At 59.0% G+C, this 115,343-nt stretch carries 106 protein-coding genes, 3 tRNA genes and 1 pseudogene (1 of these 110 running past the window's edge); 40 read left to right on the top strand and 70 right to left on the bottom strand.

Annotation, left to right across the window (positions count from 1 at the left end; translation table 11 throughout):
- From rplB to IE091_RS04960, 22 genes and pseudogenes are all read right to left on the bottom strand, one after another.
- Window positions 1–511, bottom strand: partial view of a 50S ribosomal protein L2 gene (gene rplB / locus IE091_RS05065; protein ID WP_016915777.1) — the 5' portion only. The gene continues 320 nt to the left of window position 1, outside the view; 511 of the gene's 831 nt are visible here — the first part of the coding sequence; it begins with the start codon at window positions 509–511; the stop codon falls past the left edge of the window.
- A 17-nt stretch (window positions 512–528) separates the two neighbouring features.
- Window positions 529–825, bottom strand: a complete 297-nt coding sequence (rplW, locus tag IE091_RS05060) for a 50S ribosomal protein L23 (protein ID WP_016915776.1) — start codon at window positions 823–825, stop codon at window positions 529–531.
- Window positions 822–1,427, bottom strand: a complete 606-nt coding sequence (gene rplD / locus IE091_RS05055) for a 50S ribosomal protein L4 (protein WP_039180662.1) — start codon at window positions 1,425–1,427, stop codon at window positions 822–824. Before rplD ends, rplW begins: the two co-directional genes overlap by 4 nt.
- A 15-nt stretch (window positions 1,428–1,442) precedes the next feature.
- On the bottom strand, window positions 1,443–2,081 hold the full coding sequence (gene rplC, locus IE091_RS05050) for a 50S ribosomal protein L3 (RefSeq protein ID WP_039180665.1): 639 nt from the start codon (window positions 2,079–2,081) through the stop codon (window positions 1,443–1,445).
- A 150-nt stretch (window positions 2,082–2,231) separates the two neighbouring features.
- Window positions 2,232–2,543, bottom strand: a complete 312-nt coding sequence (gene rpsJ, locus IE091_RS05045) for a 30S ribosomal protein S10 (RefSeq protein WP_009098983.1) — start codon at window positions 2,541–2,543, stop codon at window positions 2,232–2,234.
- 159 nt (window positions 2,544–2,702) lie between these two features.
- Window positions 2,703–3,896, bottom strand: coding sequence for an elongation factor Tu (gene tuf / locus IE091_RS05040; protein ID WP_189462970.1), 1,194 nt, complete (start codon window positions 3,894–3,896; stop codon window positions 2,703–2,705).
- Window positions 3,897–3,925: 29 nt separating this feature from the next.
- The gene (gene fusA, locus IE091_RS05035) at window positions 3,926–6,049 is read right to left on the bottom strand and encodes an elongation factor G (RefSeq protein WP_189462969.1); all 2,124 of its coding nucleotides are present in this window, start codon (window positions 6,047–6,049) and stop codon (window positions 3,926–3,928) included.
- A gap of 167 nt (window positions 6,050–6,216) precedes the next feature.
- Window positions 6,217–6,687, bottom strand: a complete 471-nt coding sequence (rpsG, locus tag IE091_RS05030; RefSeq protein WP_016915771.1) for a 30S ribosomal protein S7 — start codon at window positions 6,685–6,687, stop codon at window positions 6,217–6,219.
- Between the two features lie 141 nt (window positions 6,688–6,828).
- Window positions 6,829–7,144 (bottom strand): annotated as a pseudogene (rpsL, locus tag IE091_RS05025) (30S ribosomal protein S12).
- 197 nt (window positions 7,145–7,341) lie between these two features.
- On the bottom strand, window positions 7,342–11,556 hold the full coding sequence (gene rpoC / locus IE091_RS05020) for a DNA-directed RNA polymerase subunit beta' (RefSeq protein ID WP_039180677.1): 4,215 nt from the start codon (window positions 11,554–11,556) through the stop codon (window positions 7,342–7,344).
- A gap of 10 nt (window positions 11,557–11,566) precedes the next feature.
- Window positions 11,567–15,643, bottom strand: coding sequence for a DNA-directed RNA polymerase subunit beta (rpoB, locus tag IE091_RS05015; RefSeq protein ID WP_039180679.1), 4,077 nt, complete (start codon window positions 15,641–15,643; stop codon window positions 11,567–11,569).
- 364 nt (window positions 15,644–16,007) lie between these two features.
- Window positions 16,008–16,376, bottom strand: coding sequence for a 50S ribosomal protein L7/L12 (rplL, locus tag IE091_RS05010; protein WP_016915768.1), 369 nt, complete (start codon window positions 16,374–16,376; stop codon window positions 16,008–16,010).
- Between the two features lie 102 nt (window positions 16,377–16,478).
- On the bottom strand, window positions 16,479–16,985 hold the full coding sequence (gene rplJ / locus IE091_RS05005; protein ID WP_016915767.1) for a 50S ribosomal protein L10: 507 nt from the start codon (window positions 16,983–16,985) through the stop codon (window positions 16,479–16,481).
- A gap of 326 nt (window positions 16,986–17,311) precedes the next feature.
- Window positions 17,312–18,004, bottom strand: coding sequence for a 50S ribosomal protein L1 (gene rplA, locus IE091_RS05000; protein ID WP_016915766.1), 693 nt, complete (start codon window positions 18,002–18,004; stop codon window positions 17,312–17,314).
- 2 nt (window positions 18,005–18,006) lie between these two features.
- A complete protein-coding gene (rplK, locus tag IE091_RS04995) occupies window positions 18,007–18,438 on the bottom strand; it encodes a 50S ribosomal protein L11 (RefSeq protein ID WP_016915765.1) in 432 nt (143 codons plus the stop codon).
- Between the two features lie 120 nt (window positions 18,439–18,558).
- Window positions 18,559–19,092 (bottom strand): transcription termination/antitermination protein NusG, encoded by a 534-nt coding sequence (gene nusG, locus IE091_RS04990; protein ID WP_016915764.1) that lies wholly within the window; start codon window positions 19,090–19,092, stop codon window positions 18,559–18,561.
- Between the two features lie 8 nt (window positions 19,093–19,100).
- Window positions 19,101–19,484 carry a preprotein translocase subunit SecE gene (gene secE, locus IE091_RS04985; protein ID WP_189462968.1) on the bottom strand — a complete coding sequence of 128 codons (384 nt, stop codon included), beginning with the start codon at window positions 19,482–19,484 and terminating at the stop codon, window positions 19,101–19,103.
- A 71-nt stretch (window positions 19,485–19,555) separates the two neighbouring features.
- A tRNA-Trp gene (locus IE091_RS04980) sits at window positions 19,556–19,631 on the bottom strand.
- A gap of 143 nt (window positions 19,632–19,774) precedes the next feature.
- Window positions 19,775–19,849: transfer RNA gene (locus IE091_RS04975), tRNA-Thr, on the bottom strand.
- A 14-nt stretch (window positions 19,850–19,863) separates the two neighbouring features.
- Window positions 19,864–19,937 (bottom strand) — tRNA-Gly (locus tag IE091_RS04970).
- 298 nt (window positions 19,938–20,235) lie between these two features.
- Window positions 20,236–21,075, bottom strand: a complete 840-nt coding sequence (locus tag IE091_RS04965) for a type III pantothenate kinase (RefSeq protein WP_039180687.1) — start codon at window positions 21,073–21,075, stop codon at window positions 20,236–20,238.
- A complete protein-coding gene (locus IE091_RS04960) occupies window positions 21,072–22,055 on the bottom strand; it encodes a biotin--[acetyl-CoA-carboxylase] ligase (RefSeq protein WP_189462967.1) in 984 nt (327 codons plus the stop codon). Before IE091_RS04960 ends, IE091_RS04965 begins: the two co-directional genes overlap by 4 nt.
- Before the next feature lie 163 nt (window positions 22,056–22,218).
- Between IE091_RS04960 and typA the strand changes: the two genes are divergently transcribed.
- The 6 genes from typA to IE091_RS04930 all read left to right on the top strand — a co-directional run bounded on the left by typA (window position 22,219) and on the right by IE091_RS04930 (window position 29,760).
- Window positions 22,219–24,045, top strand: coding sequence for a translational GTPase TypA (gene typA, locus IE091_RS04955; protein ID WP_039180695.1), 1,827 nt, complete (start codon window positions 22,219–22,221; stop codon window positions 24,043–24,045).
- Between the two features lie 250 nt (window positions 24,046–24,295).
- Complete coding sequence (locus IE091_RS04950; RefSeq protein ID WP_039180698.1) at window positions 24,296–25,732, top strand: sodium-dependent transporter; 1,437 nt, start codon at window positions 24,296–24,298, stop codon at window positions 25,730–25,732.
- Between the two features lie 82 nt (window positions 25,733–25,814).
- Entirely contained in the window at window positions 25,815–26,585 is a 771-nt protein-coding gene (locus IE091_RS04945) for an ABC transporter ATP-binding protein (RefSeq protein WP_189462966.1), read from the top strand.
- Between the two features lie 100 nt (window positions 26,586–26,685).
- Window positions 26,686–27,414, top strand: a complete 729-nt coding sequence (locus IE091_RS04940) for an ABC transporter ATP-binding protein (RefSeq protein ID WP_039180702.1) — start codon at window positions 26,686–26,688, stop codon at window positions 27,412–27,414.
- A 16-nt stretch (window positions 27,415–27,430) separates the two neighbouring features.
- Complete coding sequence (locus tag IE091_RS04935; RefSeq protein ID WP_189462965.1) at window positions 27,431–28,438, top strand: branched-chain amino acid ABC transporter permease; 1,008 nt, start codon at window positions 27,431–27,433, stop codon at window positions 28,436–28,438.
- Window positions 28,435–29,760 carry a branched-chain amino acid ABC transporter permease gene (locus IE091_RS04930; RefSeq protein ID WP_039180707.1) on the top strand — a complete coding sequence of 442 codons (1,326 nt, stop codon included), beginning with the start codon at window positions 28,435–28,437 and terminating at the stop codon, window positions 29,758–29,760. Before IE091_RS04935 ends, IE091_RS04930 begins: the two co-directional genes overlap by 4 nt.
- A 111-nt stretch (window positions 29,761–29,871) precedes the next feature.
- Here the strand turns inward: IE091_RS04930 and IE091_RS04925 are convergent, their stop codons facing one another.
- The 3 genes from IE091_RS04925 to IE091_RS04915 form a co-directional block, all read right to left on the bottom strand.
- Window positions 29,872–31,080: an ABC transporter substrate-binding protein gene (locus tag IE091_RS04925; RefSeq protein WP_039180708.1), complete on the bottom strand. Its 1,209-nt coding sequence runs from the start codon at window positions 31,078–31,080 to the stop codon at window positions 29,872–29,874.
- 119 nt (window positions 31,081–31,199) lie between these two features.
- Window positions 31,200–32,765, bottom strand: coding sequence for a phospholipase D family protein (locus IE091_RS04920; protein WP_229800757.1), 1,566 nt, complete (start codon window positions 32,763–32,765; stop codon window positions 31,200–31,202).
- Window positions 32,746–32,982, bottom strand: a complete 237-nt coding sequence (locus IE091_RS04915; RefSeq protein WP_100730924.1) for a hypothetical protein — start codon at window positions 32,980–32,982, stop codon at window positions 32,746–32,748. Before IE091_RS04915 ends, IE091_RS04920 begins: the two co-directional genes overlap by 20 nt.
- Window positions 32,983–33,048: 66 nt before the next feature.
- On the opposite strand from IE091_RS04915, the gene IE091_RS04910 reads away from it, so the two are divergent.
- Window positions 33,049–33,852, top strand: coding sequence for a TlpA disulfide reductase family protein (locus IE091_RS04910; protein ID WP_189462964.1), 804 nt, complete (start codon window positions 33,049–33,051; stop codon window positions 33,850–33,852).
- Window positions 33,853–33,967: 115 nt separating this feature from the next.
- On the top strand, window positions 33,968–36,913 hold the full coding sequence (gene rapA / locus IE091_RS04905) for an RNA polymerase-associated protein RapA (protein WP_096921659.1): 2,946 nt from the start codon (window positions 33,968–33,970) through the stop codon (window positions 36,911–36,913).
- A gap of 30 nt (window positions 36,914–36,943) precedes the next feature.
- Here the strand turns inward: rapA and IE091_RS04900 are convergent, their stop codons facing one another.
- A complete protein-coding gene (locus IE091_RS04900; protein ID WP_189462963.1) occupies window positions 36,944–37,846 on the bottom strand; it encodes a TIGR01777 family oxidoreductase in 903 nt (300 codons plus the stop codon).
- Between the two features lie 200 nt (window positions 37,847–38,046).
- On the opposite strand from IE091_RS04900, the gene IE091_RS04895 reads away from it, so the two are divergent.
- The 9 genes from IE091_RS04895 (at window position 38,047) to IE091_RS04855 (ending at window position 47,001) form a co-directional block, all read left to right on the top strand.
- Window positions 38,047–39,117 (top strand): NAD(P)/FAD-dependent oxidoreductase, encoded by a 1,071-nt coding sequence (locus tag IE091_RS04895; RefSeq protein WP_189462962.1) that lies wholly within the window; start codon window positions 38,047–38,049, stop codon window positions 39,115–39,117.
- A 239-nt stretch (window positions 39,118–39,356) separates the two neighbouring features.
- Window positions 39,357–40,277 carry a MerR family transcriptional regulator gene (locus IE091_RS04890; protein WP_186299159.1) on the top strand — a complete coding sequence of 307 codons (921 nt, stop codon included), beginning with the start codon at window positions 39,357–39,359 and terminating at the stop codon, window positions 40,275–40,277.
- A 30-nt stretch (window positions 40,278–40,307) separates the two neighbouring features.
- Window positions 40,308–41,720 (top strand): deoxyribodipyrimidine photo-lyase, encoded by a 1,413-nt coding sequence (phrB, locus tag IE091_RS04885; RefSeq protein ID WP_189462961.1) that lies wholly within the window; start codon window positions 40,308–40,310, stop codon window positions 41,718–41,720.
- An 89-nt stretch (window positions 41,721–41,809) separates the two neighbouring features.
- Window positions 41,810–42,247: a nuclear transport factor 2 family protein gene (locus IE091_RS04880; protein ID WP_039180734.1), complete on the top strand. Its 438-nt coding sequence runs from the start codon at window positions 41,810–41,812 to the stop codon at window positions 42,245–42,247.
- Window positions 42,248–42,305: 58 nt separating this feature from the next.
- On the top strand, window positions 42,306–43,091 hold the full coding sequence (locus IE091_RS04875; RefSeq protein WP_189462960.1) for an SDR family NAD(P)-dependent oxidoreductase: 786 nt from the start codon (window positions 42,306–42,308) through the stop codon (window positions 43,089–43,091).
- Window positions 43,088–44,437 carry an NAD(P)/FAD-dependent oxidoreductase gene (locus IE091_RS04870; RefSeq protein ID WP_039180739.1) on the top strand — a complete coding sequence of 450 codons (1,350 nt, stop codon included), beginning with the start codon at window positions 43,088–43,090 and terminating at the stop codon, window positions 44,435–44,437. The genes IE091_RS04875 and IE091_RS04870 overlap by 4 nt, the downstream gene beginning before the upstream one ends.
- Window positions 44,434–45,198, top strand: coding sequence for a DUF1365 domain-containing protein (locus IE091_RS04865; RefSeq protein WP_189462959.1), 765 nt, complete (start codon window positions 44,434–44,436; stop codon window positions 45,196–45,198). The genes IE091_RS04870 and IE091_RS04865 overlap by 4 nt, the downstream gene beginning before the upstream one ends.
- On the top strand, window positions 45,195–46,463 hold the full coding sequence (locus tag IE091_RS04860) for an SAM-dependent methyltransferase (protein ID WP_039180745.1): 1,269 nt from the start codon (window positions 45,195–45,197) through the stop codon (window positions 46,461–46,463). The genes IE091_RS04865 and IE091_RS04860 overlap by 4 nt, the downstream gene beginning before the upstream one ends.
- Before the next feature lie 46 nt (window positions 46,464–46,509).
- Window positions 46,510–47,001 (top strand): DUF2878 domain-containing protein, encoded by a 492-nt coding sequence (locus tag IE091_RS04855; protein ID WP_189463011.1) that lies wholly within the window; start codon window positions 46,510–46,512, stop codon window positions 46,999–47,001.
- Here IE091_RS04855 and IE091_RS04850 read toward each other — a convergent pair whose 3' ends face one another.
- Window positions 47,002–48,840, bottom strand: coding sequence for a putative bifunctional diguanylate cyclase/phosphodiesterase (locus tag IE091_RS04850; RefSeq protein ID WP_189462958.1), 1,839 nt, complete (start codon window positions 48,838–48,840; stop codon window positions 47,002–47,004).
- Between the two features lie 277 nt (window positions 48,841–49,117).
- Here IE091_RS04850 and fabA point away from each other — a divergent pair, with 277 nt between their 5' ends.
- On the top strand, window positions 49,118–49,633 hold the full coding sequence (gene fabA / locus IE091_RS04845; RefSeq protein ID WP_039180752.1) for a 3-hydroxyacyl-[acyl-carrier-protein] dehydratase FabA: 516 nt from the start codon (window positions 49,118–49,120) through the stop codon (window positions 49,631–49,633).
- A 12-nt stretch (window positions 49,634–49,645) separates the two neighbouring features.
- Window positions 49,646–50,863, top strand: coding sequence for a beta-ketoacyl-ACP synthase I (fabB, locus tag IE091_RS04840; RefSeq protein ID WP_039180755.1), 1,218 nt, complete (start codon window positions 49,646–49,648; stop codon window positions 50,861–50,863).
- A 103-nt stretch (window positions 50,864–50,966) separates the two neighbouring features.
- Here fabB and IE091_RS04835 read toward each other — a convergent pair whose 3' ends face one another.
- Genes IE091_RS04835 through IE091_RS04820 form a run of 4 tightly spaced genes read right to left on the bottom strand, consistent with a single transcriptional unit; the run spans window position 50,967 to window position 54,664 of the window.
- Window positions 50,967–51,692, bottom strand: a complete 726-nt coding sequence (locus IE091_RS04835; protein ID WP_039180758.1) for a lysophospholipid acyltransferase family protein — start codon at window positions 51,690–51,692, stop codon at window positions 50,967–50,969.
- A complete protein-coding gene (locus tag IE091_RS04830) occupies window positions 51,689–52,585 on the bottom strand; it encodes a sugar nucleotide-binding protein (protein ID WP_039180760.1) in 897 nt (298 codons plus the stop codon). The genes IE091_RS04835 and IE091_RS04830 overlap by 4 nt, the downstream gene beginning before the upstream one ends.
- A gap of 58 nt (window positions 52,586–52,643) precedes the next feature.
- Window positions 52,644–53,243, bottom strand: coding sequence for a single-stranded DNA-binding protein (ssb, locus tag IE091_RS04825; RefSeq protein WP_039180763.1), 600 nt, complete (start codon window positions 53,241–53,243; stop codon window positions 52,644–52,646).
- Window positions 53,244–53,284: 41 nt separating this feature from the next.
- On the bottom strand, window positions 53,285–54,664 hold the full coding sequence (locus IE091_RS04820; protein WP_189462957.1) for an MFS transporter: 1,380 nt from the start codon (window positions 54,662–54,664) through the stop codon (window positions 53,285–53,287).
- Window positions 54,665–54,848: 184 nt separating this feature from the next.
- Here IE091_RS04820 and uvrA point away from each other — a divergent pair, with 184 nt between their 5' ends.
- The 3 genes from uvrA to IE091_RS04805 all read left to right on the top strand — a co-directional run bounded on the left by uvrA (window position 54,849) and on the right by IE091_RS04805 (window position 59,159).
- Window positions 54,849–57,692 carry an excinuclease ABC subunit UvrA gene (gene uvrA / locus IE091_RS04815; protein ID WP_096923357.1) on the top strand — a complete coding sequence of 948 codons (2,844 nt, stop codon included), beginning with the start codon at window positions 54,849–54,851 and terminating at the stop codon, window positions 57,690–57,692.
- A gap of 129 nt (window positions 57,693–57,821) precedes the next feature.
- Entirely contained in the window at window positions 57,822–58,559 is a 738-nt protein-coding gene (locus tag IE091_RS04810) for a Crp/Fnr family transcriptional regulator (RefSeq protein WP_039180770.1), read from the top strand.
- A gap of 39 nt (window positions 58,560–58,598) precedes the next feature.
- Window positions 58,599–59,159, top strand: a complete 561-nt coding sequence (locus tag IE091_RS04805; protein WP_189462956.1) for an invasion associated locus B family protein — start codon at window positions 58,599–58,601, stop codon at window positions 59,157–59,159.
- Here the strand turns inward: IE091_RS04805 and IE091_RS04800 are convergent.
- The 27 genes from IE091_RS04800 to IE091_RS04670 form a co-directional block, all read right to left on the bottom strand.
- Window positions 59,156–61,165: a sensor domain-containing diguanylate cyclase gene (locus tag IE091_RS04800; protein ID WP_039180776.1), complete on the bottom strand. Its 2,010-nt coding sequence runs from the start codon at window positions 61,163–61,165 to the stop codon at window positions 59,156–59,158. The genes IE091_RS04805 and IE091_RS04800 overlap by 4 nt on opposite strands.
- A gap of 23 nt (window positions 61,166–61,188) precedes the next feature.
- Window positions 61,189–61,860 (bottom strand): OmpA/MotB family protein, encoded by a 672-nt coding sequence (locus tag IE091_RS04795; RefSeq protein ID WP_189462955.1) that lies wholly within the window; start codon window positions 61,858–61,860, stop codon window positions 61,189–61,191.
- Window positions 61,861–61,864: 4 nt separating this feature from the next.
- Window positions 61,865–62,680 (bottom strand): motility protein A, encoded by an 816-nt coding sequence (locus tag IE091_RS04790; RefSeq protein ID WP_039180782.1) that lies wholly within the window; start codon window positions 62,678–62,680, stop codon window positions 61,865–61,867.
- Between the two features lie 39 nt (window positions 62,681–62,719).
- On the bottom strand, window positions 62,720–63,424 hold the full coding sequence (locus IE091_RS04785; RefSeq protein ID WP_039180785.1) for an RNA polymerase sigma factor FliA: 705 nt from the start codon (window positions 63,422–63,424) through the stop codon (window positions 62,720–62,722).
- Window positions 63,425–63,450: 26 nt separating this feature from the next.
- Window positions 63,451–63,864 carry a flagellar protein FlhE gene (locus IE091_RS04780; protein ID WP_227407420.1) on the bottom strand — a complete coding sequence of 138 codons (414 nt, stop codon included), beginning with the start codon at window positions 63,862–63,864 and terminating at the stop codon, window positions 63,451–63,453.
- Window positions 63,865–63,945: 81 nt separating this feature from the next.
- Window positions 63,946–64,545 (bottom strand): hypothetical protein, encoded by a 600-nt coding sequence (locus IE091_RS04775; protein ID WP_189462954.1) that lies wholly within the window; start codon window positions 64,543–64,545, stop codon window positions 63,946–63,948.
- Window positions 64,542–66,716 (bottom strand): flagellar biosynthesis GTPase FlhF, encoded by a 2,175-nt coding sequence (flhF, locus tag IE091_RS04770; protein WP_189462953.1) that lies wholly within the window; start codon window positions 66,714–66,716, stop codon window positions 64,542–64,544. The genes IE091_RS04775 and flhF overlap by 4 nt, the downstream gene beginning before the upstream one ends.
- A 50-nt stretch (window positions 66,717–66,766) precedes the next feature.
- A complete protein-coding gene (flhA, locus tag IE091_RS04765) occupies window positions 66,767–68,851 on the bottom strand; it encodes a flagellar biosynthesis protein FlhA (protein ID WP_189462952.1) in 2,085 nt (694 codons plus the stop codon).
- Window positions 68,848–70,014: a flagellar biosynthesis protein FlhB gene (gene flhB, locus IE091_RS04760; RefSeq protein WP_189462951.1), complete on the bottom strand. Its 1,167-nt coding sequence runs from the start codon at window positions 70,012–70,014 to the stop codon at window positions 68,848–68,850. Before flhB ends, flhA begins: the two co-directional genes overlap by 4 nt.
- A 132-nt stretch (window positions 70,015–70,146) precedes the next feature.
- The gene (gene cheZ / locus IE091_RS04755; protein WP_039180795.1) at window positions 70,147–70,842 is read right to left on the bottom strand and encodes a protein phosphatase CheZ; all 696 of its coding nucleotides are present in this window, start codon (window positions 70,840–70,842) and stop codon (window positions 70,147–70,149) included.
- A gap of 42 nt (window positions 70,843–70,884) precedes the next feature.
- Window positions 70,885–71,274: a chemotaxis response regulator CheY gene (cheY, locus tag IE091_RS04750; protein ID WP_016915725.1), complete on the bottom strand. Its 390-nt coding sequence runs from the start codon at window positions 71,272–71,274 to the stop codon at window positions 70,885–70,887.
- Window positions 71,275–71,328: 54 nt separating this feature from the next.
- Window positions 71,329–73,011 (bottom strand): methyl-accepting chemotaxis protein, encoded by a 1,683-nt coding sequence (locus IE091_RS04745; protein ID WP_189462950.1) that lies wholly within the window; start codon window positions 73,009–73,011, stop codon window positions 71,329–71,331.
- A gap of 42 nt (window positions 73,012–73,053) precedes the next feature.
- Window positions 73,054–74,115 (bottom strand): protein-glutamate methylesterase/protein-glutamine glutaminase, encoded by a 1,062-nt coding sequence (locus IE091_RS04740; protein ID WP_039180800.1) that lies wholly within the window; start codon window positions 74,113–74,115, stop codon window positions 73,054–73,056.
- Between the two features lie 79 nt (window positions 74,116–74,194).
- A complete protein-coding gene (locus IE091_RS04735) occupies window positions 74,195–75,067 on the bottom strand; it encodes a CheR family methyltransferase (RefSeq protein ID WP_189462949.1) in 873 nt (290 codons plus the stop codon).
- Window positions 75,064–77,226, bottom strand: a complete 2,163-nt coding sequence (locus tag IE091_RS04730; RefSeq protein ID WP_189462948.1) for a methyl-accepting chemotaxis protein — start codon at window positions 77,224–77,226, stop codon at window positions 75,064–75,066. The genes IE091_RS04735 and IE091_RS04730 overlap by 4 nt, the downstream gene beginning before the upstream one ends.
- 58 nt (window positions 77,227–77,284) lie before the next feature.
- Window positions 77,285–78,586, bottom strand: a complete 1,302-nt coding sequence (locus IE091_RS04725) for a methyl-accepting chemotaxis protein (protein WP_084123801.1) — start codon at window positions 78,584–78,586, stop codon at window positions 77,285–77,287.
- 96 nt (window positions 78,587–78,682) lie between these two features.
- Complete coding sequence (gene cheW, locus IE091_RS04720; RefSeq protein WP_039180809.1) at window positions 78,683–79,183, bottom strand: chemotaxis protein CheW; 501 nt, start codon at window positions 79,181–79,183, stop codon at window positions 78,683–78,685.
- Entirely contained in the window at window positions 79,180–81,279 is a 2,100-nt protein-coding gene (cheA, locus tag IE091_RS04715) for a chemotaxis protein CheA (protein ID WP_189462947.1), read from the bottom strand. Before cheA ends, cheW begins: the two co-directional genes overlap by 4 nt.
- A gap of 43 nt (window positions 81,280–81,322) precedes the next feature.
- Window positions 81,323–82,255, bottom strand: a complete 933-nt coding sequence (gene motB, locus IE091_RS04710) for a flagellar motor protein MotB (RefSeq protein ID WP_189462946.1) — start codon at window positions 82,253–82,255, stop codon at window positions 81,323–81,325.
- Window positions 82,252–83,121, bottom strand: a complete 870-nt coding sequence (gene motA, locus IE091_RS04705) for a flagellar motor stator protein MotA (protein WP_189462945.1) — start codon at window positions 83,119–83,121, stop codon at window positions 82,252–82,254. Before motA ends, motB begins: the two co-directional genes overlap by 4 nt.
- Window positions 83,122–83,344: 223 nt before the next feature.
- A complete protein-coding gene (flhC, locus tag IE091_RS04700) occupies window positions 83,345–83,869 on the bottom strand; it encodes a flagellar transcriptional regulator FlhC (RefSeq protein WP_096921677.1) in 525 nt (174 codons plus the stop codon).
- Entirely contained in the window at window positions 83,866–84,198 is a 333-nt protein-coding gene (flhD, locus tag IE091_RS04695; protein ID WP_039180823.1) for a flagellar transcriptional regulator FlhD, read from the bottom strand. The genes flhC and flhD overlap by 4 nt, the downstream gene beginning before the upstream one ends.
- A gap of 106 nt (window positions 84,199–84,304) precedes the next feature.
- Window positions 84,305–84,595, bottom strand: a complete 291-nt coding sequence (locus tag IE091_RS04690; protein ID WP_096921678.1) for an EscU/YscU/HrcU family type III secretion system export apparatus switch protein — start codon at window positions 84,593–84,595, stop codon at window positions 84,305–84,307.
- Window positions 84,582–85,829 carry a flagellar hook-length control protein FliK gene (gene fliK / locus IE091_RS04685; protein WP_189462944.1) on the bottom strand — a complete coding sequence of 416 codons (1,248 nt, stop codon included), beginning with the start codon at window positions 85,827–85,829 and terminating at the stop codon, window positions 84,582–84,584. The genes IE091_RS04690 and fliK overlap by 14 nt, the downstream gene beginning before the upstream one ends.
- Window positions 85,826–86,233 carry a flagellar protein FliT gene (fliT, locus tag IE091_RS04680; RefSeq protein WP_052196442.1) on the bottom strand — a complete coding sequence of 136 codons (408 nt, stop codon included), beginning with the start codon at window positions 86,231–86,233 and terminating at the stop codon, window positions 85,826–85,828. Before fliT ends, fliK begins: the two co-directional genes overlap by 4 nt.
- 6 nt (window positions 86,234–86,239) lie before the next feature.
- The gene (gene fliS / locus IE091_RS04675; RefSeq protein ID WP_039180829.1) at window positions 86,240–86,656 is read right to left on the bottom strand and encodes a flagellar export chaperone FliS; all 417 of its coding nucleotides are present in this window, start codon (window positions 86,654–86,656) and stop codon (window positions 86,240–86,242) included.
- A 173-nt stretch (window positions 86,657–86,829) separates the two neighbouring features.
- Complete coding sequence (locus IE091_RS04670; RefSeq protein WP_189462943.1) at window positions 86,830–88,521, bottom strand: HD domain-containing phosphohydrolase; 1,692 nt, start codon at window positions 88,519–88,521, stop codon at window positions 86,830–86,832.
- Window positions 88,522–88,774: 253 nt separating this feature from the next.
- On the opposite strand from IE091_RS04670, the gene IE091_RS04665 reads away from it, so the two are divergent.
- Window positions 88,775–89,128 (top strand): flagellar protein FlaG, encoded by a 354-nt coding sequence (locus tag IE091_RS04665; RefSeq protein ID WP_096921681.1) that lies wholly within the window; start codon window positions 88,775–88,777, stop codon window positions 89,126–89,128.
- A 158-nt stretch (window positions 89,129–89,286) separates the two neighbouring features.
- On the opposite strand, the gene fliE is transcribed toward IE091_RS04665, so the two are convergent.
- The gene (gene fliE / locus IE091_RS04660) at window positions 89,287–89,613 is read right to left on the bottom strand and encodes a flagellar hook-basal body complex protein FliE (protein WP_039180838.1); all 327 of its coding nucleotides are present in this window, start codon (window positions 89,611–89,613) and stop codon (window positions 89,287–89,289) included.
- A gap of 256 nt (window positions 89,614–89,869) precedes the next feature.
- On the opposite strand from fliE, the gene fliF reads away from it, so the two are divergent.
- The 13 genes from fliF (at window position 89,870) to fliR (ending at window position 101,859) form a co-directional block, all read left to right on the top strand.
- Complete coding sequence (fliF, locus tag IE091_RS04655; protein ID WP_189462942.1) at window positions 89,870–91,621, top strand: flagellar basal-body MS-ring/collar protein FliF; 1,752 nt, start codon at window positions 89,870–89,872, stop codon at window positions 91,619–91,621.
- Window positions 91,614–92,621 (top strand): flagellar motor switch protein FliG, encoded by a 1,008-nt coding sequence (fliG, locus tag IE091_RS04650; protein ID WP_039180845.1) that lies wholly within the window; start codon window positions 91,614–91,616, stop codon window positions 92,619–92,621. Before fliF ends, fliG begins: the two co-directional genes overlap by 8 nt.
- Window positions 92,614–93,369: a flagellar assembly protein FliH gene (locus IE091_RS04645; protein ID WP_096921683.1), complete on the top strand. Its 756-nt coding sequence runs from the start codon at window positions 92,614–92,616 to the stop codon at window positions 93,367–93,369. Before fliG ends, IE091_RS04645 begins: the two co-directional genes overlap by 8 nt.
- 4 nt (window positions 93,370–93,373) lie before the next feature.
- A complete protein-coding gene (fliI, locus tag IE091_RS04640) occupies window positions 93,374–94,762 on the top strand; it encodes a flagellar protein export ATPase FliI (RefSeq protein WP_039180850.1) in 1,389 nt (462 codons plus the stop codon).
- Entirely contained in the window at window positions 94,763–95,215 is a 453-nt protein-coding gene (gene fliJ / locus IE091_RS04635; protein WP_096921684.1) for a flagellar export protein FliJ, read from the top strand.
- Between the two features lie 20 nt (window positions 95,216–95,235).
- A complete protein-coding gene (locus IE091_RS04630; protein ID WP_186299158.1) occupies window positions 95,236–97,326 on the top strand; it encodes a flagellar hook-length control protein FliK in 2,091 nt (696 codons plus the stop codon).
- A 156-nt stretch (window positions 97,327–97,482) separates the two neighbouring features.
- Window positions 97,483–97,956, top strand: coding sequence for a flagellar basal body-associated protein FliL (gene fliL / locus IE091_RS04625; RefSeq protein ID WP_096921686.1), 474 nt, complete (start codon window positions 97,483–97,485; stop codon window positions 97,954–97,956).
- A 21-nt stretch (window positions 97,957–97,977) separates the two neighbouring features.
- Window positions 97,978–99,033, top strand: coding sequence for a flagellar motor switch protein FliM (gene fliM, locus IE091_RS04620; protein WP_096921687.1), 1,056 nt, complete (start codon window positions 97,978–97,980; stop codon window positions 99,031–99,033).
- Window positions 99,030–99,548, top strand: a complete 519-nt coding sequence (gene fliN, locus IE091_RS04615) for a flagellar motor switch protein FliN (protein WP_096921688.1) — start codon at window positions 99,030–99,032, stop codon at window positions 99,546–99,548. The genes fliM and fliN overlap by 4 nt, the downstream gene beginning before the upstream one ends.
- A gap of 23 nt (window positions 99,549–99,571) precedes the next feature.
- The gene (fliO, locus tag IE091_RS04610; protein WP_422822516.1) at window positions 99,572–99,982 is read left to right on the top strand and encodes a flagellar biosynthetic protein FliO; all 411 of its coding nucleotides are present in this window, start codon (window positions 99,572–99,574) and stop codon (window positions 99,980–99,982) included.
- Between the two features lie 62 nt (window positions 99,983–100,044).
- Window positions 100,045–100,767: a flagellar type III secretion system pore protein FliP gene (gene fliP, locus IE091_RS04605; protein ID WP_422822518.1), complete on the top strand. Its 723-nt coding sequence runs from the start codon at window positions 100,045–100,047 to the stop codon at window positions 100,765–100,767.
- A 27-nt stretch (window positions 100,768–100,794) separates the two neighbouring features.
- Window positions 100,795–101,064: a flagellar biosynthesis protein FliQ gene (gene fliQ, locus IE091_RS04600; RefSeq protein WP_039180870.1), complete on the top strand. Its 270-nt coding sequence runs from the start codon at window positions 100,795–100,797 to the stop codon at window positions 101,062–101,064.
- A 3-nt stretch (window positions 101,065–101,067) separates the two neighbouring features.
- Complete coding sequence (gene fliR / locus IE091_RS04595; protein WP_039180874.1) at window positions 101,068–101,859, top strand: flagellar biosynthetic protein FliR; 792 nt, start codon at window positions 101,068–101,070, stop codon at window positions 101,857–101,859.
- 52 nt (window positions 101,860–101,911) lie between these two features.
- Here fliR and flgL read toward each other — a convergent pair whose 3' ends face one another.
- The 11 genes from flgL to flgB form a co-directional block, all read right to left on the bottom strand.
- Complete coding sequence (gene flgL / locus IE091_RS04590; RefSeq protein ID WP_189462941.1) at window positions 101,912–103,153, bottom strand: flagellar hook-associated protein FlgL; 1,242 nt, start codon at window positions 103,151–103,153, stop codon at window positions 101,912–101,914.
- A gap of 15 nt (window positions 103,154–103,168) precedes the next feature.
- Window positions 103,169–104,827 (bottom strand): flagellar hook-associated protein FlgK, encoded by a 1,659-nt coding sequence (flgK, locus tag IE091_RS04585; protein WP_189462940.1) that lies wholly within the window; start codon window positions 104,825–104,827, stop codon window positions 103,169–103,171.
- A 67-nt stretch (window positions 104,828–104,894) separates the two neighbouring features.
- Window positions 104,895–105,908 (bottom strand): flagellar assembly peptidoglycan hydrolase FlgJ, encoded by a 1,014-nt coding sequence (gene flgJ, locus IE091_RS04580; protein ID WP_189462939.1) that lies wholly within the window; start codon window positions 105,906–105,908, stop codon window positions 104,895–104,897.
- Window positions 105,908–106,990 (bottom strand): flagellar basal body P-ring protein FlgI, encoded by a 1,083-nt coding sequence (locus IE091_RS04575; protein WP_167385731.1) that lies wholly within the window; start codon window positions 106,988–106,990, stop codon window positions 105,908–105,910. Before IE091_RS04575 ends, flgJ begins: the two co-directional genes overlap by 1 nt.
- An 89-nt stretch (window positions 106,991–107,079) precedes the next feature.
- Window positions 107,080–107,769, bottom strand: a complete 690-nt coding sequence (locus IE091_RS04570) for a flagellar basal body L-ring protein FlgH (RefSeq protein WP_039180887.1) — start codon at window positions 107,767–107,769, stop codon at window positions 107,080–107,082.
- A gap of 38 nt (window positions 107,770–107,807) precedes the next feature.
- Window positions 107,808–108,590, bottom strand: a complete 783-nt coding sequence (flgG, locus tag IE091_RS04565) for a flagellar basal-body rod protein FlgG (protein ID WP_039180890.1) — start codon at window positions 108,588–108,590, stop codon at window positions 107,808–107,810.
- Between the two features lie 30 nt (window positions 108,591–108,620).
- Window positions 108,621–109,379 carry a flagellar basal-body rod protein FlgF gene (gene flgF / locus IE091_RS04560; RefSeq protein ID WP_039180892.1) on the bottom strand — a complete coding sequence of 253 codons (759 nt, stop codon included), beginning with the start codon at window positions 109,377–109,379 and terminating at the stop codon, window positions 108,621–108,623.
- Between the two features lie 30 nt (window positions 109,380–109,409).
- Window positions 109,410–110,918, bottom strand: a complete 1,509-nt coding sequence (locus IE091_RS04555; RefSeq protein WP_189462938.1) for a flagellar hook protein FlgE — start codon at window positions 110,916–110,918, stop codon at window positions 109,410–109,412.
- Between the two features lie 20 nt (window positions 110,919–110,938).
- Window positions 110,939–111,631, bottom strand: a complete 693-nt coding sequence (locus IE091_RS04550; protein ID WP_189462937.1) for a flagellar hook assembly protein FlgD — start codon at window positions 111,629–111,631, stop codon at window positions 110,939–110,941.
- Window positions 111,631–112,041, bottom strand: a complete 411-nt coding sequence (gene flgC / locus IE091_RS04545) for a flagellar basal body rod protein FlgC (RefSeq protein ID WP_189462936.1) — start codon at window positions 112,039–112,041, stop codon at window positions 111,631–111,633. Before flgC ends, IE091_RS04550 begins: the two co-directional genes overlap by 1 nt.
- Window positions 112,042–112,066: 25 nt before the next feature.
- Complete coding sequence (flgB, locus tag IE091_RS04540; protein WP_039180902.1) at window positions 112,067–112,498, bottom strand: flagellar basal body rod protein FlgB; 432 nt, start codon at window positions 112,496–112,498, stop codon at window positions 112,067–112,069.
- A 332-nt stretch (window positions 112,499–112,830) separates the two neighbouring features.
- On the opposite strand from flgB, the gene flgA reads away from it, so the two are divergent.
- The 4 genes from flgA (at window position 112,831) to IE091_RS04520 (ending at window position 115,038) form a co-directional block, all read left to right on the top strand.
- The gene (flgA, locus tag IE091_RS04535; protein ID WP_268246855.1) at window positions 112,831–113,421 is read left to right on the top strand and encodes a flagellar basal body P-ring formation chaperone FlgA; all 591 of its coding nucleotides are present in this window, start codon (window positions 112,831–112,833) and stop codon (window positions 113,419–113,421) included.
- A gap of 84 nt (window positions 113,422–113,505) precedes the next feature.
- Complete coding sequence (gene flgM / locus IE091_RS04530) at window positions 113,506–113,772, top strand: flagellar biosynthesis anti-sigma factor FlgM (RefSeq protein WP_189462934.1); 267 nt, start codon at window positions 113,506–113,508, stop codon at window positions 113,770–113,772.
- Window positions 113,773–113,780: 8 nt separating this feature from the next.
- The gene (locus tag IE091_RS04525; RefSeq protein WP_189462933.1) at window positions 113,781–114,230 is read left to right on the top strand and encodes a flagella synthesis protein FlgN; all 450 of its coding nucleotides are present in this window, start codon (window positions 113,781–113,783) and stop codon (window positions 114,228–114,230) included.
- 67 nt (window positions 114,231–114,297) lie between these two features.
- Complete coding sequence (locus IE091_RS04520) at window positions 114,298–115,038, top strand: SDR family NAD(P)-dependent oxidoreductase (protein ID WP_039180912.1); 741 nt, start codon at window positions 114,298–114,300, stop codon at window positions 115,036–115,038.
- The last annotated feature ends 305 nt before the right edge of the window (window positions 115,039–115,343 follow it).

Here is a 115,343-nt window from a genome sequence, read left to right as displayed (position 1 = left end):
AGTTACCTTCACGAGCAACCAGCTGAGCGCTAGTACCGGCACTGCGAGCAATCTGCGCGCCTTTACCCGGCTTCAGTTCGATACCGTGAACGGTAGAACCGAGCGGGATGTTACGCAGCGGCAAGGCATTGCCTTTCTTGATGGGCGCGTTGACACCAGATTCCAGCACGTCACCGGCGCTGACGCCTTTCGGTGCAATGATGTAACGACGCTCGCCATCGGCATATTTCAGCAGTGCAATGTGCGCACTGCGGTTCGGGTCGTGCTCCAGACGCTCAACGGTGGCCGGAATGCCATCCTTGGTGCGTTTGAAGTCGATCAACCGATAGTGATGACGGTGACCACCGCCCACGTGGCGGGTGGTGATGCGACCGTAGTTGTTACGGCCACCGGACTTGGACTGTTTTTCCAAAAGCGGTGCATAAGCACGGCCCTTGTACAGTTCCTCACCAACGATCTTGACGACGTGGCGACGACCGGCGGATGTGGGTTTGGTCTTGACGATTGCCATTATCCGTACTCCTGCCCTTATTCGGCGCCAGAGAAGTCTTCGAGCGTTTCACCCGCAGCCAGGGTCACATACGCCTTGCGGTAACCCTTACGCAGGCCAACGCCGTGAGCAGTACGCTTGGTTTTACCCTTGACGTTCAGTACCTGAACGCCACCGACCTTCTTGCCGAACAGTGCTTCAACGGCTTTCTTGATCTCGGGCTTGGTAGCATCGGGTGCCACCTTGAAAACGTACTGGTTGCGCTCGGCTGCCATCGCGGCCTTTTCGGTCACGTGCGGTCCAAGCAGAACCTTGAATACGCGTTCCTGGTTCATGCCAGCTTCTCCTCGAATTTACGCAGGGCGGAGACGGTGACCAGGACCTTGTCAAAGGCAACCAGGCTCACCGGATCAGCTGCAGCGACATCCACCACGTCAACGTGGGGAAGGTTGCGTGCGGCCAGATAGAGCGTTTCGTCGATTTCTTCAGTGACGATCAACACTTTCTCAAGGTTGAGCTCTTTCAGCTTGGCAGCTACCTGCTTGGTCTTCGGCGCTTCTACGCTGAACTCTTCAATCGCGACCAGGCGCTCTTGACGGACCAGCTCAGACAGGATGGAGCGCATCGCCGCGCGGTACATCTTGCGGTTTACTTTCTGGGTGTAGTCCTGAGGACGCGCCGCGAAAGTAACACCACCACTGCGCCACAGCGGAGAGCGGATAGTACCAGCGCGTGCACGACCGGTACCCTTCTGACGCCACGGCTTCTTACCACCGCCACGCACGTCGGAACGGCTCTTTTGAGCGCGTGTACCCTGACGACCAGCTGCCAGATAGGCAGTGACGACCTGATGCACCAGCGCTTCGTTGAATTCTTTGCCAAAAGTGGCGTCGGCTACTTCAACGGTACCCGTGCCTGCAGCAAGATTCAGATTCATTGGTAATTATCCCCTTCAGCCAGCTTTCACGGCGCTGCGAACGATAACGTTGCTACCGGTCGCTCCCGGTACAGCGCCCTTGATCAGCAGCAGGTTACGCTCGGCGTCGACACGGACGATCTCAAGGCTCTGTACGGTGCAACGGGCGTTACCCATTTGACCGGCCATTTTCTTGCCCTTGAATACGCGACCAGGTGTCTGACACATGCCGATAGAACCCGGCGCACGATGCGACAGGGAGTTACCATGGCTGTTGTCTTGGGTACGGAAGTTCCAGCGCTTAACAGCACCCTGGAAGCCTTTACCCTTGGAAGTGCCAGTCACGTCGATCTTTTGACCAGCTTCGAAGAGGGATACGGTGAGTTCGCCACCCACTTCAGGAGCTTCTTCGCCTTCTGCAAGGCGGAATTCCATCAGTGAACGACCAGCCTCGACACCCGCTTTGGCAAACTGACCCGCTTGCGCTTTGGTGAGGTGCTTGGCTTTACGAGAACCAGTAGTGACCTGAACCGCTGCGTAGCCGTCAGACTCAAGCGTCTTGACGCGCGTTACACGGTTAGGATCAACTTCAATAACGGTCACGGGCACGGATGCGCCGTCTTCGGTAAAGACGCGGGTCATCCCGGCCTTGATACCGACTAAACCGATAGTCATGCTCAGTCTCCTATAGTGTACGGGGCTATCACCCGCTATGGCTGCCCTTTCCAGAGCATTCCACTAGCACATTGTGTGGCGCCTCACGGCGCGGCGGCTGCTGCTCTCGACAGATGGCGATGAGCGCTGGGCCGCAAAGTGTCTAGTGTATTAGTCGAGCTTGATTTGCACGTCTACGCCAGCGGCGAGGTCGAGCTTCATCAGCGCATCAACGGTTTTCTCGGTCGGCTCAACGATGTCGAGCACACGCTTGTGAGTGCGAATCTCATACTGATCGCGCGCGTCCTTGTTGACGTGCGGAGAAATCAGGATGGTATAGCGCTCGCGGTTGGTCGGCAGCGGGATCGGACCACGAACCTGAGCACCAGTACGCTTAGCGGTTTCAACGATTTCCGCAGTGGACTGATCGATCAGGCGATGGTCGAACGCTTTCAACCGAATGCGAATCTTTTGGTTCTGCATTTGCCCTAAACTCCAATGGATGTCGACGGCGCGAGCCGTCTACCCACGCATTCAAAGGATGCGCATTATAGGCACGCCAATCGGCCATGTCAAACATTTGCGATTGGTGCGCAGAAAAGGGGGCTCTTGCGAGCCCCCTTGCATCATCAAGCCAACAGCTTACTTGACGATCTTGGCTACGACGCCAGCACCTACGGTACGGCCACCTTCGCGGATAGCGAAGCGCAGACCTTCGTCCATGGCGATCGGAGCGATCAGGGTGATAACCATTTTGATGTTATCGCCCGGCATTACCATTTCAACGCCTTCCGGCAGTTCACAAGTACCAGTTACGTCAGTGGTACGGAAGTAGAACTGGGGACGGTAGCCCTTGAAGAAAGGCGTGTGACGACCACCTTCTTCTTTGGACAGTACGTATACTTCGGCTTCGAACGTGGTGTGCGGGTTGATGCTGCCCGGCTTGGCCAGAACCTGGCCACGCTCGACGTCATCACGCTTGGTACCACGCAGCAGCGCGCCAACGTTCTCACCCGCACGACCTTCGTCGAGCAGCTTACGGAACATTTCAACGCCAGTAACGGTAGTTTTGGTGGTGTCGCGGATACCCACGATTTCCACTTCTTCACCGGCTTTAACGATACCGCGCTCTACACGACCGGTAACAACAGTACCACGGCCAGAGATAGAGAATACGTCTTCGATCGGCATCAGGAACGGCTGGTCGATAGCACGCTCCGGCTCAGGGATGTAGTCATCCAGAGCTTTGATCAGGTTGGTAACGGCGGTGGTACCCATGCCGTTCTCGTCTTCACCGTTCAGAGCCATCAGCGCAGAACCAGTGATGATCGGAGTGTCGTCACCCGGGAAGTCGTACTCGTTCAGAAGTTCACGAACTTCCATTTCGACCAGCTCGAGCAGCTCTTCGTCATCGACCATGTCCGCTTTGTTCAGGAACACAACGATGAACGGAACGCCAACCTGACGAGACAGCAGGATGTGCTCGCGAGTCTGCGGCATGGGGCCGTCAGCGGCAGAACATACCAGGATAGCGCCGTCCATCTGAGCAGCACCAGTGATCATGTTCTTGACGTAGTCAGCGTGTCCCGGGCAGTCAACGTGCGCGTAGTGACGCTGCTCGGACTGGTACTCAACGTGAGAAGTCGCGATGGTGATACCACGCTCACGCTCTTCCGGGGCGTTATCGATAGTATCGAATGCACGCCAGTCGCCGCCGAAAACCTCAGCAGACACGCGGGTCAGGGCCGCTGTCAGAGTCGTTTTACCGTGGTCGACGTGACCGATGGTGCCGACGTTGACGTGCGGTTTGGAACGTTCAAATTTTTCCTTAGCCACTGCTATAACCTCTTTACGTTAGCTAACGGTTAACCGTTTTGGTTGATGACGGCTTCAACGACGCTGGAGGGCGCCTCCTCGTACTTCGCGAACTCCATAGAGTAGCTCGCACGGCCCTGGGTCTGTGAGCGCAGATCGGTTGCGTAACCGAACATCTCACCCAGTGGCACCGTTGCACGAATGACTTTACCAGAGGAAGAGTCATCCATGCCCTGCACCAGGCCGCGACGACGGTTCAGGTCGCCCATGACGTCACCCATAAAATCTTCGGGGGTCACGACTTCGACCTTCATCACCGGCTCCAGCAGCACGGCCTTGGCCTTCCGGGCACCTTCTTTCACTGCCATGGAAGAAGCAATCTTGAACGCAGTCTCGTTCGAGTCCACGTCATGGTAGGAACCATCAAACAGCGTGACTTTGACGTCGATCATCGGGTAACCGGCGATGACACCGTTTTTCAGCTGCTCGAAAGCACCCTTCTCAACCGCAGGGACGTATTCCTTGGGAACCACACCACCCACGATTTCAGAGTTGAACTTGAAGAAGATTTCTTCTTCGCCTTCACCCTTCTCTTCTGCAGTCAGCGGCTCGATGCGCAGCCAGACGTGACCGAACTGACCACGACCACCAGACTGACGAACGAACTTGCCTTCCTGCTCGACGCTGCCGCGAATGGTTTCGCGGTAGGCGACCTGCGGCTTACCGATATTGGCTTCCACCTTGAACTCGCGACGCATACGGTCAACGATGATGTCCAGGTGCAGCTCACCCATACCGGAGATGATGGTCTGACCGGTCTCTTCGTCGGTCTTGACCTGGAAGGAAGGGTCTTCCTGGGCCAGCTTGCCCAGTGCGATACCCATCTTTTCCTGGTCCGCCTTGGACTTCGGCTCGACGGCAACGGAAATAACCGGCTCCGGGAACTCCATGCGCTCGAGAACGATCTTGTTGTCGATATCGCACAGGGTGTCACCGGTGGTGACATCTTTCAGGCCGATACAGGCCGCGATGTCGCCCGCGAGTACTTCCTTGATCTCTTCACGCGAGTTGGCGTGCATCTGAACGATACGACCAACGCGCTCTTTCTTCTGCTTGACGGAGTTGTAGACGCCGTCACCAGACTTCAGAACGCCCGAGTAGACGCGAATGAAGGTCAGGGTACCTACGAAGGGGTCGGTAGCAATCTTGAACGCAAGAGCGGCGAACGGAGCGCTGTCGTCGGCAACACGAGTGGCAATGGTGCCATCCTTGTCGTCCAGCTCACCTTCGATCGCCTTGACTTCTGTCGGCGAAGGCATGTACTCGATAACACCATCCAGAACCGCCTGAACACCTTTGTTCTTGAACGCAGAACCACAGGTGACCAGAACGACTTCGTTGGCCAGTGTACGAGCACGCAGACCTGCCTTGATTTCAGCGACGCTCAGCTCGCCTTCTTCAAGGTACTTGTCCATCAGCTCTTCGGACGCTTCGGCAGCGGCTTCGACCATCTGCTCGCGGTACTCTTCAGCGGTCTCTTGCAGCTCCGCAGGAATGTCCACCAGCTCGAAGTTCATGCCCAGGCTTTCTTCGTCCCACAAGATAGCCTTCATCTCGATCAGGTCGATAACGCCCTTGAAGTCTTCTTCCGTGCCCCAGTTGATCTGGATCGGCACAGCGTTGGCACCCAGACGCTCTTTCAGCTGGTTGACAACCATGAAGAAGTCAGCGCCGGTACGGTCCATCTTGTTGACGAACACCATGCGCGGAACTTCGTACTTGTTGGCCTGACGCCATACGGTTTCGGTCTGCGGCTGAACGCCGGAGGAACCGCACAGTACAACGACCGCACCATCGAGAACACGCAGAGAACGCTCGACTTCGATAGTGAAGTCAACGTGCCCAGGGGTGTCGATGATGTTGATACGGTGCTCGTCGAACTGCTTGCCCATGCCTTGCCAGAAACAGGTAGTTGCAGCTGAGGTGATAGTGATACCACGCTCCTGCTCCTGCTCCATCCAGTCCATGGTCGCTGCACCGTCGTGTACTTCACCCACTTTATGGGACAGACCGGTGTAGAACAGTACGCGCTCGGTTGTTGTGGTTTTACCCGCATCAACGTGCGCCACGATACCGATATTACGATAGCGATTCAGTGGAGTCTTGCGTGCCACGGTGAAACTCCCGTTAGTTGGCGATGCTCGTTAATCCAGCGGTGCCATTTCTGCTTATGCCACCGCCGCCATCGACAACGATAGCGGCGGCGTGTTGCAACATGACGATAAAAACCTTTAACGCACTGCAACCGACAGAAAAAGACACGAGCCCAGAAACGTCGAGCTTAGAAACGATAGTGAGAGAAGGCCTTGTTGGCTTCTGCCATACGGTGCACGTCTTCACGCTTCTTGACAGCAGAGCCCTTGCCTTCAGCGGCATCCAGCATTTCACCTGCCAGGCGCTGAACCATCGTTTTCTCACCGCGACGACGCGCAGCGTCTACCAGCCAGCGCATTGCCAGCGCTTGGCGGCGTGACGGACGAACTTCAACCGGCACCTGATAAGTAGCACCACCCACGCGGCGCGACTTTACTTCGACCATCGGCTGGATGGTTTCCAGCGCCTTGTCGAAGATTTCCAGCGGCTCTTCTTTACTACGCTCGGCAACCTTGTCCAACGCACCATAGACGATGCGCTCAGCTACGGACTTCTTGCCGCTGACCATCAGGTGGTTCATGAACTTCGCCAGACGCTCACTTCCGAACTTGGGATCCGGCAGGATTTCGCGTTTAGCTACAACTCTTCTTCTAGGCATGATAAGCCCTCAATTAAGGATCCTTCAGGTAAACCCGGAACCTGCTTGCGCCTTTGGCGCCGCCCGACCTTACTCTTATCAGACCATCATATTCGGTTAAAAGGTAACACCGCAGCGCTCCATGAGGCTGCGTTCAGCGCCTTAGGACTTCGGACGCTTGGTACCGTACTTGGAACGACCCTGCTTACGGTTCTGTACGCCAGAGGTGTCAAGGGCGCCACGAACGGTGTGATAACGCACACCTGGCAAATCCTTTACACGACCGCCGCGAATCAGAACAACAGGTCAGGCGCACACGGCAAACCTTACGCAGGGCCGAGTTCGGCTTCTTGGGGGTGGTGGTGTAAACGCGCGTACAAACGCCGCGCTTTTGCGGGCATGCCTGAAGCGCAGGCACGTCACTCTTGGTGACGGGGCGCTTGCGCGGCTTGCGCACTAGCTGATTAATCGTTGCCATGGTGTTTAGCTGACTCCAATGGTTGCCTTGGCCTATTAACAAATGCAAGCAGCGGATGCGGGCGCACCCACCCCACTGTTAAAGGCTGCGCATTCTAAAGGCTGACCCTGCCTGGCGTCAAGCCCTGGCGGTGGTTTACCGCCAGGTTCCTGCCATTCAGGGCCAGCCGCTCTTGGCTGCTCGTGGCCTGTCCTGGGTTACAGATCGTCGTCTGAATCCAGGGCGGTCAACTGAGCACCCAGCTCCTGCTCAACCTCGGTAGCCGAGGGGTTGAACAGACGCTCTACGTCTTCGCGCTTGCGACGACGCTCTGCGTGGTGAGTCAGACCGGTACCTGCCGGAATCAGACGTCCAACTACCACGTTTTCTTTCAGGCCACGCAGGTAATCGCGCTTGCCGGTTACCGCCGCTTCGGTCAATACGCGGGTCGTTTCCTGGAACGACGCCGCCGAAATGAACGATTCGGTGGCCAAGCTGGCCTTGGTGATACCCAGCAGCAAGCGTTGGTACTTGGCCGGGAACTTGCCTTCTTTCTCCAGACGCTCGTTCTGCTCCAGCACGCGCACCAGTTCTGCCTGGTCGCCGGTGATGAAGTCAGAGTCGCCGGAATCGGTGATCTCTACCTTGCGCAGCATCTGACGCACGATGACTTCGATGTGCTTGTCGTTGATGCCTACGCCTTGCAGACGGTATACGTCCTGTACTTCGGCAGTGATGTACTTGGCCAGCTCCGCCACACCCAGCAGGCGCAGGATGTCGTGCGGGTTGCTCGGACCATCGGAAATCACTTCGCCCTTCTCGACGGCTTCGCCTTCGAAGACGGCGATTTGACGCCATTTCGGAATCAGCGCTTCGAACGGATCGCCAGATTCCGGGGTGATCGTCAGACGACGCTTGCCCTTGGTCTCTTTACCGAAGCTCACCACACCGCTGATTTCCGCCAGGATGGCCGACTCTTTCGGCTTACGCGCTTCGAACAGGTCGGCTACGCGCGGCAGACCACCGGTGATGTCCTTGTTACCCGAGGCTTCTACCGGGATACGGGCAACGACTTCACCCACACCGATGGTCGAGCCGTCGTCCACGGAGATGATCGAGTTGCCGGGCAGCAGGTACTGTACCGGCGTGTTGGAACCGGACACGGACACGTACTCGCCTGCGGCGTCCTGCAGCATCACCATCGGGCGCTTGTCGCGGCCGGCCATCGGGCGGGCAGCCGACTCGATGACCTCGATGGAGGAGAGACCGGTCATTTCATCGACGCTGCGGTGCATGGTGACACCTTCGTCGAGATCGATGAACTGGGCCTTACCTTCCACTTCCGCAATGATCGGATGGGTGTGCGGGTCCCACTTGGCCACGACCGTACCAGCGTCGACGACGTCACCGTCGCGAACCGACAGCTCGGCACCGTAAGGCAGCTTGTAGTACTCACGCTCACGACCGTGATCGTCGGCGACGGCCAGGGCGCTTGAACGAGACACCACTACCAGTTTGCCGTCGGCACGCTCAACGTGCTTGATGTTGTGCAGGCGTACTTTACCGCCGTGCTTCACCTGTACGCTGTCGACCGCCGAGGAACGCGATGCCGCACCACCGATGTGGAACGTACGCATGGTCAGCTGGGTACCCGGCTCACCGATGGACTGGGCAGCGATGACACCCACCGACTCACCGATGTTGACCTGATGGCCACGCGCCAGGTCACGACCGTAGCAGGACGAACAAACGCCGTGCGCGGTGTCACAGGTAATGGTGGAGCGCACGATGATCTCGTCCACACCCATGGTGTCCAGCGACGCACACCACTTCTCGTCGAGCAGCGTGTTGCGCGGAATCAGCACTTCTTCGGTGCTCGGATCGATGACGTCCTGCGCCACCACTCGGCCCAGGACACGCTGTGACAGCGGTACGATGATGTCGCCACCCTCGATGATCGGGTGCAGCGTCAGACCGTTCTCGGTGCCACAGTCGATTTCGGTGATCACCAGATCCTGGGCCACGTCGACCAGACGGCGAGTCAGGTAACCGGAGTTGGCCGTTTTCAGGGCCGTATCCGCCAGACCTTTACGCGCACCGTGGGTCGAGATGAAGTACTGCAGTACGTTCAGACCTTCACGGAAGTTGGCCACGATGGGGGTTTCGATGATCGAGCCATCCGGCTTGGCCATCAGACCACGCATACCCGCCAGCTGACGGATCTGGGCGGCGCTACCACGGGCACCGGAATCGGCCATGATGAAGACGCTGTTGAAGGAGTCCTGCTCCACTTCATTGCCTTCACGGTCGACGACGGTCTCCTTGGAGATACCTACCATCATCGCCTTGGCCACCTTGTCGTTGGCCTTGGACCAGATGTCGATAACCTTGTTGTACTTCTCGCCTGCGGTCACCAGACCGGACGAGAACTGGTCTTCGATCTCTTTGACTTCGGCTTCGGCCGCTTCGACGATATCGGTCTTGGCGTCGGGAATGACGAAGTCGTTGACACCGATCGAGGCGCCGGACCAGGTCGCCAGACGGAAGCCGGTGTACATCAGCTGGTCAGCGAAGATGACCGTGGGCTTGAGGCCCGCACGACGATACACCTCGTTGATCAGGCTGGAGATCGCCTTCTTCTTCATCGGCTGATCGATCAGCGCGAACGGTACGCCTTCCGGCAGAATGCGGAACAGCAGGGCACGACCCACGGTGGTGTCGTACAGGCGACGATGCTCGGAGCGCTCGCCGGTCTCTTCGTCGACGTCCACTTCATCCAGGCGCACTTTGACGCGGGCATGCAGCGAGACGGACTGAGTACCGAAGGCACGCTCTACCTCGTTGAGGTCAGAGAACACCATGCCTTCGCCCTTGGCGTTGATCTTTTCGCGGGTCATGTAGTACAGACCCAGAACAACGTCCTGCGACGGCACGATGATCGGCTCGCCGTTGGCAGGCGACAGCACGTTGTTGGTGGCCATCATCAGCGCACGCGCTTCGAGCTGGGCTTCCAGGGTCAGCGGTACGTGGACCGCCATCTGGTCACCGTCGAAGTCGGCGTTGTAAGCCGCACACACCAGCGGGTGCAGCTGGATCGCCTTGCCTTCGATCAGCAGCGGTTCGAACGCCTGGATACCCAGACGGTGCAGGGTCGGTGCACGGTTGAGCAGTACCGGGTGTTCGCGGATGACGTCGGCCAGAATATCCCACACTTCCGGCAGTTCACGCTCGACCATCTTCTTCGCGGCCTTGATCGTGGACGCATGGCCCAGCGACTGCAGTTTGGAGTAGATGAACGGCTTGAACAGCTCGAGGGCCATCTTCTTCGGCAGACCACACTGGTGCAGACGCAGGGTCGGGCCCACGGTGATGACCGAACGGCCGGAGTAGTCGACACGCTTACCCAGAAGGTTCTGACGGAAACGGCCCTGCTTACCCTTGATCATGTCGGCAAGGGATTTCAGCGGACGCTTGTTGGAGCCGGTGATGGCACGGCCGCGACGGCCGTTGTCCAGCAGCGCATCCACCGCTTCCTGCAGCATACGCTTCTCGTTGCGCACGATGATGTCCGGCGCATTGAGGTCCAGCAGACGCTTCAGGCGGTTGTTACGGTTGATCACACGACGGTAGAGGTCGTTGAGATCGGAGGTCGCGAAGCGGCCACCGTCCAGCGGCACCAGCGGACGCAAATCCGGCGGCAGCACGGGCAGCACTTCCATGACCATCCACGCCGGCGCATTGCCGGAGTGGTAGAACGCTTCGAGCAGCTTCAGGCGCTTGGAGAGCTTCTTGATCTTGGTTTCAGAGTTGGTCTGCGGAATCTCTTCGCGCAGCGTGTTGATCTCTTCTTCCAGATCGATGTCCTTGAGCAGTTCCTGAACGGCTTCGGCACCCATGCGGGCGTCGAAGTCATCGCCGAACTCTTCCAGGGCTTCGAAGTACTGCTCGTCGTTGAGCAGCTGACCACGCTCCAGCGTGGTCATGCCCGGGTCGATGACCACGAAGCTTTCGAAGTACAGCACGCGCTCGATATCACGCAGGGTCATATCGAGGAACATGCCGATACGCGACGGCAGTGATTTCAAAAACCAGATGTGAGCAACCGGCGAGGCCAGCTCGATATGGCCCATGCGCTCACGGCGCACGGCAGCCTTGGTGACTTCGACGCCACACTTCTCACAAATGATGCCACGGTGCTTCATGCGCTTGTACTTGCCGCACAGACACTCGTAGTCCTTGACCGGGCCAAAGATCTTGGCGCAGAACAGACCATCCCGTTCCGGCTTGAAGGTACGGTAGTTGATGGTCTCGGGCTTCTTCACCTCGCCAAACGACCAGGAGCGAATCATGTCCGGCGACGCGAGGGTAATCTTGATCGCGTCGAACTCTTCGGACTGAGACTGCGATTTGAGTACTTTCACCAAATCTTTCATATGACGGCTCCTAGCTCTCTAACTCGATATCGATGCCCAGCGAGCGGATTTCCTTCACGAGTACGTTGAAGGATTCCGGCATGCCTGCCTGCATGGTGTGGTCGCCATCCACGATGTTCTTGTACATCTTGGTGCGGCCTTCGACGTCGTCCGACTTGACGGTGAGCATCTCTTGTAGCGTGTACGCAGCGCCGTAGGCTTCCAACGCCCACACTTCCATCTCACCGAAGCGCTGACCACCGAACTGTGCCTTACCACCCAAGGGCTGCTGAGTCACCAGCGAGTAAGAACCGGTAGAACGCGCGTGCATCTTGTCGTCTACCAAGTGGTTGAGCTTCAGCATGTACATGTAGCCAACGGTGACCGGGCGGTCGAAGGCATCGCCGGTACGACCATCGTACAGCGCCATCTGACCGGATTCCGGAATGTCTGCCAGCTTCAGCAGGTGCTTGATCTCGTGCTCTTTGGCACCGTCAAACACCGGCGTGGCCATGGGCACACCGCCTTTGAGGTTTTTCGCCAGCGCGATGATTTCCTCGTCGGTCAGCGAATCGATGTCCTCCATGCGGGTGCCAGGCGTGTTGTAGACCTGCCCCAGGAAGTCACGAATTTCCGCAACCTGCTGGCCACGCGCATCACGCAGCATGGCCTCGATCTTGACGCCCAGGCCACGTGCCGCCATGCCCAGGTGGGTTTCCAGGATCTGACCGACGTTCATGCGCGACGGTACACCCAGCGGGTTCAGTACCACGTCCACCGGCTCGCCCTTCTCGTCGAACGGCATGTCTTCGATGGGCATGATCGCGGAGATAACACCCTTGTTACCGTGACGACCGGCCATCTTGTCGCCTGGCTGGATGCGACGCTTGACCGCCATGTAGACCTTGACGATTTTCAGCACGCCCGGCGCGAGGTCGTCGCCCTGGGTCAGCTTGCGTTTCTTGTCTTCGAAACGCTCGTCCATCTCTTTACGGCGGTTTTCGAGCTGCTCATCGGCCTGGGCCAGCAGTTCGTTGTAGGCTTCGTCCTGCATGCGCAGCTTGAACCACTGCTGACGGGGCAGTTCGTCCAGGTACGTCTCGCTCAGCACGTCGCCTTTTTTCAGGTTCGGGCCACCGTTGACGGCCTGACCTTCCAGGGTGCGTTTCAGACGCTCGAACGTCGCGTCTTCGGCGATCCGGTAGGTCTCCTGCAGGTCCTTGCGTACTTCGTCCAGCTGCATCTGCTCGATGGACAGGGCACGGGAGTCCTTCTCGACGCCGTCACGGGTGAACACCTGAACGTCGATGACCGTACCCTTCATGCCGGTGGGGGCGCGCAGGGAGGTGTCTTTCACGTCAGAGGCTTTCTCACCGAAGATGGCGCGCAGCAGCTTCTCTTCCGGTGTCAGCTGGGTTTCACCTTTCGGCGTTACCTTACCCACCAGAATGTCGCCGGGGCCGACTTCGGCACCGATGTACACAACGCCCGCTTCGTCCAGCTTGCCCAGCGCCGATTCACCGACGTTGGGGATATCGGAAGTGATCTCTTCCGGCCCCAGCTTGGTGTCACGCGACACACAGGTCAGTTCCTGAATGTGAATCGTGGTGAAGCGATCTTCCTGAACGACACGCTCGGAGAGCAGGATGGAGTCTTCGAAGTTGTAACCGTTCCAGGGCATGAACGCGATGCGCATGTTCTGGCCCAGGGCCAGATCACCCATGTCGACAGACGGACCGTCGGCCAGAATATCGCCGCGTGCCACGCTGTCGCCAGGCCGCACGATGGGGCGCTGGTTCATACAGGTGTTCTGGTTGGAGCGGGTGTACTTGGTCAGGTTGTAGATGTCGACGCCGGCTTCACCGCCGATGATTTCATCTTCGTTGACCCGCACCACCACACGACGTGCATCCACGGAGTCGATGACGCCGCCACGGCGCGCCACGGCACAAACGCCGGAGTCACGGGCAACGAAACGCTCCATGCCGGTACCGACCAGCGGCTTGTCGGCACGCAGGGTCGGAACGGCCTGACGCTGCATGTTCGCACCCATCAAGGCGCGGTTGGCGTCATCGTGCTCCAGGAACGGGATCAGGGCCGCTGCGACCGATACAACCTGACGCGGAGACACGTCCATCAGCGTCACTTGCTCAGGACGCATGAAGGTGGTTTCGCCGCGGTGGCGTACCTGCACCAGGTCATCGATCAGCTTGCCGGACTCGTCTACCGCCGCCGACGCCTGGGCGATAACGAAGTCGCCCTCCTCGATCGCCGACAGGTGAACGATGTCGTCGGTGACCTGACAGGCATTCACTTTGCGGTACGGCGTTTCCAGGAAGCCATAGCTGTTGGTATGGCTGTAGGTGGCCAGCGAGTTGATCAGACCGATATTCGGGCCTTCCGGCGTTTCGATCGGGCACAGACGACCGTAGTGCGTGGCGTGTACGTCACGTACTTCGAAGCCTGCACGCTCACGGGTCAGACCGCCCGGGCCGAGTGCCGATACACGACGCTTGTGAGTCACCTCGGAAAGCGGGTTGTTCTGGTCCATGAACTGGGACAGCTGGCTGGAACCGAAGAACTCTTTAACCGCCGCCGCCACGGGCTTGGCGTTGATCAAGTCCTGGGGCATCAAGCCTTCGCTCTCCGCCATGGACAGACGCTCTTTCACCGCACGCTCGACGCGCACCAGACCTACACGGAACTGGTTCTCGGCCATTTCGCCAACGCAGCGGATACGACGGTTGCCCAGGTGGTCGATATCGTCGACGTCACCAAAACCGTTACGGATGTTGATCAGCTCGCGCAGCACATCGAGGATGTCCTTGCGGTCCAATACACCGGAGCCCACGTCGGAGTCACGACGCAGACGACGGTTGAACTTCATCCGGCCCACGCCCGACAGGTCGTAGCGGTCTTCGGTGAAGAACAGGTTGTGGAACAGCGTTTCGGCGGCTTCCTTGGTGGGAGGCTCGCCAGGACGCATCATGCGGTAGATTTCGACCAGCGCTTCCAGCTGCGAGCTGGTTGTGTCCAGCTTCAGCGTGTCGGAAACGAAGGAACCGCAGTCCAGGTCATTGGTGTAGAGCGTTTCGATCAGGGTAATGCCGCCCTGAGCCATGCGCTCCAGCACTTCTGGGGTAATTTCGGTGTTGCACGGGCAGATCAGCTCGCCCGTCTTGGTGTCGATCTGGTCTTTGGCCAGCGTCTTGCCGAACAGGTACTCCATCGGCACTTCCAGACGCTCCAGACCCGCTTTTTCCAACTGGCGGATGTGCTTCTGGGTGATCCGACGGCCTTCTTCGACGATCAGCTCACCATCGGCATCCTTGATGTCGAAGGTGGCGGTTTCACCGCGCAGGCGCGACGGAACCAGCTCCACGGAGAAGCCAGACTTTTCGATATGGAAGGTACTGGTTTCGAAGAACTCGTCGAGGATCTCTTCGGTGCTCATGCCCAGCGCGCGCATCAGCACGGAAGCCGGCAGCTTGCGACGACGGTCGATACGCACGAAGACGTTGTCTTTCGGGTCGAACTCGAAGTCGAGCCATGAGCCACGGTAAGGAATCACGCGAGCAGAGTAGAGCAGCTTGCCGGAAGAGTGGCTCTTGCCCTTGTCATGATCGAAGAACACACCGGGTGAGCGGTGGAGCTGGGAAACGATTACCCGCTCGGTACCGTTGATGACGAAGGTACCGTTCTCGGTCATCAGGGGGATTTCCCCCATGTAGACTTCCTGCTCTTTGATATCCTTGATAGCCTTGTTCGAGGAGTCGCGATCATAGATGATCAAGCGAACCTTGACGCGCAGCGGGGCGGAGTAGGTCACGCCACGCAGCTGACACTCCTTCACATCGAACGCCGGCGTACCGAAGCGATAGCTGACATATTCCAGCGCGGCGTTACCCGAGAAGCTCTCGATCGGGAACACGGACTTGAATGCCGCGTGCAGACCCACTTCGTGCCGCTCATCAGGCGAACGATCCTGCTGGAGAAAGTCGTAGTAGGAATCAAGCTGGATGGCCAGCAAGTAAGGCACATCCATCACTTGGGGCAGTTTGCCGAAATCCTTGCGGATGCGTTTTTTCTCAGTATATGAGTAAGCCATCTGTATTCCCCAGCTTGTTCACCATGGGTGACCGATGCGTGGTCATCTGCCCGCGGGCGTTTCAGACGCAGACAGCAAGCTCCTCAATCGGTAGCTCGCCGTCAAAAATCTTGATAGATAACAGTGTTACGGTAGTGCTGTCCGCGCTTCGTTGTTGCCTGCCGACACGCTCACGCTTTACAACTGACGCATTACAACAACGTACGCTTCACAACAACGGTCCTGCTATTGTGCTGCTTTTTACCGCAGCGGCTCTGTCGTTTCGCTGCACGGCAGCATATTACAACAGAAAAAGGCCGGCAGCGGGATAGCCCGCCGCCAGCCGTGGAAGCTTACGCAGCGCGTAAAGCCATCAGCACAAGGATTACTTGAGCTCGACGGTTGCGCCAGCTTCTTCCAGCTTCTTCTTGGCAGCTTCAGCGTCGTCCTTGGACATCGCTTCTTTGATGGTCGCCGGAGCGCCGTCAACAGCGCCTTTGGCTTCTTTCAGGCCAAGACCGGTGATTTCACGAACGGCTTTGATGACGTTAACTTTCTTGTCACCAGCAGACGCCAGTACCAGGTCGAATTCGGTCTGCTCTTCAGCAGCTTCGCCAGCAGCAGCCGGACCAGCCATAACGGCTGCGGCAGCAGAAACGCCGAATTTCTCTTCCATCGCTTCGATCAGCTCGACAACTTCCATTACGGACATGTCGGCTACAGCATTGATGATATCGTCTTTGGTCAGTGCCATTGTTCCATTCCTAACTTTGCGGGAGTCTCGGACAACCGAGAACTCGGGATTTATTGCAGGTTCAGGCTGCGTGTCGATAACGCGGCCCGCAAGAAACGCTGCTTAGGCAGCTTCGGCTTCTTGCTTCTGGTCGCGCAGAGCGGCCAGGGTACGAACCAGCTTGCCAGCGGAGGCTTCTTTCATGACCGACATCAACTTGGCAATTGCCTCGTCGTAAGTCGGCAGGGTTGCCAGACGATCGATGTCAGCAGCCGGAATCAGCTCACCTTCGTAGGCCAACGCTTTGACTTCGAAGTTCTGCTCGGTTTTGGCAAACTCCTTGAACAGACGAGCGGCAGCGCCCGGATGCTCAGTGGAGAAAGCCAGCAGAGTAGGACCAACGAAGCTCTCGTTCAGACACTCCCACTGGGTGCCTTCGAGTGCGCGGCGAGCCAGCGTGTTACGAACAACACGCAGCTCTACACCATTCTCACGCGCCTGCTTGCGCAGATCGGTCATTTTACCGACCGTGACGCCGCGAGAATCGGCAACTACGACGGAGAGTGCGCCCTTGGCCGCTTCACTGACCTCGGCAACAATCGCTTTCTTGCCTTCAAGTGCTAGTGGCACAGTGATCACTCCTTCGTGCCGAAACCCGTCAAGGTTCCGGAGGTTACCATCTCTTCCAGGCCCAACAGCGGCACAGGAAGCCTTAGGGGATGGTGCTCACCAGAAAGCGGTTGCTAAAAGCGTTAACCAACTGGCGGCCACACCATCTGCGCAGGCGCTTTAGGGCGATTAAGCCGCCACTTCAGAAAAGCGGCGGCACCTGCGGTCTTTGACGGTGCCTCATCTGGCATAAAGCTCAGCGAGGGACCGCAAAGTTCTTGCTCGGTTCCAACCACCGGCAACACGAGATTTCGCTCGTGCCGCCAGCGGGACTATCCTCGACTCGCTTATACCAGCGAGGAGTGGTCGATAGTCAAACCCGGGCCCATGGTAGTGGACAGGGTGAACTTCTTGAAGTAGATGCCTTTGGAAGAGCTCGGCTTGAGTTTCTTCAGGTCAGCTACCAGTGCTTCCAGGTTACCCTGAACGGCGGTCACGTCAAAATCGACCTTGCCCAGCGTGGTGTGGATGATGCCGTTCTTGTCGGTACGGAAACGCACCTGACCCGCTTTGGCATTCTTGACCGCAGTGGCCACGTCAGGCGTCACGGTACCGACCTTCGGGTTCGGCATCAGGCCGCGCGGACCGAGGATCTGGCCCAGCTGACCGACAACGCGCATGGCATCCGGAGAAGCGATGACGACGTCGAAATCCATCACGCCTTTCTTGACCTGCTCGGCCAGCTCTTCCATGCCCACGATGTCAGCGCCGGCTTCTTTAGCCGCATCGGCGTTGGCACCCTGAGTGAACACAGCCACACGAACGTCTTTACCGGTGCCGTTAGGCATGACGGTAGCTCCACGAACGACCTGGTCGGATTTACGCGGATCGACACCCAGGTTGATCGCAACATCCAGAGACTCTTTGAACTTCACGGTTGACAGCTCAGAAAGCAGGGCAACGGCTTCTTCCAGAGAGTAAGCCTTGTTGCTGTCTACTTTCTCGCGAATCATCTTGGCGCGCTTGGACAGTTTAGCCATGATTAGAGACCCTCCACGTTTAAGCCCATGCTGCGAGCGCTACCAGCGATGGTACGCACTGCGGCTTCAAGATCAGCAGCCGTCATGTCAGGCTCTTTGGTCTTGGCGATCTCTTCCAGCTGTGCACGTGTCACGGTGCCAACCTTCTTCTTGTTCGGCTCACCAGAACCGGACTTGATGCCCGCTGCTTTTTTCAGCAGTACGGCAGCAGGCGGCGTCTTGGTGACGAACGTGAAGCTACGGTCTGAGTAGACGGTAATCACGACAGGCGTCGGCAGGCCCGGCTCAATCTCTTGAGTCGCGGCGTTGAACGCCTTACAGAATTCCATGATGTTCACGCCGTGCTGACCCAGCGCGGGGCCTACGGGCGGACTCGGGTTGGCTTTACCTGCAGCAACCTGCAGTTTGATATAAGCCTGTACTTTCTTGGCCATGATAATTACTCCAATTGGGTGATAACGCCTGACGGCTCCCCGGTACGCGTAAAGCAGCGCGGGGCTGCTTTACATGAATCCAGGACGGCACCCTCGGCACCATCCTGCAACAATTTGAAATTACTCTTTTTCTACCTGAGAGAACTCTAGCTCTACAGGCGTCGCGCGACCGAAGATCAGCACGCTGACCTGCAGACGGCTCTTGTCGTAGTTCACCTCTTCAACGACACCGTTGAAATCGGCGAACGGACCATCGATGACACGCACGGACTGACCCGGCTCGAACATGGTCTTGGGACGCGGCTTGTCGGTGCCGTCCTTCACACGACGAAGGATGGCTTCGGCTTCGCGACTGGTGATGGGCGCCGGCTTCTCTTTGGTGCCACCGATGAACCCCATGACACGCGGCGTTTCGTTCACCAGATGCCAGGTTTCGTCGACCATCTCCATCTCGACCAGCACATAACCAGGATAAAACTTGCGCTCACTCTTGCGGCGCTTGCCGTCGCGCATCTCGACCACTTCTTCCGTCGGCACCAGGATTTCGCCAAAGCGATCTTCCATGCCATACATTTTCACACGCTCGATCAGCGAGCGCATGACATGCTTTTCAAAGCCGGAATAAGCGTGGACGACGTACCAACGTTTGGACATGAAAACTCCTAACCAATAACGCCGGACATCGCCCAGCCAAGAAGAGTGTCAATCAACCACAGCATCAACCCTACCACCAGCACAGCCACCAGTACGATGGCGGTCGTTTGAATGGTTTCAGGACGGGTTGGCCATACAACGCGCTGAATCTCTTTCTTGGCGCTGACAGCAAGCTCGATCAGGTCGCGACCCTTGGCGGTGGTCAGCGCAATCAATCCTGCCAACGCACACAGCACAACGACACCCAGGACACGATAGAGCAGGCCAATATCGGTGAAATAGGTATTACCAACGACTGCAACAACAAGCAGCGCCACAGCCGCCGCCCACTTGAGCCCGTCATGGCGCGTCTGTTGCACCTCATCGCCATGTTTTACGGAACTAGGCTTCATAAAAACGAGACTCCTAAGGGTGCAGCGAGCGACAAAGGAATTCTAGAAAGACTTGCCAACCTGGGGAAGATTGGCAGGCCAGGAGGGAATCGAACCCCCAACCTGCGGTTTTGGAGACCGCTGCTCTGCCAATTGAGCTACTGGCCTGTATCGTCAAATGCGCAATTTATTACCTGCGCAAGAGCGGGCGCCATGATAGCGGAGATTTTTCCGCCTGACAACCCTTACACCACACCCACTGCCGTGGGCGAAGACAAAAAAAGCGAGCATCGCTCGCTTTCTTCGCAATATGGAGCTCATGGACGGAATTGAACCGTCGACCTCACCCTTACCAAGGGTGTGCTCTACCCCTGAGCTACATGAGCTAAACACATCAAACTGGAGCGGGCGGCGGGAATCGAACCCGCACCATCAGCTTGGAAGGCTGAGGTTCTACCATTGAACTACGCCCGCCGAACTTGCCTAAAGAATGACAATCCGCTGCACGAGAAACAGTAGCTAATGCCCGCTTACCGGCTTTTCATTCACAGACACTGACAGCTCAGTGCCCATACAATCTGGTGGAGAGGGAAGGATTCGAACCTTCGAAGCTTTCGTCTCCATCTGTGGCGGCATATTATGCCAGCCTTCAAAACAGTGTCAAGCCAAAAGCTCTTTATTTTCGAGGCTTTCACTTGCTTGCCGATTGAATCAATCAGCTTTGCAAGCCATTCGTCTTGACTGCATCTGCTTTGGAACGCGCTGCATTCTGTCAAAGCAGCATGGAGAATGCAAGCCCCGCGCGAATTTTTTCCAACGAAACCGGCTCCGGCACCCGCGGCGCCCCCGACATCTTGCCTGCGCGCTCGGCAAAGGTCAGCGGAAATGTGGCTTCGAGACCGCCATATACCATGTCGGGCCAGACGGCATGGGGCACCTGGACCCCGCGCGACACCACGCGCGCATCTCCCCCGGTCAGCAGCATGGGCAGCGCCACCCCCTGCTGGTCGCATACTTCACTGTAAATACGATTGATGGCACTGACCGCCGCCATGTAGATGCCATGGTTGACGGCATCCACCGTACGCCTGCCTGGCTCCAGCAGCGCGTCGGCCTCGCTGTCGGGGTCGATGGCCACATTGCGAGTGCCCAGCTTGAGGCTCTCTTTCATCAATCGCAAACCTGGAATGATGAAGCCCCCCAGATGCACGCCGCCCGGCAACACGAAGTCGATGGTAATGGCACTGCCGCAATCCACCGCACAGCAGCCACCGGCCAGCTGGTAACCTGCCAGCGCCCCCATCCACCGGTCTACGCCCAGGCGGCCAGGCTCCTCATAGCCATTGACGACGCCCAACGCTTCGGGCGTCGAGCGCGCCACATGAACCTGCCGCACCTGACGGCGCAGCAAGGCGACGGTTTCTTCCAGCACGGCAGCCCTGGCCACGCTGGAAATACGTACGGCTTCCACGACGCCCAGGTCAGGAATGTCTGCCCCTGGACGCCACTCCTCCCGGGTCCATACGGCCCCACGGGAACGGATCTCGCTGCTTTCGGAATCCTTGAGACGCCACTTCGACAGCGTGTTGCCGATATCCAAATCCAGAATCATAGACGCCTACGTACGCTGATCTCACCGCCCGACAGGCGTCGCGAGTGACCGTTTTCAGTAACCCACAGGTTACCACTTTCATCGACATCGCCTGCAACGGCGTCGCTGGTGCGCTCCCCCTGAATGACCCGGATGGGCAGCCCAGAATAGGCATGGCGCTGGTTCCAGGCATCGAGCCAGGGTGCAAATCCGCTGGCTTCGAACCCCGCCAGCATGCTCAGCAACCCCGACACCATGTCCGCCGCCAGCTGGTTGCGCGAGATTCCGGGCTGCGCATCGAACAATGCGGCCACCGGCTGGTCGATGGTCGCTCGCAGGCTATCGGGCAGCATCAAGTTCATGCCAATGCCGATCACTACTTCACAGGGGCCTGCGGCATCCCCCGTCACTTCGATCAGAATACCCGCGAGCTTGCCAAGCTCATCCCCTTGTTCGGCCAGCAGCACGTCGTTGGGCCACTTCAGCTTGGGCGCCACGCCATACTGTTCGAGCACTTGAGAGACCACGACGCCCACCGCCAGACTCAGCCCCTCCAGAGCATTGACGCCGGACTCGAAGCGCCAGCCCATGGATACCATCAGGCTCTGCCCCCAAGGCGTCGACCAGACGCGACCTCGTCGGCCTCGCCCTGCCGTCTGCAGCTCGACGAAACACACTTCACCGTGGCCTGCGCCCTGTGAAAACCGCTCACGCAAGTATTCGTTGCTGGAAGGCAGCTGGTCTTCGACGAACAGGCGCGCCAGCAGGTGGCGGGCATCCGCAGGTAGCCGTTCGACGATACGCGCGCCATCCAACGGCTCGAGCGGGTAAGCCAGGCGATAGCCTCGCCCTTTGACGGCGACCAGCTCGACGCCCAGCGCTTCGAGTTTCTTCAACTGTTTCCACACGGCGGCTCGGGAAACGCCTAACGCCTCCCCTAACTGTTCACCGGAATGAACCTCGCCATCGCTCAACAAACGCATCAGGTTACCGATGGTCATGTGCCTGCCCCAACTGGGAAAACGCCTATCTTAACGGAACCGTCATGAAGGCGAAAACTGCCGCGTTTAGGTTATTGACTTGGTGCTTTATTTAAGACAGCGCTGGTAGTGGACCGTACCCAGACCCTATAATGCCGCCCTATTTTTCCAGCAGGATCGCGTCGTGATCGAGAATCTTCGCAACATTGCCATTATTGCCCACGTTGACCACGGTAAAACTACCTTGGTAGACAAACTGTTAAGCCAGTCTGGAACGCTCGACCGCAAGGCCGAAGGCCAAGAGCGTATCATGGACTCCAATGACCAGGAGAAGGAGCGTGGTATCACCATCCTGGCCAAGAACACTGCTATTCAGTGGCAAGATGGCAATGGCAAGGATTACCACATCAACATCGTGGACACCCCTGGGCACGCCGACTTCGGTGGTGAAGTAGAGCGCGTCATGTCCATGGTGGACTCTGTGCTGCTGCTGGTCGACGCCGTCGATGGCCCGATGCCACAGACCCGCTTCGTGACCCAGAAAGCTTTCTCACAGGGCCTCAAGCCTATCGTGGTGGTCAACAAGATCGACCGCCCCGGCGCGCGTCCCGACTGGGTCATCGACCAGATCTTCGATCTGTTCGACAACCTGGGCGCCACCGACGACCAGCTCGACTTCCCGATCATCTACTGCTCGGCCCTGAACGGCATTGCGGGCATGGACCCGGAAGAGCTGGCCGAGAACATGGACCCGATGTTCCAGGCTATCGTCGATATCGTCGAGCCGCCGAAAGTCGAAGTGGACGGCCCCTTCCAGATGCAGATTTCTGCCCTGGACTATAACAGCTACGTCGGCGTCATCGGCCTGGGCCGCATCAAGCGCGGTTCCGTGAAGCCCAACCAGCAGATCTCGGTGATCGGCGTGGATGGCAAGGTGCGCAAGGGCAAGATCGGTCAGGTCATGACTCACATGGGCCTCGAGCGCGTGCAGACCACCGAAGCCACCGCTGGCGATATCGTGTGCATCACCGGTATCGAAGAGCTGTCCATCTCGGACACCCTGTGTGACCCGAGCGCCGTCGATGCGCTGCCGCCGCTGTCCGTAGACGAGCCCACCGTCTCGATGACCTTCCAGGTCAACGATTCGCCGTTCGCAGGCAAGGATGGCAAGTTCGTCACCAGCCGCAACATCAAGGATCGCCTGGACCAGGAGCTGATCCACAACGTGGCGCTGCGCGTCGAGCAGGGCGAAACGCCCGAGAAGTTCAAGGTCTCCGGGCGTGGCGAGCTGCACCTGTCGGTGCTGATCGAAACCATGCGCCGTGAAGGCTTCGAGCTGGCCGTTGGCCGTCCCGAGGTCATCATCAAGGAGATCGACGGCATCAAGCAGGAGCCCTACGAAGAGGTCATCATCGACTGTGAAGAGCAGCATCAGGGCTCGATCATGGAAGAGCTGGGCTACCGCAAGGGCGAGCTGACCAACATGAACCCGGATGGCAAGGGCCGTGTGCGTCTCGACTTCATGATCCCGGCACGTGGCTTGATCGGTTTCCGTGGCCAGTTCCTGACCTTGACGTCGGGCACCGGCATCCTGACCAGCCGCTTCGACCACTACGGCCCGCTGAAGCCCGATGCCGCCATCGAGCGTCGTAACGGCGTCATGGTCTCCATGGTGGATGGCAAGGCGCTGGCCTACGCTCTGTATACCCTGCAAGACCGCGGCAAGCTGATCATCGACCACGGTACCGAAGTGTACGAAGGCATGCTGGTCGGTATCCACAGCCGCGCCAACGACCTGGTGGTCAACCCCACCAAGGGTAAGAAGCTGGATAACATGCGCGCGTCAGGCAACGATGAAAACATCGTGCTGACACCGCCGGTGAAGTTCACGCTGGAACAGGCCATCGAGTTCCTCGACTCCGACGAGCTGGTCGAAGTGACGCCGACCTTCATCCGCCTGCGCAAGAAGCTGCTGAAAGAGAACGAGCGCAAGCGTTCCAGCAAGAAGTAAACGGATCGCTGCCATGGAAAGCCCGCCACTGTGCGGGCTTTTTGCTACCTCAGCCCATGGTCGACTGTGCTGGGCGGGCCACAAATATCATCATTAACGCAACCTAAACGCTAGCGTGCTGGAAAGCGTCGCCATTCTATCGCACAGTAACGCAATCGTTGACGCCCTCGGGGCGCTATCACGCTACAATTCATACAAGTGTTTGGATACCTACCCCCATCCGACACCACTACCATGGACACTCCTTCACATGAGCGGTCATAACGTCTGGACGCACAAGGGCACCTTCTTGTTGGCAGCGGTGGGCTCTGCCGTTGGCCTGGGCAACCTTTGGCGCTTTCCCTATCTCACCGGTGAAAACGGCGGTGGCGCTTTCATTCTGATCTATGCGCTGACCATCTTTGCCGTGGGCATTCCCATTCTGATTGCCGAGACCATGCTGGGCCGCACCAGCCGCCAAAGCCCGATCATGGGCATGCGCCATTTGACCCGCACCCACAAGACCTCGCGCGCCTGGGAGTCGATCGGCTGGCTGGGGGCCGCCTCGGCCTTTCTGATCCTGAGTTTCTACTCGGTGATCGCGGGCTGGGCTCTGCATTACACTTGGCTCATGCTGACCGGCTCGCTGGTCGGGGCCGATGCCCAGACCATTGGCGAGGGCTTCAATGCGCTGCTGGCCTCGCCAGGGCTGATGACGCTCTATCACACGCTGTTCATCGCCGCGTCGGCCTTGATCGTGGGCATGGGCATCCACAAGGGCATCGAATCGGGGCTGCGCATCATGATGCCCGCCCTGTTCGTCATCCTGATCGTGGTGCTGATCTACGGCATCATCAACGGAGACGTGGGTGCGGCGGCCAGCTTCCTGTTCACGTTCAACATCGGTGATCTGAGCCTGGAAGGCTGGCTGCAGGCGATGGGGCAATCCTTCTTCACGCTGAGCCTGGGGATGGGCGCCATCATGGCCTATGGCGCTTACATGTCCAGCGAGGCATCGCTGACCCGCACGGCGATTGCCGTGGCGTTCGTGGACACCGCCGTGGCCATGGTCGCGGGCCTGGCCATCTTCTCGCTGGTGTTCGGCGCAGGCCTGGAAACCGGCCAGGGGCCGGGGCTGATGTTCGTGACCCTGCCGCTGGCGTTCGCCGACATGCCCTTTGGTGCGCTGGTAGGTGGCGTATTCTTCATTCTGGTGCTGGGCGCTGCCATCAGCTCGTCCATCTCCCTGATCGAGCCGGTCGCGGCGTTTCTGGTCGAGCGCTTCGACATGACGCGCCCTCAGGCGGTCACCATCATGGTCGTGGCGGCCTGGGCCATGGGCCTGCTCACGGTGGTCAGCTTCAACGTCTGGGCCGAGGGCACGATTTTCCACACCCTGTTTGGCCGCAGCGCCTTCGATTTCATCGAGCTGTTGACCAACATCTTCATGCCGCTGGGCGGCCTGCTGATCGCGCTGTTCGCCGGCTGGGCCCTGACCCAGAGCGAAGTGATGAAAGAGCTGGGCACCCACCAGACGTGGTTCAAGACATGGCGCTTCCTGGTGCGCTATGTCGGCCCTGCCGCGGTCTCGTTCGTCTTTTTGCGCACGCTCCCCCAGGTGGAAGGCTATGCCATTCCCGCACTGGGCGCGCTGGTCATCGTCGGAGCCTTTGCCGCCAGCCAGCGGCTTCGCCAAGCCAGAGGCTAGATACCGACCAACGCAACATCATGGGTTTCAACAATAACATGCGATGGCAGGCGGCCCTGGCCGCCTGCCTGCCGAGGACACCATGCACCCCCTTATCGAAGTACAACATGTCAACAAGGCATTCGGTGGGTTACACGTCATCAACGACTGCTCCATACGCGTGGAGAAGGGCTCGATCACCGGCATGATTGGCCCCAACGGGGCAGGCAAATCGACCCTGTTCAACCTGATTGCCGGGGCGCTCACGCCGGACAGCGGCCGCATCCTGCTGGAAGGTGAAGACATTACCTCCCTCAGCGCCGACCAGCGCTTTCACAAGGGACTGCTGCGCACCTTTCAGATCGCCCACGAATTCAGCCAGATGAGCGCGCTGGAAAATCTCATGATGGTGCCCCCCCATCAGGCAGGGGAAAGCCTGTTCAACACCTGGTTCAAGCCGGGCCTGGTGCGCCAGCAGGAGGACGAGGTGCGCCAGCGAGCGCTGGAAGTCATCGACTTCGTGGGCCTGCACCACGTGCGCAATGAGCTGGCGGGCAACCTCTCTGGTGGCCAGAAGAAACTGCTGGAACTGGGCCGCACCATGATGACCGATGCCAAGGTAGTGCTGCTCGACGAGATTGCCGCCGGCGTCAACCGCACCCTGCTGGGCGACCTGATGGGCAACATCGAGCGCCTCAACCGTGAGATGGGCTACACCTTCCTGGTCATCGAGCATGATATGGACATGATCTCTCGCCTGTGTGACCCGGTCATCGTACTGGCGCAAGGCAGCGTCATGGTCGAGGGTCATATCAAGGACATACAGAACAACCCTGCCGTGATCGAGGCTTATTTCGGGACCGATGCCGCGTAGCGCACGGCAGCCCACTACCGCCATGTCACTGCCTGGCAGCGCATGGAGATAACAACATGATCGTGACAGAAACACTGCGCGACGTTTGCTGAGACACCTTATGTCATCTACCCCCGCAACTCCCCAGCCGCTGCTCGAAGCGCGCCATGTGCACGGCGGCTATGGCAGCATGAATATCCTCAACGGGGTCGACATGACCCTGTACGCCGATGAGGTCGGCGTGATCGTCGGCCCCAACGGCGCAGGCAAATCGACCATGCTCAAGGCGGTGTTTGGCCTGCTCAACGTCAATCAGGGCGAAATACTGCTCAACGGTCAGCCGATCCACAACCTGCCACCGAATCAGCTGGTGGAGCGTGGCATGGGCTTCGTGCCTCAGGAGAAGAACGTCTTTCCCAGCCTGACGGTGAAGGAAAACCTGGAGATGGGGGCCTACCTGAAGCCCAACAACGTCAAGCGCATGCTTGAGCAGGTATACGACTTCTTCCCGCCGCTGGTGGAGAAACGCCATCAGCCGGCGGGGGAGCTGTCGGGCGGCCAGCGTCAGATGGTGGCCATGGGCCGTGCTCTGATGGCAGAGCCCAGCCTGCTGCTGCTGGACGAACCCACGGCGGGGTTGTCGCCACTCTACATGAACGAAATCTTTGACCGCGTGAAAAAGATCAATGCCGCAGGCGTTGGCATCTTGATGGTCGAACAGAACGCCAAGCAGGCACTGGCCATTGCCGACAAGGGCTTTGTGCTGGCCGCCGGGCAGAACCGCTTCACGGACACAGGGGCTGCGCTGCTGGCCGACCCGGATGTCGCAAAAAGCTTTTTGGGCGGCTAGCCCGGGGGAGAAACCTGTGAACGAACTGGTCTTTTTTATCAATAACGTGGTGATCGCGGGCAGCGTGACAGGCTCGATCTATGCCATCGGGGCAATTGGCGTCACGCTGATCTTCAGCATCATGCGCTTTGCGCACTTTGCCCACGCCGACATGATGACCTTCGGCGCCTTCATGGTGCTGCTGCTGACCACCGCCTTCCCGGCGGTCGGCCCCAGCATAGGCGTGCCGACCGCACTGGTCATGCTGCCCCTGGCCATGCTCTTGACCGCGCTGCTGGCGGTGGGCATCGACAAGGCCTTTTACAAGCCGCTGCGTGCCCACGGCGTCAAGCCCATCGTCATGGTGATTGGCTCCCTCGGTGTCACCCTGATGCTGCAGGGCCTGATTCGTCTGTTTGCCGGTACCGGCGGGCAAAGCCTTTACGTGGATGACCGCAAGGAAATCTTCCGCATTGCCCTGCCCTTCGAAGGGGTCCGTGCGCCCATCGTGATCACTGAACCACAGATTTACCTGTTCGTGATCACCCTGGTAGCCGTCATTGCGCTGCACGTCTTTCTGAATCGCTCACGGTTGGGCAAGGCCATGCGCGCCATGTCGGACAACCCGGAGCTGGCCCAGGCGTCGGGCATCAATACCAACACCATCGTGGCGGTGACCTGGGTGATTGCAGGGGGCCTGGCGGCCATCGCCGGTACGCTGCTGTCGCTGGATGTCACCTTCAAGCCGGACCTGAGCTTCTTCCTGCTGCTGCCGATCTTTGCAGCGGCCATCGTGGGCGGCGTGGGGCACCCTTACGGCGCCATTGCCGGCGGGTTCGTGGTGGGCTTTGCCGAGACCCTGGCCGTCTTCAACTGGAACGTGCTGTTACGCCCCTTCCGCGACAACTTGCCCGCCTGGCTGGAGCTGCCGTCGAACCTGGCGTTCGTGAGCACGGAGTACAAGATCGTGGTGCCCTTCTTTATCCTGGTGGCCATTCTCGTATGGCGTCCCACCGGTCTGTTTAAAGGCAAGGTGATCCAATGAACCCTTCATCGAAGCTGCGCAACCCCGACTACACGCCGCAGGATGCTACGCCCAAACGCCGGTTCCCGATTCGTGAGCTGGTGCTGTTCGGCGCGCTGTTTGCGGCCATTCTGGCGGTCTATGCCATCATGGGATCGGCTTACAGCACCCGTATGCTGGTCGAAGCCGCCTGCTATGCCATCCTGGCGCTGGGCCTGACCATTCAGTGGGGGTACGCGGGCCAGTTCAATGCGGGCGTCATGGGCTTCGTGGCGCTGGGTGGCTTCTGCGCCATGCTGTTCAGTGTGCCGGTCAACGATGCTTTCTGGGGCAGCGAGCTGCCTGGCGAACTCGGTCGCGTGTTGCTCTACGGCCTGGCGGCTTTCGTGGTGGTGCTGGGCGCCACGCGTCTCGACCGCCTGGGCGTGCCGAAAAAACTGCGTACCGTGGTGGCCGTGGTGCTGGCCGTGGTGCTCTACCTGGTGGTCATCAGCCTGCTGCGCGATGTCACCAGCCAGATTCAATCCCAGGCAGGTTTCGTCGGCGGTTTCGGCCTGCCAGCCTGGGTCGGCTGGATCGTCGGCGGTGCCCTGGCAGGCGGCGTGGGCTACCTGATCGGCCATGTCTGCCTGGGCCTGCGCAGCGACTACCTTGCCATTGCCACGCTGGGCATTGCAGAAATCATCAAGGCGTTTCTGAAGAATTCCGACTGGCTCACCCGGGGCACGGCCACGGTGTCTCCGCTCCCCTGGCCAACCCCTGGCCCCGCCGAGCTGGGCTTTACGCTGGCACGCGCGGTGTATCTATCGCTCACGGCGGTGGTCATCGCGGTCATCTTCTTCCTGCTCCATCGCGCCTACCACGCGCCCTGGGGGCGCATGATTCGCGCCATCCGTGACAACGAAGTCTCGTCATCGGCCATGGGCAAGGACATCAACAAGCGCCGCCTGGAGATTTTCGTGCTGGGCTGCATTCTGATGGGCCTGGGGGGCGGCATGCTGGGCACCTTCAACAGCCTGTTCGACCCGCAAGGCTACCTGCCCCTCAACCACACCTTCCTGGTGCTGGTGATGGTGATTCTGGGCGGCCCGGGCAATAACCTGGGCACGATCTTTGGTGCCGTGGCGGTCTATATCATCTGGATCATGTCGGAACCGCTGGCGCTGTTCTTGATGCAGCTGTTCGTCTCGCTGGGCGAAAGCGCCTTTGGCTGGGAGGCACCGGGCAACATGGACAGCCGAGCTCTCCAGGCCAGGGTGCTGGTGATTGGCATGCTGATCACCCTGGTACTGCGCTTTGCTCCCAAGGGGCTGCTGCCCGAGAAGATCAAGACCCACGGATAACACGCCCCGTAACGCTTACCCCAATAACACTCACCACAATGCAAAATGCCCGGCCAATCATGGCCGGGCATTCGTTTGTGGGCGGTCAGTTGACCAGTACTGCGTCCAGGGTTATGGCTCTACCAACCCTTTGGTGGTGAAGGTGCCGTTCTCGACCACCATCTCGACCACCACGCCGGGCACATCGCCGTTCTCGTCGAACTCATGAGAGCCGGAAGCGCCTTCGTAGTTGATCTCGGTGCCTTCGGCAATCAGCGCCACCGCTTTTTCCCATTCGCCCGGCAGAATCACTTCACCCGGCGCGCTGGAAACGCTGCGCAGCGCTTCCGACAATCCTTCACGCTCGGCGCTGCCGTTCTGCTCGATGGCCAGGGCAATCAGGAAAGCCGCATCGTACGCCTGGGCGGCAAACACCGCGCTGGGGTCGATGCCCGCGGCTTCGGCGGCGCTATTGAACAGTTCCGTGCCGGGCAGCTCCGGGCTACCGGGGCGCGTGGCGATCATGCCATCGAGGACATCGGCACCAATCGCCTGCACCAGGCTGTCTCCTACCATGCCGTCGGCACCCACGTACTGGGTGAACATGCCACTCTCATAGGCTTGACGCAGCACGGTCTGGCCAGAGGTGTCGGCATAGGCCAGCACGACCAGGGTGTCGGCGCCACTGGCGGAGAGGGAGCCCAGTTCGGAGCGGTAGTCGGCACGGTTGTCTTCGTGGGCCAGATTTTCGGCCACTTCGCCACCGCCCGCCGTGAAGGCCGCGCTGAAGGCGTCAGAAAGGCCACGGCCATAGTCGTTGTTCACGAACGTGACGGCGACGTAGTCGATGCCCTTGTCCAGCAGCAGTTTGGCCAGCATTTCGCCCTGGAAGGCGTCGGACGGCACGGTACGGAACACCAGGTCGTTATCGTTCAGCTCGGACACCGCAGGCGCGGTGGAGGCGGGAGACACCATCATCACGCCGCCGGGGATGGCCGCGTTATTGGCCGCAGCAATCGTGGCCCCGGTGCACAGCGCACCGACGATGGCGGTGACGTTTTCAGTATTGACCATACGGTCGGCGGCGTTGGACGCGGCCGATGCATCCGAGCAGGTCGTATCCCCTGACGGCATGACCAGCGTCTGGCCGCCCAGCACGCCCCCCTGTTCGTTGATCTGGGCAACGGCGAGCTTGGCCCCCTCGAAAATAGGCGGCGTCAGGCTTTCGATCCCCCCGGTAAAGCCGCCCAGGAAGCCCACTTTGACTTCCGCCTGGGCCACCCCTGTCAGGGCCATGGTAGAGGCCGCAATGGCGGTGGCTAATGCGCGCTTGTTGATCATGTTATTTGTCGCTCCCAGTGTGTTGAGTGCCTCGACTCTCCGACGCGAGGCTCCCCTTAATCTGGAACCGGAACGCCAAAAACACAAGCAACGCTTTCCAACGCTTCATGATGAAGTGCTTATAACCACTTTTCCAGGCGCAGCACACGACTGATCCAGGCATTGAAGTGTCGCCACCAGCCTCCGGGCTCTTCGGTCAGCACCGCCAGCTGCCCTTCCTGCTGCCACTGCCAGACCAGCTGCCCTTGCTCATCCAGCCGCACCTGATAGCTGATCGCCGGGTCCTGACCCACGCTCACCAACGTGTCGAAAGCATCCACCAGCGACGCACTGCGCATCAGCACGCCGACTTCGGTATTCCACAGCACCGAACGCGGGTCCACGTTGAACGAACCGACGAACAGCTGATCATCGAACAGGATGGCTTTGATATGCAGCGCCGAGGCAGAGGCCCCTGGCACGCGCATCTCCTCGCGCTCCGCGCCTGCACCGCCCTCCTGTTCAGGCCGCATTTCATAGAGGCTGACACCGCTCTCCAGCAGAGTCGCCCGCCATGGCGCATAAGGGCCATGCACCACGGCCGCGTCGGTGGATTCCAGAGAGTTGGTGATGATATCGACCTCGACCCCCTGCTCCGACAGCTCGACCAGGCGCCTCACCCCCCGCTCGGTGGGCACGAAATAGGCCGAAATCAGTACCAGTCGCTCATCGAGATGGGTGGCTTGGGTCAGATCGCCCAACAGGGTGTCCTGCCAGTCTGGCGCGCCAGCCTGAGCCAGTTTGCCAGGGGCATCCCATAGCGCCAGCCCTTCCCCCCAGTGCAGGGTTTCCCACGGCGGCGCCTGGCGAGGCTGCTGACGCAAACCGGTGAAGTAAGAGGAGTCGGCGTGCTCCTCCAGCCACTCGTCCAGCGACACCTTCAGCGCTTGCCAGGCAGAGGCGTCAGCCTGGTGATAGCGCTCGATGGGTTGGGACAGGCCATGGTTCCAGTAAAGATCGAAGCTTTCCGACAGCGCAGGCACCACATCACCTATCGTCACCACATCCAGGTCGGCAAAGTTGCGCGCGTCATTGGCATCGAAGTACTCATCGCCCAGATTACGCCCGCCGACGATAGCCACGCTGTTATCGGCAATCCACAGTTTGTTGTGCATGCGCCGATGCTGCTGGCCGGGATTGACCGCCGATGCGAGCACCCGGGTGACCAGATGGCCGCGCCCCACCGGCAGCGGGTTGTATACCCGCACATGGATATTGGGATGGCTGGCCAAGGCCGCCAGGCGGTCGCCTTGCCCCACCGCCCCGATATCATCGACCAGCAGGCGTACACGCACGCCCTGTTCGGCGGCCTCCATCAGGCGCGACAGCACCAGCCGCGTGGTTTGCCCATCGCCCAGCAGGTAGGTCTGAATGTTCAACTCCCGCTGCGCCTGGCTGATCAGCCCTGCCCGCACGGCGAAGGCCTCCTGGCCATTGGCCAGCAGCGCAAAACCGTCTGGCGCCGTCTGTTCCGCCATGGCCTGCGCCACCTGGGTACCCAGCCAGGTCTCGCGGGCGTCGCTGAGCGAAAGCGCACTATGGTGGTCACGCACCACGGCGTGGGTGCACCCCACCAGCAGGCTGCAGAGCAGTAATAGCCAAGCTACGCGCATGCCCCACAGGGCGTTAACCATCGTGGCGGTCACGCGCAGCTTCCGCTTGCTGCTTCTGGCGGCGCTTGGCGCGGTACCAGCGCAGCGTGGCAATGGACAGCGCCACGCCCACCATGGCCGCCAGCACGCCCCCCTGCCAGGGCCGGGCGGCGTCGCCCATCACGGTTTCCAGGGTGATAATGAGCGTTAGCCCCAACGCCTGTGAGCCAATCGCCAGGGCGCGCAGGCGGTCAAAGGAAGTTTGCGACATCGACCTCTCCGTGATGTGTTGCATGCATGATATGGTGAATCAGTGTACCTGCTTACGGACAAACTGATGAATGCCATTGCACTTGGCCCGCTGCTGATCTCGACGCCACGCCTCTACGCCCTGGGTGTGGCGCTCATGCTGCTGGTGAGCAGCCGCTACCTGCTGGGGCTGAGTGCCCAGCAGCACACGCGCTGGTTCAACGGCTTGCTGCTGGTATGGCTGGTCGGCGCTCGTGCCGTGTTCGTCATTCTACACTGGGAGAGCTACAGTGAGGCGCCGCTGGATGCCCTCAAGCTGTGGCAGCCAGGTTTCAATGCCCTTGGCGGCATGGTGGCGGGCCTTGTATGGACCGCCTGGGCACTGCGTGTACGGCTGCTGGCCATGCTCGGCGGCCTGGCCATGACCGTAGGTGCCGCCAGCCTCTGGCTGGTTCTGGTCACCCTGGCGCCGCTGGGGCCCTCCTTTGCGGTGGCGTCCGTGCCGGACATCACCCTGGAAGACCTGGACGGCAACCCGGTGAATCTGGCCTCCCTCGATGCGCAGGGTGACCTGCTGATGGTCAACCTGTGGGCCACCTGGTGCCCGCCCTGCCTCCGCGAAATGCCGTTGCTGGAAGCCGCAGACCAGATGGAGGGGGTCAGCGTGGTGGTGGTCAACCAGGGCGAAGACCTGTTGCCCATCGTGCGCTACCTGGATGAACAGCAGCTGGTGTTTCGTCATGCACTGCGCGACCCTCGGCAGCTGCTGATGGCCGAATTCGCAGCCCCCGGCCTGCCCACGACCGTATTGTTCGACGCCCAAGGGCGAACACTGGACGTGCACGTCGGTGAACTCACCCGCGCTCACCTGGAGCGCTGGCTGAACGATTGACCATGATAGCCCTTAATCCCCTCGCTGCTTTGCGTTAGAATCCCCCGCCCTGTCTGCCACCGAGGCCCATTCCCGGTGGCGAGCGACCCGATTTTGACGACTTCCTCGAGGCATCATGAGCGATTTTTCTCCCGGCCAGCGCTGGATTAGCGACGGTGAGGCCGAGCTTGGGCTTGGCACCGTGCTTAACTGCGACGCCCGTAGCGTTACCATCTTGTTCAGTGCCAGCCAGGAAACCCGCACCTACAACACCCGCCAGGCGCCCCTTACCCGAGTCATGTTCGGCAGCGGTGACCGGGTCCTGTCAGCCGACGGCTGGCAGATGATCGTGGACGACAGCAAAGAGAGCCGTGGCCTGATCACCTATATCGGTGAAGACAGCGACGGCAACCTGCGCGAACTGCCCGAAGCACGCCTGGCCGACACCATGCAGTTCGACCAGGCCCGTGACCGCCTGCTGACCGGCCAGGTCGATCGCAACGACTGGTTCGACCTGCGTTTTCGTACCCTGCATCACTTTCAGCGTATCGAACAGCACAGCGCCCTGGGGTTTGCCGGGCCGCGCATCGACCTGATTCCCCACCAGCTCTATATCGCCGACGAAGTCGCACGCCGCCACGCCCCCAGGGTGCTGCTGGCCGATGAAGTGGGACTTGGCAAGACCATCGAAGCAGGCTTGATCCTCCACCGCCTGCTGTTGGCAGGCCGCGTAGAGCGCGCGCTGATTCTGGTACCCGATAGCCTGACTCACCAGTGGCTGGTGGAGCTGTTGCGCCGCTTCTCGCTGACCGTCACGCTGCTCGACGAGCATCAGAGCCAGGCCCACGGCAGCGCCAATCCGTTCGAGAGCGCCCAGCTGGTGCTGGCCAGCCAGGGCTGGCTGTTTGCCAATCGTCACCGTCAGGAGCAGGCCCTGGCCAGCCGTTTCGACCTGCTGATCGTCGACGAGGCGCATCACCTGGATTGGCACCCGGAGACCAGCGGCCCCGGCTACCTGTGCGTGGAGCAGCTGGCCGCCGAGATCCCCGGCCTGCTGCTGCTCACCGCCACCCCCGAGCAGATGGGCCAGGAGAGCCACTTTGCGCGGCTACGCCTGCTGGACCCGGAGCGCTACCACGACATCGAGCGCTTCAAGGACGAAGAGCAGCACTACGTCGCCGTGGCCAGCGCCATCGATGCGCTGGAAGAACTTCCCCAGACACCCAGCGCCCGCGAGCGCGTGGCCACCATCGCCGACGACCGCGACAGCCAGGCCCTGCTGGCGACGCTGTGCAACGCCGAGGCCAGCTCTGAACAGCAGGATGCGGCCCGTGCCCAACTGCGCGATGCGCTGCTCGACCGTCACGGCACCGGGCGCGTCATGTTCCGCAACAGCCGACGCCACGTGGGCGGCTTCCCGGAGCGGCGGCTGCACCTGACCAAGCTGGAGCTGCCCTCCGCCTATCGCCGAGTGCTGCGCCGCCTGGAGCGCGACGAGGACTATCTGGACGAGCTGCTCATCGAAACCGGCATGGACCACCCGGACGTACTGATCTACCCGGATGCCATGTACCGCGAGCTGAGCAATGACCCACTGAACGGTGAACCCTGGTGGCATATCGACCCCCGGGTCAACTGGCTGCTGGAAAAGCTCAGCGACGACAGCGAAGACGGTTTTGCCAACGACAAGGTGCTGGTCATTGCCCACCACCGCGAGACCGCCGAAGGGCTGGCCGAAGGCCTGCGTGTGCTGGGCGGCTACCAGGCACCGGTATTCCACGAAGGGCTGTCGCTGGTGGAGCGCGACCGCGCCGCCGCCGCCTTCGCCGACGAGGAAGATGGCTGCCAGGTGCTGGTGTGCTCCGAAATCGGCTCCGAAGGCCGCAACTTCCAGTTCTGTCGTCATCTGGTGATGTTCGACATGCCCCAACACCCGGACCAGCTGGAGCAGCGGATTGGCCGCCTCGACCGGATTGGCCAACGCCACGCCATCGAGCTGCACGTGCCCAGCTTCATCGGCAGCCCGGGGGAGCGGCTGCAGCGCTGGTACGACGAAGGCATGGCCGCTTTCAGTGCCCCCCACGGTATTGGCAGCGACCTGTTCGACGCCTTTGGCGACGCGCTGGCCGATGCGCTGCTCGACGATGAAGCGCTCACCGAGATCATCGACGAAACCCACGCAATGTTCACCGCCAAACTGGCCGAGCGCGACGCGGGCCGCAACCGGTTGCTGGAGCTGAACGCCTGCCGCCCGGCCCAGGCGCAACAGGTCATCGACGCGGTACGTGAGCTGGATGAAGACCCGGCGCTGCCCCGCTACGTGGAGCGTGCGCTGGATATCTTCGGGGTCGATAGCCAGGAAATTGGCAATGGCCTGCTGCACCTGCAGCCCAGCCAGCACATGCTGGACGGGCTGCCGGGGCTGGTCAAAGGGGAAGAGGGCTTCTCTGCCACCTACAGCCGTGCCCAGGCCCTGGCGCGGGATGACGTGCAACGCCTCTCCTGGGAGCACCCGCTGCTGCGCGAGATGATGGGACGCATTCTGGATGGCACCATGGGCAATACTGCCCTGGCGCTGCTGCGCCATCCGGCCATTCCCAGTGGACGACTGATGGCCGAGCTGATCTTCCGCACCCACTGCCCGGCGCCTAAAGCGCTGCACCTGAACCGCTTTTTGCCCCCCACGGCCGTCCGGGTACTGCTGGATGAGTCAGGGGCCAATCTGACCAGCAAGATCTCCTTTACCGGGCTGGGCAAAAATCTGCAGAAGGTCAACAAGTCGCTGGCCCGTGATCTGATCAAGAGCCGTCATGACCAGCTGCGTGACCTGCTGACCCAAGGGGAGAGCGAGGCCGAGCGGGAGCTGCCCAGCATCGTGGAAGCCGCCGAAACGCGCATGCGTGCTCAGCTGGATGCCGAGCTGGCCCGCCTGACGGCGCTGGCAGAGCACAACCCGGCGGTGCGCAGCGAGGAGCTGGAAGCCCTCAAGCAGGAGCGTCAGGCGCTCAGCGATGCCATCGAAAATACTCGTCTGCGGCTCGACTCGGTGCGGGTCATCATCACCGTTGACCCGAACGCCTAGCGAACGCCTAGCCCAGCGGCTTGCTGGCGGCTAGAAAATGGCCGCCAGCGCTTTCGGTAGCGTCGGGTATTGAAAGCTGAATCCCTCCTCGAGCAGTCGTGCCGGTCGCATGTCCGCGCCGGTCAACAGCAGCTGTGACATCTCGCCGAAGCCCGCCTTCAGCACGAAGGCAGGTACCGGGAAAATGGCGGGACGATGCAGTTGCTTGGCCAGCATCTGGGTGAACTCGGCGTTGGTCACCGGATGCGGTGCACTGCCGTTGAAAGCACCCGACAGACCAGACCCGTTGATCAAGAAGATGATGGCGGCTACCAGGTCGTCTCGATGGACCCAGGGCATGAACTGCTGACCATCGCCGAACCGCCCACCCAGCCCTAGCTTGAAAGGCGGCACCATTTTTTGCAGGGTGCCGCCGCCTGCCGCAAGCACCAGGCCTATGCGCAGAATGGCCAACCGAACCCCCAAAGCTTCCACCGGCTTGGCAGCGGCTTCCCACTGGGCACACAGCCGATGGGCAAACTCATCGTGGGGCTGAGTAGCCTCATCCACGACCTTGCTGCCCTGATCGCCGTAATACCCCATGGCCGAGCCACTGACCAGGACCGCAGGCAGCGGCTGACCGTTGGCCGCCAACTGCTCGCACAGCGCCACCAGCTGCTGGGTGCTGTCGACCCGCGAGCGAATCAGCCGCTCCTTTTGCTCGACGCTCCAACGTTTGGCGGCTATCGACTCCCCTGCCAGGTTCACCAGCGCATCGGGGGGCGTATCGATAAATGCCTGCGCGCTGTCGCGGATATCACACTCGGGGGGCAGCTTTCCGCGTACCTTGTGGGGCGTGCGCGACACCACCTGCACGTCGTGCCCTTGGGCAATCAGCTGTGGGCACAGACGCTGTCCCACGAACCCGCTACCGCCGGTAATCAGTACTCGCATGGTATTCCCTCCTGAAGCTGGATAGTCCCTGCACTCCATCACCTATCCATGATCTATCCATCACCTATGGCAAAACGCCGTCGCTGTGCGCAGCGGGCGAGTCGACCATCCGTATTGCAACTTTTTAAATTGTACGATATCTATACACAACTGCTACAATAGAATTGTCTTTCGACACGTCATCGCTTCCGTGAGCCGCCATGCCTGAATCCATTTCCGCTCCCCCTGCTCTTACCTCGCGTGACGCCGTGGCCATCATCGGCGCAGGCATGGCAGGGCTCGCCTGTGCTCATCTGTTGGCACAGCACGGCGTGACGGTCAGCCTGTTCGACAAGGCGCGAGGGCCGGGCGGCCGCATGTCCAGCAAGGGCCGCCCAGCGGCGACGCTTGATCTGGGCGCTCAGGCTTTTACCGTGCGCGATGCCGAATTCGCTCGACAGCTCACCCAGTGGCAGCACGCAGGCTGCGTGGCCCCTTGGCCGACGTGTACCTATCAGGCTAGTGCATCCGGTTGGCAAACACACGATGACGGTCAGTTGCGTTATGCCGGGGCTCCGCGCATGAGTGCGCTGACTCGGTATCTGATAGATGCCATCACTCTTCATGCACACACGGACTTCCATTCGGAAACGCGTATCGTCGCGCTCGAGCGGGTGACGGATGGCGAATGGCATTTGAAAGACGCTGCAGGAAACCATCATGGGCCCTTCAGCCGCGTCGTGATCACGGCGCCACCGCCCCAGGCCAGCGAGCTGATCGGCCAGTGGGCTCCCGAGCTGAGCGCCGCCTGCGAGGCTCTCCCACAGCGCGCTTGCTGGGCCGCCTGGGCCATTTTTGCGGCGCCGCTACCCGCGCCTTCGGGCATTGCCGAACACTGGCAAAGCCTGCATGCGCAGCACCCCAAACTACGCCTCGTCTCCCGAAACCACACCAAGCCGGGGCGTGAAGAACAGCCGGAAAGCCTGAGCCTCCTTGCTCAACTGGACTGGAGCGACGCGCATATCGAGCTGACGCCAGAGGACGCGGCCCAGCAACTGCTAGAGGCCTTTCTGGAATGCTTGCCCGTTCCTGCGGCATCGATTCCCGAATTGATAGAGCTGGGCGCCCATCGCTGGCGATACGCCCAACCCGCCAAGCCAAACGGACAGGAATACCTGTACAGCCAGCAGGGTATCGCACTATGCGGCGACAGCTGGAAAGGCAGCCGCGTCGAGGATGCCTGGTTATCCGGCAATGGGCTGGGCAGGGCCTTAATAGGCCGGTCGGTCTAATGAATATCACGACAGGAGTACAGGAGCATGGAAGCCACAGAGGTTGTACCTAGCCGCCACAAGTTGTACAAAGGTGCCTATAATAGCGTGACGCTATCTCAGCGATTATCGGCTCATCGACGTAGCGACACGCCACGAATGAGTGGCACACCGCCGACCCGGCACCGAACTACCGCCACGGCAATTACAGACAGACCCCTGCAATACCTGTTGCAGGCAACCAAGAGGCAATGGCGCCCATGAGCAACAAGGCGACCCACCCACCCGATACCCCGCTCTATCCGATTCGGGAAGTTTCCCGTCTGACGGGTGTGAACTCGGTCACCCTGCGCGCCTGGGAGCGACGCTACGGCTTGATTCGTCCGCAACGTACTCCCAAAGGACACCGGCTTTACGCACAGGATGACATCAGTCGCATCGAGCGTATTCTGCAATGGCTGAACCGTGGCGTGCCGGTCAGTCAGGTCGCCGACCTGCTGGACCAGCCGGAAACCGTGGAAACCCCCGCGCCGGATGCTGGCGATTGGGCCAGCCAGCGGCAGCAGCTGCAAGCCATCATCGAGGCGGTCGACCTGCCAAGGCTCGAGGCGCTGTATCACCAAAGTCTGGCGCTCTACCCGCTCAGCGTGGCCATCAACGAGCTCTGGCAACCGGTCATCTTGAGCCTGGAAGCCAAATGGGCCGCTCAGCCGGACGACCTGGTGCGGCGCACCTTCGAGTCCTTCCTGCGCAGCCAGGTGGGCATTCGCCTGCACTATGCCAACCAGGCTACCCGCGGCCCGCTGCTGCTGCTGACCGCCATGCCCGACGACCCAGGCCCCTTGTGGGTGTTGATGTGTGCGCTGATGGCCAGCGAACAGGGCTACCGTGTACAGCTGCTCGACCATTCGCTGGCGCTGGAAGACCTGCCCCAGGCGGTGTCGCGCTTGCACTCTTCCATGGTGCTGCTCTCCAGCGGTCAGCGCGAAAACGACCACTACATTCGGGTCGACCTGCCCAAGGCGGCCGAGCGTTTGGGCGTACCGATCGGCGTGTGCGGCGAAGTCGCCCGACTGCGTGAAACAGAGCTGCGCGACGGCCCGGTCCACATGCTGGGCGATGACCTGCCTCAAGCCGTGGCACGTTTGCGCCCGCTGCTACGCGAATCAGGCATTCTCTAGCGCCCGACAGGCCACGCAACAGGAGTGTTCATGGATCTGCAGTTGGTTTGGCTACGCAGCGACCTGCGTGTTCACGATAACTCCGCCCTGGCGGCGGCCGCCGCCAAAGGCCCGGTGGTCGCCGTCTTCTTACGCAGTATCGAACAGTGGCGTGCCCATGGGCATGGCGCCAACAAGCTCGACTTCTGGGCACGCGGTGTTCGCGCCCTCAAGGAGTCCTTGACCGGCCTCAATATCCCGCTGCTGCATCGGGATATCGACAGTTTCGATGACGCACCCAGCGTACTGCTCGCGCTGGCTCAGGAACACGGCGTTCAGCAGCTGCACTTCAATTACGAGTACCCGCTGAACGAACAGCGCCGCGACCAGGCCGTTCTGGAAGCCTTCAAACACGCGGGCATGACGGCACAGGGCCACCACGATGCCATTGCCTTTGCCCCAGGCAGCCTGCTGACCGGCAAGGGCGATTACTATGGCGTCTTCACCCCCTTCGCCAAGGCGTGGCACAAGCAGGTAACTCAGGAGCAGCTGGCCCTGCGCGATACGCCTCAGGCGCAGTCGCCTCTGGATCTGCCCAGCGACCCACTGCCCGCCCTCCCCGAGCTCGAGGACTCCCCCGTGGATGGCCGCCAATGGCCTGCGGGCGAAAACGCGGCCAGCGATCACCTGGAGCGCTTTTTGCGCTTCCGGGGCCGCTACTACCAGCAACAGCGCGACTTCCCTGGCGTCAGTGGCACCAGTGGACTTTCCCCTTATCTGGCGCTGGGCATGATCTCTCATCGCCAGTGCCTGCAAGCCGTGATGAGCGAAAACGACGGCCACCTGGCAGACGGGGATGCCGGACTCACGACCTGGGTGAACGAACTGATCTGGCGGGAGTTCTACCAGCATGTCGCGGTGGGCTTTCCGCAGGTATGCCGCTATCAACCCTTTCAGGAGCACACGCGCGATCTGGCCTGGCGTGATGACGATGAGGGGTTTGCGGCATGGTGCGAAGGGCGTACCGGCTACCCCATCGTGGATGCGGCCATGCGCCAATTGGTGACGACCGGCTGGATGCACAACCGACTGCGCATGATCACCGCCATGTTCTTGAGCAAGCATCTGCTGATCGACTGGCGGCGGGGAGAAGCGTTCTTCATGCGCCATCTGGTCGATGGCGAATTTTGCGCCAACAACGGTGGCTGGCAGTGGGCGGCCTCCACGGGTACGGACGCAGCCCCGTACTTTCGCATCTTCAACCCTACCACCCAGTCGACGCGTTTCGACCCTGAAGGCGCCTTCATCGCCCACTGGCTACCAGAGCTGGCTTCCTTGCCCGCCAAGGCGCGTCATGCGCCACCACAGGACATGCTGAACCCGGTGGACTACCCCTCCCCCATCGTCGACCACAAGGCAGCCCGTCAACGTGCCCTGGACGCCTTCAAGGCCTTGTCGAAGTAGGCTAGATAAACACTTGCCTCTGTCGGCGGCTCTCGCCGCCGACATCGCTGTTCCCTCACGTGGCACCGTTACTCAACAAGGAATTCGTCATGCACAACGAACAGGCCTTGGCGCATTTTTGCGCCTTCTTCAATAAGCTAGACAATACCTGTACAGAAAAACTATACGAGGTATATACTGAAGGAGTTGTTTTCAACGATCCGCTCCATCACATTGAGGGCAGGCAAGCACTGGAACGCTACTTCGCCACCATGTACGAGAACGTATCGCGTTGCCAGTTCACTTATCACACGCAGCAGATTCAAGGTGACCAGGCGTTTGTCACATGGACCATGGAGTTCGTTCACCCTCGCCTTGCCGGCGGCCGACCCATTCAGGTCGATGGGTGTAGCGCCCTGACCTTCGACAATCGTGGAAAAGTGTTACGCCACCGTGACTACTTCGATGCTGGTGCCATGCTGTATGAACATCTGCCGCTCATGGGACGCGTCATCCGCTGGCTGAAGAGGCGTCTGGAGCAGGATTGACACAAGGTTGCCAAGCCGCACGCACATTGCGTGCTCACTGGGCCAAAGGAGTAGCAGGATGAGCACATGGAAAACGCCCCAACGTATCTGGCTGACCGGCGCCACGTCCGGCATTGGTGAAGCGCTGGCCAAACGCTTGATCGGCGAAGGCCATCATGTGGTCGTCAGTGCCCGCAATCAGCAGGCGCTGGAAGCGCTCTGCCAAGGCGCGCCACACGCCTACCCCTTGGCGCTGGATATCAGCGACCAGCAGGCCGTTCTCGCGGCGGGCAAGCAGATAGGCGAATGGCTGGGCGCGCTGGATCTCGCCCTGTTCAATGCCGGCACCTGTGAATATGTGGACGCTCGCCACTTCGACATGGCGCTGATCGAGCGGGTATTCAAACCCAATCTGTTCGGCACGCTGTATGGCATCGAAGCGGCCTTGCCACTGCTGCGTGCGGCTCGGCATGAGGGCAAACCCGCCAGGCTGGCCGCCACGTCGAGCGCATCGGCCTACCTGCCGCTGCCACGTGCCGAGGCTTACGGTGCTTCCAAGGCGGCCGTCAGCTATTTTCTGGAATCGCTGCGTCTGGATCTGCATCAGGAAGGCATCGATGTCAGCATCATCCACCCAGGGTTCGTGAAGACCCCTCTCACGGATCGCAACGACTTCCCCATGCCCATGCAGGTCAGCGCGGAAGAGGCGGCCAGTGCCATCATTGATGGGCTGGTCAAGGGGCAGCTGGACATCCATTTCCCTCGCCGCTTTACCTATCTGGTGAAACTGCTGGGCATTCTGCCACCGGCACTACGACGAACGATCGGCCTGCGCATGACGCGGCAAACCGAGGAGCAACCATGAGCGGTATGGCATCACAGCGCATTGCCGTGATCGGCAGCGGTATCAGCGGCATGGCCGCGGGCTGGTATCTCTCGGCTCAGCACGAAGTGACGCTCTTCGAAGCCGATAGCCGCCTGGGGGGCCACACGGCCACCATGGATGTCGACGTCGAGGGCACGCCTTACGCCATCGATACGGGATTCATCGTGTTCAACGATTGGACCTACCCGCATTTTCAACGCTTGCTGGAGACCCTGGGCGTCGCCAGCCAAGCCACCGAGATGAGTTTTTCGGTGCATGAGACGGCGGTGGATTTCGAATACAACGGGCACACGCTGGCCTCCCTGTTTGCCCAGCGACGCAACCTGCTCAACCCCTCTTTTTATCGCCTGCTCCGCGATATTCTGCGCTTCAACAAACAGGCCACCGCTGACCTGGAAAGCAAACGCCTGCCTGCCGACATGACGCTGGGGGAGTATCTGGACAGCCATGGTTACGGCAGTGCGTTTCAACGTCGTTACCTGCTGCCGATGGGAGCGGCCATCTGGTCCGCCAGCATTGGCGACCTGCGCGCGTTTCCGCTGACCTTTTTCGTGCGTTTTTTCCGTAACCATGGCTTGCTGTCGGTGAACCATCGCCCCCAGTGGTACACGCTGGTGGGCGGCTCTCGGCAGTACATTCCACGGCTGACCGCCCCTTATGCATCGCGCATTCGCCTCAACACACCGGTACGGCAGATCACCCGCAGCGGCGCAGGCGTCACCTTGACCACGGCAGCTGGTGAGGAACATTTCGACCAGGTGGTGATTGCCTGTCACGCCGACCAGGCGCTGGCCATGCTGGCCGACCCGACCCCGGAAGAGCGCGAGATTCTGTCCGCCATGCCGTATCAGGACAACGAGGTGGTGCTGCATACCGACACTCGGTTACTGCCCCGGCGTCAGCGCGCCTGGGCCAGCTGGAACTATCGGCTGGATGGCCGCGGCGCCGATGAGCGCGTCTCGGTCACCTACAACATGAATATCCTGCAGCGGTTACAGGCAGACACCACGTTTTGCGTCACGCTGAACGATAGCGACAGCATCGACCCCGGCAAGGTGCTCGGGCGCTATACCTATGCCCACCCGCAGTTCACCCTGGCCGGACAAGCAGCCCAGATGCGCCACGACGAGATTTCCTCCGTCGCCCGCCGCACCCACTTTTGCGGCGCCTACTGGCGCAACGGTTTCCACGAGGATGGGGTATGGAGCGCACTGCGTGTCGCTCAAGCGCTGGGCTGTGACGAAGCCCTGCCGCCGCCCACCGCGCCTGCCGCCCTGCCTGCCCACGAACTAACCCCTGGCAGCACCGGAGATGGGCTGGGATGATCGCCGCACCTCGCTCGCGCATTTATCGTGGCACGTTGCGGCATCGCCGTTTCACGCCCAAGCACCACGCCTTCAGCTATCAGGTATGGATGGCATGGCTGGATCTGGACGAGCTGCCCACCCTGTTTGACGGCGTGCCTGGCTTCAGTGCCCGAGGCCCCGCCCTGGCGCGCTTTCGCCGGGAGGACTATCTGGAGCCTGTTCACCTGCCATTGAAAACCGCCGTACGCGAGGAGCTGACCCGCCAGCTGGGCAGTGCGCCACAGGGACGTATCTGCATGCTGACACAGCTGCGCACGCTGGGGACCTCCTTCAACCCCATTTCCGTCTATTACGTCTACGACCAGCAGGAGCGCTTGAGCGCCGTCTTGGGGGAGGTCACCAACATGCCCTGGCGTGAGCGTATCCGCTATGCCTGCCAGGTCATGCCAGAGCGACACAGTCATCACGCCCAATTCGACAAGGCCATGCACGTCTCTCCCTTCAACCCCATGGAGATGACGTACCGCTGGAAATTCAATACGCCAGAGCAGCAGCTGTATTTACACATGGAGAACTGGCAGCAGGAGCAGCGCCATTTTGACGCAACGCTCACGCTCGAGGCAGCGCCCGCTACCCGCGGCGTACTGCTGTCCACGTTGGCAAGGCAGCCTTGGATGAGTCTGAAAACGGTAGCGGGAATCCATTTTGAAGCGCTACGCCTGTGGCTGAAGCGCGTCCCCGTTTATAACCACCCTAAGCGCAAGGAGACTTCAAAATGACGACCCTGCGTACGACACCACCCAATAGCCAACCCACCCAGCAGGACCGCTTCACGCGCTGGCTGAAGCCGCGGCTGATGGCACAGCTGGATGCCTTTCAAGGCGGTCGAATCACGCTCATCGAGGGCAGTGAGTGCCACCATCTGGGCCAGGCGGGGCCCTTGCAGGTCACCGTGGTGATTCGCCACTCCCGCGCCTGGAAGCGGCTTGCCTTTGGTGGCACCGTCGGCGCGGCCGAATCCTATATGGATGGCGACTGGGATGCCGACGACCTGGTGGCACTGGTACGCCTGTTTGCTGCCAACCTGGAGCAGGTCAACGGCAAGATGGAGAACGGCAGCGCACGCTTTACCCGCTGGGTGCTGGGCCTGGCCTATCGCTTCCAGCGCAATAGCGTGACCGGCTCCAAACGCAACATTGCCGCGCATTACGATATTGGCAATGACCTGTTTGCCACTTTTCTGGACCAACGCCACTGGATGTACTCCAGTGCCGTCTTCCCCTACCCGGAAGCCAGCCTGGAAGAGGCCTCTACCTATAAGCTCGACCTGATGCTCGAAAAGCTGGACGTGCAGCCAGAGCACCATCTGCTGGAAATCGGCACTGGCTGGGGCGGGCTGGCGATCCATGCCGCCAAGACACGCGGCTGCCGAGTCACCACCACCACTATCTCCGAAGAGCAGCATGCCCATACGGCCCGCCGCATCCAGGAAGAGGGGCTGGAAGACCGTATCACCCTGCTGAAGCAGGACTACCGCGAACTGACGGGGCGCTTTGATCGGCTGATTTCCGTGGAAATGATCGAAGCCGTCGGCCATCAGTATCTGGATACTTACCTCGCCAAGATCGACAGTCTGCTGACCGACACCGGCCAGGCCATGCTGCAGGCCATCACCATTCGCGACCAGCGCTTCGAGGAGGCCAAGCGCGACATGGACTTCATCAAACGCTACATCTTTCCGGGCGGTTTCCTGCCCTCTCACCATGCCATGCTCTCCAGCCTGACGCGCAAGACCTCGCTGAACGTCATCGCACTGGACGAGATTGGCCCCCATTACGCGCGCACCTTGCGCGAATGGCGGCACCGCTTTGAAGCCCACCTGGACCAGGTAAGACTGCAAGGCTATGACGAACGCTTCATCCGCATGTGGCGCTACTATCTTTGCTACTGCGAAGGCGGTTTCATCGAGCGCTCCATCGGCACGTGCCATTTGCTGCTCGCCAAACCCGCCGCCAAACCGCTGCCGCTGACCGGAGCGCTCTAAGTTGGCGACCAAGCGGCCTTTCAAGCCTTCGGGCTCGCTGCGTGGCATGCTGTTCAACGCCCTGCGTTTCGAAGCGGGTTGGCTACTCTGCGTGCTGGGTGGCTCGTGGGTGGCCGCCGCGACGGGTGCCGCATTGCTGAGCTGGCACGCATGGCGCTGTGCGCGCCCTGGAGAGTGGCGCTTCATTGCCGTGTTCGCGCTGCTGGGGCTAATACTGGATGGCGGTTTTCACTTGGCGGGCGGCTTCGACTTTCATGACGATGCGCTGATCGCCGGACTCTTGCCTGTATGGCTATGGATGCTGTGGCCGCTGTTTGCCACGCTGGTCTTTCATTCGCTGGCCTGGCTATGGCGCTATCCGCTGATAGCAGCGGCCTGCGGCGCCGTCAGCGGGCCACTTTCCTACTTGGGCGGCGCGGCCTTGGCAGGCGTCACCCTGGCTCCCTGGCTACTGCCAGCTCAGGCGGTTGCCTGGGGGGCGCTCTGCTGGGGCATCAGCACTTACATGCGCCGCTATCGTGCCGATATCGTGGGCTGATCAGTTGGCCCCTTCCGCCAAAGGCAGCGGTACCCAGCGCTGCTCCAGCTCAGCGGCAGAGAGTGGTTTGGCAAAATAGAACCCTTGCACCAAGGTGCAGCCCGCCTTGATCAGGAACTGGCACTGCTCTTGCGTTTCGACGCCTTCGGCGACGACTTCGAGCTTCATCCCCGCCGCCATGGCCAGGACTGCCGCGACGATGGCGGCATCGGCCTGATCATGCGGCAGCTCGCGAATGAAGGCACGATCCAGTTTGATCTTGTCTACCGGCAGCCGTTTCAGGTAACCCAGCGACGAATAGCCCGTACCGAAATCATCGATGGCAATGGCATACCCTTGGTCGCGTAGCGTCTGCAAACGCGGTCCCATGTCACCGGCCCGCTCGTCGAGCAGCACCGACTCGGTCAGCTCCAGGCCGATCTGGGAAGGCTTCAGCTTATAACGCTCCAGACAGGTTGCCAGCTGCGTTTCCAGGTCGCCCTGAAACAGCTGCAACGCCGAAATATTGATCCACACCGTGACCTTGGGCATGCCGCTGTTCTGCCAATGGGCCTGCTGCGCGCAGGCTTTCTCGATGACCCAACTGCCCAGCTCGGCCATCAGGCCGTGGCGCTCGGCCAACGGGATGAAGTCTCCTGGTGAAATCATGCCGTCTTGCGGGTGGCGCCAACGCAGCAGCGCTTCCATGCCCATCAGCTCGCCGGTACCGGGATGATGCTGGGTCTGGTAGTGCAGCTCCAGTTGGTCTCCCGAGATCAGCGCCGCGCGCAGGTCACTCACCAACGCCAGTTGAGGGTTGTCCTGCTTGTCGAGCGCCGGCCGGAAACGCTGGCTATGGTTACGCCCCAGCCGTTTGGCGCTATACAGCGCGGACTCCAGACGCTGGAACAGTACGCCAGAATCACGGCCATCTTCGGGTGCCCGGCAGCTACCGATGGTGAGCCCCAGGCGCAGCGACTGGTCGTTGATTTCAAAGGGGCGACCCATATGGTCGCGCAACGTCATGACCCACTTGTCATGGTCATCGAAGGTGGTGGTCCGGATGACCATGAACTCATCGCCGCCCAGCCGCCCCACGACACTGCCCGCCATGTAACTGGTCAACCGTTGCGCAAAGCGTGCCAGCAGGCGGTCTCCCTGCTCTACGCCCAGGCTGTCGTTGACCGACTTCAAGCCGTCTATATCGATCAGCGCAATATCCAGGCTTTCCCCGGCGCGCAGGTGACGCAACCGAGAGGCCATCAGGTCATGCAGGCGGCGGCGATTGGGCAGTCCGGTCAGGGGGTCTTCATAACCGATGCGGCGCAGGTCGCGCTCGCGGGCCTTCTGCGCCGAAATATCGGTAAACAGACTGATGAAATGGGTGATGCGGCCGCGGCGGTCGGTGACGGCACGCACCTTCAGCCATTCGGGATATTCGTCGCCATGCTTGCGGCGGTTCCACATTTCGCCTTCCCAACGTCCAGTGGCCTTCAGCGTACTCCAGAAATTCTGATAGAAGGCTTTGTCGTGGCGCGGTGCGGCGAGGGTTTCCAGCTTGCGACCGACCATTTCCTGGCTTTCGTAGCCAGTAATGTCGGTAAAGGCGGGATTGACCATCAACACGCGATTCTGAACATCGCTAATCACGATCGCGTCTCCCGCCAATCCCATGGCATCCAGGGAAAGACGCAAACGAAGGCGCTGCTGACGCACCTGATTCCAGGCATCCCACAAGCCCAGCGAGACCAGGCTGGCCGCGACCATGCGCAGCGCGGCATCCGGGATCCAGACACAGGCAGGCAGCGCAGTCAGCGCCACCCAGACCAAAGGACGATTCATCGAGACAGGCAGCCACATGGCGTTTTTTGTTGTCCTATTCAGCAGTCACTACGTCGGCAACGGTATGCATGACATCATGCCGCCTTACCCCACGCTTGGGTAGATCATATTACGTGAATCATCCGTTGATTAGACAATTTCGCGCATGGAGTGCCGCATCCGTACGCGACCATGGTCGTCATTGGCAGTCACGATGCGCCTTAAAAACACAGGATAAGACGCCTGCGGCGTGCATTCAGCGGTTTCGGGAAGTAGACTAGGCGCAACCACCATTTTTGACTTTCGGAACGATTCAGTGACCAAGCAACATTCCTTTGATCGCGAAGAACTGCTGGCCTGCTCACGCGGCGAGCTGTTTGGCCCTGGCAACGCACAGCTGCCTGCCCCCAACATGCTGATGCTTGACCGCATCATTCACATCCATGAAGAGGGCGGTGAGCACGGCAAGGGCGAACTGATCGCCGAGCTGGATATCACCCCTGACCTGTGGTTCTTTGACTGCCACTTCCCCGGCGACCCGGTCATGCCCGGCTGCCTGGGCCTGGATGCCATGTGGCAGCTGGTCGGTTTCTACCTCGGTTGGCTGGGTCACCCTGGCCGGGGCCGCGCCCTGGGCTGTGGCGAAGTCAAGTTCAGCGGGCAGATTCTGCCCGATGCGAAAAAGGTAACGTACCGGATCAACGTGAAACGCATCATTACCCGTCGGCTCATTCTGGGTATTGCCGATGGCACCGTATCCGTTGACGGGCGCGACATCTACCAGGCTAATGACCTGCGCGTTGGCCTATTCACCTCCACTGCGAATTTTTAACAGGAGGCTTCCATGCGACGAGTGGTAGTCACCGGCCTTGGCATCGTGTCATGCCTGGGCAACGACCAGCAACAGGTCCTGGACGCGCTCAAGAGCGGGCGTAGCGGTATTCGTTTCAAGGAAGAGTATGCCGAGCGCGGCTTCAGAAGCCACGTGGCCGGCAGCGTCGATATCGACCTGGACGCATTGATCGACCGCAAGCTGCGCCGCTTCATGGGTGATGCAGCGGCCTATGCCTATGTCTCCATGGCACAAGCCATCGAAGATTCAGGCCTGACCGAAGCGCAGGTTTCCAACGAGCGAACCGGCCTCATCGCAGGCTCGGGCGGTGCCTCCAGCGCCAACCAGGTAGAAGCCGCCGACGTCATGCGCGAAAAAGGCCTGCGTCGCGTCGGTCCTTACCGGGTCACCCGTACCATGGGCAGCACGGTCTCGGCGTGTCTGGCCACGCCGTTCAAGATCAAGGGCATCAACTACTCCATCTCCTCTGCCTGCGCCACCTCGGCTCACTGTATCGGCAGCGCCATGGAGCAGATTCAGCTAGGCAAGCAGGACGTCGTGTTTGCAGGCGGTGGTGAAGAAGAGCACTGGACCTTGTCGTGCCTCTTCGATGCCATGGGCGCCTTGTCGACGCACTATAACGACACCCCCGAGCACGCCTCTCGCCCCTATGATCAAGCACGTGATGGCTTCGTCATCGCGGGCGGCGGCGGCATGCTGGTCCTTGAAGAGCTGGAGCATGCCAAGGCACGCGGCGCCAAGATCTATGGCGAGCTGGTCGGCTACGGCGCCACCTCCGATGGCCATGACATGGTCGCCCCTTCTGGCGAAGGCGCCATGCGCTGCATGCGTCAGGCCATGGCGACCGTCGATGGCAGCATCGACTACATCAACACCCACGGTACGTCGACCCCCGTGGGTGATGTTGCCGAATTGAAAGCGATTCGCAGCGTTTTTGGCGACACGACACCCGCCATGAGCTCTACCAAGTCGCTGACGGGTCACTCGCTGGGCGCCACCGGCGTGCAAGAGGCCATCTACTCGCTGCTCATGATGCAGCACCGCTTCGTGGCGGCCTCTGCCAATGTCGAGCACCTGGACGAGCAAGCCGATGGCTTCGATATCGTGACCCAGCGTCGCGATGACGCCACCATCGACCGCGTGCTGTCCAACAGCTTTGGTTTTGGCGGCACCAACGCCTGCCTGGTATTCCAGCGCTATAACGGCTGAGCCGGTCTCGACGACCAACACAAACGGCGCCCAAGGGCGCCGTTTGTGTTGGTGCAGCGTGTGTGCCCCGGTTGCCAGGGCACTGGCTTCAGGGCACCGGCGTTCAGGGCCTGGGCACCTCGGAGATCTCACTCAGCTGGCCTTCGATCCAGGCTTCCACATCGGCCAATACTTCATCCGGGGTACGCCCTGCGGTCTCGATGGGCGGACCAATGCGTACACGCAGGACACCCGGACGCTTGACCCACTGCCGCCCCGGCCAACGCTCACCGGCATTGTGAGCTACCGGCAGCACCGGCACACCGGCACGACAGGCCACCACGCTACCGCTTTTGTTGTAGCGCTTGCGAACGCCTGGGTCGACACGGGTCCCTTCTGGAAAGATCAGCACTGAGAGCCCACTGTTCAAACGCTCCACCCCCTGCGTCAGCACTTGCTTCATGGCCCGTGCCGGCTTGGAGCGATCCAGGCTGATGGGGCGCAGCAAACGCAGCCCCCAGCCAAATACGGGAATGCGCAGCAGCTCTCGTTTGAGCACGGTGCAGACCGGCGGCTTCATGACCTGCAGGAACAGCGTTTCCCACTCACACTGATGGTTGGCCTGAATGACGCAGGGCCCCGCGGGAATATGGTCACGCCCTTGAATATCGTACCGTACGCCACAGGCCAGCCGAAACCAGACCATCAGGAAGTAGTTGTAGAGGTTCAACAGACGATAGCGCGCCGCCAGGGGAAGAAACGGCGCCACGGGCAAGAACAGCACACCAATCAGCAGCATGGCTGAAAAATAGCCCAGATAGAACACCAGGCTGCGTACCACATTCATCAAGCGGACTCTCCTGTTCCTGGTCCTGCGTCCTCCGGCTGGGTGCGCGTCAGGCACCAGGCATCCAGCATTCGCCCGACTTCCAATCGCCAGGGCTTCTGGTGCACCCCAAAGACGTCCAGGACACGGCGGCAGTTCAGTACCCGCCGCAGCTTGGCATCGTGATGGTGGTTCAACGCTTGCACCTCACCCAATGCGACCTCCTCGCCACGCCCTTCGAGATGGGTGGCCAACTGGGTACGCACCATGGAAGCAAACGTGAAAGCGCTGACCGGCTCGGTGCCCGCCAGATGATACGCCCCCCAGGCATCGGCCCCGCAGGCTTGCTGCTGGAGCATCCCCACCAGCGCCATGGCCACGGCATCGGCCGAGGTAGGACAAAAAATCACGTCCTCTGCCGCACGCACGGGCTGGCCTGCCACAAAGCTGTCGATCACTTCATTGAGCCAGGCATGGCTGCCTTCCAGGGCGAACAGCGGCCCTAGCCGCACGATCAGGTGGCGGTGATACTCCGCGCGGATACGGTCACCGGTCTGCACCAGGCGACGCAAGCACTCATCGCGCGGGGCGGGCACGACATGCTCGTCGATCGGGATCTCGAATCCCTCTTCGTAGAGCTGGTCGGACACACACCAGACCAGCGCGATGCCTGCCACCTGGCAGGCATCGACACACTGGTCCACCGCATCCGCATGGGCATAGACATCCGCTGGCGTCATGCTTAACGGGTGCGACAGCGGTGGAATGATCACCGCATCGGGCGCGATGGCCGCGAGCTGATCCGGAGAAACACTCAAGCCCTGTTCAATCACCAGCTCGGTGTCCGTGCGCCGACTCGCCTCACGGGCCAGCGCCAGGCTCAAGCAGTGCCCTGCGTTCAGTATTAGCAGCTTCAAGACAGACCCTCTTTCTCAACCCGATAGCATCGCGGCAGCACCCCGCGGGGCATGACGATCAGAACGGAATTTCGTCGTCAAAGTCGTCGAAGTTACCCGGATCCGGAGCGCCGTAGCTGCTGTTTTGCTGATGCGCGGGAGGCTGCTGCTGAGGCGCCGCGCCGCCACGCTGAGGCGCGGCATTCTGTTGCGGAGCGTAGCCACCCTGTTGAGGAGCCTGCTGCGGTGGCTGCTGATAATGCTGCTGCGGTGGCGCAGACTGGGCCGGCGCTTGCTGGGCATAGCCACCTTGCGGAGCACCGCCCCCCTGGTAGTCACCACTGCGGCCATCCAGCATCTGCATGTCGTTGGCGACGATTTCGGTGCTGTAGCGTTCCTGACCGTTCTGATCCTGCCATTTGCGCGTCTGCAGGCGACCTTCGATATAGACTTTGGAGCCTTTTTTCAGGTACTGCTGCGCAATTTCCGCCGTTTTGTTGAACAGCACCACGCGATGCCATTCGGTACGTTCCTGACGCTGACCGCTCTGGCGATCCATCCAGGTGTCGGAGGTGGCCAGATTCAGGTTGGCCACTGCGGTACCGGACGGAGTGAAACGCACTTCCGGATCCTGGCCCAAATTACCAATTAAAATGACTTTGTTAATACCGCGCGCCATAAGGTCGCTCCTTGTCGTATACGGTGATGGTCTCTCATTGATCAGGACCGCGGTGGCGGAATCAATCGGGCGAGTGCCGCCTGATCAAGCTCTTTGCGATTCACTTTCAAATACACCAGGCGCTCTTCCGGCACGACCATGACGTCTTCGACACCGGCCACATCGGCAAGGTGCTCCATGAGCAGGTCCATGGCATCGGGCTGGGTATCATGCAGCGCCACCACCTCACTGGAGAGCGGCGGCGGTGACGGCATGCCGCACATGGCCAGCCACCAGCCAAGCGCCAGCGCCGCGCAGCCGATGAACACCGCGTCCAGCCCCCAGGTGTGCGCCAGCCAACCGCCCAGAGTACCGCCTAGAAACGCACCCAGAAACTGGCTGGTGGAGTAGACGCCCATGGCGGTGCCTTTTGCCCCGGCTGGCGCCAGTTTACTCAGCATGGACGGCAGGGTGGCCTCCAGCAAATTGAAGCCGGTAAAAAACACCAGCAGCCATACAAACAGCCCCTGCCCCTGGGAGAGCGGTAGACCAAGCGACGCCAAGCTGAGCACGATGGCACCAATGGCCAGCAGGCACATCAGCTTCATGCGTTGGCGCTTCTCGGCCACGATCACCAGCGGCACCATGGCGACAAACGACAGTCCCATGATGGCCAGATAGGCCAGCCCATGGTACTCCACCGCCACTCCAGCGTTCAGCAACCTGAACGGCACGGCCACAAAAATGGCCATGAGGACCAGGTGCAGGGCAAAGATCGATACGTCCAGGCGCCACAGGTCTGGGCGGGTAATGACGCGTTTGAATTGCTGGCGATCCAGCCCGACATCGCGATGTCGCAGACGCCGGGGAGCTGGCGGTACCCAGCGCCACAGCACCAGCAGGCCCACCAGGGTGAGCAGCGCCGTGAACCAGAACAGGCTCGACAGCCCTCCCCATGATGCCAACCACGGCCCCAGCACCATGGCAATGGCAAAGGAGACACCGATGGAGAGGCCGATGGTGGCCATGGCAGCGGTACGCACCTGCTCACGGGTCTGGTCGGCCAGCAGCGCCATGATCGCCGCCGCAATGGCACCACTCCCCTGCAGCGCTCGACCGACGATCACGCCACCAATGGTGTCCGCCATGGCGGCCACGATACTGCCTGCGGCAAAGATCAGCAGGCCAATGGCGATCACGCGTTTCCGGCCGATCCGATCCGACAGCAACCCGAACGGAATCTGCAGAACCGCCTGAGTCAGGCCATACACACCGAGCGCCAGGCCAACCAGAAGCGGCGTCGCCCCTTCCAAGGTGTCGGCATAAAGGGCCAGCACCGGCAGTACCATGAAGAGTCCCAGCATGCGTGATGCATAGAGACCGGCCAAGCCGCTGATGGCTCGGCGCTCAGTGGCCAGCAACAGTGCAGAAACCTTGCGCATAGAACCCTTGTGTACGATAAGTGGGCCGAACGGCCTGAGATAACCGCCCATTCTAGCGCTTTGTCGGCACGCTGGAAACGCCAACCATGAAATGCCCACCTTGGCGCATCCGCGCGAGACAATTTTGCCGGAAGGGGTACAGCAATCGTATAATTACGCTTTTGCCACGCGATTCGAGGTGTTGATGGACAGCATTCTGGTCAGGGGTGCCCGCACCCACAACCTCAAGCAGATCGATGTGGAGCTGCCCCGCGACAAGCTGATCGTGATTACCGGCCTGTCAGGCTCCGGCAAGTCGTCCCTGGCGTTCGATACGCTCTACGCCGAGGGCCAGCGGCGCTATGTGGAGTCGCTCTCCACCTATGCGCGTCAGTTCCTCTCGATGATGGAAAAGCCCGATGTGGATCACATCGAAGGGCTCTCTCCGGCCATCTCCATCGAGCAAAAATCCACCTCTCACAACCCCCGGTCGACGGTTGGCACGATTACCGAAATCTACGACTACCTGCGCCTGCTGTTTGCCCGTGCCGGCACCCCTCGCTGCCCAGAGCATGGCGAGGACCTGGAAGCCCAGACGATCTCCCAGATGGTCGATCAGGTCATGAACCTGGCGGAAGGCACCCGCTTGATGCTGCTGGCGCCGGTCGTCAAGGGCCGCAAAGGTGAGCATTTGCAGCTGCTGTCCGAACTGCGTGCTCAAGGGTTCGTGCGCGTCCAGATTGATGGCCAGGTGCTGGAACTGGACGACATCGCGCCGCTGGACAAGCGCAAGAAGCACGATATCAGCGTGGTCGTGGACCGTTTCAAGGTACGTGACGATATCGCCCAGCGCCTGGCGGAATCCTTCGAAACGGCCCTGAACCTGGCCGACGGCACCGCCATGGTGCATTTCATGGACGGCGAGCAGGACGACCTGGTCTTCTCGTCCCGCTTTGCCTGCCCCGTTTGCGGCTATTCGCTCTCCGAGCTCGAGCCGCGCATGTTTTCGTTCAACAACCCGGCAGGGGCGTGTCCTACCTGCGACGGCCTGGGCATCCAGCAGTACTTCGACCCGGAGAAACTGATCAGCCACCCCGAGCTTTCCCTGGCGGAAGGCGTGATCAAGGGCTGGGACCGACGCAACATATATTACTTTACTCAGCTGCAGGCGCTGGCCAAGCATTACCGTTTCGAGCTGGAAACGCCTTGGCAGGAACTGGCACGTCACGAGCGCGATATCATCCTCAACGGCAGTGGTGGCGAGCTGGTCCCCTTCGTCTACGTCGGCGACCGTGGCCGTAAAGTCACCCGTGAACATGCCTTCGAAGGGGTGCTGCCCAACATGCAGCGCCGCTATCGGGAGACCGAGTCCAGCATGGTGCGCGACGACCTGGCCAAGTACATTGCGGTTCAGCCCTGTACCGCCTGTCATGGTTCACGGCTCCGCAAGGAGTCCCGCCATGTGTATGTCGATGACCGCAACATCGCGGATATCGTCCACCTGCCGATTGGCGAGGCGTGGCGCTACTTCGGCGCGCTGGCGCTTCCCGGGCGCAAGGGAGAAATTGCCGACAAGATCGTCAACGAGATCCACGCTCGCCTGGAGTTCCTGGTCAACGTGGGGCTTGATTACCTGAACCTCGAACGCAGCGCCGACACGCTCTCCGGGGGCGAGGCCCAGCGTATCCGCTTGGCTAGCCAGATCGGCGCTGGCCTGGTGGGCGTCATGTACATCCTGGACGAACCCTCCATCGGGCTGCACCAGCGGGACAACGACCGTCTGCTCAAGACGCTGGAGCGCCTGCGCGACCTGGGCAACACCGTGATCGTCGTCGAGCACGACGAAGATGCCATACGCGCTGCAGACCACGTGCTGGACATCGGCCCCGGTGCAGGTGTCCATGGGGGCGAGATCGTCGCCCAGGGCACGCCGCAGCAGGTGATGGACAACCCGAATTCGCTGACCGGCCAGTATCTCTCCGGCAGCCGCGAAATTGCCGTCCCGCCTTACCGGATCCCGGGCAATCCCGAGAAGCAACTGGTGGTGCGCGGTGCCACGGGCAACAACCTGCAAAATGTCACCCTCAGCCTGCCATTGGGGCTGTTCATTGCCGTGACGGGCGTCTCCGGCTCCGGCAAGTCGACGCTGATCAACGGCACGCTGATGCCGATTGCCGCCCGGGAACTCAACCGGGCCACCACCCTGACACCGGCTCCCTACGAGAAGGTGGAAGGCCTGGACCAGCTCGACAAGGTCATCGACATCGACCAGAGCCCGATCGGCCGCACCCCGCGCTCCAACCCGGCCACCTATACCGGCATTTTCACGCCTATTCGTGAGCTATTCGCCGGTACCCAGGAGGCTCGCTCCCGAGGCTACAAACCCGGGCGCTTCAGCTTCAACGTCAAGGGCGGCCGCTGCGAAGCCTGCCAGGGCGAAGGCATGATCAAGGTGGAGATGCACTTTCTGCCGGATATCTACGTCCCTTGTGACGTGTGCAAGGGCAAGCGCTACAATCGCGAAACCCTGGATATCCACTACAAAGGCAAGACCATCCACGAGGTATTGGAGATGACGGTGGAAGATGCGCTGGCCTTCTTCAGCCCCGTGCCCGCCATCGCCCGACGCCTGCAAACGCTCATGGATGTGGGGCTTTCCTACATCCGCTTGGGGCAAAGCGCCACGACGCTTTCCGGGGGCGAGGCTCAGCGGGTCAAGCTGGCGCGCGAGCTGGCCAAGCGTGACACCGGCAAAACCCTCTACATTCTGGATGAACCCACCACCGGCCTGCACTTCGAGGATATCCGCCAGCTGCTGACGGTGCTGCACCGACTGCGCGACCACGGCAATACCATCGTGGTGATCGAGCATAACCTGGATGTCATCAAGACGGCCGACTGGTTGATCGACCTGGGGCCGGAAGGCGGTTCCGGGGGCGGGCAGATCATCGCCGAAGGCACGCCGGAGCAGTTGGCCAAACAGACGGTATCGCATACGGGCCGCTTCCTGGCGCCGTTACTCGAGCGTGGCAACCGCGCCACTCGCTAGGCGTCTCATGGGCCGCTGCTCAAGCGTTGGAGCAGCGGCCAAAAAGTTCAGGAAAAGACGGCCCTGACTGCTTATAGTAAGCAGCGAGACTGCTTAACAATGGTTGTTTTCTGCGAGGAGACACACGCTGTGGAACAGGACAAAAGCTGTATTATCCGCCACTTTAGCCACTACTGCTCGCTCACCGATGACGAGAAAGAGCTGCTGGCCTCGTTGGAAGAGAGCCCCACGTCCATCAAGGCGGGCACGGTACTCTGGGAGATGGGGGCACCGGCCAATGAGTTTTGCACGCTGCGCAGCGGCTGGGCCTACTCCTACCGCCACCTCGAAAACGGCGACCGCCAGATCCTGGAAGTTTTTCTGCCCGGCGACATCATCGGTCTGCGGGAGTTTGCTTTTTCCCAGCGCCTTGAAAACGTCCGCATGATCAGTGACGGCGTGATCTGTCACTTTCCCCACAAGCGTATGCTGGAGGTCTTTCGCGAGTCACTGTCGCTCACGTCGGTGATGTTTGCCATTGCCAGCCGACAGCAAGCGCTGCTGACCGAACGGCTGGTCAACCTGGCACGGCGCAGCGCGCGCAAGAAAATGGCCCATTTCCTACATGAAATGTATCTGCGCCTGCGCCAGACCAACGACGATATCAGCGGGCAGTTCCGCCTCCCCCTGTCACAAGAGCAGTTGGCCGATATCCTGGGCTTGAGCCCGGTGCATGTCAGCCGTACCTTCACCGCACTCAGCGAAGACGGCCTGGTATTTCGTGACCGACACCATGTCACCATTCCGGATCTCGAAGCGCTGGCCACCGAAGGAGAGTTCGACGACTGCTACCTGACCGACAACGTCAGGCCGCTGCTAGAAGCCTGAGCGACCTTGCCTTTTAGACCGACGACGATGATACCGTTTATGCCCATCAACACCCGTACACTGCTGGCGGTACTGGGGGGGAGCCTGCTGGGCAACGCCCCGTTCGTCCTGGCAGCCACGTTCAACGTGGAGCACGCCGAACCTCACCAGCACTGGTCGTCCATGACGCTGGCACTGGGCGAAGAGCGCCATTTTCGCGCAGTGGAGACCCACAGCTACTCCGATGCCACCCTGAGCCTCAATACCAGCCAGGGGGTATGCGACCTCCCCTGGCTGGAAATGCGCGTGACGCTGGAACAGCAGCAAGGCGAGAGCCGCGCCGTCAATCTGGTGCCCACACGGCTGCGTATCGATGACCAGCCCATCGTGGATACCATGGCCGAGTTCATCACCGAGCGCGGCGACGATGGCTTCTACGCACACTTTTACCTGAGCGATCTCGACACACTGATGGCCCAGATGCGCACCGGTGAGCAGCTGTTCCTGGGCTTCGACCAAAACGAGCAGGAGCCGTGGTACATGACCTTCAGCCTTGCCGGTGCAGACAGCGCCATCGCGCGCATGCAGCAGCTGTGCGAGGAGAGCACGACAGAAGATTAACCGGTTCGCTGCTCGGCGATTTCCACACGATTGCGACCACCGCGCTTGGCTCGGTACATGGCCACATCGGCCCGCGACATCAGCGTCTTGCAGCTGTCGCCCGGCTGCCATATCGCCACGCCGATACTGACGGTGATGGGCTGGTCCAACCCGTTGACATGCAGCGTGGCCACCAGGCTGCGCAGCCGCTCAGCCAAGCCCATGGCCGCTTCCTCATCGGAATGTGTCGCCAGCACCACGAACTCTTCGCCGCCCCAGCGGCCAAGATGGTCGCATCCCCGCAGCGACGTTTCCACCAGACGAGCCAGCGAGACCAGCACGTCATCCCCCACGCCATGCCCATAGGCGTCGTTGATCTGCTTGAAGTGATCCACGTCAAACAGCAGCAACGCGAATGCGGCACCGTAGCGCTTGGCCGCGACTAACTCGGCATCGATGGCCTGCTCGATACGATAGCGATTCCAGACCTGGGTCAATGGGTCAAAGTGGGCCAACTGCTCGAGCCGCTGGTTGGCGGTGGCCAGTGCCTTGCGCTCTTGCTCAAGGTGCATGTTGAGCGTACTGATCTCATAGGCAGAAATAGCCAGCGTCAAATCTTCCCCCAGGTCGATGGCCGCCAGGCGTTCGACACGCTGCCATGCTTCGCTTTTGCCGACCACGTCTTCACTCCACGCAGCCGAGGGGGGCGTCGGCTGCGTGGATGAGGCCGCGGCAGCCGAGACAGGGCCCATGGCCCAATAGAGGGTTTCCACCTGCTCGGGCCGAAAGAACAACAGCCAGCCTCGCTGTGCTGGGCTGATGGAGAGCGGCACGGCCAGAATCCCACACTGCTCTGACATGTCGAGTGACGCCGTCAGCGGCTCCACCGCTACCTCACGGGTACACCACGGCCCCCCATGGCGATGCCCCCTGTCGATACGCTTCACCAGTTGGCACACCACCGTGGAGAGCGGCACCACACCGGCAGAACACACGCTGCCATTGAGCCACAGGGCAACCCCCTGAGCACGGAACAGCGCGCACCAGGACGCAGCCTGCTCGTGAAGAATCTGCTGGGGGCTTTTGGGTTCTTGCTGGGCAGAGACCGACAGCACCAGGCTATCCTGCACGCGCTGCAGGTAACGTGCCTCCTGGCGAGCACGCAGCAACAACAACCGCTGCGTCGCCATTTGCACCAGTGTCCGCACCGCATCGCGCAAGGGCGGAGCCACGGGGTGGGCATGGGCTGAATGACAGAACAGCAGCCCCCACAGGCCAGCATCACTTTGCATGGCCACACTGAAAGCACTGTGTGCCCCCAGCCGCTGCAGATAGACGCGCCGCTCGGCAGCCGGCGCACGCAAGAAGCAGTTGCGCAGGTTGGCCGTGACGTCTGCGGGCACCAGGGGCTCGGTGTCGGCGGTGACGTCTTGAATCAAGCGCACCGGATGACGTTCGTAGGCATGCCGCAAGGCCAGTGGGAAATCGCTGGCCGGAAACCGTTGCCCGCGCAGCCCTGCCAAGCGCCCCGTACACTTTTCGGCCACGATGAGCCCATGCCAATCGCCGTCGAAATGGCACACCGAGACGCGCTCATGCCCGGTCAACTCCTGAACGGCACCGACCAGGTAGTCCAGCAGCTCCTCCTGGTGCGTGGCTTCGGCCAGGCGCACCAGGCGCTCATTGAGGGTTCCCAGCAAGCGCTGCTTGCCCATCGGGGGCAATGGCTCTATTTCGACGACGACGTGTCGGTCTGTTCGATAGGCCTGGAGTTGAAAGCGCGTATCGACGGTGGCTCGGCGAAAAGTGAGCGGGCCGGATAGGCGGGGCTGCCCTTGCAGTTCATGGCGCAGCCGCTGGCTGAGCCGCTTGCCCAGCAGAGACGTCAGCGTAGGGGGCGGCTGCTCGTTGGTGGGTAACCCCAGTAATGCCGCCAGGTTGCGGCTGACGGCCTGAACCTGCCGCACGTCGGTATCCAGTACCAAGACAGCGCCAAAGGACTGCAGTCGAGAATGATGCGTCGACACGAAGATAGCCTCGAGATAGTGCTTTACCCCTCGACCTGCTGTTTGAGCAGCAGTTCAACGCGTCGGTTGGCAGCTCGCCCTTCCGAGGTAGCGTTACTTTCCATGGGTTGGGTGTCGGCATAGCCAACCGCCCGCATACGAGAAATGGCGATACCCTGACGCTCCAACTGGCGCACCACGGCAATGGCACGACCCGTTGAAAGCTCCCAGTTGGAGGGGAAACGCGGGGTGGCAATGGGCAGATTATCCGTATGCCCTTCCACCGAGATTTGGCCTTCGAACGTTTGGAGTACCGATGTGAGCCCTTCTAACACAACTTGCCCCTGAGGCGTTAGCACATCATTGCCGCTGGGAAACAAAAGACTGTCGTCGATGCGCAGGGTGATGCCTTCACGGCCCTGCGAGACACTGACCCCCGGAATATCCAGCCCGGCCATCTGCGGCTGCACACCGTCGTGACGTGGGTGAATGCCGGTGGCCAGCGACGCCAACGGCATGGCCATGATGACACTGGCCGGCCCCATGGCATCGCTCTCCCTCCCTTCCCCACCGCCAGGAGGCGTCAGCGCCAGCAAGAGCACGAACAGGGTAATCAGCAGCGTCAAGACGTCCAGGTAACTGGTCAGCCACCCTTCGTCGCTCTCGCCCGCTGCCGCTGGCAGTTCCAGCGCAAACCGTGCCTCGTGATTGAGCATGGCGCTACCCTTTCAGCGCCGAATCGACGCCTGGGCGCGGCTTGACGCTCGCATCACGGATTTCGTCGTGGTAGTTGGCCACGAACGAGTTCAACGTCTCTTCGATGAACGACGGCAAGCGACGCTTGGTAATGAGAGAAATGCCTTCCAGCACCATGTTCATGGTGATCAGGCGCTCTTCGGTCCGCCGCTCCAGTTTGACGGCAATGGGCTTGAAGACCAGATTGGCCAGCAGAATACCGTAAAACGTGGTGAGCAGCGCCACGGCCATACGTGGACCGATCACCTGCAGATCGCCTGCATCCATGACTTCCAGCATGTTGACCAGCCCCACCAGCGTACCAATCATGCCAAAGGCCGGCGCATAGGTGGCCATGGTGCGGAAAATCTGCGCTTCGGCATGCTCACGCGCCTTCAGCCGTGCGATCCGCCAGCGCAGCATGTCGAAAATTTCATCTTCCTTGGTGTTGGCAATCACCAGTTGAATACCGGTGCGCAGAAACGGGTTGCGCGTATGCTCCAGCTCCCGCTCTACCGCTCGAACATCGCCCTTGAACCATAACCGCGACATGGCCACCAGCTCACCGATATCATCGCGCACATAGGTGTTCTCGCGGCGGAATACCAGGCCTACCAGGCGCACTACTCGCAGTACCTCCTTCAAGGGGTAGCTGATGAACGTCGCCGCCAGGGTACCGGTAATGACGATGGCCAGACCAGGCAAGTTGATAAAGCTTTCTGGCGACTCTGCGGTAAAGAACAGCACGCTTATCAACAACAGCATGCTGGCAAATATGCCGATCAACGTAGAGGGGTTCATCAACGGCTCCTTGCCGGTTAACGTGAGAGGATAAGAAGGTCAATCGTGGTCGCTCAAGCGGGCACGAAGGCGGCTGACGGCCTGGCTATGCAGTTGCGATACCCGCGATTCGGTGACGCCCAGTACCGCCCCCACCTCTTTGAGGTTCATCTCTTCCTGGTAATACAGGGCCATCAGCAGTTTTTCACGCTCGGGCAACGCCTCGATCGCTTCGATCAGAGTGTGCCGCTGCTGCTCGTCAAGCAGTTGTTCGAAAGGGCGATTGGCGCTGCCTTCGTCCCCGGCTGGCTCACCGCCATCGGCCACCAGTTCCTCGAAGGGCAGTAGCTGCCCGCTATTGGTGTCGTTGAGCAGCTGTTGATAGTCGCTCAGCGGCATCTCCAGCTCACGGGCAATTTCCACCTCTTCAGGGGGCCTGCCCAGCGTCTGCTCCAAACGGCGTACGGTTTCATCGACTGCGCGGGCAGAGCGGCGCACGCTGCGCGGCAGCCAGTCCCGAGTGCGCAGTTCATCCATCATGGCGCCCCGAATGCGTTGGCTGGCGAACGTGGCAAACGTCGCGCCCTGTGCGGCATCAAAGCGTCCTAGCGCCTCCAGCAAGCCCACCATGCCCGCTTGAATCAAATCATCCAGCTCGATACTGGCGGGCAACCTGACCTGCAGTGTCAAGGCCTGACGTCTCACCAGTGGCATGTATTGAGTCAACAGCTCACTCTGCTTGATCCTGCCTTGTGCTGTATACATCCTATTGCCTCACGGCTAAACGATCTTTACTGATAATTCACGATGACCTGCAGCCCCTGTACGCGCACGGGCCGTTGCCCCGGTGACAGCGCAAAGCGCAAATGAAGCGGCGCGTTGGCTTCCAGACCTGCCAGTGCCATGGTGCTGCCACGCATGCCACTCAGGGGCACGCATTGTGCAGGATGGCACAGCCAGGCGTTGACAGGCGCATGGGCCGGCGCCTCGAAACGCCATTGCACCCTCGCCAACGTCGCGTCGCCCAGCGGTATGCCCGCCGGAGGTCTGATGGCCTGGCTGCTGCTCGCCCGATCGCTCATGGCCACCATCACCGCGGGCATTTGACTGCTCCAGCTACCTGTCGCCGCCCGCGCCGATTCACCCACAACCAGCGATAACACCAGCACCCACGCGGCGCTGGAGAGAAACACGCTCCATGTCACTGTTGACCACTTTGCGGTGTTGATCAATGTTCGTAGCAACATCGTCTGTAGAGGCATTGCCGGTCCCTTGTCATGGGGTCATCAACGAGCCAGTAGCAACAGCTCTATTTGCAAATAGTGCGCAGCAGCATCACGCAGGTTGTTCAGCAAGCCCTGACGCGGGAGGTGCGGCTCGTGCAGGGCCAGCAGGCGGCGCGGCCCCCCTTGCTCACGCATCTGGCGTAGGGCACGGTACATGCTCGCGAAGGCCTCGGCGTCACTGCTCACCCATAGCGCCCAGTGAGGGTGATGCGCCAAGGCAGCCATCGACCCTGCCTCGGGGCTTGCCACCTTGACGTCCCACTCCTGAGGATCGCCCGCCCACTGGCGCCCCAACGATGCCCACTGCGCCAAGCGACCTTTGACCTTGTCGACGTGCAGGGCACCCGCTGAGCTCAACCCCACAATGACCAGTGTGCGTGTCGGGCGGGGGGCCGCTACGCTCGCTGCCGCACTTGCGACCTCCTTGGGAGCGGTTTCCGAAGCGTCCGTGCCAACGTTCGTTTGCGCCACTTCCTTGTCTGAAGTGGAAGTATCGACACTCGGCGCGTCGGCCGCAGGCTCGTCGGGTTGCTCGCCTCGCTGCTGGCGCTGCAAATCTGCCCATTTTCTCAGCCCGGCAGCCTGATCCTGGCCATTCATAGCACATCCTCGAGGCTGACACTGCCCAGTTGCCGAATGGCATCTCGGGCCATCAACACATGCAGCAGCGCGTCCAGCAGGGCCGTATCCCGGCGCTTGCGCTGGCTACCCAACAGCCGCACCAGATCCGTTCTCAGCGCCTGGCCTGGTTCATCATCGGCCAGGTCGAGGTGGCCTGCCACGGCCGCTGCACCGCTGGCCATCAACAGGCGCAGCTCACGACTCACTTCGCCACCGTCGCTTTCCTTGAGCTGTTGCCACGCTCGCTTGGTCAGTGCGGCCAGCCCATCGCTTTCGAGCTGAGTGACCAGCAGTGACAGTACATCGCTACCCAACCGGGCGGGTGTCAACCAATAGCGACGCGCGACGCGCTTGTCACTTTCAGGGTCACGGATGTCGCCCACCCAGGCCAGCAGAGCGTGGCCCGAGGCGGCATGCACTTCGACATAGGCATTCCACAGCTGCATGCGCTGGCCGCGAAAACGCACCGTGACGCTGTGGGTCAGCGTACTCTCTTGAAACAGATTCTTCAGGGCGTAGCGCTCGCCCTGACAGTCTACTCGCTGGCTGGCATGCACCGCGCTGACCCAGGTCAAACGTTGGTCGTGCAGCCAGGTGAGCACGTCGGGTTCTGGCAGAGCGGGCAGCAGGTGTACTGCCATATCTTCTCCACACTCTTCCAGACGCGGCTGCCAGCCGGCAGGCTGACGGTGCTGAAGCCGCGTCAGGGCCAACCAACGGCCCTGCGCATCCAGCCGAACATCCGGCATCGTCCAGTCACAGCCACGCCCTTGGCGGCGTGGCGACCAGGCCAGCCCCATGGCGCGGCTATTGGCATCTGCCCCGGACAACAGCTCATCCAGCCGCTGATCCTGAATGACTCCAGGCAGTGCGCCGATATCCCAGGCGGCTTCCAGCAGGTAAAAGTCATCCACCCGTTTGCGCAGTCGAGCCAGCACCGATGAGAGCCTGCGCCCTTGCCCCAGCACATCCCGCGACCAGCGTGGCAAGCTGAGCGGCGCCAAGGGTTCGGCCTGGTGCACGGCGCGGGGCTGTGCGGCCAACGCCTGAGCGATCAGCGCCTGAGGGTCGGCCACGGACATGTCTTCCGGCACCTGCTGGCCATGGGAGCCAAACAGCACACGCATGCCATGGCGCATGACGATATCCAACGCCGGGGCCAAGCGCCCCGCTTCATCCTGCTTGGTGATGATGCAGTCGTCCAGCGTCGCCCCAGCCGCCCTGGCTGCCTGGCGATAGCGCAACACGACCTCCTCCAGCGTTTCGGGCTGGCTGGCGGCATTCAACATCAGCACCAGACGCACGGTGGATTGCCCCCCCTGAAGGTGTGCAATCTGCTCGATCACCCGCTGATCGCGCTGGCTCATGCCGACGGTATCGATGATCACCCACTGCTTGCCCTGAAGCCGTCCCACCAGCTCGTCAATGGGTTGCTCGACATCCAGCGCATACATGGGGGTATCCAGCAGCCGCGCATAGATCCGCAGCTGCTCGTGGGCACCAATTCGGAAGCTGTCGGTAGTCACCAACGCCACCGGGCGTGTGCCATGGCGCATCACAAAACGCGCCGCCAGCTTGGCCGTGGTGGTCGTCTTGCCGACCCCGGTAGGGCCTACCAGAGCCACGATGCCGGTCTGGTCGAAAAACGCCTCTTCCTGACGCAGTACACTCAACCGCGCCATGAGCTGTTCGCGTAGCCAGGTCATCAAGCGGTCGCTGGAAGCCGGTAACGATGCCAGCTCATCGGGCAAGGCCTCGACCACTTCCTGGCTCAGCTCATGGCTGAAGCCAACGCGCAGCATCACCTGCTGCAAGTGCTCTGACGCGCTGGCCACCCCTGGCGCGGGGTCGGGCTGTCGTCGCGACAGCAGCTCGCGCATCTCTTGCATTTCACGCAGCAGACGCTCGCTCATGGCTTCCAGCGGATCTGGCTGCTTGGGCAATGAAAACACCGGCACAGCGGGCTTTTCCTGGGTGGCCGGACTGGGAGCAGGATCGAACTGATCGACCGCATCGTCCGCCATGGCGAGAATCTCGACCCCGCCTTCGGTGCGCCGGTTGGCCACGATCAGGGCATCATCGCCAAGTACTTCTCGCACCTGGCGCATGACATCGCGGCTGTTGGCTCCGACAAAACGCCTAACGCTCATGCATCACCTGTTACCTATGTACGAAAGACGGATAGCCATCACGAGTGACATCAACGCCCGCCCACCAGCGTGGCGACTCGCAGCGTGCGATCATCGGGAATTTCTGCCTGCGACATGACCACCAGGTGCCGCATGCGACGGCGCAGAAAACGCGAGAGCACGGCACGCAGCGAGTGCTGTACCACCAGCACCGGGGCTTCACCACTGCCTTCATGACGCTCCAACGCTTGCTGTGCCTGATTCATGAGCGTATCCGCGAGTCCGGGCTCCATGGCGCCGTTGCCATTCATGGCCTGCAGCAGCACTTGCTCTAGTTGCGCATCCAGGCCCATGACATTCAGCGTCTCTTGCCCAGCGAACCACTGCTGGGTAATCGCGCGCCCCAGCGCAATCCGTACCAGCGCCGTCAGCTCGTTGGGATCCTTTTGCTGGCCTGCATGTTCGGCCAGGGTATCCAGCACGCTGCGCATATCACGAATCGACACATCCTCATCCAGCAGGTTCTGCAAGATACGCTGAAGCACCGTCAACGAGATGGATTTGGGCACCACTTCTTCGACCAGTGACTTTTGATCGTCGCCCAGCTTGTCGAGCAGTTTCTGCACTTCCTGGCGCCCCAGCATCTCGGGGGAGTGGCGGTGCAGCAGGTGGTTGAGGTGGGTAGCAATGACCGTGCTGGCATCCACGACCGTATAACCATACACCTGTGCGTGTTCACGTTGATTGGCGTCGATCCAGACCGCAGGCAAGCCAAAGGCCGGGTCCTGCGTCGGCGTGCCTTGCAGCTCGCCCGATACCTGGCCTGGGTCAATGGCCAACCACTTGCCTGGCTGTGCCTCGGCACGCCCGATCTCGGCGCCTTTCATGGAAAGCACATAGGTATTCGGCGGTAGCTCCAGGTTGTCGCGGATATGCACCACGGGCGGCAGAAAGCCCACTTCCTGGGCGAATTTCTTGCGCACGCTCTTGATGCGCCCCAGCAGCTCGCCTTTCTGGCGCGAGTCCACCAGGGGAATCAAGCGGTGCCCAACCTCGAGTCCCAGCGTATCGACGAGCTGGACATCCTCCCAGCTCGCCTCAGGGGTCTCCTGCAGCATGGGTGGCGGGGCAGCGGTCAGCTCTTGATTGACCAACGTCTGGTTCTTGCGGCGAATCAGGTACCAGGCCAGACCGGCCAACAGGCTGGTGAACAGCAGAAATACAAAGTTGGGCATGCCTGGCACAAGGCCCAATAGCCCCATCACCATGGCCGCCAGAATCATGACTTGCGGGTTCACGAACAGCTGGCTGATCATCTGCTGACCAACGTCCTGTTCGGTATTCACCCGAGACACGGTCACGCCCGCCGCCGTGGAGATCACCAGCGCAGGAATCTGGGCGACCAGACCGTCCCCAATGGTCAACAGCGTGTAGGTGCGCGCCGCATCGGCAAAGCCCATGTCGTGCTGCATCATGCCAATCAGCAGTCCACCGATGATGTTGACCACCATGATGACCAGACCGGCCACTGCATCGCCACGCACGAACTTGCTGGCACCATCCATGGAGCCGTAAAAATCGGCTTCCTGTGCCACTTCTGCGCGACGTTTCTTGGCCTCGTCTTCGCCAATCAGGCCTGCGTTCAAGTCCGCATCGATGGCCATCTGCTTGCCCGGCATGGCGTCGAGCACAAAGCGCGCCCCCACTTCGGCAATACGGCCCGCACCTTTGGTGATGACCATGAAGTTGATGATCACGAGAATCAGGAAAACCACCAGGCCAACGGCAAAATTGCCCCCCACCAGGAAAGTGCCAAACGCTTCGATGACCTTGCCTGCCGAATCGCCCCCCTGGTGCCCTTCCATCAACACTACGCGCGTAGAGGCAACGTTGAGCGAAAGGCGCAGCAGCGTGGTGAACAGCAGCACGGCAGGAAATGCGGCAAAATCCAGCGGTCGCTCGGCAAACATGCTGACCAGCAGCACCATGATGGCCAAGGCAATATTGAAGGTGAAGAGCAGATCGAGCGCGAACGGTGGCAAGGGCAGGATCATCATGCCCAGGATCATCAGGATCAGCAGCGGTCCGGCCAGCAGTTTCATGCTGACATCGTTGGACCAGTTACGCTGATTGAGTAGCTGACTCAAACTTTTCATGGCTGCGCCTCATTGCCATCGGCACGACGGCCGGGCGTATCCATTTCCGGTGGGACCGGCAGATTATCGGGGGTGGGGGGCACCTCGCCTCCTTGTTGTGCTACGTGCTTGAGACGGTAGGCCCAGGCCATGACTTCGGCCACTGCGGTATACAGTTCGGCCGGCACTTCCGCCTCCAGATCCACATGATGATACAGGGCACGCGCCAGCGGCGCTGCCTCCAATCGCGGCACGCCAGCCTCGGCGCCGATCTCACGGATTTTGGCAGCCACGGCATCGGCACCCTTGGCCACTAGCCTGGGCGCGCCCATTTTCCCTTCCTGATACCTCAAGGCCACGGCGTAGTGGGTCGGGTTGGTGATGATCACGTCCGCTTCGGGCACCTTGCTCATCATGCGCCCACGCGCCATGGCCTGCTGCTGTTGACGAATGCGCCCTTTGACGTGGGGGTCGCCTTCCGAGTCCTTGTGCTCTCGCTTGACCTCTTCCTTGGTCATCCTGAGCTGCTTGGCGTTGTTCCATAGCTGGAAGGGGACATCGATCAGGATGACCACGATCAGGGAAAGCACGATCAGGCCGGCCGCCAGGGCCGCCATATTGAGTGCCGTGACCAGGGCTTGCTGAACCGGCTGATCCATCAGCCCCAGATATCTGCCAATATTAAAATATAAAAAGCTGAACGCAACGCTGCCCACCAGGATGGACTTGGCGATCGCCTTGGCAAGCTCGCTCAACGACTGCATCGAAAACAGGCGCTTGATGCCTTTGACAGGATTCAGCTTGGAGAATTTTGGTTGCAGTGATTTGGATGAAATCAACCAACCTCCCAGCAGCGCGGGTGCCATCAACGCAATCACCGTCAACAGCAGAAAGAGGGGAAGCATCGCGAAGAGCGTCCGCTGGCCCAGGTCCAGCGCGTTGACCAGCATGGGGGTGGTTTCCATGGCCTGACGACGCTCGAACAGAAACGCCTGTTCCATCACGGTACCCAACTGATCATAGAGCATCTGCCCCATGCTCCAGAGACCAATCACTCCTCCCAACAACATCATGAAGGTCGTCAGCTCTCGAGACCGCGGCACCTGCCCTTCTTCACGGGCCTTGTCCCGTCGTCGGGGCGTCGCCTCTTCGGTCTTTTCCTGATCGCTGTCGTTATCTGCCATGCGGTCATCCGGCTGACGAGGGGACGATGAATCAAACTACGCCATACTATGCACTCAGCCGCCCCAAAGGACGGCTGAGCAGGTAGCTATTGTGCCAGATGCGACCACTTACAATGTGTCAATAACCCAGCATTAAAAGCCTAATTCATCCAATAAGTCGTCTACCTGATCCTGGCCGGTCACGATGTCAGGCGCGTTTTCTTTTACCTGAGGACCGTTCAGCAGATCTTCATTGCGCCGCGCATTCTCGTTTTTCCACTGATCGTTCGCCTTGCGCTGCATGGTTTCACGGGCTTCGGCACCCGGGACGTTGTCGATCAGCACCTGCACCAGCTGATGCTCGATCTCACGGATCACGTCCATCATCTTCTTGATGACCTGCCCCGTCAGATCCTGAAAGTCCTGTGCCATCATGATATCCAGCAGCTCTTTATTGGTCGCTGCGGTGATCTCGGGCACATCACTCAGGTAAGTTCGCGTCTCTTTGACCAACGACTTGGCATCATCCAGCTCCTTGGGTGCCTCGAACCACTCGGCCCAACGCTTGTCCAGGGCTTCGGCACGCTCGGAGAGCTGATCTTGCAACGGCTGAGCACGATCAATGGCGTTCAGCGCCTTGTCTGCCGCCTGCTCGGTCATGGTGGCCACGTAGTGCAGACGGTCACGAGCGTCAGGAATCGCCTCCGCAGCCTTCTCGATCTCCTTGTCCAACCCCAGTTCGCGCATGTTGTCGCGCAGCATGCGGGTGAGCTTGCCAATTCGAACAATCAGGTCTTCAGCAGCCTCTTCAGAGAGTTGGGCAGAACCGCCCTGCTCATTCTGACTCATTATGTTGTCTCCTCGTTGACCGAGCACCAAAGCCCGGCTGCGTCATTTACCCATCTTCTCGAAGATTTTATTCAGCTTCTCTTCCAGAGTGGCCGCAGTAAACGGCTTGACGACGTAACCATTGGCACCCGCTTGAGCGGCAGCGATGATGTTCTCTTTTTTGGCTTCGGCCGTCACCATCAGTACCGGCAGGTCTTTCAACGCTTCATCCTGACGGATCTCTTTGAGCATCTCCAGGCCATCGAGGTTGGGCATGTTCCAGTCGGACACCACGAACTCGAAATTGCCTGCACGCAGCTTGTTGAGCGCGTCCTGGCCATCTTCGGCTTCATCGACGTTGGTAAAGCCCAGCTCTTTCAGCAGGCTACGTACGATACGACGCATCGTGGGGAAATCGTCTACCACCAGGAAGCTCATGTTCTTATCGGCCATTGGTCATCCTCTCACATCACAATATTTACAGGGGGACTGCTGATTCAGTCAGGGTTAAAACTCTTCCCACTCATCGTGGTGCTGTTGAGCAGCAACACGACGAGCTGGCGGGTTGGCGGCTGCCTTGGGCAGCGCCGACGTTGCCACGGACGCTGGCGCGTGAGTGCGCTCAGCCCGCGCATTGAGCACCTGAAAGACCGCAACGGCCTCTTCAAGGCGATTGGCCTGCTCTTCCAGCGAGGCTGCCGCTGCAGACGCCTGCTGAACGAGCGCGGCATTTTGTTGAGTCACTTGGTCCATCTGGCCAACGGCCTGGCTGACCTGCTCGATGCCATCACTCTGCTCTTGCGAGGCCGCCGATATCTCATCCATGATATCCGTGACACGCCGCACTGCCGTGACTACTTCCGTCATGGTCTGCCCTGCCTGCTCGACCAGCGAGGAGCCTTGCTGAATCTGGCTGACCGAGGCCTCGATGAGGGACTTGATCTCCTTGGCGGCGTCCGCACTGCGGCTGGCCAGGTTACGTACTTCGCCAGCCACCACCGCGAAACCACGCCCCTGCTCGCCCGCCCGCGCTGCTTCCACGGAAGCGTTCAACGCCAATATGTTGGTCTGGAAAGCAATCGAGTCGATCACACTGGTAATATCAGCCACTTTTTGCGAGCTGGTCGAAATACCGTGCATGGTTTGTACCACTTGTTCGACGACTTGCCCTCCCTGCTCGGCGGTAGTGGATGCATCTGCTGCCAACGTGCTTGCCTGGCGAGCATTGTCGGCATTCTGCTTCACGGTGGCCGTCATCTGTTCCATGCTGGCCGCAGTTTGCTCGATGGAGGCGGCCTGCTGCTCGGTGCGGGAGGACAGGTCTGCGTTGCCGCTGGCAATTTCTCGAGTGCCGTGATGGATTGCCTGACTGCCCTCGCGCACCCTCGACACGGTGGCACTCAAGTTCTGCTGCATGGTGGCCATGGCAGCGAACAGTCGACCTATCTCGTTCTTGCCCGCCTGGGGGAGCGGCTGGGTCAAATCGGCTTCGGCAATGCGTCCAAGGCGCGCAGCGGCATCGCCCAGCGGCCTGATCACCGTACGACGCAGGCCGAGGTAGATGGCCAGTGTGACCAGCAGCGCGAGTCCAACGGCAGCGATACTGATCGTGGTAAAGAGACTGCCTTGCGCCTGAGCGTCTTCACGTACGGTGCCCACGCGGCCAAAAGCATACTCGGTAAACGCCGTGGTATTGGCAGCCAATTCGCCCAAGGGCTCGATCAGCTCGCCACGCAAGCGGTTGAAGGTATTGATGTCCATGGTGTCGAAGCTGGCATGCTGCTCCTTGACCAACGCCAATACCCGCATGAAGCTTTCATCCACTGCGCCCCCTAGCAACTCACCCTCTGGCGTGCGCGGTGTGGCCATGAAGTTCGTATAACGACGCTCGGCACGCTCCAGTCGGTTGGCAGCGATATCTACCTGCTCATTGGATTGACGGGTCTGCCCCACCATCAGCAGATTCGACGCCGTTTCCAGCGCCAGCATGGCCTGGTTGAGCAGCGAGTCAGCGCGATTCAGCTCATTGAGCTGCTGATTGCCGATGCGATCCAACGTGGCCAGGTTGCTCTGAGCATTGCGATCCGACGCAATGCTCAGACCGGCGATCAGCAGAATCAACGCCACAAAGCAGACCAACGCAAAAATAACGGCAAGATGAATACTAAGATTGCGCAACAAACGTGTCATTGTTATGAATTCCCTTGGCTCGTGTGTCTTGTCTCTGGGGCCCTAGACGCGCTGAGCGCGTCCTGAGGCAGCTACCAGCGCCATCATTTTCGATGGAATTTCGTCCAGCGGCAGCACTTCCACTGCGCCGCCCACGGCAATGGCCTCCCGAGGCATGCCGAACACCACGCAGGTCTCTTCGTTCTGGGCAATGGTCGGGGCCCCTGCCTGACGCATTTCCAGAAGCCCGGCAGCTCCGTCCTTGCCCATGCCGGTCAGAATCACGCCGACCGCGTTTTTCCCTGCATGCTTGGCTGCGGAGTGGAACAAGACATCGACCGACGGGCGATGACGGTTCACCGGCGGGCCATCATTGAGCCGCGCCACATAGTTGGCGCCGCTGCGTACCAACTCCAGATGCTGGTCACCAGGGGCGATATAGGCATGGCCTGGCAGCACGCGCTCACCATCGGTGGCTTCCTTGACAGTGATACGACACAGCCTGTCCAACCGCTCGGCAAACGAGCGAGTGAAACCGCCGGGCATGTGCTGAGTGATCAGAATCGCAGGCGCGTTGGCTGGCAACGGCTCCAGCACGGCGCGAATCGCTTCGGTGCCCCCCGTCGACGCGCCAATGATGATCAGTTTTTCACTGGAGATCATCGGCGCCTTGAGCTGGCTGGGAGGGGGGGTGTTCTTGTTACGCGCCTGGCGCGGACGAGAGCGTGCCGCCGCGCGCAATTTTTCAGCGATTTCGTTGGCGTACTCCATCATGCCACTACGAATGCCCAGGCTCGGCTTGGCCACGAAGTCCAGCGCGCCCAGCTCCAGTGCCCGCAAGGTGATCTCGGAACCGCTTTGCGTCAATGAGGAAACCATCAGCACCGGCATGGGGCGCAAACGCATCAGCCGCTCGAGAAAATCCAGGCCGTCCATGCGCGGCATCTCGACATCCAGCGTCAAGACATCCGGATTGTGCTGTTTGATAAGGTCACGGGCCGCAATGGGGTCGGGGGCCACCGCGACCACTTCCATATCAGGCTGCGAGTTGATGATTTCGGTCAACAGGTCACGAATCAGCGCCGAGTCATCGACGCACAACACTCTGATCTTGGCTGCGCTCAAAGCACGCCTCCTTTAACAGTCGCCATTTCGGCATTACTCCTGTGGGCCGTGGCCTCATCAGCAGCGTCACACACAACGATCATCGATTGGCAAGGGTGTAGACGGTTTGTCCACGAAGCTTGAAAGCATCACTGATGTAAGAGAAGTTTTCCGAGTGTCCAGCAAAGAGCAGGCCATCGGGCTTCATCAGTGGTGCAAACCGCTTGAGTATTTTCGCTTGTGTATCTTTATCGAAATAAATCATGATATTACGACAAAAAATGGCATCAAAGGGGCCTTTGACAGGCCACTGTGGCGCCAGCAGGTTGAGCGGCATGAACTCTACCAGCGCAGACACTTCTGGCCGTACCCGCGCCAGCCCGATGTGGTTACCCGTGCCTTTCTGGAAAAATCGCTTCACGCGTGCTTCATCCAGCTTGCGTACCTGCTCCTGGGGATAAATACCGCGGCGCGCTTTGGCCAAGGCATCGGTGTCGATATCGGTGGCAATCACTTTGGCCTGTGACGCGCGGGCTCCCAGACTCTCCAGCAGCGTCATCGCAATCGAGTAGGGTTCTTCCCCCGTCGATGCTGCTGAGCACCAGATAGTGACCGGCTCCTGCTTGTGCTTGATATGCTCTGCCAAAAGCGGAAAGTGGTGCGACTCTCGGAAAAAAGCCGTGAGGTTGGTGGTCAGCGCATTGGTGAACGCCTCCCACTCCTTGGCATCGGGTTGCCGCTCCAGCCGCGAAAGGTAGTCGGTAAAACGCGTCATGCTATGGTGCCGCAGCCGCTTGGCCAAGCGGCTATACACCATTTCGCGTTTGTGCTCTGCCAGCACGATTCCAGCACGCTGATAAATCAGTTCACGGATGCGTGTGAAATCCGCATCCGTGAGCACCAGATCACGTTCAATCTGTCCGCTGGTTGCCCACTGTCCAGCGTCGACTCCCCGTTCGCGTTGGTCTGTCAAAATGTTTCCCACTCCTCTGCAGAAGCCATTGGCCGTTTCTTGACCGGCACAGGCGGTGTGGCGCTGCGAGGTTGCGCAGTCACCTTCGGCAGCGCGGCTGCCTGCGGCTGCTCACGTTGCGGCGGCACCTGGCGATGGCCTGACAAGCGAAAGGCCTCGACCGATAACGCAAGAAGCTCGGCCTGCTGCTCCAGGGCCAGCGCTGCTTGTGCCGTTTCCTGAACACGCAGAGCGTTCTGCTGTGTCGCTTGATCCATTTCGGCCACCGCCTGATTGACCTCGGCGATACCGCTGCTCTGTTCTTGGGAGGCTGCCGAAATGTCGTGCATGATTTGCGTGACGCTACGGGCAGCCTCAGCCACTTCGCTAATCGCGACTTCGGCCCTTTCAACCAGGCCCGCCCCTTCGCCCACTTGCTGACTCGAGTCATCAATCAGGCCGCGAATTTCCTGAGCCGCATCGGAACTACGTCCCGCCAGCTTGCGTACCTCTTCGGCCACGACGGCAAACCCACGCCCATGCTCTCCCGCTCGTGCGGCTTCGACTGACGCATTGAGGGCCAGAATGTTGGTCTGGAAGGCAATGGAGTCAATGACGTTGATGATGTCGGTCATCTTCTGCGAACTTTGCGTGATTCGCTGCATGTTATCGACCAACTGCGTCATCAACTCACCCGTTTGTGACACCCTTGTTGCATTATTATCGGCCAGACGTCGTGCTTCTTGAGCGTTATCACTGTTTTGACGAACGGTAGTGGTCATTTCCTCCATGCTGGACGCCGTCTGTTGCAGCGATGCCGCCTGCTGCTCAGTACGTGATGAAAGCGCCTCGTTACCGCTGGCAATATCCTTGGCCGCTGGCGTGACGACATCGATGCCTGTCTTGACCTCGCCAATGATGCTGCTCAAGCTTTTACGCATGGTGTCGAGGGCATCCATGAGCTGGCCTATTTCATCACGCCGTCTGGGTGGTACTCTGGCGGCAAGATTGCCGCCGGCAATCTGCAAGGTAAACCGCGAGGCTTGCTTCAGCGGTCGTGTAATGGAGCGCAGCGTCAGCAGGCTGATCACGATCAACAGCGCCAAGCCGGTGGCTAGCACACCGACCTGAGCGCTCAGCATGACGGTTTGTCCCCGCTCGGCCTCGGAGGCCATCACTTCCGCGGTTGCCTGCTTTTGGGCAATCAGTTCATTGACCAGGGAAGAGAGCGCCCGGCCATCCTCGTTCATGACACGGATCACGGCGTCCAGGCCGGTAAATGCCTGGTAGGTCTCTTCCGCTTGGAGCACACCCACTGCCTGGCGCATGCCATTATCCAGAAAGGCCTGCAGCTGTTCATCGAACTGGCTGGCCAGTGGCGTGGCATTCACCTCACGGCTGTAATAGGCCTGCCACACATCCGCCACCTGGGCAGCACTGGCGGCCACGGTATCCCCCATGTCGAAACGCTGAGTGATGAGCTGCATACGCTCGGGTTCGATCATCGACTGGCGCGTCTGAGCGATGGTCTGATCGATCTGTTGCAGCCGAATGACGTCACGCAGGCCGTCGTTGTTCAGGCCCTCCAGGCGCTCACCCGCCACGTTCAAACCGTATAGCCCCAATCCACCGCTGGCGACCAGCAGGAGAGCCGCAATGCACACCATTCCTATCAGCTTGGCGCGAATGGTATCCAGACGCATACGTCTGACTCTGGCAACGAGCCCACGCTGGCGAACACGCCCTTTATCCAGATACAGGCGCTTGTTGCGCCCTTCACGAATATCGCTGTAGTGCTGCTCCGCTTGCTGAATGGCTTCGCGCGTCGCCTGCACACGCACGGAGGTATAACCCACCATCTGATCGTTTTCCACGATCGGCGTGACGCTGGCATCGACCCAATAATGGTCGCCACTCTTGCAGCGGTTCTTGACCAGCCCCCGCCAAGTATCGCCACGTTTCAGCGTACTCCACAGATTCTCGAAGGCGGCCGCGGGCATGTCGGGGTGGCGAATCAGGTTGTGAGGAGCACCTATCAACTCATCATGGCGATAGCCACTGATCTCGATAAAAGCCGGATTGGCGTAGGTGATACACCCCTTGAGATCCGTACGAGAAACGAGAAAGTCATCTTGGTTCAGAGCGACTTCGCGCTGGGTAATGGGCTGGTTGTTACGCATCTTGCTGCCTTATTGTTAATTTTATGCGCTTGGCGCTGGTTCAGGGCGTTATCGGTATTTAAAACGTTTCCCACTCTTCTTCTGACGCTTTTTTGGTCAGCGTTGGCGGCGGGGTAGCAGGCCGTTTCATCGGTGGGGAATGCGTAGGGGCGGAAGGGACGGCTACCGCCCCTCCTGCCACACGAAAGCGCTCCACCGCTTCACGCAGACGGGCTGCCTCGCTTTCCAATTCGTTGGCACTGCGGGCGGCTTGCTGCACCAGCTGAGCATTTTGCTGAACGACTTGATCCATCTGGGCAACCGCCTGGTTCACTTGCCCGATGCCGTTGCTTTGCTCTTCGGAAGCCGCCGCAATGTCATCCATGATGTCACTGACCCGCTGTACGGCAGTGACCAGGTCTTGCATGGTCTGCCCAGCCTGGTTGACGCGCTGGGTACCCGCATCCACCTTGCCCAGGGACGTGTCGATCAGCGTGCGGATCTCTTTGGCTGCGTTGGCACTGCGGCTGGCCAGGCTACGCACCTCCTGAGCCACGACGGCAAACCCCTTGCCGTGTTCACCCGCACGGGCCGCCTCTACCGACGCATTCAACGCAAGAATATTGGTCTGGAAAGCAATGTTATCGATAACGGTAATGATATCCGCCACTTGGTGAGAGCTGGCACTGATATCCTGCATGGTCTCGACGATTTGCCCTACTTCTTCACCGCTGCGCCGAGCGGTCAGGGTCGCATCGCCCGCCAACTGGCTCGCCTGGCGAGCGTTGTCGGCATTATGGCTGACGGTAGAGGCGAGCTGTTCCATGCTGGAGGCGGTCTCTTCGAGCGAAGAAGCCTGCTGTTCCGTGCGCGACGAGAGGTCGTTATTGCCGTTGGCAATGTGCTGGGAGCGTTCGAAGATCGTGGTTCCACTGCGCCGAACGATCCCCACCGTATCCGAAAGCGCAGCCTGCATGTGCGCCATGGCACTGTAGAGCTTGCCAATTTCACTTTTGCCGGGCGAGCTGATCTGCTGGTTCAGATCACCCTGAGCCATGCGTTCGAAATAACCCACCAACCGATCCAGCGGGCGCAACACGTTGACCGTGACGCCCCATACCACGATCACGACAGTGACGATGGTCATCAGCACGATAGCGATCAGCGCCCAACGGATGCGCTCGGCAAAAGCAGTGAATGCCTGCTGCTGGGCTTGGGCATCTGCCGTGGCCTGCACCAGCGTGGCGCCATGATGAAGCGCGTAAAGGCCGATACCACAGGCAATCACTACCAGGAGTGAAAAGGTGGCCAGCACCAGCCCCCAACTAAGACGCACCGTCATGTTACTCATCAGTTGACGCACTAGCTGTGTCACACGCATTACTCCAAACGCAACCGTACTGACTAGCGCTGTCCTTAGCACCAAGGCGGATTAAGTGGACCAGAATGGGCACGTTCCTTGTGCCCATGGCAGGTATCAGTGATGACTCGTGCTGTCCACCAGCGCCATCTCTTCACTGGTCAACAGCTTATCGATATCGACCAGCACCAGCATACGGTCATCCAGACTGCCCAGGCCGCTCAGGAAGTCGGAGGAGAGCGTGACACCGAACTCAGGTGCGGGTTTGATCTGATCAGGCACGAGCGTCATCACATCGGAAACACCGTCTACCACAATACCAACAATACGATCGGCAACATTGACCACGATCACGACTGTTTGACCACCGTACTCGACATTCTCGAGGTGGAACTTGATGCGCAGGTCCACGATCGGCACGATCACCCCACGCAGATTCGTGACACCCTTGATGAAATCAGGCGCATTCGCGATGCGGGTGACGTTTTCATAACCACGAATCTCCTGAACCTTCAGGATATCGATGGCGTACTCTTCATCCCCGAGGGAAAACACCAGGAATTCGCGGTTTTCTGCTTCGGCAGCGGCTAACACTGCTTCGTTGGATGAATGACTCATGACGGCTCAGCCTCTTTGTAATAAGAGAGATGGGGTTGATTAGCGATTTTCCCTGCTTCTTTTTTCACCCGGCTCAAACGGTGCAAGCCGGTAATATCGAGAATCAGCGCAACGCTACCGTCCCCCAGGATGGTAGCGGCCGATACGCCCGGCACTTTGCGATAATTGTCTTCAAGATTCTTGACGACGACCTGCTGCTGACCGATCAGTTCGTCTACCAGCATGGCATAGCGACGCCCCTCCCCTTGCACGATGACCGCAATGCTTTGGGTGGGGTCGGTAATGGCATTTTCGACATCCAGTACTTCATGAATGGCGATGACCGGCAGATACTCGTCGCGCACCTTGAGTACCACGTCATCTCCCGCCATGGCGTACATATCCCCTTTGGCAGGCTGTAGCGACTCCAGCACGGTAGACAACGGCAGGATGAACGTCTCGTTGCCCACTTTGATGGACATGCCATCCAGGATGGCGAGCGTCAGCGGCAACACGATGCGGGTATTGGTACCCTCGCCTTTTTTCGACTGGATTTCGACACGCCCACCCATCCCCTGGATGTTACGCTTCACCACGTCCATGCCAACGCCACGCCCAGAGACATCGGTCACTTCCTTGGCAGTGGAGAAGCCGGGGGCGAAGATGAGCTGAAACACCTCTTCATCGGACATCGTGTCGGACACGTTGAGGCCATTTTCACGCGCCTTGGCCAACAGCCGATCACGGTCCATGCCGGCCCCGTCATCGCGGACTTCGATCAGAATGTTGCCGCCCTGGTGGCGTGCCGAGAGCACCAGCTTGCCCACACGCGGCTTGCCCAGGGACTCACGCACTTCCGGCATTTCCACGCCATGATCCAGACTGTTGCGTACCAGGTGTGTCAGCGGGTCGGTGATGCGTTCTACCAGGCTCTTGTCCAGCTCGGTGGACTTGCCTTCGGTGATAAGCTCGATCTCTTTGCCCAGCTTGCTGGCCGTATCACGCACAACCCTTGGGAAGCGGCTGAATACGAACTCCATGGGAATCATGCGGATCGACATGACGGCTTCCTGGAGGTCACGGGCATTACGCTGCAGCAGGCTCATGCCATTTTGCAGGGAGCTGTTGCTGACCGATTGGCCTTCGAGGTCGCTCACCGTCTGATCGAGCATCGATTGAGTGATGATCAGCTCGCCCACGAGGTTGATGATCTGATCCACCTTGTCGACCGACACGCGGATCGACGAGGTTTCGGCAGCTGCCTTTTTGGGCGCCTGATCGGCAGGTTTCTTGGTCGCTGCCTTGGCAGCCGCTGGCTTGGCGGGCGCAGGCGCCTTGGTGACGGTAGCGCTGTCCTGCTGAGCGGGCTCGGCCACAGGTGCTGGCGGTTCACCGGCAGCCGCAGGAGCACTGGCAGCCAATGCCGTGATGTCGATCTGATCCGACTCGATGATAAAGCACATCACGGCCTCGATGTCGTCGGCGCTGACGCCTCCCGACAGGATGACTTCGTAGCGCTTCTCATCACCCGACTGTGACTCGACATCGCCCAACTGCTCCAACTCTTCTACCAGCAGCAGACGATCTTTTTCGCTCACATTGAGCAGCGCCACCTTGAGACGGTGCTCCCCTTCCTGACCGCTTTCTGTCTCACTAGAGGAAGACGCGCCGGCCGCTTTGACAGGCGCTTCTTCTACCTTGGGTGCGGCTGGCGCATCCAGAGTCTTGCCAATCTCTTCCAAAGCGATCTGCTGGAGCGTCTCGCATATCCGCTCGTAGGCTTCCTGATTCGGCTCTTCCTCATTGCGGTAGGCATTGAGTTGCTCATGCATGATGTCTTTGGCCTCCAGGAAGGTATCGACGAGGTCAGCGCGCAGTGCTAGCTCTCCCTTGCGCGCATGATCCAGCAGGTTTTCGAAGATATGCGTGGTTTTTTGCAACACGCTGAAGCCAAAGGTCCCCGCCCCACCTTTGATGGAGTGGGCCGCGCGGAAAATAGCGTTTAGCTGTTCGCTATCCGGATTATCGACATCCAGTTCCAACAAGTGCTGCTCCATATCCGCCAGCAGCTCCTCGGCCTCTTCAAAGAAGGTGTCAAAAAAATCCGCTATGTCCATGCACCGCTCCACTTGAACGTCATCATTATGTGGCAAGCCAGGCTCATTGGTTGTCGCTGGCTTGCGGTATGTTTTGTGGCAAAAGGTCTTCTTCGGGCACGCTCTCTGCCGGCTCTGCTGGCTGCGGTGAGCTGGGCGTCAAAATTCCCGGGTTCCGTATGGCTTCGGCGATTTCTGGCAGCAAAACCACGAGCTCGATACGTCGATTGATGGGATCCGTCGGCGTCGTGTCCGAGAGTAGTACACGGTCGGCGAAGCCCGATACTCGCAGTAGCTGATCAGGGTCAAGTCCGCCCGCCACCAGCTCACGACGCGATGCATTGGCTCGATCGTTGGAGAGTTCCCAGTTGCTGTAACCGCGGTACCCACCTGCATACGGCACGCTGTCCGTATGACCGCTGATGCTCAGGTCATTCGGCAGGTCATTCAGCAGCGGAGCCATGGTGCGCAGCAGGCTGCGCATGTAAGGCGCTACCTGATCGCTGCCCAGCTCGAACATGGGCCGCTGCTCGGTATCCAGAAGCTGAATTCGCAGTCCTTCACGCGTCAGATCGAAACGCATCTGGTTACGCAGCTCACGCAGCTCGGGATCACGCTCGATAGCCCGCTCTATACGCGTCTGCAAATCTTCGAAGAAACGCCGCTCTTGAGCACTCGGCCGCGTGTGCTGCAAAACATCAATCCGTGCACGCTCGCCGTCGCTGTGCGTAGGGTCAGGGCCACCGCCAGGAATGACACGGGTACTGCCGGAACGATCGCCGCCAGTAATCGCCGTGACCAGCGGCGTGCTGAAATACTCGGCCACTCCCCTGCGGGTCTCTTCACTGGAAACGCTGAGAATCCACATGACGAGGAACAGCGCCATCAATGCCGTCATGAAATCTGCCAGCGCGATTTTCCATGCCCCCCCATGGTGGGCATGAACCACCTTTTTGCGCCGGATGACGATCGGGCGCTTATCCCCCCCCTTACTCATGCATTACCGCCCTTTTTGGCATCGCGTACGTACTCCTCCAGTTCAGAGAAGCTCGGGCGTTCAGTACTGTGCAGCGCCTTGCGTCCAAACTCGACCGCCAACTGCGGGGCATAGCCGTGCAAGCTGGCCAGCAGCGTCACGCGAATGCACTGAAGCATTTTTTCGGCTTCCTTGGCTTGGCGGTCGGCATAGCTGGCAATCGGGCTGATGAAGCCATAGCCCATCAAAATACCGAGGAAGGTACCCACCAACGCCATGGCGATCATTTGCCCCATCTGTTCTGCCGTAGCGTCCGCATAGGTCAAGGCTTTGATAACCCCCATGACCGCCGCCACGATACCGAAGGCGGGCATGGCATCCCCCACTTTGGCAATCGCGTCGATGGGAATGTGAGCCTCTTGCTCGAAAACTTCTATTTCGTGGAGCATCAGCTCGTCGATTTCCATGGGCTCCATACCGCCGCTGACCATCAAGCGCAGGTAATCCGTCAGGAAGTCCATGATATGAGAGTCGGCCAGAACGTCGGGATGCTCTTGAAATAGCGGGCTCTCCTTGGGATTGTCTATATCGCGCTCGATCCCGAGCATGCCCTCTCGGCGAACCTTGGAAAGAATCTTGTACTGCAAGGCCATGAGATCCATGTACAGCGCCTTGTTGTACTTCTTGGTTCGCTTGAGCCGGGGCAGGATCTTGAACGTGGCCTTGATCGCCTTGCCATTGTTGGCAGCCAGGAAAGCCCCAACGCCAGCGCCACCGATGATCAGCAGCTCCAGGGGCTGATAGAGCGGCCCCAGGCTACCACCAGCCATCACATAGCCGCCAAAGACGCAGAACAAGACGACGACATAACCTAGGAGAATCAGCACAAGCAGTTTCCTTGCGATATGAGTGGTTTATCAACAGCGCCGCACACAATGCCTTACCGACAGTCGCAAACGGCCCCATCTAGGGTGAAGCTTATATCTATCATACTCAGGTGACAGCACGGTTTAATGAGAAAGCATCAACGACTTTTGCCGCTATCTATGCGTTAAAGCGCAGTTTATTGCTTTTATGGTCTGCCGCCAGAGGTTTGACAATTTTATACGTTCAACGCGCGGACTTACGCGTCTTGCCTGCCCGAGAGGGGGGCTGACAGATACCGCAGACATAATCATGAATCGGACTATGGGCATGTGCCACGAAGTGGCCCTCACAGCGCGTACACGTGGTCAGCTGCAGCAGGTCGCTTTCAAAAAAGCGCACCAAGGTCCACGCTCTCGTCAGCCCCAGCACCGACTCTGCCCCCTCTAGCGAGACCTGCTCCTCGTACAGCCGATACGCTTTGACGAAAGCGTCGATACGCTCACACTCCGCCCCCTCGAGCAAGCCGAGATAAATGTTGTAAAACAGTGACGAATGCACGTTAGGCAGCCAAGTCACGAACCAGTCGGCCGAAAAAGGCAGCATGCCTTTAGGCGGAGACATTCCGCGCACTTCTTTATAGAGCTTGATCAGTCGGGTGCGACTCAACTCCGTTTCCGTCTCCAATACCTGCAGACGCGCACCCAGCTCGATCAGCTCAATAGCCAATTGCACCTGATGCATTTCATCCACAAGGCTCTTTTGACTCACTTCGACTCTCCTGACGACAGCGAGGAAAGAGGCTCACAGGCAGATAACAGCGACGCATGCAGCCCTGACAAGCCTTGATCTCGTGGATTGTCCAGAATCTGGCGCAGACGCTGACCACTGGAGTGACTGAAACGACAGACCAACTGGTTGCTACGCGCGAGCTTGGTGAGTTGCCAAGCATTCAGCGAGACCAGCAGATCTGCCAGCTCACCGTCAATTTTGAGACGAAACATGGCTGCCTCCCGATCTTCGCTCAACAGACGCTGAGCAAGCAGAAGGTAAGCGAGGTTTATCTCTTGTATTTCATCGAGAAAGCTTGTTTGACTCATAGTGTCCCATCGAACGACCCAGGCGCGCCGTTGTGACCGTTATACTGGCGCCATTGATGACTTTTTCTTTACCTAGCATCATGGTTGCATACAACGATTGCATTGGCTACTTGCGCCTTTCACGCTGATTCAGCTCACCGTCTGACAATTCAAATACCCATACCAATAGCTCCGCCACCACTTGATACAAGCTGGCGGGTATTTCAGCATCCAGCTCCAACTGCATGAGCAACGCGACGAGCTCGGGTGCATCATGGACATAGATGCCCTGGCGCTGGGCTTCGGCCATAATCCTGTCGGCCAGCTCACCGTACCCTTTTGCCACTATTCGCGGCGCCTGTTCACCCTCTTTATAGGCCAGCGCAACGGCCTGTCGCCGACGCTCACTGGACATCATCCACAGCCTCCTCGGATGGAATATAGCGGGCTTTTACCTGCACTTTAGCGAAATCGAGCGCACTCAAACGCTGCTCCAGGCGATCCAGCTCACTATCGAGCCGCTGGTAGGTATCAGGGTTATCAGCCGTCAGATCGATACTGAGCACCTGATGGTGCAGCCATAGCGCAATGCGGAAGGCGCCCAGCCCAGGCACATCGAGCTGCATTTCTGAACGCCACCCTGGCTGGGAATCTTCTGTCTGCGCTTTTTCATCCTGAGGGTCACGACCTGGCAGATTGATCACCAGCGCCATGAAAATGCCGGCCCATACGTCCCCTTCCCAACGTAGCGTAGGCGTGACCAACATTTCCAACTGTTGACGCACTACGCCCTGCAGACTGTCATGCACCACTTCTCTCACACCCCGAGTCGCCATGTCCTGTTCTGCAACCACCGCTGCTGGCTGTACGACGGGAGCATCCCTACGCTCGGCCATGAAGGGCGCGAAGGGCTGATTGGGTGTCACGACAGCAGGCGCCGAGGGCGCTCCCGAGGACGAAGACGCAACGGGGAGAGGCAAAGGCCGCTCCAGCAAAGCATCGCCCCCTTTGACGGGTATCAGGGGAAGATTGGGCAAGATGGTCATGGCGCTGCCCTGAGACGACGCACCCGTGGGGATCCCGGTAGCAACCAGAGGCATCATGGCCGACATGGGCAGGAACGCAGGACGAGGCCCTGGCTGCATCTGTGGCTCACGCAGAAGCTGTTGACGAGGCATGTCGCCCTGAAACCAGCGCTTGAGGTGAGATTCGTAAAATAGCCCGCTATCACGAATACTGCCCTCCAGACGGCTCGCCACCTGTGTCGTCGACAGCGGCTCCTGAGGTGACAATAGCGGGGCAGCCGGCCTGATGACGGCGGGAGGCGCAGGAAACCGTAGCAGCACGTCGGCAATGGTGCGCGCCGCAGGACTGAAATGCGTTTGGGTCGAACTTGGCGTGGCGTTGGGCGTGGCATTCCCGGCAGGAGGCTGTCGAAGCCCTTCTGCCGTGCCAGACAAACGCCGCAGGTCGCCCAGCAGCGGATTGAGAGGCCGCCCATCGAGGCTGGCATCCCCCTGCAAGGCTCTTGGCCCCTCGCCCGGGGAAACTGGCTGGACTGGCGAGTTCAAGGCGCGAAGAGAAGAGGCCTCAGCCTGGCGACCCAGCACCTGATGTAACAGCGTATCAATGAGTGGCGTGATGCCACTCACGAGGCCCCCTCATCCTTGGCGATATCCGCAGCAAAGGCACTGCCACCTTGCTGGGGAGCATAAGCGCGATGCAAGTCTCGCTGACGCTGGGTCACGCTGATCAATTTACCCAGCTCGTCTCGCCTGGCTACGAGACGACGCCGAATTTCCACGTCATGCTCCAGGATATGCTCGAGCAGTTCGGACTTGCGACGCTTGCCATCGTCATCCAGCAAGACCAGGCTGTCCAGTTCGCGCAACTTTTCCACCAACACTACATAGTTGCTGCGTTGCTCTATCAGCTCGGCCCACTGCTCTTTGTCTGCAAGCTCATGCATGTGATTCACGCTCACCAGCAGCCTTGCATAGGCATCGATGAGCGCTTGCTGGGAGTTACCCTGGGCTGCTGTTTCGGAAGCTGTCATGTTGCCTCACGCACTTTGCCGTTGACCAATTTCACGCCATGCAGAGGCAATGTCCTCAAGCAGACGATCCGCCTGATTGAGGCTCTCTTCATCGTTACGCAGATTGGCAGCCAGCAGCAAACGGGCAATGTAGTCATAGAGCGATGCCAATTGCTCGGCAATCTCGCCCCCTTTCTCCTGATCCAGCGCCGCAGCCAAACCGTTATTGACAATATCCAGCGCCTTGGAGATGGATTTGCCCTTCTCTACGGTATTGCCCGCCTGCATATGAATACGCGCCGCACGGATCGCCGCCTGCGCGCCATCGAACAGCATGACGATCAGTTGATGAGGGTCTGCCGACATGACGCCACTTTCAACGCCAACGCGGGCGTAAGCGCTTGCCCCTCGACCGTAGGCCGCACCGCTGCGAGTGTAAGTCATTAGTGGGCTCTCCTTGTAAAGGCAGTAGCCAAAAGGTGGCTATACACTGCTGGATAATTGAGATTCGGCATAATTGCTCGCTATCTGATATATCGGCGCCGCAACAGCGGACTTTAATGAGCACAGGCTTTATTTGCCGTGCGATCGCTACGAATGATCCAGATCAAAAGAACTCAAGTAGAAACCGCCACTTCTCTCATCGGTTTACCAAGCCGCTCCAACACATCTCCGCGCACGACGCCCAGCAGGCTCTCACGCACAGGCGGCTCGGCTTGCTGGGTCAACACCACTTCAAAGGGCGCCCCGTTGTCATCCAGGCGCACGATCCATCCCATCTGCTCACTGGCAAAGTACACGAGCGAGCCAATGGGCAACGTCCTGAAATGCTCGATATAGCGCTTGATCCATCGTGCATCGAACTGATGGGGATGGCTCAGCAAATGCCGATAGATCTGCTGGGCAGTGCGTGCTGGTCGATCCGGCCGATCCCGTCTCATGGCCTCCACCACGTCGACCACGGCGCTCGCCTTGGCCAGCTCGGTAATGTCCTCTCCCGTCAAGCCATCCGGGTAACCGCTACCATCGAGGCGCTCGTTGATTCCACCAATGACCGCCTGCGCCACCGTGGCCGACAACCACTGGCAAGTATTCAAGCGAGCCAGCAACAGCGACACATGCTCGCTCAACACGTGACGATGATTGGGCTCGAAATTGGGCGCCTTGAAAACCACCTGGGGGATCAGGGCTTTGCCGAGGTCATGGACCAGGCCGCTGGCAACGATGGCCTTGCGCACGTCGCGGGGCATATTGCCACCCACCAGGTCGAGCAAATGAATAGCCACAGCGATCCCATGCCGCACCAGCAAGGGCTCCATGGAGAGGCACCGAGATGCGAACAAGAGCGCCTCGCGATCCTCTTCATGAAGCTGCAGGATACGGTCGGCATTACGAGACAGCTGTCGCGAGTCGACATCGTGACCTTGCTGCAGCATCAGCAGCTGAGCGTCCAGATAGGCGGCCACCTTGACCAGACGCCTGGCGGTTGGGGTGGCATATCGGCGAATGTCCCGCCTGCCAACATGCTCGCTGTCAGGTGTGCGCTTGCCGGGCTGCTCGAACAGCGGCGAGGGCTGACGCTCATCCTGGGACCCTTTCTTGTAACGCGAGGCCTCACGCTCGATTTCACAGACGAAGTACCAGATCTGTCGCTCTTGCTCGGAGGTGCAGCCAGCAAAGCGGAACCCCACACGCAGCAGGTGGCGCTCTGCGTCTGTTTTTTGATGACGAGCAACGGCATGCACTTCGAACTGAGTGCCATCCGGAAAGGCAAACACCAAACGCATGGGTTCCGAGGTCTCGGTCAGCACGCCACTCGCTGCCAACGGCAGCTCCAACTGACACCCTTCCTGGGAGAGGTCTCGCAACTCACCCTGCACCCCTTCTTCGCCATCGCCGTAAACGGTCGCCGACACCACCATGCCCATACGCAGCTCAGCACGGTATGACTCACGGCGCTGGAGGACGTCTACCGACTCCGGGTAGTCGCTGCAGCATAAATAGCGCCCACCAGAGCGCCGCGTTTCCGTCAGGACGAGCAGAGGCGTGCGTATCACCTTGCCCTGAGATTGCCCACGCAGAAAGAAGCGCTCGCCCTGCTCCAGGCGATACAGCAGATAGTCGACGGAAGACAAGTCCATCACGAGCGTCTCACCCTCGTGCTGCTCCATCAACACAATGGGCTCGGGACGCGCCTCAGGGGCATCAAGGCAAAGCGACACCCCACCGCTCTCTATCATGGTATTCAGCAGAGAACTGATGGCGGATGGGTTCGAAATACGTTCATACTCATCTTGCTGGACTGCCATGCGTGCCTCGCTTTCACAGCCGTGGTGGTCAGGTGAACCCACCCTTGAAATAAGGGAACTGAGCATAACAGAAGCCCCAATGGCTCCGCATGCCGATTGCTGCGTATCAGACTTTTCTTTTTGTCTATACTGGAAAAGATAAAGTTTGTGAAAATCTCGCCGATAACATTGTTGGAGGCTATCCAACACCTGCATCGGCCTCTAAGTTTACGTTACCCAGCCTTAGACGGCTTTGAAAAGAGGAACGTTGTTTATGGGCCCACTGCCAATCGACCCGATGGCCTCTATTACCAACACTCCCGCACCCCAGGAGCGCGCTCAACGCACACCCCCTGAGGTTGCCTCGCCCTCTCAACCGGAGGAGCGCACGCCATCGGCGTTGAGCGCCACGCGAGATGCCCTTCTGGAACCGATACAACGCATCAATGAAGCGATGAGACCACGCGGACTCGAGTTCGATATCAGCGAGGAGTCTTCGCGCATCATCACCCGCGTCATTGACAGTGAAACCGGCGATGTCATCCGTCAGATTCCTGCCGAGGAAATCATCGTGATGGCCGAACGACTGGAGGAACTTCAAGGGAACTTGATTTCTTTGAATGCATGAGACTGACAGGCTCCATTCGCTGACCAGCCACTTGAGCGGGATGGTCGAGATCCGCGGCATCGAGGCGACGGCCCTGTCTCCACATTTTGCTGCTGCCCAGGGGCCTAGCCTAGTGCCGCGACGCCCGAGCGTCGCGTTCTTCCAGAGCAACCACGTCCTCACACCTGCATGTTCATGACGTCGCGGTAGGCCGTCACCAGGCGATTGCGCACCTGCAGCCCCATCTGAAATGCCACGCTGGCTTTTTGCATGTCCACCATCACATCGTTGAGCTCGATGTTCGGCTCTCCTGCCTGGAAGGCCATGGCTTTGGCATTGGCAGACTGCTGCAAACGATTGATTCTTTGAATAGATGCCTGCAGCTCACTGCCAAATCCCGCCTGCCCTACGACGGTCGAGACCTGCTCGCCACGTACTGGCTGGGCAGCTTGCGCGGCCAGACTATGCATTTGCTGTAACGCAGACTGTATGGAGGGCGAACTCATACCAACTCCTCATATCGCAGAGGTTAAAGTGTTAGCAGGAGCCTACCATCGACACAGCCCTCCTCATACGAACAAATGCGCGTAAAAAGCCAAGCTTTTCGTTCATTTATGGTGGACGCACCTCATCATAATGGCGTTCATCACAATTCCGCCCTTATTGCTTGGCGGATCACCGCGATTGACGGAAATAGCCTATGCCTTCTTTGGTGATGCGCCTGGGCCGACACCCGTTTTGCCAACCCTGTTGGAGGGATGCATGAGCGAAACCGGTGCTACGGCAGGCCGTCAAAACAGCACGACAGCAAGCGCTTCGCAAAGCGGAGTGGCGGCGAACGAATCAGCCTCCCCCTCAACCTTCGAGCGCACCATGAAGCAACTGCGCGGCAATCCGCTCGTGGTTGTTCTGGTGGCTGCAGCGGCCTCCATTGCGGTGGTGGCAGCACTTTTCATGTGGGCCAGCAGCCCAGAGTACCGCGTGCTTTACAGCAACCTGAACGAGGCAGACGGTGGACGGATCATTGCCGAGCTGGACAGCCGTGGCGTTCCCTATCAGTTCAGCCAGGGGGGCCAAGCCTTGCTTGTCCCCAGCGCACAGGTTCACCCTCTCAGGCTCCAGCTAGCCGAGCAAGGGCTTCCCAGAGGCGGCAATCTAGGGCTTGAGCTGATGGACAATCAGGCCTTCGGCATTAGCCAGTTTGCGGAGCAGGTCAACTTTCAGCGCGGCCTGGAAGGCGAACTGGCACGCTCGATTGAATCCTTGGGCCCCGTCGAGCGTGTCCGCGTTCATATTTCGATGGCAAAGCCATCCGTTTTCGTTCGTGACCGTGAACCCGCCAAGGCCTCTGTCGTATTGACGCTGCTGCCTGGACGGGTCCTGGGCGAAGGCCAAGTCAGCGCCATCGTCCATATGGTGTCCAGTAGCGTTCCGGAGCTTTCCACCGAGAACGTGACCGTGGTGGATCAAAACGGTCGTCTGTTGACCGCCAACTCCCAACAAGGCAATGATCTGGACGGCACTCAACTTGCCTACATCACCGAAGTCGAGCGGTCATACCAGCAGCGTATCGAGAACATCCTGCTGCCTATCGTGGGACGCGACAACGTTCGCGCCCAGGTCGCCGCGCAAATCGATTTTTCTCGTCGCGAAGAGACGTCGGAGCGCTATCGCCCCAACCAGACGCCCAACGAATCTGCCGTTCGTAGCCGCCAGCTGAGCCTGTCCTACGATGGCGACGACCCCTTGGCATCAGGCATTCCCGGCGCGCTGAGCAATACGCCACCAGGCGTCGCGCCCTCTCCGATCAACCAGCTCGATGACGACGCCGAGGATACGACAACTGAACCTGGCGCCTTACGCAACTTGCGCCAAGAAGACGTCGTCAACTACGAAGTCGATCGCAGCATCGAGCACATTCAGCATCGCCTGGGGCAGATCGAGCGCTTGACAGCGGCCGTGGTCGTGAACTTCCGTACGGTCATCAATGAAGAGGGAGAAGCCGAACAAGTCGCCCTCAGCGAAGAAGAAGTGGCACAGCTAGAGCGCCTCGTGCAGCAAGCCATGGGCTTCTCTGACCTGCGCGGCGATCAGGTGGAAATTGTCAACACGCCGTTTGCCAGCGATGACGATGGCCGCCTGGAGCCAGTCTGGTGGCAGCAACCTGACACGCTTGCCATGGCGGCAAACCTTGGCCGCTACCTCTTGGTAGCACTGGTTGCCCTTCTGCTCTACTGGCTGATTTTGCGCCCGTTGATCAAGCGCTACACGCAACCGCCCGTGGTGGCAGCTGCCATGCCTGGAGGCATCTTGAACACCAGCATCGGCAGTGAAGATGACGATGAAGAGAGCGTGGGAGACACCGATGAGGATGATACCTACAGCGGCAAACCCAAGCGTCGTCGCAAGACGTCACTTTATGAACACAACCTCAACGACCTGCGGGAAATGGCCCAAGAAGACCCACGCATGGTCGCCATGATTATCCGCAGCTGGATGAACGCCAATGACTAGCACGTTTGCCGAAATGACCGGCGCGCGCAAAAGCGCCATTCTGCTGCTGGCCCTGGATGAGGACAGTGCCGCCGAGGTATTCAAATTCCTCAGCGCCAGCGAAGTGCAGGAAATCAGCACCGAGATGGCGCGACTGCATCAGGTCTCCCATGAAGACATGAAGGCCGTGCTGGAGGCGTTCCACCGAGAAACCGAAGAGTTCGTCGCACTGAATCTGAACTCCAGCGAGCATATCCGCTCCGTCTTGACCAAGGCACTGGGCAGTGAACGCGCCACCAGCCTGATCGAGGATATTCTCGAGTCTACTGGGGAAAACTCTGGTATCGATGCGCTCAACCTCATGGAAGCCTCCATGGTGTCCGAGCTGATTCGTGACGAGCACCCGCAGATCATCGCGACGATTCTGGTGCACCTGGATCGCCATCAGGCGGCCGACATCCTCGAGCTGTTCGAAGAGAAACTGCGTAATGATGTGGTACTGCGGATCGCGACGTTCAGCGGTGTGCAGCCTGCCGCGCTGCAAGAGCTGACCGAAGTGCTCACCAGCATGCTGGACGGCCAGAATCTCAAGCGCAGCAAGATGGGCGGCGTGAGGACCGCTGCCGAGATCCTCAATCTGATGAACTCGGCCCAGGAAGAAGTCGCGATCGAGACAGTGCGTTCTCACAGCGAAGACCTGGCTCAGAAGATCATCGACGAAATGTTCCTGTTCGAAAATCTGCTCGACCTGGACAATCGTGCGATTCAGATGGTGCTTCAGGAAGTGGAAACCAACTCGCTGGTGGTGGCACTCAAAGGCGCCCAGGACGCACTGGTGGACAAGTTCCTGCGCAACATGTCGCAGCGTGCTGCCGATCTGGTGCGCGAAGACATGGAGGCCCGTGGCCCCATCCGTGTTTCCCAGGTGGAAACCGAGCAAAAAGCCATCCTGCAGATCGTGCGGCGCTTGGCAGACTCAGGTGAAATTGTGCTAGCCGGTGGAGATGATGAGTATGTCTGATACTCATTCGCCTGAATTCGACCGTCACGGCCAGTGGCGACGCTGGCAGATGGAGGAGTTACTCACTTCACCAACCGCTGATGCCGATAGCCTGCAAGGGCCGAGCGCTCACCAGCGCAAAGTCGAGGCTGCTCAGCGAGCCGCTGCGGAAGCACGCGCACGAGAAGAACACGAGCGTCAAAAAATTTATGACCAGATTCGCGAAGCGGCCGAAGAAGAGGGTTATCAGGCTGGCCTGGCACGTGGTCATGAAGAGGGCCTGACCAAAGGACTGGAGGAAGGCCGCGCGCAGGCGGAAAAGGAGCTGGATGTACAGCTTCAGAAAACGCTAGCGCCACTGGCATCCTTGGCCAAGCAGTTTTCCGAGGCGCTTGAACGGCTGGACGACACCATCGCTCACGACCTTGCCGACCTGGCGCTGGCGACCGGCAAGCAGCTGGCCGCCGATGCTCTCGATGAACACCCAGAGCACATTCTTCAGGTCGTGCGCGAGCTTCTGCATACCGAGCCCCCTTTGGTAGGCAAGCAACGTCTGTGGCTGAACCCCACGGATCACACTCTCGTTGAAACGCACCTGGGTAGCGAACTTGAAGCTGCCCAATGGGTGCTGCAGCCTGACGATCAGCTCGCCCGCGGCGGCTGCCGCGTCACCAGTGCGCAAGGCGAGCTGGACGCCACCTTTGAAAGTCGCTGGCAAAGCGTTCAAGCGCAGCTACGCAAGCGCCACAGCGCGCCATCGTCAGGTTGATACGATGAACACGCTCTCCTGCCCGCATCAGCACCGCTGGCGCAAAGCCCTTCAACGCACCACTCAGCGCGTCAGCCGCTTGCCTCACTACCGCACCAGCGGCAGAGTCGTCAGGGCCACGGGCATGGTCATCGAAGTCGTTGGGCTACGTGTCGCCGTGGGCAGCGCCTGTCATATCGAATTGCCCGGTGTCGATGGACGCTTGAACGACAGCGATAAATTTGCCGAAGCAGAAGTCGTCGGCTTTTCAGGCGACAAGCTCTTTCTGATGCCGCTTGAAGAAGTTTCCGGCTTGATGCCTGGCGCGCGCGTCACCCCACTGGTCGATGGCAACGGCCATAGCGCGCGACGCTTTCCGATGGGAGAAGAGCTGCTTGGGCGGGTGCTCGATGGCAATGGCAATCCCCTCGATGACCGAGAGAATATCGAAGAAGCTCCACGCACGACGCTCAGCTCCAGGCCTTTGAACCCACTTTCAAGAGCCCCCATTGAAGCACAAATCGACGTAGGCATTCGCGCCATCAACGCGCTATTGAGTGTCGGCAGGGGGCAGCGCATGGGGCTATTTGCGGGCTCGGGGGTGGGCAAATCCGTCTTGCTGGGCATGATGGCACGCTATACCGAGGCCGATGTGATCGTGGTCGGTCTGATTGGCGAACGTGGGCGCGAAGTACAGGACTTCATTGACAACATATTGGGCCCCGAGGGCCGTCGGCGTGCGGTCGTCGTCGCTGCGCCTGCGGATACCTCCCCGCTGCAACGCCTGCAAGGCGCTGCCTACGCCACCCGCATCGCCGAAAGCTTCCGCGATGCGGGCCGCAATGTGCTGTTGATCATGGATTCGCTCACCCGCTACGCCATGGCCCAACGCGAAATCGCGCTGGCCATTGGTGAACCTCCTGCCACCAAGGGGTATCCGCCGTCCGTATTTGCCAAGCTCCCGGGACTGGTTGAGCGCGCAGGCAATGCAGAGCGCGGAGGCGGCTCCATTACTGCTTTCTACACCGTACTGACGGAAGGCGACGACCAGCAGGATCCCATTGCCGATTCTGCCCGCGCCATTCTGGATGGCCATATCGTTTTGTCGCGCACCTTGGCAGAAGCAGGCCATTATCCCGCTATCGATATCGAAGCATCCATCAGCCGCGCCATGACAGCGATCGTCACGCCCGAGCAACAGCAGGAAGCGCGCACCTTCAAGCAAATTTTCTCACGCTATCAACGCAATCGCGACTTGATCAGCGTAGGCGCCTACAGCCCAGGGCATGACCCCAGGCTGGACGAAGCGGTCAACCGCTTCCCAAGCCTGGAACGTTTTTTACAACAGAACATTGATGAGTGCGCAACGCTTTCAGAGTCGCGTCAAGCGCTGCACACGGTGGTGGGAGGCTAAATGAGTAACCATCAGATCGACATGCTGACCGGCCTGGCTCGCGATGCCCGCGATCAGGCAGGCAAGCTGCTGGCCCAAGAGCGCCAGACGGAACAGCAAACGGAGGCGCAGCTGGCGTCACTGAGCCGTTATCGTGTGGAGTATGCCGAGCGTCTGCAGCAGGCGATGAGAGAGGGCATCGACCCGGCCACCATGTACAATTACCAACAGTTTCTAGCCTCTCTTGACGCGGCACTGAGCCGAGCACGTCAAGCCCTGGCCGCACAACAGAAAAGGGTACAGCAAAGTCAGCAACACTGGCAGCAAGAGCAGCGTCGGCTCTCTTCTTACGATACACTGGCTTCACGCCGCTTGCTGGAAGAGCATCGCCGTCAGGCCAGGCACGAACAAAAAGCCAACGATGAGTTGGTCACCAACCGAATGGCTCGCCAGAGCCCTGATAAGCTACTTTGATGCTGCCCTGGGTAACCAACATGCATTCTATCACTCAGTTATTTTTACCCAGTAATGGCCAGACTATTGGCTCGGCCTCCCTAATTAGGCAGAACGCGGGAGAGACCGAACGTGGCGTGTTTCATCAAACCATGCTCGAGGTGTCGCGCATGGGGCGTTTGCCAACGCCTGACGACATAGCAGCACTTGCCGATAGAGGAGCGCCACACCCAAGTCTGGGCCACGTTATCTCGAAGGCACAAACAGCTATCACTGAATCAAGCAAGCCTACTGAGCCTGCCATCAGCGAATCTGGTCGCTCTGACGCTGCGCTCTTTAATGATATGAATATATATCAAGTACTACCAGAAACAACCCTCTATACGGCTAGTACTCCTTCGGTATCGACAGAAGAAAGACTGGCACACTCCATTGTCAGCTTACGTACGCTCGCCAAAGGACAGGTTCATATAGCGACGGCATTTTCTGCTGCCCAAGATACAGTAGCTAAACAAGTTCATAGTCAAATTGTTATGCCTACACAAGCAGCTGCGAATACGGTCTCGGTAGGTACGATGCTCCTATCAGTCGAGACTATTGCAACTGCTGTTCTTCAAGCAGTCGACAAGCTAGCTACCGGCACAATGCCAGAGCACCACGCCCCAGAAGCTCTCGGCATCATTGATACTCCTGACTCTTTCAATGCCCAAGCTTTTTTATCATCGCCCACTATTTTTTTCTCGGCATCCGGGCAATCAACACAACCACCAAAAAGTGATTCTTCAAGCTCTCTGACAACGGCTACCTCAACAACGCACGACCTAACACTAGAGGAGACAATCACTGCGATCACCTCTAGCCTAGAGATTTTGAGTCGTCACACTCCCCGTACATTGCCAACCCACCAGCAAATTCAAGGTGCACTTGAAAATACTGAGGCAGTAAAAACAGCAAGTGCGCAAGATGTTACTGTGTCACTTTTTAGCCAGCTGAGTCTATTTCCCGATAGCTCTCCCGGCGCTGCAGACACTCATGAAGCGTTTGCTATCGTACCCACTGCTTCAGCACTATCGCCATCATCAAGCAATACAAACGAAACACTAACAATCGAGTTGGTAAAGATCACTTCCGGCTTACAAACTTTGCACCAACTATGGGAATCGGATTCTCGACACATCTCCGATGGTAAGCAATCCCCATATCCTCTAGCAGAGCACCTGAAACAGATCAGCCAATTAACACATACGCTGCTAACACAGACCGCGGGCGGCCATACCTCTACCCAGCCAACCCATACATTGACTGAGCTAGATGAAATTGCCCAGCGCATATCATTAGTATCAAGCTATGCTGGTCATGCATGGCCCAGCGCCCAGACAACTCCTTCGATAACAAACACCGTTGATGTGCTATTTGCTACTCAAGGTAACACGCAACAGATCGTACCGTCCTCGCCCGCAATGCTTATAACGGCGCCAAACCAGCCCAACTCACTTTCAGTGGAGTCCACAAACACATGGTCAATGCTGCAAAATGTTCCGCTTTCCGATAGCCATGTTATGGCAACTTCGACTAGTTACGCGCAGGGCGACCAACCCCAGAAACCAATAGCAGTATCAGGCGAAACAACCACTTTACTGCCCATAGGTACATCCACATTAGGCAGCCTACCTTCGCCTTCAACGGCTGCGCAATTTGCATCGTCACCCGCTCTGATTTCAAGTCCCGGCTGGGCAGCACAGCTTGGGCAGCAACTATTACATTTCGTCAAGCGGGGCGGGGAGCAGCGTATCGAAATGAAATTAAATCCTTCTGACCTAGGGCCACTCTCTATCTCCCTAAGAATGACAGAGCAAGGGACACAGGCCCAGTTCCTTTCCGCTCATGCGCATGTACGACAAACCCTTGAGCAAGCTATCCCACAGCTAAGGGAAATGCTTGCAGAGCAAGGCATTACCTTAAGTGATACTTTCGTAGGTGACCAGGGCGCTGGGGATGAGAGGTTTGAACATCAGAATAGGCCTGGGCAGCTTGTTGAGGAAGGCGACATGCCTAACGAACACAACCACCACAACAGCTCTTCTAACCTGGTAAACGTATACTCGGATGGGCGGGTAGACCTATACGCATAGCTGTATATCATCACGAAATTAATGCATGGTGTGTGAATCAACAGTTAGCAAAACCAAGAGATAGGCTCCTCCGATGAGCCTGTTCATTTCTTCATAATTACTCGTGTCAGGCATAATGCTCAGTGAGCGTCTTCCGGGATCATGATGGGAAAATCAATGGCTGAATCAAGCGGCGGATCTAAAAAACTGCTTCTGGTAATGATCATACTGGTACTGCTCTCTTCGGCGGGTGCAGCTGCAGCGATCTATCTCGTTCTTGACCAGCGTGGAGGAACGGAGGGGGAGCCCCAACAGCAAACGCTAGCGCCGACGCCACCCGTCTTCACGCGTATCGAACCTTTCACGGTCAACCTGGCCGATGATCGCTTCGGGTCACGCCTGCTCTATACCGGCATCACACTGCGGGTAGGCAACGAACAGAGCAAAGCCATCATCGAAGAGCACATGCCGCAAGTACGCAGCCGGCTGCTGATTCTGCTGTCTGGCAAGCAAGCGAGTGAGCTGACCTCTACAGAAGGTAAAGAAGCGCTTGCTCAGGCTATCATCAGTCGTTTGTCTGTGCCCTTGACCGAGAACCAGCCTCCCCTAGATCTCAGGGAAGTGCTGTTCACCGAATTCATCGTTCAATAATCCCGGGTACTGGAGCCGTTCATGTCGCAGGACGATCTACTGTCCCAGGAAGAAATCGATGCCCTGTTGAAAGGCGTCAGCGGTGATGACGAGCCAGCGGCCACGTCATCTCACTCGCAAGCTGAAACGCGCATACGCCCCTATGACCCGTCGACCCAGCACCGGGTCATCAGGGAGCGTTTGCACGCACTGGACTTCATCAACGAACGCTTTGCTCGCTATTTCCGCAATGGGCTCTTCAACCTGATCCGCCGCAGTTCGGATATCACGGTCGAATCAGTGCGCTATCAAAGCTTCAGCGACTTCTCGCGTAACGTTCCGGTACCTACCAACCTGAACATCGTGTCGATGAAGCCACTGCGAGGTTCTGCGCTGGTGGTTTTCCCTCCCAACCTGGTCTTCATGGTGGTGGACAACCTGTTTGGCGGCGACGGGCGTTTCGTCACGAAGTCGGATGGCCGTGAATTTACCAATACCGAGCAGCGCATCATTCAGCGGTTGTTGAATCTGGCCATAGATGCTTATCAAGAAGCGTGGAAGGTCGTCTACCCGCTGGATGTGCATTTTCTGCGCTCGGAAGTACAGTCCAAGTTTGCCAATATTACCAATTCGCCTAACGAGATAGTCGTCAATACCAAGTTCAATATCGAAGTAGGCAATTTGTCGAGCAGTTTCCAGATTTGCATGCCCTACGCCATGATCGAGCCGCTCAGGGACCTGCTAGTCAACCCGATCAATGACAGTAACCACGACAGCGATGGCACCTGGTCACGGCGCATGGCCAGCGAACTGCGCCAATCTGAAGTCGAGCTCATTGCAGAGTTCGCTCAGATCCCCAGCCGTATTGCTCACGTGATGGGTTTGAAAAAAGGCGATGTACTGCCTATGGACATCCCCTCCACGATTACAGCACGGGTCGATGGTGTACCTGTGATGGAGTGTGAATACGGTAGCCAGCGACAGCAGCGCGCTTTGCGCGTGCTGCGCATGATCGACCATGCGGCCATGAATAACGTATCGTCCAAGGACTTTATCAAAGGTTCAACGCGACAGAAAGCCAAGGAACCCAAAGCATGACAGACCCAAACAAACCCGATCAAAAAGTATCTGATGACGATTGGGCGGAAGCCATGTCTGCACAAGATGAGTCATCGTCCAGCGCCGATGCCGCCAGTGACGATGACGACCCCTGGGCTGCCGCGATGGCGGAACAAGAAGCTGCCGAGCAATCGGAGGCCACGGAAGAGTCTGCCCCCGAAGCCCCCAAGGCAAAGCCTGCCAGTGACGATGTCTTCCGTCCTCTGAGCGGTGAACCCAGCAGTGGCGCGACCCGTGATCTGGAAATGATCATGGACATCCCCGTCAAACTCACCGTCGAGCTAGGCCGTACCAAGCTGACGATCAAACAATTGCTGGAGCTCGCCCAAGGCTCGGTCATCGAGCTGGAAGGTTTGGCAGGTGAGCCGATGGATATTTTGATCAACGGATATCTGATTGCGCAGGGCGAAGTGGTCGTCATCGAGGATAAGTACGGCATCCGTATTACCGAGATCATTACGCCGTCAGAGCGTATTCATAAACTAAATCGATGAGTGTCGCGACGACTTCGACTTCCGTGGATGCGTTAAGCGGCGGTGATGCCCTGATCGGCATGGCGGTCCTTGGAAAAACCGCTGCAGCGCTGGCACTGGTGGTGGCAATCATTCTGGTGTGCACTGCGCTGCTCAAACGCTGGCAGCAGCACCGTTACGATCATGGTGCCCATCTGCGCGTGGTGGGTAGCACCGCCATTGGGAGCCGCGAACGGGTGGTGGTCGTCGAGATAGAGGATACCTGGCTCGTGCTCGCCGTCAGCGGTGGAAAAGTATCCATGCTCCACGAGCGGCCTGCTCCTGAAGACCGCGCGGCCCCCATAGCCGAGAGTTCGCCCTCTCCTTTTTCACAACGCTTCAGCAGCGCCTTGGCCAACCATCGTCTCAAGCGCTCCGGCGCTCAGCACACCACCGACTCTCAGCCCAAGCCATGACCCATGCTCTGCCTTTGTTTCGCTCCATAGCACCACGCGGGTGGCTGTTCAGCCTGCTTTTGATGGGCTGCCTGCTGTCTTTGCTCTCCCCTGGCGTGGAGGCACAGCAGTTGCCAGGCTTGGTCTCCCAGCCGACAGATGATGGAGGCCAACAGTGGTCTCTATCGCTGCAAACGCTGCTCTTCCTGAGTTCGCTGGCATTTCTACCTGCCATGCTATTGATGATGACCAGCTTCACGCGCATCATCATCGTGCTGAGCCTGTTGAGAACGGCCATGGGCACCCAGGCCACGCCTCCGAATCAGGTATTGCTGGGCATTGCCCTGTTCCTGACTTTTTTTGTCATGTCACCGGTCATCAGCCAGGTATACGACACGGCCTGGGTGCCCTTGACACAGGAAGCCATCAATTTCGAAGAGTTCTTGCTTCAGGCCCAAATTCCGTTCAGAGAATTCATGCTGGCACAAACGCGGGAACCTGACCTGGCTCTGTTCGTACGCTTGGCTGACATAGGCCCCTTGCAAGGCCCCGAAGAGCTTCCCATGCGCGTCTTGCTACCCGCCTTCGTGACCAGCGAACTGAAAACCGCATTTCAGATTGGTTTTACGATCTTCATTCCCTTCTTGATCATTGATCTGGTGGTTGCCAGTACGCTCATGTCGCTGGGGATGATGATGGTTCCCCCGGTCACGATTTCACTACCCTTCAAGCTCATGCTGTTCGTGCTGGTGGATGGTTGGCAACTGATCATCGGCTCACTGGCAGAAAGCTTCTACATGATTTAGCACCGCGGGACGGTAAGGAGAACGAGCATGACGCCAGAGATGGTGATGAGCCTTGCCTACCAAGGAATGCGGGTAATGTTATTCCTGGCGGGCCCAATATTGCTGGCAGCGCTCTTCGTCGGCCTGCTGATCAGTCTTTTTCAGGCTGCCACGCAGATCAACGAGATGACGCTGACCTTCATTCCTAAAATTCTTGCCGTGTTCACCGTACTGGTCGTGGCAGGCCCCTGGCTCATTGGCTTGATTACCGATTTTACACATCGCCTGTTCAGTAATATTCCCGCGATGGTGATGTAGGCCGTGGTCGAGGTCACCTTTGCCCAGCTACAGGGCTGGCTGGTCGCGTTTTTCTGGCCCTTCGTGCGCATTACGGCCTTCATGACCGCCTCCCCACTGTGGGGCCACTCCAGCGTGCCTAATCAGGTCAAGGTGGCACTCGCTGCCGTCATTGCCATCGTGATAGCCCCTTTACTCCCCCCGATGCCGGATGTAGCGCTCATGTCATGGGCAGGCGTCGGCATCATCATCGAGCAGATGTTGATAGGGCTGGCCATTGGATTGGTCATGCATATCATATTTGCCGTGGTGCAGGCAGCGGGCGAGTTCATCGGTTTGCAGATGGGGTTGGCCTTTGCCAGTTTCTTTGACCCCTCCAGCGGCACCAACATCATGGTGTTGTCGCGCATTCTCTATACGGTGACGCTGCTGATGTTTCTGGCTTTCAATGGCCACCTGATGGTACTGGAGGCTCTGATCATGAGCTTTGTCACGCTGCCCATAGGCATCGGGACCTTGAACCCTGGCGCCTTCGAGCTGCTTGCCCGCTATGGAGGTACCATCTTTGCGTCAGGCATGCTGCTGGCACTGCCACTAGCAGGCCCACTGCTCATCATTAGCTTGTCGTTGGGCATCCTGAACCGTTCAGCACCACAGCTGACGGTGTTCAACATCGGTTTCCCCACGTCTATCCTGGTGGGCCTGACGCTGCTGATGGTACTGATGACCGACCTGGGCAGCTTTCTACAACAGCTGTTCAGTCAAGGCGTGATGTTTACTCAAGGGCTGATCGAAGCCATGGCCCCCATAAATTGACGCCCTGCCACTGGGCAAGTGGCAGGGCGTTTCGCAGCGTGGCGAGACAAGGTCACATAAAATCGAACAGCGACATGCCCTTGATATCGACGAACGCACGCTGTGCCGCCTGCAAACCTACCTGACGCAGGCTGTATTCGGAGATCGCCGCGGCATAGTCCAGATCCACAAGATCAGAAAGCGTCTGCTCGTAGTTGAGCATCCGGTTGCTGCCCACCGCGTCGATGACATCCAGCTCATTCAGCCTGGCGCCTGCAGAGGCCCGTACCGTCAACACATTGTCCAACGCATTGTCCAAGTCACGCATCGAGGTATTGAGCGTGTTGCGCAGCGCAGCCTTCTGGCTACTGCTTTCTGCAGGCGTCTCCAGAACACGAATGGCCGCTTCCATGGTACGGAACAGGTCTGCTGGTCGTTGCTCGCTCCCTGAACGCGCGACAAGAATTTCATCGCCTGCTTCGGAAGGACCGCGCAGCGTGACGTTGACACCGCCAAAGCTCAACTGTTGACCACTGGCATCATAGGGCTGCCCCACCTGTCCAGCAACGTCCAGCCAGGCCGCGCCATCGAACTGCTGCAAGGTGTAAATAGACTCACCGGCGCCATTTTCTGCGAACCTGACACGGAAGCTATCGCCGTAATCAGGGTCGTTGACGTTGGTCACCTGAGGGCCATTGATGATCACGCTACCCTGGTTCGCCACGTTGGCCTCGGCGATGTAGCCGGCACCACTGGGTACTTGCTGGAAAATGGTCACACCATTTTCAGTGACCGGCATTAACCGCGATGCATCGACCCGCTGCTCACGACCGTTATTGTCACCTGTATATTCGACACTGCCATCAGCGGACTTCACGAAGGGCGGGGCGTTATCCTTGTAGCCGCCAAAAATATAGCGTCCATTGCCGTCCGTCGCGTTGGCCTGACCAATCAGCGTTTCATAGATGCCTTTTAGCTCACTGGCAATAGACTCTCGGTCGACATCGCTCAATGTGTCGCTGGATGCTTGAACCAATAATGTTTTAGCGCTTATGACGGCATCGCTGATACTGTTTAGAATGCTTTCCGTCTGCGACAACGCATTTCGCGCCGACACACGAGCATCAGCATACTGTTGAGTCATTGCCTTCGACTGGTCTACTCCAACGGCACGTGATGCGGCCTGCGGGTCATCAGATGGATTGACTACACGCCGGCCACTGGCAATTTGCTGGCTCGTTTTCAGGAACTCGTTCTGCTGACGGTTTATAGAAGCCGTACTCTGCTCGAACATGGTGACCGTACTAACACGCATCGCCTAAGCCTCTTATTAGTTCCGCAAGTTCAAAATGGTGTCCATGATCGTGCTTGCTGTATCGATCACGCGTGCATTTGCCTGATAAAATTGCTGGAAACGAATCAGGTTGGCAGCTTCTTCATCCAGATTAACGCCTGACTCCGACTGCTGCACAGCGCGTAGCTGGTCTGTCAAACCTTGACGTGCATCGAGGTTCACCTGAGTGATATTTGTTCTATTGCCAACATCACTGACCAGCACACCGTAAGCACCGCTAACGGTTGCCGTGCCACCCACGATCCTGTCGTTCTGCAAATTCTGTAAGGCTAACGCATTACGGTTATCCCCCGAACCTGCCGCTACCCAGTCTTCAGAAGGGGCTTCAGGATTGATAGGCTGGCCCGCAGCAATTTTATCCAGATCCGTAATACCAACGACCATGTCACTGGCCGCACGACGCAAGGGCTGCACCTCGTAGCGGTCACCATCAGGTGGAACCGTACTAAACGTCATGGACAAGCCTCCGAAGGAGAGCGTATTACTATCGGCATCCCAACCATTGCCAATATCTACAATTGAGCCACTATCTTTACGTATTACCGTTGGCTGTCCGCCCTCAAAGCTGACGGTGTAATCTGTCGCGCGGAGCTGATCCATATTGGCTGCATCGAAGCGGATGCTGACAGTAGCGAGCGAGCTATTGGATGAATAGCTGTATACCTGGGGGGAGCGGACTTGAAAGAAGTCGCCGCCTTGCTGGCCATCGAGATCCAGACCTTGCTTGTGCTGCTCATTGAAAGCTACCGATAGAGAGACAGCCAATTGCCCTATCTGATTTTGAGTTTTGTCCAGACTTTCTGAGCGAAAGGCCATCAGGCCGCCCAACGCGCCGCCCTTGATGGCAGACTCATCCAGTTGAATAACATTATTACTGCTATTCCGATAGCCCACAACGATACGCTGAGGGTCATTGTCGGCTTGTATAGCCTCGAGTTTGAAGGCATTGACACCGCTCACCAAGGGTTGGCCATTGGGCAGGCTCAGGTTGTACGTCTTCCCGTCCTGGACATTTAGCTTAATATCCAAGCGATCATTCAACTCTGAAACCAGAAAGTCCCGCTGATTGAGCAAGCTGTTGGGAGCCTCTCCCGTCCTGGCTCGAGCTAGAGAAATTTCTCGATTCAAGGAAGCCACCTGCTCAACCGTATTATTAATTTGAACGACCTCATCACGTATCTGGCTATTAATGTTGGTCTGCATGTCCTGCAAGTAACCGTCAAAAGAGCGGAACTGAGCACTGAGAGTGTTCGCAGCCCCCAGGACGCCTTGTCGCGCAGCTGGGTCGGAAGGTGAGCTGGCCAAATCCTCAAGAGAAGAGAAAAAGTTCTGCATCAAGGGCGATAGACCTGCCGCCCGGTCAGCCAGCAGATTATCAATTTGGGAAACCTGATTATAGTAAGTAGCCAACGCGCTCGACTGGGTCTTCGCATCATTGAGCTGGTTGGCAACATAAGTATTGAACTGCCGCTCAATATCATTAACGCGCACACCACCGCCAACGCGACCCTCACCTAACAAGGTCAACTCTCGATTATAGCCGGGTGTATATACGTTACTGATGTTGTTACTGGTCGTATTCAAGGCATTCTGCGCAGCATTCAGGCCGCTCAAGCCGATCGAAAACATGCTCATGGTTCAATTCCTTAGGCCGATATCTGGTTATCGGCAATGCGCAGAAAAACTTGAATACCCCGCCATGCTAGCGAGCATCCGCCAACAAGTTGCTGGATGTGCCGAGGGGGCCCATGGTGTTCATCACCGCGATCAACTTCTCGGCATAACGTGGGTCGGTCGCATACCCACCGCGCTGAAGTGCATGTGCGGCCTGCTCTGGTGAGCCTGCCTGCACGACACCCGCATACCGAGGGTTATTGCCAATCAACCGGGCATAATCGGTAAACGCATGCTCGAACGAGTCATAGACACGAAAAGCATCGACGACCTGTGTGCGTCGACCGTTGATATATTCGTGGGTCACGATATTGGTCGTGTTCCCCTGCCAGTGACTACCCGCCTTGATGCCGAACACATTGAAGCTGTTACGCCCTTGCTGGGTGGCTATCTCATGCCTTCCCCAACCGGTTTCCAGCGCCGCCTGGGCAAGAATCAACTCAGCAGGGACACCCGTGGCCGCACTCGCCGCTTTCGCAGGCATCGCCAGCGTGTTCATGAAACGCTCGACGTGTTCATGCGGATGAGCCGCTCGCGGGGTGGCGGCCTGGCTCTCGACCTGACGAGCCTCACGCTGACGAACGATATCCAGCTCATGATAGAAACGACCATTGCCGGTGTTGTCATCACGCCATGTTTCTGGTGGCTGAAGCGGATTATCCAGCACTCTGGGTGTCCCACGAGGTATGCCGGCGATCAGTGCTTGAAGCTCCTGGTCGGCATCCGACGCTTTGCCAATGGCGCCTTGACGCTGCAACTGGTCGATCAAGGCATCCGCCAGCCCAATGCCGCGAGACGCCATGACCTGCGACCACTGCTGATCCATCATCGACTGATAAAAACTCATGTCACGGCTGTTCATCAGGCCTGACGTTGGCGTGGCATCGCGCATGCTTTTGACCATCATTTGAATGAACAGCGCTTCAAACTGCTGGGCAGCACCTTGCACACCCGCCTCGGGGTCGACCCGAGCGTTATGCTGAAGGCGCTGAAAGCCATTCATGTCCAACGCGAATTGGCTCGTCATGTCTCCCATGCTCATCAAATGATCTCCAGCTCGGCGCGTAATGAGCCAGAAGCCTTGAGCGCCTCGAGAATCGACATCAAGTCTTGTGGTGTCGCCCCGAGAGCATTCAGCGCATTGACTACTTCATTGAGCTGCGCGCCTTCGACGATCTGCAAATACGCCTCCTGCTGCTCGATGTTGATATCCGCATCGGGCACGACCACCGTTTCACCCTGGCCCAGTGGATTGGGCTGGCTTACCCCAAACTGGGTATCGATCATGATGGAGAGGTTGCCATGGGCGACCGCTGCACGACGCAGAGTCACCGCACTGTTCATCACCACAGAGCCGGTCCGCGCATTCAGGACCACGCGGGCAGGTGCTTCCGTAGGTGTCACTTGCACATTTTCGACACGCGCCATGAAGTTGACCCGCTCGTTGGCGTCCATGGGGCCATCCAGCGCAATCACCCGGCCATTTCTGGCATATGCCACCGAACGTCCAAACTCGCTGTTGATCGCCGAGACCATGCGTTGCACGGTGCCAAAATCAGCGTCGTTGAGCTGCAGTTCCAGCGCACCACCATTGCCACCCAGGTTGAGCGGCACTTCACGCTCGACCAGAGCACCATTGGGGATCCGGCCAGAAGATTGCTGATTGATCTGTACGCTACTGCCACCCGCCTGAGCGCCGGCCCCACCCACCAGCATATTGCCCTGAGCAATGGCATAGGTATCGCCATCGGCACCCTTCAAAGGCGTCATCAACAGCGTACCGCCACGCAAGCTGCTGGCATTGGCGATGGACGACACCACGACATCGAGTCGTTGGCCAGGCCTGGAGAACGGCGGCAAGTCGGCGGTCACCATGACGGCCGCGACATTACGCAGCTGCAGGTTGGTACCCGGAGGCACGGTGACACCCAGCTGGGAAAGCATGTTCGTCAAGCTCTGGCTGGTGAAAGGTGCTTGCGTGGTCTGGTCACCGCTGCCATCCAAGCCTACGACCAGGCCATACCCCACCAGCTGGTTGTCGCGAACGCCAGCAAAGTTGGCCAGCTCACGAACCCGCTCAGCCTGAGCGGGTAGCGCCAAAAGGCAACAAGACACCCATACCATTACGCACGACAGGGCTTTAATGGGACTACTCACCTTCCACAGATTCGCCATATTGCAGCAGGCCTCTTTTGTCGAACGGATCAACACGCCTAGAAAGGCGATACATTGAGGAAGAAGCGCTGTAGCCAACCCATATGCTGCGCTTCATTAATGTAGCCATCACCGACGTACTCGATTCTGGCATCCGCCACTTGAGTGGATGGCACCGTATTTTGGGCAGTGATCGTGCGGGGATTCACAACGCCAGAGAAGCGAATGAACTCCGTTCCCTGATTGATGGCGATCTGCTTCTCACCACGCACCCGCAGGTTACCGTTGTTCATCACTTCCAGAACGGAGACGGTGATGGTGCCGGTAAACGAGTTCGTGGCCTGGGAACCACCGCCACCCGCAAAGATATTATCTGACGAAACATCGAACCCGAAATCTTCCAGAAAATCGATGATTTCCGGTATTTGTGCGATATCCAGGCTAGCCGACCCGCTACGATTGGCATTCGACTGCGCACTCTTGCTGGCACTGACTTCCTCGTCCAGCACGATGGTCAGGATGTCGCCAATCGTACGTGGGCGCCGATCTTCGAACAGCGGCTGATAACCACGCCTGGCTTGATAAATAGAGCCATTAGGAACGGGAGGCGGACGATCGACGATATTGATCTGCTCTTGCTCGCCGACTACCGAGGCGCGTGGTATCTGCGCACACCCTGCCGCCATCAGAATGAACACTGCCATTCCAACGAGCGCCAAACGGCGCAAACTGCCATGAAGTTCTAACATAACGCGACCCTATCTCTATGCTCTACGAATCGGCAGCATTAGAGCTGGCTCAAGCGCGCCAACATCTCATCGCTGGTGGAAATGGCGCGGCTATTGATTTCATACGCGCGCTGCGTCTGAATCATATTGACCATCTCTTCAACGACATTGACGTTAGACGTTTCGACATACCCCTGGAACAGACGGCCAGCGCCATTGTTACCCGGTACATTCTGGTTGGGCGCACCTGACGCACCGGTTTCCAGATACAGGTTGCCACCGATGCTTTCCAGACCCGTCGGGTTGATGAACGAAGCGACGTTGATCTGGCCGATGTCTGCATCCTGAGCAATACCCGGCTGACGGACGCTCACGGTTCCGTCTTCACCAATCGTGATTGCCAGTGCATTGGCAGGGATAAAGATGGCGGGTTCGAGGGGGTAACCATTCGCCGTGACCATCTGGCCATTTTCATTCAACTGAAAGTTACCGTCGCGAGTATAGCCAATGGTGCCATCGGGCAATAACACCTGGAAAAAGCCCTCGCCATTGATGGCCAGGTCACGAGAATTGCCGGTCTCTTCAAGGCCACCCTGTGTGTGCAAGCGCTCTGTGGCAACAGCACGCACACCGGTCCCTATCTGCATGCCCGAGGGCAGTCGGTCCTGAATGTTGTTCTGCGCACCGGGTTGGCGCATGTTTTGATACAGCAAATCTTCAAATACCGGACGAGAGCGCTTGAAACCGTTGGTGCTGACGTTCGCCAGGTTGTTGGCGATGACATCGAGCTTGGTTTGCTGTGACTCCAACCCGGTTTTGGCAGTCCACAAAGACTTGATCATGGCATTGTTCCCTTGGCTGAGTGGCTGCGATTAGCCTTGAATCGATAGGATGCTGTTGGCACGCTGCGCATTCTCATCGGCCGTGCTCAGCATTTTCATTTGCATGTCATAACGCCGCGCAACGTCGATCATGGACACCATGGCATCGACGGCACTGACATTACTTCCTTCCAATGCGCCACTGACCAACCGGGCGTCTTCGTCAGCCGGCAAGGTGCCAGGCTCTCCATCCTCGTTGGGCGGCGCTCTGAACAAGCCATCGTCGCCACGTATCAGTGCCTGTTGATCTGGCGTGACCAGCTTGATGCGACCAACGTCCACCATCGCTGCGGGGCCCTCGCCTTGAGGAATGGCGCTGATGGTCCCATCTGCGCCAAAGGAGATCTGCGCGCCTTGAGGCACCGCAATGGGGCCCGCATCCCCCATCACTGGGCGGCCAACGCTTAGCAGCACGCCATCACTATCCAACTGCAGGTCGCCGCGCCGGGTATACGTCTCGGTGCCATCCTCCGCCAACACCGCCATCCAGGCATTGCCTTGCATGGCGACATCCAACATTCGGCCGGTACGCTCGATGGGGCCTTGCGAGAAGTCGGTTCCCGGCGTCGTGGTAACGGCCGACACACGGGTCGGCAACACGCCATCGCCTTGCACGGGCACTGAGCGTACCGCCTGCAGCTGGGCGCGAAACCCTGCCGTGGAAACGTTAGACAGGTTGTTGCTGACCACTGCCTGCTGGTCCATGGTGTGTTTTGCGCCACTCATGGCGGTGTAAAGCATACGATCCACAGCGTGCTCCTTAGCGCGATGACGCCACTATTAGAGGTTAATAATGGTCTGCAGGAGCTCGTCCTGGGTGCTGATCGTGTTGGAGTTAGCCTGATAAGCACGCTGCGCAATAATGGTATCCACCAGCTCCTTGGCCAGCTCGACGTTAGACGCTTCTACGGCACCCGCCTGAATGGCACCAAAACGGCCTGAGCCAGGCACCCCAAGGTTAGCCAAGCCGGAGCTATTCGTGGCCGCCCACAGGTTGTTACCCAGAGGTTCGAGACCTTCGTTGTTACGGAAACTCGCCAAGGCAATCTGCCCGGCCGGGCGCGACTGATCATTGGTAAAGTTACGTACAATAGTGCCATCTTCCGTCACGGTGATACCCGCCAATGCACCCGAGGTATAACCATCCTGATTCAGCTCATTTTGCTGGGAAGTGTTGGCAAACTGCGAACTACCGGCAAAATTGAAGGCAAAAGCAAATTCTTCAAGAGCTCCCTGAAGCCCAGGAATAGTAATATTTGCTGTACTAGAGCTAAAAACGTCTGCTCCATCTGTAATAAACGGGTCGCCACCGTCAGGCGTGGTCGCATTATTAGTCCGTGTTAGCGTTTGGCCATTGCCAGCACTTTGAAACACAAAGTCTTCAGAAACACGTGTTACGCCTACTATTGCACTAGCAGGCAATGCTTCAAAATCACTGCCTGCCTGAGCTACAGTCCCGGCGGCTTCTACATCCGCCTTTGTCAGCAACTGGCCATTAGAGTTAAAGTTAAGCACAAACGCTTGCGGTGTAAACACGTTGTTCGCTGTGCTCTCACCTTGAATTTGCCCATTAACTGCTAGTGTTGCCAACCATGTGTTGTCATTAATTTTTTCAAAGTAAGTAGTAACTTGACTGGCATTACCTAATGAATCAAACACTGTATAATTATTGCTAAAGTGGTAATTAACATCTAGGTTTTCTACGTCGCCGTTAGTTTCTGTAATACGGAAGCTTGCGCGGACTAGCTCCTCGCCAGGACGTACCCGTGCATCCAAATTATAGATACCGTTAACTTCTGATGTTTGACGAGCAGGCAGATCATCAGCGGGCACTTGTAACGCTTGAGGTGCACCACCCACTACAACGTCAGTAAATGGGAAGGGCAATGACTGGCCCAATCTGACAGCTTCTTGATCAACATTTTGGTCCAAACCATAGCCAGTTAAACGGTCACCTTGGGCGTTAACAATAAATCCATCAGCGGTTAGGCTAAACTCACCATTGCGTGAATACCCTACTTCTCCTGACGGACGCTCCAAACGATAAAAGCCATCGCCAGCCACGGCTAGATCTAAGTTACGTCCAGTATTCTCTATACTTCCCTGGGTGAAATCCTGGCGCGAATCGGAAACGCGCACACCAATTCCTTGTGAAGCAGCAAACACGTCGGCAAAACGCACGCTGGAGCTTTTGTAACCCACAGTTTGTGAGTTAGCGATATTATTTCCTGCTACGTTTAGCCTTTCTGCCTGAGCGTTAATCCCTGAAACGGCGGTAGTAAAAGACATTTTTAATTCCTCAAACGTGATTAGAGAATTTGTTTTACTTGGTCAATCGATACTTGACCAAAAACAGCACCAAGATCTAAACGAACATCACTACCGCCTGCTCCTGGGGTAATACCTTGCACTATCGCGTAGTTCAGTGGCCGTGCATCGAGCAACTCACCTTCAGTATTAGTTGCTCTGAAGTTCACTCGATAAGCACCAGCGGGCACAGACTCGCCACTATTTGTGATCCCACCCCAGCTAAATGACTCAACCCCTGCAGCAACGCGCCCTAGATTATTGGTATAGACCACCTCACCTGACTGACTCGTTACAGTGACATCTACTCGCTCGGCAGGGGAGCTCAACTCAATACCAAACGGTGTCGCAAAAGTGCCATTATCCGTGTCAGAACTCACCATGATATTGTTGCCAGGCACCAACACCGCCTTATCTAGCAACCCCGCAGCCTGCAGGGTTTTAGCGGCATCCATTTGCTGGGTAATACCCTGAAGGGTTGCATTTAACTCTTCAATTCCGCTAACCGTATTAATTTGAGCAAGCTGAGACGTCATTTCCGCATTTTCTAACGGGTTCAGCGGGTCCTGATTTTGTAGCTGCGTAATCAGCAGCGTTAAAAAGCTTTCGCGCAGTTCTTGGGACTGTCTCGGTGATATTCCACTCGAGCCACTGCTATTTGCTGTACTGAGAACACTGGAATCAATATTCATCATTAGCCCTCACCGAGCGATAGGGTCTGAATCATCATCTGTTTGGTAGTGTTGAAGACTTCTACGTTTGCTTGATAAGAGCGTGATGCAGAGATCATGTTGACCATTTCATGCAGTGGCTCCACATTGGGCTTTGCCACATAGCCATCTTCATCTGCAGCGGGATGATTAGGTTGATATTCGAGACGCAACGGTGAGTCGTCTTCGACAATGTCACGCACGCGAACACCGCCCATACCGTAGCGGTTGCTCTGCAGCTGCGTCTCGAACAAGACGTGCTTGGCACGGTAAGTCTCGCCATCCGGGCCTGCGACGCTGTCGGCATTGGCCATATTGCTGGCCGTGACGTTCATGCGCTGCGCCTGTGCGCTCATCGCTGAACCAGCGATGTCAAACGCTGAAAACATGGACATGGCTTAGTATTCTCCTATCACCAGGTTATTCAGGCTGCATCGCATTTTTCAGGCCTTGAATACGACTGTTAATGATGGTGAGAGCCGCTTGATAGCGAACGGCATTGTCAGCGAACTGTGTACGCTCACGATCCATGTCCACCGTATTGCCATCCAGACTCGGTTGATCTGGAATGCGGTAGAGCAGATCAGTGCTCGCACTTCCCTGCCAAGCAGGCCCTTGGCCAGCCAAATGGCGATCCGCCGTGCGTGACAGTGCCAATCCTCCGCCTTGACGCAACTGGGCCTGGCCATTATCGACCGCCTTTTGCAATTCGCTGGCAAAGTCGATGTCGCGCGCTTTGTAATTCGGCGTGTCCGCATTGGCAATGTTCGCGGCCAGGACTTGGTGCCGCGCCTGGCGCAAGCCAAGTGCCTGCTGGTGAAAATTAAAGGCAGATTCAAGCTGATCAATCATGCCGACCCTCGCTCGCCGTGAGGCAAAAATAAATCGGAAATTCTTGATCATGGATAATAGAGGCGAGGCTTTCATCTTAAAGCATGGAACAGGTAGCGTTTCCACCAGCATTTCCCATGATACGGTGGGTACTTTTGCATTACACTGCCGAGTCTATGCAGCATCCGGCCTGCGTAGACTCTGAGCTTTCACACTGAGTGGCCCTCTTCATGCTCCATGCGCTGTCTCTCGTTTCTGCCGCTGCCATGCGCAAGCTATTAACACTCTTAGCATTAATAGTCATTGCTCTTCCTCATGGGGCACAGGCGAGAGACCTCTCGTTGGAAGAGAGCGTGCATATGTTCCTTTATCAGCATACCCAGGCACTGGGGCAGGAGGCGGTCATCACCGTCACGCCACCATCCCCACACCTGCCTGCTTGCGTTCAGCCGGACCCTTTTCTAGCCAATACCGCACAACCACCAGTGGGCAGGGTTTCGGTGGGCGTGCGCTGTGGCACCGATGGTCGCCAAGTCAGGTACATGCAAGCCCAGGTCGACGTCGTAGGTAGCTATGTTGTCGCGCTACGCGACATTGAGCGAGGCACACTCATCACTGCCGACATGCTGAGCCAGAGGGATGGCAACTTGAGCAATCTGGCACCACAGACACTGACAGATCAAACCGATATCATCGGCAAGGTAGCCCAGCGACCGATTCGTAGCGGTAGCTCTTTTCAGGCACACTTTCTACAGGCGCCGCATCTGGTTGAACGGGGCCAGCGTGTCACGGTCATAGCACAAGGGTCTGGTTTTCGTGTTTCTCGTGAAGGAGAAGCCATGGCCAACGGCGCACGAGGCGACATCATCCGAGTACGCTTTGGGAGTCGCGAAATCGCGACGGCACGTGTCATTGATCAAGGCATTTTAGTGGTGGATTTTTGATTCAGCACCTAAAGTCTTCATTGCCCAGGCCGATAGTTATTACACAGCCCGAGATGCCCAGACGTTGACGATGAGGCCCACAACGTGAAAATCGACAACCTTAATCCGCTGGTGCGCACCAACCAAGCACAGCAGCGTGAAGACACTCAAAAAATCGCCGGCCCCAAGACGCTGGACAGTGCCAACTCCGCCCGCGAATCGACGCAACTGAGTCAGTTCAGCGCGGATAGTAGCCAAGACATTGACATGGCCAAAGTGCAGGAAATCCGTGATGCCATTCGTGAAGGGCGCATGGAAATTCGTGCTGATCGCATTGCCGATGGCCTCATTGCAAACTTGAAAGAACTATAGTCCCGGTCATGAGCTTATCTCGCCTTCTTTCCAGCCAACTCCAACGCCTTGACGATTTGATTGGACTGCTGACACATGAGCAAGAAGAGCTGACCAAGGGCAGCATCGATGGCGATGCACTCGCTGAACTTGCCCATAAAAAGCAGGTGCTGCTGGTCGAGTTGGAGCGTGTCGAAGTGCTGAGGCGTGGTGTACAGAACAAGCTTGGCTACCCGGAAGGCTCTCTAGGTGCTCGCCAGGCAGCCCATGATGCCGAGTGTTTACCTGTTTGGGAAAAGATGCTGGAAAAAGGTGAGCGAGTGGCTCGCATGAACGCCCTCACCGGACAAATGCTGTCTGTGCGCATGAAGCACAACCAGGAAATGCTTGACTATATTCGGCAAATCGCTGAAAAAACTCTCTACAAGCCTGATGGGCGTAATAGCGCTCAACCTGGGCGAATCAACGCCTCTGCTTAAAACATACCTGGACAACTTTTATACAAGACGCTTCAATTAGGCAATATCGTCTAACTCTGGAGTCGTCATGCTGCCTCATCTTCCCAAACAGTTCAATGCAGTGGTCACAGGGGCCAACGGCGGCATTGGCAACGCCATCTTGCAGCGCCTACTCTCGTCCTCTCAGCCTGGCCACATCATCGCCGTCAGCCGCTCACCGCTGGGGCTGCAGCATGACAAAATCACCTCCGTGGTAGCGGATCTGACGACCAGCATCGGCCGTCACACTTTGGCAGAAGCCGCAGGAGACCGGCCAGTTCACTTGCTGGTCAACACCATTGGCATGCTCCACGGCTCAGATCTGCATATCCAGCCCGAAAAACGCCTCGAACAGCTAAGTGAAGAAGCGTTCATGCGCGTCATGCAGGTCAATGCAATGACGCCCGCCATGCTGCTTGCAGCACTCAAGCCTTGCTTGCAAGGGAAGCACCCCTGCATCATCGCCAGCCTTTCGGCGCGTGTCGGGTCTATTACCGATAACGGTTACGGTGGCTGGTATAGCTATCGAGCCAGCAAGGCAGCTCATAACATGCTGATGAAAACGGCGGCCATCGAGATTGCTCGTCTCAACAAGCAAGCCATCGTACTATGTCTTCATCCGGGCACGACGGACACATTACTCTCCAAGCCCTTTCAGGCCAGGGTGCCCAGCGATAAGCTGTTCACAGCGGAGTATGTCGCTGATCGACTTCTCGAAGTCATGGCGCAACGCACGCCCGAAGAGACCGGCAGCTTCTGGGATTGGGCAGGAGAGCCCATCGAGTGGTAACTAAGGTTTTTGAATATCAAGGTTTTTGAATATCAGTACACAGCAAAAAGCCCCGAACACGGTGTGCTCGGGGCTTTCTACGATATAAGTGCCTGACGATGATTCACGCGTGCTATGGTCGTCAGGCGTAACAGGTAATGCATATCATGCTGAGGTGTTTTTGACGTGTATTGTGTGCGTCTCTTGTCAGTAAGCCCTTGGGCTCACTGCCGCGTATCCGGTGTTGCGAGTGCGTTCGCACTCTTCGTTATCATCACGACCAGACCCCTTGGGTGTTATAGGGTCAAGCCTCACGGGCCATTAGT

The organism is Vreelandella hamiltonii, assembly GCF_014651775.1.
Lineage (GTDB): Bacteria > Pseudomonadota > Gammaproteobacteria > Pseudomonadales > Halomonadaceae > Vreelandella > Vreelandella hamiltonii.
This window is presented reverse-complemented; position numbering and strand designations above follow the sequence as displayed.

Coding starts and splice junctions, on each gene's coding strand:
- fliL (WP_096921686.1), top strand. CDS start 97,483: ATGGCTGAATCAAGCGGCGGATCTAAAAAACTGCTTCTGGTAATGATC.
- IE091_RS04890 (WP_186299159.1), top strand. CDS start 39,357: ATGAGCAACAAGGCGACCCACCCACCCGATACCCCGCTCTATCCGATT.
- IE091_RS04730 (WP_189462948.1), bottom strand. CDS start 77,226: ATGCGTAACAACCAGCCCATTACCCAGCGCGAAGTCGCTCTGAACCAA.
- IE091_RS04950 (WP_039180698.1), top strand. CDS start 24,296: ATGAGCGGTCATAACGTCTGGACGCACAAGGGCACCTTCTTGTTGGCA.
- flhD (WP_039180823.1), bottom strand. CDS start 84,198: ATGAGTCAAACAAGCTTTCTCGATGAAATACAAGAGATAAACCTCGCT.
- IE091_RS04855 (WP_189463011.1), top strand. CDS start 46,510: ATGCTGTTCAACGCCCTGCGTTTCGAAGCGGGTTGGCTACTCTGCGTG.
- fliN (WP_096921688.1), top strand. CDS start 99,030: ATGACAGACCCAAACAAACCCGATCAAAAAGTATCTGATGACGATTGG.
- IE091_RS04645 (WP_096921683.1), top strand. CDS start 92,614: ATGTCTGATACTCATTCGCCTGAATTCGACCGTCACGGCCAGTGGCGA.
- fabB (WP_039180755.1), top strand. CDS start 49,646: ATGCGACGAGTGGTAGTCACCGGCCTTGGCATCGTGTCATGCCTGGGC.
- fliF (WP_189462942.1), top strand. CDS start 89,870: ATGAGCGAAACCGGTGCTACGGCAGGCCGTCAAAACAGCACGACAGCA.
- IE091_RS04850 (WP_189462958.1), bottom strand. CDS start 48,840: ATGTGGCTGCCTGTCTCGATGAATCGTCCTTTGGTCTGGGTGGCGCTG.
- uvrA (WP_096923357.1), top strand. CDS start 54,849: ATGGACAGCATTCTGGTCAGGGGTGCCCGCACCCACAACCTCAAGCAG.
- IE091_RS04725 (WP_084123801.1), bottom strand. CDS start 78,586: ATGCGTGTGACACAGCTAGTGCGTCAACTGATGAGTAACATGACGGTG.
- IE091_RS04895 (WP_189462962.1), top strand. CDS start 38,047: ATGCCTGAATCCATTTCCGCTCCCCCTGCTCTTACCTCGCGTGACGCC.
- IE091_RS04665 (WP_096921681.1), top strand. CDS start 88,775: ATGGGCCCACTGCCAATCGACCCGATGGCCTCTATTACCAACACTCCC.
- fliG (WP_039180845.1), top strand. CDS start 91,614: ATGACTAGCACGTTTGCCGAAATGACCGGCGCGCGCAAAAGCGCCATT.
- IE091_RS04775 (WP_189462954.1), bottom strand. CDS start 64,545: ATGAATGGCCAGGATCAGGCTGCCGGGCTGAGAAAATGGGCAGATTTG.
- IE091_RS04790 (WP_039180782.1), bottom strand. CDS start 62,680: ATGAACCCCTCTACGTTGATCGGCATATTTGCCAGCATGCTGTTGTTG.
- rapA (WP_096921659.1), top strand. CDS start 33,968: ATGAGCGATTTTTCTCCCGGCCAGCGCTGGATTAGCGACGGTGAGGCC.
- rpoC (WP_039180677.1), bottom strand. CDS start 11,556: ATGAAAGATTTGGTGAAAGTACTCAAATCGCAGTCTCAGTCCGAAGAG.
- fliE (WP_039180838.1), bottom strand. CDS start 89,613: ATGAGTTCGCCCTCCATACAGTCTGCGTTACAGCAAATGCATAGTCTG.
- IE091_RS04960 (WP_189462967.1), bottom strand. CDS start 22,055: ATGACCATCGGTAACCTGATGCGTTTGTTGAGCGATGGCGAGGTTCAT.
- motB (WP_189462946.1), bottom strand. CDS start 82,255: ATGAGTAAGGGGGGGGATAAGCGCCCGATCGTCATCCGGCGCAAAAAG.
- IE091_RS04795 (WP_189462955.1), bottom strand. CDS start 61,860: ATGCTCAATCACGAGGCACGGTTTGCGCTGGAACTGCCAGCGGCAGCG.
- IE091_RS04860 (WP_039180745.1), top strand. CDS start 45,195: ATGACGACCCTGCGTACGACACCACCCAATAGCCAACCCACCCAGCAG.
- flhA (WP_189462952.1), bottom strand. CDS start 68,851: ATGAAAAGTTTGAGTCAGCTACTCAATCAGCGTAACTGGTCCAACGAT.
- IE091_RS04875 (WP_189462960.1), top strand. CDS start 42,306: ATGAGCACATGGAAAACGCCCCAACGTATCTGGCTGACCGGCGCCACG.
- fliQ (WP_039180870.1), top strand. CDS start 100,795: ATGACGCCAGAGATGGTGATGAGCCTTGCCTACCAAGGAATGCGGGTA.
- IE091_RS04865 (WP_189462959.1), top strand. CDS start 44,434: ATGATCGCCGCACCTCGCTCGCGCATTTATCGTGGCACGTTGCGGCAT.
- IE091_RS04785 (WP_039180785.1), bottom strand. CDS start 63,424: ATGTATACAGCACAAGGCAGGATCAAGCAGAGTGAGCTGTTGACTCAA.
- IE091_RS04555 (WP_189462938.1), bottom strand. CDS start 110,918: ATGTCTTTTACTACCGCCGTTTCAGGGATTAACGCTCAGGCAGAAAGG.
- flgG (WP_039180890.1), bottom strand. CDS start 108,590: ATGATCAAGTCTTTGTGGACTGCCAAAACCGGGTTGGAGTCACAGCAA.
- IE091_RS04690 (WP_096921678.1), bottom strand. CDS start 84,595: ATGATGTCCAGTGAGCGTCGGCGACAGGCCGTTGCGCTGGCCTATAAA.
- phrB (WP_189462961.1), top strand. CDS start 40,308: ATGGATCTGCAGTTGGTTTGGCTACGCAGCGACCTGCGTGTTCACGAT.
- IE091_RS04630 (WP_186299158.1), top strand. CDS start 95,236: ATGCATTCTATCACTCAGTTATTTTTACCCAGTAATGGCCAGACTATT.
- IE091_RS04520 (WP_039180912.1), top strand. CDS start 114,298: ATGCTGCCTCATCTTCCCAAACAGTTCAATGCAGTGGTCACAGGGGCC.
- rpoB (WP_039180679.1), bottom strand. CDS start 15,643: ATGGCTTACTCATATACTGAGAAAAAACGCATCCGCAAGGATTTCGGC.
- rplW (WP_016915776.1), bottom strand. CDS start 825: ATGAACCAGGAACGCGTATTCAAGGTTCTGCTTGGACCGCACGTGACC.
- fliT (WP_052196442.1), bottom strand. CDS start 86,233: ATGACAGCTTCCGAAACAGCAGCCCAGGGTAACTCCCAGCAAGCGCTC.
- rplD (WP_039180662.1), bottom strand. CDS start 1,427: ATGAATCTGAATCTTGCTGCAGGCACGGGTACCGTTGAAGTAGCCGAC.
- flgJ (WP_189462939.1), bottom strand. CDS start 105,908: ATGAGCATGGGAGACATGACGAGCCAATTCGCGTTGGACATGAATGGC.
- IE091_RS04745 (WP_189462950.1), bottom strand. CDS start 73,011: ATGACACGTTTGTTGCGCAATCTTAGTATTCATCTTGCCGTTATTTTT.
- flgC (WP_189462936.1), bottom strand. CDS start 112,041: ATGTCCATGTTTTCAGCGTTTGACATCGCTGGTTCAGCGATGAGCGCA.
- ssb (WP_039180763.1), bottom strand. CDS start 53,243: ATGGCGCGCGGTATTAACAAAGTCATTTTAATTGGTAATTTGGGCCAG.
- IE091_RS04965 (WP_039180687.1), bottom strand. CDS start 21,075: ATGATTCTGGATTTGGATATCGGCAACACGCTGTCGAAGTGGCGTCTC.
- fliS (WP_039180829.1), bottom strand. CDS start 86,656: ATGACTTACACTCGCAGCGGTGCGGCCTACGGTCGAGGGGCAAGCGCT.
- IE091_RS04550 (WP_189462937.1), bottom strand. CDS start 111,631: ATGATGAATATTGATTCCAGTGTTCTCAGTACAGCAAATAGCAGTGGC.
- IE091_RS04940 (WP_039180702.1), top strand. CDS start 26,686: ATGTCATCTACCCCCGCAACTCCCCAGCCGCTGCTCGAAGCGCGCCAT.
- IE091_RS04525 (WP_189462933.1), top strand. CDS start 113,781: ATGAGCTTATCTCGCCTTCTTTCCAGCCAACTCCAACGCCTTGACGAT.
- IE091_RS04880 (WP_039180734.1), top strand. CDS start 41,810: ATGCACAACGAACAGGCCTTGGCGCATTTTTGCGCCTTCTTCAATAAG.
- fliP (WP_422822518.1), top strand. CDS start 100,045: ATGGGCTGCCTGCTGTCTTTGCTCTCCCCTGGCGTGGAGGCACAGCAG.
- IE091_RS04945 (WP_189462966.1), top strand. CDS start 25,815: ATGCACCCCCTTATCGAAGTACAACATGTCAACAAGGCATTCGGTGGG.
- IE091_RS04870 (WP_039180739.1), top strand. CDS start 43,088: ATGAGCGGTATGGCATCACAGCGCATTGCCGTGATCGGCAGCGGTATC.
- IE091_RS04915 (WP_100730924.1), bottom strand. CDS start 32,982: ATGTCGCAAACTTCCTTTGACCGCCTGCGCGCCCTGGCGATTGGCTCA.
- rpsJ (WP_009098983.1), bottom strand. CDS start 2,543: ATGCAGAACCAAAAGATTCGCATTCGGTTGAAAGCGTTCGACCATCGC.
- cheA (WP_189462947.1), bottom strand. CDS start 81,279: ATGGACATAGCGGATTTTTTTGACACCTTCTTTGAAGAGGCCGAGGAG.
- flhF (WP_189462953.1), bottom strand. CDS start 66,716: ATGAGCGTTAGGCGTTTTGTCGGAGCCAACAGCCGCGATGTCATGCGC.
- rpsG (WP_016915771.1), bottom strand. CDS start 6,687: ATGCCTAGAAGAAGAGTTGTAGCTAAACGCGAAATCCTGCCGGATCCC.
- IE091_RS04900 (WP_189462963.1), bottom strand. CDS start 37,846: ATGCGAGTACTGATTACCGGCGGTAGCGGGTTCGTGGGACAGCGTCTG.
- secE (WP_189462968.1), bottom strand. CDS start 19,484: ATGAAGCCTAGTTCCGTAAAACATGGCGATGAGGTGCAACAGACGCGC.
- cheZ (WP_039180795.1), bottom strand. CDS start 70,842: ATGAGTCAGAATGAGCAGGGCGGTTCTGCCCAACTCTCTGAAGAGGCT.
- rplK (WP_016915765.1), bottom strand. CDS start 18,438: ATGGCCAAGAAAGTACAGGCTTATATCAAACTGCAGGTTGCTGCAGGT.
- flgK (WP_189462940.1), bottom strand. CDS start 104,827: ATGAGCATGTTTTCGATCGGCTTGAGCGGCCTGAATGCTGCGCAGAAT.
- rplC (WP_039180665.1), bottom strand. CDS start 2,081: ATGACTATCGGTTTAGTCGGTATCAAGGCCGGGATGACCCGCGTCTTT.
- IE091_RS04670 (WP_189462943.1), bottom strand. CDS start 88,521: ATGGCAGTCCAGCAAGATGAGTATGAACGTATTTCGAACCCATCCGCC.
- IE091_RS04925 (WP_039180708.1), bottom strand. CDS start 31,080: ATGATCAACAAGCGCGCATTAGCCACCGCCATTGCGGCCTCTACCATG.
- cheY (WP_016915725.1), bottom strand. CDS start 71,274: ATGGCCGATAAGAACATGAGCTTCCTGGTGGTAGACGATTTCCCCACG.
- flhB (WP_189462951.1), bottom strand. CDS start 70,014: ATGGCAGATAACGACAGCGATCAGGAAAAGACCGAAGAGGCGACGCCC.
- cheW (WP_039180809.1), bottom strand. CDS start 79,183: ATGAGTCATTCATCCAACGAAGCAGTGTTAGCCGCTGCCGAAGCAGAA.
- fliM (WP_096921687.1), top strand. CDS start 97,978: ATGTCGCAGGACGATCTACTGTCCCAGGAAGAAATCGATGCCCTGTTG.
- flgB (WP_039180902.1), bottom strand. CDS start 112,498: ATGATTGATCAGCTTGAATCTGCCTTTAATTTTCACCAGCAGGCACTT.
- IE091_RS04930 (WP_039180707.1), top strand. CDS start 28,435: ATGAACCCTTCATCGAAGCTGCGCAACCCCGACTACACGCCGCAGGAT.
- IE091_RS04805 (WP_189462956.1), top strand. CDS start 58,599: ATGCCCATCAACACCCGTACACTGCTGGCGGTACTGGGGGGGAGCCTG.
- fliJ (WP_096921684.1), top strand. CDS start 94,763: ATGAGTAACCATCAGATCGACATGCTGACCGGCCTGGCTCGCGATGCC.
- IE091_RS04570 (WP_039180887.1), bottom strand. CDS start 107,769: ATGTTAGAACTTCATGGCAGTTTGCGCCGTTTGGCGCTCGTTGGAATG.
- IE091_RS04575 (WP_167385731.1), bottom strand. CDS start 106,990: ATGGTATGGGTGTCTTGTTGCCTTTTGGCGCTACCCGCTCAGGCTGAG.
- rplA (WP_016915766.1), bottom strand. CDS start 18,004: ATGGCTAAACTGTCCAAGCGCGCCAAGATGATTCGCGAGAAAGTAGAC.
- flgL (WP_189462941.1), bottom strand. CDS start 103,153: ATGCGTGTTAGTACGGTCACCATGTTCGAGCAGAGTACGGCTTCTATA.
- fliI (WP_039180850.1), top strand. CDS start 93,374: ATGAACACGCTCTCCTGCCCGCATCAGCACCGCTGGCGCAAAGCCCTT.
- IE091_RS04820 (WP_189462957.1), bottom strand. CDS start 54,664: ATGCGCAAGGTTTCTGCACTGTTGCTGGCCACTGAGCGCCGAGCCATC.
- rplL (WP_016915768.1), bottom strand. CDS start 16,376: ATGGCACTGACCAAAGACGATATCATCAATGCTGTAGCCGACATGTCC.
- IE091_RS04910 (WP_189462964.1), top strand. CDS start 33,049: ATGAATGCCATTGCACTTGGCCCGCTGCTGATCTCGACGCCACGCCTC.
- nusG (WP_016915764.1), bottom strand. CDS start 19,092: ATGTCCAAACGTTGGTACGTCGTCCACGCTTATTCCGGCTTTGAAAAG.